Origin of the sequence: Sphingomonas jatrophae (genome assembly GCF_900113315.1) — a bacterium.
Classification (GTDB): domain Bacteria; phylum Pseudomonadota; class Alphaproteobacteria; order Sphingomonadales; family Sphingomonadaceae; genus Sphingomonas_P; species Sphingomonas_P jatrophae.
This window is the reverse complement of record NZ_FOZG01000002.1, coordinates 1,116,609-1,228,433: the sequence shown is the minus strand read 5'-3', so window position 1 is coordinate 1,228,433 and position 111,825 is coordinate 1,116,609. Positions and strand designations below refer to the sequence as shown.

General features: G+C 69.1%; 108 protein-coding genes, 1 tRNA gene and 1 riboswitch (2 of these 110 running past the window's edge). Of the genes, 55 read left to right on the top strand and 54 right to left on the bottom strand.

The genetic code is table 11. The features are described 5' to 3' along the window. Window positions 1-405, bottom strand: the 5' end (the start) of a protein-coding gene (locus BM360_RS15255; RefSeq protein WP_093315875.1) for an esterase-like activity of phytase family protein. 627 nt of this gene lie to the left of the window's left edge; 405 of the gene's 1,032 nt are visible here — the first part of the coding sequence; the start codon lies at window positions 403-405; its stop codon lies off the left edge, out of view. 47 nt (window positions 406-452) lie between these two features. Between BM360_RS15255 and recQ the strand changes: the two genes are divergently transcribed. Together recQ and BM360_RS15245 are read left to right on the top strand one after the other, a co-directional pair. Further along, the gene (gene recQ, locus BM360_RS15250) at window positions 453-2,243 is read left to right on the top strand and encodes a DNA helicase RecQ (protein WP_093315874.1); all 1,791 of its coding nucleotides are present in this window, start codon (window positions 453-455) and stop codon (window positions 2,241-2,243) included. 20 nt (window positions 2,244-2,263) lie between these two features. After that, window positions 2,264-2,695 carry a protein tyrosine phosphatase family protein gene (locus BM360_RS15245; protein WP_093315873.1) on the top strand — a complete coding sequence of 144 codons (432 nt, stop codon included), beginning with the start codon at window positions 2,264-2,266 and terminating at the stop codon, window positions 2,693-2,695. Window positions 2,696-2,797: 102 nt separating this feature from the next. On the opposite strand, the gene BM360_RS15240 is transcribed toward BM360_RS15245, so the two are convergent. The 7 genes from BM360_RS15240 to BM360_RS19640 form a co-directional block, all read right to left on the bottom strand. Beyond that, window positions 2,798-4,234 carry an ammonium transporter gene (locus tag BM360_RS15240; RefSeq protein ID WP_093315872.1) on the bottom strand — a complete coding sequence of 479 codons (1,437 nt, stop codon included), beginning with the start codon at window positions 4,232-4,234 and terminating at the stop codon, window positions 2,798-2,800. 14 nt (window positions 4,235-4,248) lie between these two features. Beyond that, window positions 4,249-4,587, bottom strand: a complete 339-nt coding sequence (locus BM360_RS15235) for a P-II family nitrogen regulator (RefSeq protein WP_093315871.1) — start codon at window positions 4,585-4,587, stop codon at window positions 4,249-4,251. A 156-nt stretch (window positions 4,588-4,743) separates the two neighbouring features. Beyond that, on the bottom strand, window positions 4,744-5,451 hold the full coding sequence (locus BM360_RS15230; protein ID WP_093315870.1) for an endonuclease/exonuclease/phosphatase family protein: 708 nt from the start codon (window positions 5,449-5,451) through the stop codon (window positions 4,744-4,746). 4 nt (window positions 5,452-5,455) lie between these two features. Next, window positions 5,456-5,653 carry a putative signal transducing protein gene (locus tag BM360_RS15225; RefSeq protein WP_165611314.1) on the bottom strand — a complete coding sequence of 66 codons (198 nt, stop codon included), beginning with the start codon at window positions 5,651-5,653 and terminating at the stop codon, window positions 5,456-5,458. A gap of 118 nt (window positions 5,654-5,771) precedes the next feature. Next, window positions 5,772-7,196: a metalloprotease TldD gene (tldD, locus tag BM360_RS15220; RefSeq protein ID WP_093315868.1), complete on the bottom strand. Its 1,425-nt coding sequence runs from the start codon at window positions 7,194-7,196 to the stop codon at window positions 5,772-5,774. Window positions 7,197-7,265: 69 nt separating this feature from the next. Continuing rightward, window positions 7,266-7,496: a zinc-finger domain-containing protein gene (locus tag BM360_RS15215; RefSeq protein WP_093315867.1), complete on the bottom strand. Its 231-nt coding sequence runs from the start codon at window positions 7,494-7,496 to the stop codon at window positions 7,266-7,268. Between the two features lie 11 nt (window positions 7,497-7,507). Further along, a complete protein-coding gene (locus BM360_RS19640) occupies window positions 7,508-7,654 on the bottom strand; it encodes a hypothetical protein (RefSeq protein ID WP_165611313.1) in 147 nt (48 codons plus the stop codon). A gap of 92 nt (window positions 7,655-7,746) precedes the next feature. Between BM360_RS19640 and BM360_RS15210 the strand changes: the two genes are divergently transcribed. The 4 genes from BM360_RS15210 (at window position 7,747) to pbpC (ending at window position 18,262) form a co-directional block, all read left to right on the top strand. After that, complete coding sequence (locus BM360_RS15210) at window positions 7,747-8,667, top strand: ABC transporter ATP-binding protein (RefSeq protein ID WP_093315866.1); 921 nt, start codon at window positions 7,747-7,749, stop codon at window positions 8,665-8,667. 48 nt (window positions 8,668-8,715) lie between these two features. Continuing rightward, window positions 8,716-10,302: an L-aspartate oxidase gene (gene nadB, locus BM360_RS15205; RefSeq protein WP_093315865.1), complete on the top strand. Its 1,587-nt coding sequence runs from the start codon at window positions 8,716-8,718 to the stop codon at window positions 10,300-10,302. Between the two features lie 54 nt (window positions 10,303-10,356). Next, entirely contained in the window at window positions 10,357-16,071 is a 5,715-nt protein-coding gene (locus BM360_RS15200) for an alpha-2-macroglobulin family protein (RefSeq protein WP_093315864.1), read from the top strand. A 67-nt stretch (window positions 16,072-16,138) separates the two neighbouring features. Continuing rightward, window positions 16,139-18,262: a penicillin-binding protein 1C gene (gene pbpC / locus BM360_RS15195; RefSeq protein WP_093316085.1), complete on the top strand. Its 2,124-nt coding sequence runs from the start codon at window positions 16,139-16,141 to the stop codon at window positions 18,260-18,262. Window positions 18,263-18,269: 7 nt separating this feature from the next. Here pbpC and BM360_RS15190 read toward each other — a convergent pair whose 3' ends face one another. Continuing rightward, window positions 18,270-21,035 carry a [protein-PII] uridylyltransferase gene (locus BM360_RS15190; RefSeq protein ID WP_093315863.1) on the bottom strand — a complete coding sequence of 922 codons (2,766 nt, stop codon included), beginning with the start codon at window positions 21,033-21,035 and terminating at the stop codon, window positions 18,270-18,272. A 578-nt stretch (window positions 21,036-21,613) separates the two neighbouring features. Then, window positions 21,614-24,190 carry a DNA mismatch repair protein MutS gene (gene mutS / locus BM360_RS15180; protein ID WP_093316084.1) on the bottom strand — a complete coding sequence of 859 codons (2,577 nt, stop codon included), beginning with the start codon at window positions 24,188-24,190 and terminating at the stop codon, window positions 21,614-21,616. Window positions 24,191-24,344: 154 nt separating this feature from the next. Between mutS and BM360_RS15175 the strand changes: the two genes are divergently transcribed. Continuing rightward, window positions 24,345-26,609, top strand: coding sequence for an NADP-dependent malic enzyme (locus BM360_RS15175; RefSeq protein WP_093315861.1), 2,265 nt, complete (start codon window positions 24,345-24,347; stop codon window positions 26,607-26,609). 39 nt (window positions 26,610-26,648) lie between these two features. On the opposite strand, the gene BM360_RS20050 is transcribed toward BM360_RS15175, so the two are convergent. Together BM360_RS20050 and BM360_RS15165 are read right to left on the bottom strand one after the other, a co-directional pair. Beyond that, a complete protein-coding gene (locus tag BM360_RS20050; protein ID WP_093315860.1) occupies window positions 26,649-28,643 on the bottom strand; it encodes a response regulator in 1,995 nt (664 codons plus the stop codon). A 10-nt stretch (window positions 28,644-28,653) separates the two neighbouring features. Further along, window positions 28,654-29,121: an outer membrane protein assembly factor BamE gene (locus BM360_RS15165; RefSeq protein WP_093315859.1), complete on the bottom strand. Its 468-nt coding sequence runs from the start codon at window positions 29,119-29,121 to the stop codon at window positions 28,654-28,656. Between the two features lie 138 nt (window positions 29,122-29,259). Here BM360_RS15165 and BM360_RS15160 point away from each other — a divergent pair, with 138 nt between their 5' ends. The 8 genes from BM360_RS15160 (at window position 29,260) to BM360_RS15125 (ending at window position 36,765) form a co-directional block, all read left to right on the top strand. After that, window positions 29,260-29,772, top strand: a complete 513-nt coding sequence (locus tag BM360_RS15160; protein WP_242653498.1) for a ubiquinol-cytochrome C chaperone family protein — start codon at window positions 29,260-29,262, stop codon at window positions 29,770-29,772. Next, window positions 29,769-30,281 (top strand): DUF177 domain-containing protein, encoded by a 513-nt coding sequence (locus BM360_RS15155; protein ID WP_093315857.1) that lies wholly within the window; start codon window positions 29,769-29,771, stop codon window positions 30,279-30,281. The genes BM360_RS15160 and BM360_RS15155 overlap by 4 nt, the downstream gene beginning before the upstream one ends. An 82-nt stretch (window positions 30,282-30,363) precedes the next feature. Continuing rightward, window positions 30,364-31,461, top strand: coding sequence for a 6-phosphofructokinase (locus tag BM360_RS15150; RefSeq protein WP_093315856.1), 1,098 nt, complete (start codon window positions 30,364-30,366; stop codon window positions 31,459-31,461). A 116-nt stretch (window positions 31,462-31,577) separates the two neighbouring features. Next, window positions 31,578-31,664, top strand: a tRNA-Leu gene (locus BM360_RS15145). 94 nt (window positions 31,665-31,758) lie between these two features. Next, on the top strand, window positions 31,759-32,802 hold the full coding sequence (locus BM360_RS15140; protein ID WP_093315855.1) for a type III polyketide synthase: 1,044 nt from the start codon (window positions 31,759-31,761) through the stop codon (window positions 32,800-32,802). After that, window positions 32,799-33,488: a methyltransferase domain-containing protein gene (locus tag BM360_RS15135; protein WP_093315854.1), complete on the top strand. Its 690-nt coding sequence runs from the start codon at window positions 32,799-32,801 to the stop codon at window positions 33,486-33,488. The genes BM360_RS15140 and BM360_RS15135 overlap by 4 nt, the downstream gene beginning before the upstream one ends. Further along, window positions 33,485-34,558, top strand: coding sequence for an NAD(P)/FAD-dependent oxidoreductase (locus tag BM360_RS15130; RefSeq protein WP_093315853.1), 1,074 nt, complete (start codon window positions 33,485-33,487; stop codon window positions 34,556-34,558). The genes BM360_RS15135 and BM360_RS15130 overlap by 4 nt, the downstream gene beginning before the upstream one ends. Before the next feature lie 77 nt (window positions 34,559-34,635). After that, entirely contained in the window at window positions 34,636-36,765 is a 2,130-nt protein-coding gene (locus BM360_RS15125) for a transglycosylase domain-containing protein (RefSeq protein WP_093315852.1), read from the top strand. On the opposite strand, the gene BM360_RS15120 is transcribed toward BM360_RS15125, so the two are convergent. From BM360_RS15120 to BM360_RS15110, 3 genes are all read right to left on the bottom strand, one after another. After that, on the bottom strand, window positions 36,741-37,466 hold the full coding sequence (locus tag BM360_RS15120) for a M48 family metallopeptidase (protein WP_341350604.1): 726 nt from the start codon (window positions 37,464-37,466) through the stop codon (window positions 36,741-36,743). The two genes, BM360_RS15125 and BM360_RS15120, sit on opposite strands and share 25 nt — an antisense overlap. Before the next feature lie 131 nt (window positions 37,467-37,597). Next, entirely contained in the window at window positions 37,598-38,041 is a 444-nt protein-coding gene (locus BM360_RS15115) for a YcgN family cysteine cluster protein (RefSeq protein WP_093315851.1), read from the bottom strand. Further along, window positions 38,029-38,622, bottom strand: a complete 594-nt coding sequence (locus BM360_RS15110; RefSeq protein ID WP_242653497.1) for an SCO family protein — start codon at window positions 38,620-38,622, stop codon at window positions 38,029-38,031. Before BM360_RS15110 ends, BM360_RS15115 begins: the two co-directional genes overlap by 13 nt. 60 nt (window positions 38,623-38,682) lie before the next feature. On the opposite strand from BM360_RS15110, the gene BM360_RS15105 reads away from it, so the two are divergent. Continuing rightward, window positions 38,683-39,279: an ankyrin repeat domain-containing protein gene (locus BM360_RS15105; RefSeq protein WP_093316082.1), complete on the top strand. Its 597-nt coding sequence runs from the start codon at window positions 38,683-38,685 to the stop codon at window positions 39,277-39,279. Here the strand turns inward: BM360_RS15105 and BM360_RS15100 are convergent. Continuing rightward, window positions 39,276-40,805, bottom strand: a complete 1,530-nt coding sequence (locus BM360_RS15100; protein ID WP_093315849.1) for a glycosyltransferase family 39 protein — start codon at window positions 40,803-40,805, stop codon at window positions 39,276-39,278. The genes BM360_RS15105 and BM360_RS15100 overlap by 4 nt on opposite strands. A 140-nt stretch (window positions 40,806-40,945) precedes the next feature. Between BM360_RS15100 and BM360_RS15095 the strand changes: the two genes are divergently transcribed. From BM360_RS15095 to BM360_RS15085, 3 genes are all read left to right on the top strand, one after another. Next, window positions 40,946-42,454 (top strand): NAD(P)/FAD-dependent oxidoreductase, encoded by a 1,509-nt coding sequence (locus BM360_RS15095; protein WP_093315848.1) that lies wholly within the window; start codon window positions 40,946-40,948, stop codon window positions 42,452-42,454. 11 nt (window positions 42,455-42,465) lie between these two features. Further along, complete coding sequence (locus tag BM360_RS15090) at window positions 42,466-44,217, top strand: hypothetical protein (RefSeq protein ID WP_093315847.1); 1,752 nt, start codon at window positions 42,466-42,468, stop codon at window positions 44,215-44,217. 68 nt (window positions 44,218-44,285) lie between these two features. Further along, entirely contained in the window at window positions 44,286-45,836 is a 1,551-nt protein-coding gene (locus BM360_RS15085; RefSeq protein WP_093315846.1) for a DUF2339 domain-containing protein, read from the top strand. Here BM360_RS15085 and BM360_RS15080 read toward each other — a convergent pair. The 3 genes from BM360_RS15080 to BM360_RS15070 are packed head-to-tail and all read right to left on the bottom strand — an operon-like array spanning window position 45,805 to window position 47,909. Then, window positions 45,805-46,530 carry a class I SAM-dependent methyltransferase gene (locus BM360_RS15080; protein ID WP_093315845.1) on the bottom strand — a complete coding sequence of 242 codons (726 nt, stop codon included), beginning with the start codon at window positions 46,528-46,530 and terminating at the stop codon, window positions 45,805-45,807. The genes BM360_RS15085 and BM360_RS15080 overlap by 32 nt on opposite strands. Window position 46,531: 1 nt before the next feature. Continuing rightward, a complete protein-coding gene (locus BM360_RS15075; protein WP_242653496.1) occupies window positions 46,532-47,455 on the bottom strand; it encodes a glycosyltransferase family 2 protein in 924 nt (307 codons plus the stop codon). Window positions 47,456-47,501: 46 nt separating this feature from the next. Continuing rightward, the gene (locus BM360_RS15070; RefSeq protein ID WP_093315843.1) at window positions 47,502-47,909 is read right to left on the bottom strand and encodes a GtrA family protein; all 408 of its coding nucleotides are present in this window, start codon (window positions 47,907-47,909) and stop codon (window positions 47,502-47,504) included. 54 nt (window positions 47,910-47,963) lie between these two features. On the opposite strand from BM360_RS15070, the gene BM360_RS15065 reads away from it, so the two are divergent. Further along, the gene (locus BM360_RS15065; protein WP_093315842.1) at window positions 47,964-49,748 is read left to right on the top strand and encodes a hypothetical protein; all 1,785 of its coding nucleotides are present in this window, start codon (window positions 47,964-47,966) and stop codon (window positions 49,746-49,748) included. A 12-nt stretch (window positions 49,749-49,760) separates the two neighbouring features. Here the strand turns inward: BM360_RS15065 and BM360_RS15060 are convergent, their stop codons facing one another. After that, window positions 49,761-50,336, bottom strand: coding sequence for a TlpA family protein disulfide reductase (locus tag BM360_RS15060; RefSeq protein WP_341350603.1), 576 nt, complete (start codon window positions 50,334-50,336; stop codon window positions 49,761-49,763). A gap of 19 nt (window positions 50,337-50,355) precedes the next feature. Here BM360_RS15060 and argH point away from each other — a divergent pair, with 19 nt between their 5' ends. From argH to BM360_RS15025, 7 genes are read left to right on the top strand one after another with little or no spacing between them, the layout of a single operon-like run. Continuing rightward, entirely contained in the window at window positions 50,356-51,729 is a 1,374-nt protein-coding gene (gene argH / locus BM360_RS15055) for an argininosuccinate lyase (RefSeq protein WP_093315841.1), read from the top strand. Next, complete coding sequence (locus BM360_RS15050; RefSeq protein WP_093315840.1) at window positions 51,726-51,965, top strand: hypothetical protein; 240 nt, start codon at window positions 51,726-51,728, stop codon at window positions 51,963-51,965. The genes argH and BM360_RS15050 overlap by 4 nt, the downstream gene beginning before the upstream one ends. Window positions 51,966-51,968: 3 nt before the next feature. Then, window positions 51,969-53,267 carry a diaminopimelate decarboxylase gene (lysA, locus tag BM360_RS15045; RefSeq protein WP_093315839.1) on the top strand — a complete coding sequence of 433 codons (1,299 nt, stop codon included), beginning with the start codon at window positions 51,969-51,971 and terminating at the stop codon, window positions 53,265-53,267. A 46-nt stretch (window positions 53,268-53,313) separates the two neighbouring features. Continuing rightward, window positions 53,314-54,180, top strand: a complete 867-nt coding sequence (locus BM360_RS15040; protein ID WP_093315838.1) for a UTP--glucose-1-phosphate uridylyltransferase — start codon at window positions 53,314-53,316, stop codon at window positions 54,178-54,180. 54 nt (window positions 54,181-54,234) lie between these two features. Then, window positions 54,235-54,978, top strand: coding sequence for a precorrin-2 dehydrogenase/sirohydrochlorin ferrochelatase family protein (locus BM360_RS15035; protein ID WP_093315837.1), 744 nt, complete (start codon window positions 54,235-54,237; stop codon window positions 54,976-54,978). Beyond that, window positions 54,975-55,937 (top strand): zinc transporter ZntB, encoded by a 963-nt coding sequence (locus BM360_RS15030; protein WP_093315836.1) that lies wholly within the window; start codon window positions 54,975-54,977, stop codon window positions 55,935-55,937. The genes BM360_RS15035 and BM360_RS15030 overlap by 4 nt, the downstream gene beginning before the upstream one ends. Next, complete coding sequence (locus BM360_RS15025; RefSeq protein WP_207544606.1) at window positions 55,915-56,196, top strand: HNH endonuclease; 282 nt, start codon at window positions 55,915-55,917, stop codon at window positions 56,194-56,196. Before BM360_RS15030 ends, BM360_RS15025 begins: the two co-directional genes overlap by 23 nt. 3 nt (window positions 56,197-56,199) lie before the next feature. Here BM360_RS15025 and ppc read toward each other — a convergent pair whose 3' ends face one another. Beyond that, window positions 56,200-58,872 carry a phosphoenolpyruvate carboxylase gene (gene ppc / locus BM360_RS15020; RefSeq protein WP_093315834.1) on the bottom strand — a complete coding sequence of 891 codons (2,673 nt, stop codon included), beginning with the start codon at window positions 58,870-58,872 and terminating at the stop codon, window positions 56,200-56,202. 109 nt (window positions 58,873-58,981) lie between these two features. On the opposite strand from ppc, the gene BM360_RS15015 reads away from it, so the two are divergent. The 3 genes from BM360_RS15015 to thiC all read left to right on the top strand — a co-directional run bounded on the left by BM360_RS15015 (window position 58,982) and on the right by thiC (window position 62,845). After that, window positions 58,982-59,896 (top strand): ABC transporter ATP-binding protein, encoded by a 915-nt coding sequence (locus BM360_RS15015; RefSeq protein WP_093315833.1) that lies wholly within the window; start codon window positions 58,982-58,984, stop codon window positions 59,894-59,896. Further along, window positions 59,893-60,654: an ABC transporter permease gene (locus tag BM360_RS15010; RefSeq protein WP_093315832.1), complete on the top strand. Its 762-nt coding sequence runs from the start codon at window positions 59,893-59,895 to the stop codon at window positions 60,652-60,654. Before BM360_RS15015 ends, BM360_RS15010 begins: the two co-directional genes overlap by 4 nt. A gap of 209 nt (window positions 60,655-60,863) precedes the next feature. Continuing rightward, window positions 60,864-60,973, top strand: a riboswitch (TPP riboswitch). A gap of 27 nt (window positions 60,974-61,000) precedes the next feature. Next, window positions 61,001-62,845: a phosphomethylpyrimidine synthase ThiC gene (gene thiC, locus BM360_RS15005; protein WP_093315831.1), complete on the top strand. Its 1,845-nt coding sequence runs from the start codon at window positions 61,001-61,003 to the stop codon at window positions 62,843-62,845. A 229-nt stretch (window positions 62,846-63,074) separates the two neighbouring features. Here the strand turns inward: thiC and rho are convergent, their stop codons facing one another. The 4 genes from rho to hemE all read right to left on the bottom strand — a co-directional run bounded on the left by rho (window position 63,075) and on the right by hemE (window position 66,362). After that, window positions 63,075-64,331, bottom strand: coding sequence for a transcription termination factor Rho (gene rho, locus BM360_RS15000; RefSeq protein WP_093315830.1), 1,257 nt, complete (start codon window positions 64,329-64,331; stop codon window positions 63,075-63,077). A 103-nt stretch (window positions 64,332-64,434) separates the two neighbouring features. After that, window positions 64,435-64,851 carry a hypothetical protein gene (locus BM360_RS14995; protein WP_093315829.1) on the bottom strand — a complete coding sequence of 139 codons (417 nt, stop codon included), beginning with the start codon at window positions 64,849-64,851 and terminating at the stop codon, window positions 64,435-64,437. After that, the gene (locus BM360_RS14990) at window positions 64,848-65,297 is read right to left on the bottom strand and encodes a CopD family protein (RefSeq protein WP_093315828.1); all 450 of its coding nucleotides are present in this window, start codon (window positions 65,295-65,297) and stop codon (window positions 64,848-64,850) included. The genes BM360_RS14995 and BM360_RS14990 overlap by 4 nt, the downstream gene beginning before the upstream one ends. Window positions 65,298-65,321: 24 nt before the next feature. Next, window positions 65,322-66,362: a uroporphyrinogen decarboxylase gene (gene hemE, locus BM360_RS14985; protein ID WP_093315827.1), complete on the bottom strand. Its 1,041-nt coding sequence runs from the start codon at window positions 66,360-66,362 to the stop codon at window positions 65,322-65,324. Between the two features lie 299 nt (window positions 66,363-66,661). Between hemE and BM360_RS14980 the strand changes: the two genes are divergently transcribed. The 10 genes from BM360_RS14980 (at window position 66,662) to BM360_RS14935 (ending at window position 73,179) form a co-directional block, all read left to right on the top strand. Further along, complete coding sequence (locus tag BM360_RS14980; protein ID WP_093315826.1) at window positions 66,662-67,492, top strand: pyruvate, water dikinase regulatory protein; 831 nt, start codon at window positions 66,662-66,664, stop codon at window positions 67,490-67,492. Continuing rightward, window positions 67,489-68,088 carry a Maf family protein gene (locus tag BM360_RS14975; RefSeq protein ID WP_093315825.1) on the top strand — a complete coding sequence of 200 codons (600 nt, stop codon included), beginning with the start codon at window positions 67,489-67,491 and terminating at the stop codon, window positions 68,086-68,088. The genes BM360_RS14980 and BM360_RS14975 overlap by 4 nt, the downstream gene beginning before the upstream one ends. Further along, window positions 68,085-68,939, top strand: coding sequence for a shikimate dehydrogenase (aroE, locus tag BM360_RS14970; protein ID WP_093315824.1), 855 nt, complete (start codon window positions 68,085-68,087; stop codon window positions 68,937-68,939). The genes BM360_RS14975 and aroE overlap by 4 nt, the downstream gene beginning before the upstream one ends. Before the next feature lie 115 nt (window positions 68,940-69,054). Continuing rightward, window positions 69,055-69,699 (top strand): dephospho-CoA kinase, encoded by a 645-nt coding sequence (coaE, locus tag BM360_RS14965; protein ID WP_093315823.1) that lies wholly within the window; start codon window positions 69,055-69,057, stop codon window positions 69,697-69,699. Then, window positions 69,660-70,382, top strand: a complete 723-nt coding sequence (gene dnaQ / locus BM360_RS14960; RefSeq protein WP_093315822.1) for a DNA polymerase III subunit epsilon — start codon at window positions 69,660-69,662, stop codon at window positions 70,380-70,382. Before coaE ends, dnaQ begins: the two co-directional genes overlap by 40 nt. A 66-nt stretch (window positions 70,383-70,448) precedes the next feature. Further along, the gene (gene hpf, locus BM360_RS14955; RefSeq protein WP_093315821.1) at window positions 70,449-71,033 is read left to right on the top strand and encodes a ribosome hibernation-promoting factor, HPF/YfiA family; all 585 of its coding nucleotides are present in this window, start codon (window positions 70,449-70,451) and stop codon (window positions 71,031-71,033) included. Window positions 71,034-71,042: 9 nt separating this feature from the next. After that, on the top strand, window positions 71,043-71,510 hold the full coding sequence (locus BM360_RS14950; RefSeq protein ID WP_093315820.1) for a PTS sugar transporter subunit IIA: 468 nt from the start codon (window positions 71,043-71,045) through the stop codon (window positions 71,508-71,510). Further along, window positions 71,497-71,982, top strand: a complete 486-nt coding sequence (locus BM360_RS14945; protein ID WP_242653495.1) for a PaaI family thioesterase — start codon at window positions 71,497-71,499, stop codon at window positions 71,980-71,982. The genes BM360_RS14950 and BM360_RS14945 overlap by 14 nt, the downstream gene beginning before the upstream one ends. A 20-nt stretch (window positions 71,983-72,002) precedes the next feature. Further along, window positions 72,003-72,314 (top strand): DUF1491 family protein, encoded by a 312-nt coding sequence (locus BM360_RS14940; RefSeq protein WP_093315818.1) that lies wholly within the window; start codon window positions 72,003-72,005, stop codon window positions 72,312-72,314. Between the two features lie 382 nt (window positions 72,315-72,696). Further along, window positions 72,697-73,179, top strand: coding sequence for an MmcB family DNA repair protein (locus BM360_RS14935; RefSeq protein WP_093315817.1), 483 nt, complete (start codon window positions 72,697-72,699; stop codon window positions 73,177-73,179). 16 nt (window positions 73,180-73,195) lie between these two features. Here BM360_RS14935 and BM360_RS14930 read toward each other — a convergent pair whose 3' ends face one another. Beyond that, the gene (locus tag BM360_RS14930) at window positions 73,196-74,410 is read right to left on the bottom strand and encodes an argininosuccinate synthase (RefSeq protein WP_093315816.1); all 1,215 of its coding nucleotides are present in this window, start codon (window positions 74,408-74,410) and stop codon (window positions 73,196-73,198) included. Between the two features lie 97 nt (window positions 74,411-74,507). On the opposite strand from BM360_RS14930, the gene BM360_RS14925 reads away from it, so the two are divergent. Further along, window positions 74,508-74,948 (top strand): EF-hand domain-containing protein, encoded by a 441-nt coding sequence (locus BM360_RS14925; RefSeq protein WP_093315815.1) that lies wholly within the window; start codon window positions 74,508-74,510, stop codon window positions 74,946-74,948. Between the two features lie 18 nt (window positions 74,949-74,966). Here BM360_RS14925 and BM360_RS14920 read toward each other — a convergent pair whose 3' ends face one another. The 4 genes from BM360_RS14920 to BM360_RS14905 form a co-directional block, all read right to left on the bottom strand. Next, on the bottom strand, window positions 74,967-76,193 hold the full coding sequence (locus tag BM360_RS14920) for an SAM-dependent methyltransferase (RefSeq protein WP_093315814.1): 1,227 nt from the start codon (window positions 76,191-76,193) through the stop codon (window positions 74,967-74,969). Window positions 76,194-76,244: 51 nt separating this feature from the next. Then, window positions 76,245-77,003 carry a sulfite exporter TauE/SafE family protein gene (locus tag BM360_RS14915; protein WP_093315813.1) on the bottom strand — a complete coding sequence of 253 codons (759 nt, stop codon included), beginning with the start codon at window positions 77,001-77,003 and terminating at the stop codon, window positions 76,245-76,247. 99 nt (window positions 77,004-77,102) lie between these two features. After that, entirely contained in the window at window positions 77,103-78,308 is a 1,206-nt protein-coding gene (rlmN, locus tag BM360_RS14910) for a dual-specificity RNA methyltransferase RlmN (protein WP_242653493.1), read from the bottom strand. A 23-nt stretch (window positions 78,309-78,331) separates the two neighbouring features. Continuing rightward, window positions 78,332-78,844 carry a hypothetical protein gene (locus tag BM360_RS14905; RefSeq protein WP_093316079.1) on the bottom strand — a complete coding sequence of 171 codons (513 nt, stop codon included), beginning with the start codon at window positions 78,842-78,844 and terminating at the stop codon, window positions 78,332-78,334. Window positions 78,845-78,940: 96 nt separating this feature from the next. Here BM360_RS14905 and BM360_RS14900 point away from each other — a divergent pair, with 96 nt between their 5' ends. From BM360_RS14900 to dnaN, 3 genes are all read left to right on the top strand, one after another. Continuing rightward, complete coding sequence (locus BM360_RS14900; protein WP_093315812.1) at window positions 78,941-79,525, top strand: porin family protein; 585 nt, start codon at window positions 78,941-78,943, stop codon at window positions 79,523-79,525. A 148-nt stretch (window positions 79,526-79,673) separates the two neighbouring features. Next, the gene (locus tag BM360_RS14895; protein ID WP_093315811.1) at window positions 79,674-80,252 is read left to right on the top strand and encodes an outer membrane protein; all 579 of its coding nucleotides are present in this window, start codon (window positions 79,674-79,676) and stop codon (window positions 80,250-80,252) included. Window positions 80,253-80,432: 180 nt separating this feature from the next. Further along, on the top strand, window positions 80,433-81,536 hold the full coding sequence (gene dnaN / locus BM360_RS14890; protein WP_093315810.1) for a DNA polymerase III subunit beta: 1,104 nt from the start codon (window positions 80,433-80,435) through the stop codon (window positions 81,534-81,536). Between the two features lie 221 nt (window positions 81,537-81,757). On the opposite strand, the gene dapD is transcribed toward dnaN, so the two are convergent. The 3 genes from dapD to BM360_RS14875 form a co-directional block, all read right to left on the bottom strand. After that, on the bottom strand, window positions 81,758-82,579 hold the full coding sequence (gene dapD / locus BM360_RS14885; RefSeq protein ID WP_093315809.1) for a 2,3,4,5-tetrahydropyridine-2,6-dicarboxylate N-succinyltransferase: 822 nt from the start codon (window positions 82,577-82,579) through the stop codon (window positions 81,758-81,760). Beyond that, entirely contained in the window at window positions 82,572-83,246 is a 675-nt protein-coding gene (locus BM360_RS14880) for a pyrimidine 5'-nucleotidase (RefSeq protein ID WP_093315808.1), read from the bottom strand. Before BM360_RS14880 ends, dapD begins: the two co-directional genes overlap by 8 nt. A gap of 66 nt (window positions 83,247-83,312) precedes the next feature. Next, window positions 83,313-84,014 carry a dienelactone hydrolase family protein gene (locus tag BM360_RS14875; protein ID WP_242653519.1) on the bottom strand — a complete coding sequence of 234 codons (702 nt, stop codon included), beginning with the start codon at window positions 84,012-84,014 and terminating at the stop codon, window positions 83,313-83,315. A gap of 100 nt (window positions 84,015-84,114) precedes the next feature. Between BM360_RS14875 and BM360_RS14870 the strand changes: the two genes are divergently transcribed. Genes BM360_RS14870 through BM360_RS14845 form a run of 6 tightly spaced genes read left to right on the top strand, consistent with a single transcriptional unit; the run spans window position 84,115 to window position 89,740 of the window. Next, complete coding sequence (locus tag BM360_RS14870; RefSeq protein WP_093315806.1) at window positions 84,115-84,351, top strand: DUF6489 family protein; 237 nt, start codon at window positions 84,115-84,117, stop codon at window positions 84,349-84,351. Beyond that, complete coding sequence (gene mnmE, locus BM360_RS14865; protein ID WP_093315805.1) at window positions 84,348-85,628, top strand: tRNA uridine-5-carboxymethylaminomethyl(34) synthesis GTPase MnmE; 1,281 nt, start codon at window positions 84,348-84,350, stop codon at window positions 85,626-85,628. Before BM360_RS14870 ends, mnmE begins: the two co-directional genes overlap by 4 nt. Window positions 85,629-85,636: 8 nt before the next feature. Further along, window positions 85,637-87,478 (top strand): tRNA uridine-5-carboxymethylaminomethyl(34) synthesis enzyme MnmG, encoded by a 1,842-nt coding sequence (mnmG, locus tag BM360_RS14860; RefSeq protein WP_093316078.1) that lies wholly within the window; start codon window positions 85,637-85,639, stop codon window positions 87,476-87,478. After that, on the top strand, window positions 87,475-88,098 hold the full coding sequence (rsmG, locus tag BM360_RS14855) for a 16S rRNA (guanine(527)-N(7))-methyltransferase RsmG (RefSeq protein WP_093315804.1): 624 nt from the start codon (window positions 87,475-87,477) through the stop codon (window positions 88,096-88,098). Before mnmG ends, rsmG begins: the two co-directional genes overlap by 4 nt. Continuing rightward, complete coding sequence (locus tag BM360_RS14850) at window positions 88,095-88,877, top strand: ParA family protein (RefSeq protein ID WP_093315803.1); 783 nt, start codon at window positions 88,095-88,097, stop codon at window positions 88,875-88,877. The genes rsmG and BM360_RS14850 overlap by 4 nt, the downstream gene beginning before the upstream one ends. Next, the gene (locus BM360_RS14845; RefSeq protein ID WP_093315802.1) at window positions 88,874-89,740 is read left to right on the top strand and encodes a ParB/RepB/Spo0J family partition protein; all 867 of its coding nucleotides are present in this window, start codon (window positions 88,874-88,876) and stop codon (window positions 89,738-89,740) included. The genes BM360_RS14850 and BM360_RS14845 overlap by 4 nt, the downstream gene beginning before the upstream one ends. 14 nt (window positions 89,741-89,754) lie before the next feature. On the opposite strand, the gene holA is transcribed toward BM360_RS14845, so the two are convergent. The 4 genes from holA to BM360_RS14825 are packed head-to-tail and all read right to left on the bottom strand — an operon-like array spanning window position 89,755 to window position 94,245. Next, complete coding sequence (gene holA, locus BM360_RS14840) at window positions 89,755-90,771, bottom strand: DNA polymerase III subunit delta (RefSeq protein WP_093315801.1); 1,017 nt, start codon at window positions 90,769-90,771, stop codon at window positions 89,755-89,757. Next, window positions 90,768-91,265 carry an LPS assembly lipoprotein LptE gene (gene lptE / locus BM360_RS14835; protein WP_093315800.1) on the bottom strand — a complete coding sequence of 166 codons (498 nt, stop codon included), beginning with the start codon at window positions 91,263-91,265 and terminating at the stop codon, window positions 90,768-90,770. Before lptE ends, holA begins: the two co-directional genes overlap by 4 nt. Further along, a complete protein-coding gene (leuS, locus tag BM360_RS14830; protein ID WP_093315799.1) occupies window positions 91,262-93,796 on the bottom strand; it encodes a leucine--tRNA ligase in 2,535 nt (844 codons plus the stop codon). The genes lptE and leuS overlap by 4 nt, the downstream gene beginning before the upstream one ends. An 8-nt stretch (window positions 93,797-93,804) precedes the next feature. Next, window positions 93,805-94,245 carry a DUF3576 domain-containing protein gene (locus BM360_RS14825; RefSeq protein WP_093315798.1) on the bottom strand — a complete coding sequence of 147 codons (441 nt, stop codon included), beginning with the start codon at window positions 94,243-94,245 and terminating at the stop codon, window positions 93,805-93,807. Between the two features lie 216 nt (window positions 94,246-94,461). Here BM360_RS14825 and BM360_RS14820 point away from each other — a divergent pair, with 216 nt between their 5' ends. After that, entirely contained in the window at window positions 94,462-95,139 is a 678-nt protein-coding gene (locus BM360_RS14820; RefSeq protein ID WP_242653492.1) for a hypothetical protein, read from the top strand. 18 nt (window positions 95,140-95,157) lie between these two features. On the opposite strand, the gene BM360_RS14815 is transcribed toward BM360_RS14820, so the two are convergent. Beyond that, the gene (locus BM360_RS14815; RefSeq protein ID WP_242653491.1) at window positions 95,158-95,682 is read right to left on the bottom strand and encodes a thiamine phosphate synthase; all 525 of its coding nucleotides are present in this window, start codon (window positions 95,680-95,682) and stop codon (window positions 95,158-95,160) included. A gap of 23 nt (window positions 95,683-95,705) precedes the next feature. Between BM360_RS14815 and BM360_RS14810 the strand changes: the two genes are divergently transcribed. Beyond that, the gene (locus BM360_RS14810; protein ID WP_093315797.1) at window positions 95,706-96,380 is read left to right on the top strand and encodes a YggS family pyridoxal phosphate-dependent enzyme; all 675 of its coding nucleotides are present in this window, start codon (window positions 95,706-95,708) and stop codon (window positions 96,378-96,380) included. Between the two features lie 10 nt (window positions 96,381-96,390). Here BM360_RS14810 and metW read toward each other — a convergent pair whose 3' ends face one another. Both metW and metX read right to left on the bottom strand, forming a co-directional pair. Further along, window positions 96,391-96,978, bottom strand: coding sequence for a methionine biosynthesis protein MetW (gene metW / locus BM360_RS14805; protein WP_093315796.1), 588 nt, complete (start codon window positions 96,976-96,978; stop codon window positions 96,391-96,393). Next, window positions 96,975-98,141 carry a homoserine O-acetyltransferase MetX gene (metX, locus tag BM360_RS14800; protein ID WP_093315795.1) on the bottom strand — a complete coding sequence of 389 codons (1,167 nt, stop codon included), beginning with the start codon at window positions 98,139-98,141 and terminating at the stop codon, window positions 96,975-96,977. The genes metW and metX overlap by 4 nt, the downstream gene beginning before the upstream one ends. Before the next feature lie 60 nt (window positions 98,142-98,201). Between metX and hisC the strand changes: the two genes are divergently transcribed. Continuing rightward, window positions 98,202-99,293: a histidinol-phosphate transaminase gene (gene hisC, locus BM360_RS14795; protein WP_093315794.1), complete on the top strand. Its 1,092-nt coding sequence runs from the start codon at window positions 98,202-98,204 to the stop codon at window positions 99,291-99,293. Further along, window positions 99,293-100,201: a prephenate/arogenate dehydrogenase family protein gene (locus tag BM360_RS14790; protein WP_093315793.1), complete on the top strand. Its 909-nt coding sequence runs from the start codon at window positions 99,293-99,295 to the stop codon at window positions 100,199-100,201. Before hisC ends, BM360_RS14790 begins: the two co-directional genes overlap by 1 nt. Here BM360_RS14790 and BM360_RS14785 read toward each other — a convergent pair. Genes BM360_RS14785 through ftsE form a run of 4 tightly spaced genes read right to left on the bottom strand, consistent with a single transcriptional unit; the run spans window position 100,198 to window position 103,041 of the window. After that, complete coding sequence (locus tag BM360_RS14785) at window positions 100,198-100,893, bottom strand: lysophospholipid acyltransferase family protein (protein WP_093315792.1); 696 nt, start codon at window positions 100,891-100,893, stop codon at window positions 100,198-100,200. The genes BM360_RS14790 and BM360_RS14785 overlap by 4 nt on opposite strands. 5 nt (window positions 100,894-100,898) lie before the next feature. Next, window positions 100,899-101,432, bottom strand: coding sequence for a YdcF family protein (locus BM360_RS14780; protein ID WP_093315791.1), 534 nt, complete (start codon window positions 101,430-101,432; stop codon window positions 100,899-100,901). Continuing rightward, window positions 101,429-102,331 (bottom strand): cell division protein FtsX, encoded by a 903-nt coding sequence (locus tag BM360_RS14775; RefSeq protein ID WP_093315790.1) that lies wholly within the window; start codon window positions 102,329-102,331, stop codon window positions 101,429-101,431. Before BM360_RS14775 ends, BM360_RS14780 begins: the two co-directional genes overlap by 4 nt. Beyond that, window positions 102,328-103,041 carry a cell division ATP-binding protein FtsE gene (gene ftsE / locus BM360_RS14770; protein ID WP_093315789.1) on the bottom strand — a complete coding sequence of 238 codons (714 nt, stop codon included), beginning with the start codon at window positions 103,039-103,041 and terminating at the stop codon, window positions 102,328-102,330. Before ftsE ends, BM360_RS14775 begins: the two co-directional genes overlap by 4 nt. 152 nt (window positions 103,042-103,193) lie before the next feature. Between ftsE and BM360_RS14765 the strand changes: the two genes are divergently transcribed. Further along, window positions 103,194-103,907: an MJ0042-type zinc finger domain-containing protein gene (locus tag BM360_RS14765; protein WP_093315788.1), complete on the top strand. Its 714-nt coding sequence runs from the start codon at window positions 103,194-103,196 to the stop codon at window positions 103,905-103,907. 167 nt (window positions 103,908-104,074) lie between these two features. Here BM360_RS14765 and BM360_RS14760 read toward each other — a convergent pair whose 3' ends face one another. From BM360_RS14760 to gyrB, 10 genes are all read right to left on the bottom strand, one after another. Beyond that, window positions 104,075-104,509: a hypothetical protein gene (locus BM360_RS14760; RefSeq protein ID WP_278247456.1), complete on the bottom strand. Its 435-nt coding sequence runs from the start codon at window positions 104,507-104,509 to the stop codon at window positions 104,075-104,077. Window positions 104,510-104,556: 47 nt separating this feature from the next. Then, on the bottom strand, window positions 104,557-105,099 hold the full coding sequence (gene ssb / locus BM360_RS14755; protein WP_093315786.1) for a single-stranded DNA-binding protein: 543 nt from the start codon (window positions 105,097-105,099) through the stop codon (window positions 104,557-104,559). Window positions 105,100-105,199: 100 nt separating this feature from the next. Further along, the gene (gene feoB, locus BM360_RS14750) at window positions 105,200-107,059 is read right to left on the bottom strand and encodes a ferrous iron transporter B (RefSeq protein WP_093315785.1); all 1,860 of its coding nucleotides are present in this window, start codon (window positions 107,057-107,059) and stop codon (window positions 105,200-105,202) included. Next, window positions 107,059-107,304, bottom strand: a complete 246-nt coding sequence (locus BM360_RS14745; protein ID WP_093315784.1) for a FeoA family protein — start codon at window positions 107,302-107,304, stop codon at window positions 107,059-107,061. The genes feoB and BM360_RS14745 overlap by 1 nt, the downstream gene beginning before the upstream one ends. Before the next feature lie 71 nt (window positions 107,305-107,375). Next, complete coding sequence (locus tag BM360_RS14740) at window positions 107,376-108,032, bottom strand: COQ9 family protein (protein WP_093316075.1); 657 nt, start codon at window positions 108,030-108,032, stop codon at window positions 107,376-107,378. A gap of 11 nt (window positions 108,033-108,043) precedes the next feature. After that, on the bottom strand, window positions 108,044-108,457 hold the full coding sequence (locus BM360_RS14735; protein ID WP_165611312.1) for a hypothetical protein: 414 nt from the start codon (window positions 108,455-108,457) through the stop codon (window positions 108,044-108,046). After that, entirely contained in the window at window positions 108,457-108,873 is a 417-nt protein-coding gene (locus tag BM360_RS14730) for a VOC family protein (RefSeq protein WP_093316074.1), read from the bottom strand. Before BM360_RS14730 ends, BM360_RS14735 begins: the two co-directional genes overlap by 1 nt. A gap of 38 nt (window positions 108,874-108,911) precedes the next feature. Then, window positions 108,912-109,628, bottom strand: a complete 717-nt coding sequence (locus BM360_RS14725) for a tetratricopeptide repeat protein (protein ID WP_093315782.1) — start codon at window positions 109,626-109,628, stop codon at window positions 108,912-108,914. Window positions 109,629-109,762: 134 nt separating this feature from the next. Further along, complete coding sequence (locus tag BM360_RS14720; protein WP_093315781.1) at window positions 109,763-110,488, bottom strand: alpha/beta fold hydrolase; 726 nt, start codon at window positions 110,486-110,488, stop codon at window positions 109,763-109,765. 54 nt (window positions 110,489-110,542) lie between these two features. Further along, window positions 110,543-111,825 carry the 3' portion of a DNA topoisomerase (ATP-hydrolyzing) subunit B gene (gene gyrB / locus BM360_RS14715; RefSeq protein WP_093315780.1) on the bottom strand. It continues 1,186 nt past the right edge of the window, so only the last 1,283 of its 2,469 coding nucleotides appear in the window; its start codon lies beyond the right edge, outside the window; it ends in the stop codon at window positions 110,543-110,545.

The window sequence follows — 111,825 nt, the reverse complement described above, 5'->3', positions numbered from 1 at the left end:
GATCGATTCCGCGTCGCTCAGTTCCTTGATCCGCGGCAGCGGCCGGCCGTCTGCCCCGTTCAGGCGCCGCACGCGCGCGTCGCCGACGCCGATCAGCCGGCCATGCGCCTCGCGCGGCTGGATCGACCAGGCATCGCCCTCGTCCGACACGAGGACCAGTCGCCCCGCATCCCAGCGCATGCCCGACAATCCGCCGAACCTCTTGTCGGCGGAGGTCAGCACCAGCCCGCCCCGCCAGCGGAGCGCCCCCACCTGCTCGCGCGTCGGATCCGCCGGATCGAGCGGCACCGGCTGTGCCTCGACGAGGACGGCTTCGGGCTCGACAGTGGGGGCAGACGTTGACGTTGGGGTGGCGCAGGCGGCCAGCGGCAGCAGCGCCGCCAGCCGGATCAGGGAGAATCGCATCGGCGCCGCCTAGCAGCGCGCCCGCGTCATGCCTATGACGCCGCCCTATGACCCGGCCCGCGGCACGTGATCCGCTCGACATCCTGAAAGCGACCTTCGGCTATCCCTCCTTCCGCGGCCGGCAGGGGGAGGTGATCGATCGCGTCATGGCCGGACAGCACACGCTGGCGGTGATGCCGACGGGCGCGGGCAAGTCGCTCTGCTATCAGGTGCCGGCGCTCGCCCGCGGCGGCACGGGCCTCGTCGTGTCGCCGCTGATCGCGCTGATGCACGATCAGGTGCGCTCGGCGGAAGCGGCCGGCATCCGCGCCGCCGCGCTCACCTCCGCCGACCAGGATCGCGACCAGACGCTGCGCCGCCTGCGCGACGGCCAGCTCGACCTGCTCTACGTAGCGCCCGAACGCGCCTCGGGCGAGAACTTCCGCCGCCTGCTGGAGGAGATCGATCTCTCGCTCGTCGCCATCGACGAGGCGCACTGCGTCAGCGAATGGGGCCATGATTTCCGCCCCGACTACCGCCTGCTGAAACCCCTGCTCGACAGCCTCGGCCCCGTCCCCCGCCTCGCGCTCACCGCCACCGCGGACAGCGCCACCCGCGCCGACGTGATGCGCCAGCTCGGCATTCCGGAGGACGGGCTGATCCTCGCCGGCTTCGACCGGCCGAACATCCGCTACGCCATCTCGCCGCGCGACGGCCTGCCCAAGCAGCTCGCCGCTTTGGTGGCCGAGGCGCCCGGCGCCGGCATCGTCTACGCCACCAGCCGCGAGGCGACGGAGAAGCTCGCCGCGCAGATCGGCCGTGACAGCCACCGCCCGACACGCGCCTACCATGCCGGCCTCGATCCCGCGGTGCGCGCTGCGGCGCAGGCGGCGTTTGTCGCGTCGGAAGACATGGTGATGGCGGCGACGATCGCCTTCGGCATGGGCATCGACAAGCCCGACGTCCGCTTCGTTGCGCATGCCGGCTTGCCCAAGTCGATCGAGGCCTATTACCAAGAGACCGGCCGCGCCGGGCGCGATGGGGACCCGGCGGTCGCCCACCTGTTCTGGAGCGCGGAGGATTTCGCCCGCGCCCGTCGCCGCATCGAGACGGAGGTGGAGGAATCCCGCCGCCCGGCCGAGCGCACGCGCCTCAACGCGCTCGCCAGCCTGGTCGAGACGGCGGGCTGCCGCCGCGCGGTGCTGCTGCGCCACTTCGGAGAGGACCCGCCGGAGCGCTGCGGCAATTGCGACAATTGCCTCAACCCGCCCGGCGCGGTCGACGCCACCACAGTCGCGCAGAAATTGCTCTCCGCCGCCTATCGCACCGGCCAGCGCTTCGGCCTCGGCCACCTGGTCGAGGTGCTGACCGGCAAGGGCGAGCGGGGGCCGAGCCTCGGCCATGATCGCCTGTCCGTCTGGGGCATCGCCTCGGCGGCGCAGGAAGCGGCGCTGATCCGCCCGGTCGCCCGCGCGCTGATGGCACGCGATGCCCTGCGCGCGGACGAACATGGCGGCCTCTCGCTCGGGCCGGCTGCGCGGCCGATCCTGAAAGGAGACGAGCCGGTCCCGCTCGTCCTGTCCGCCCCCGCACGCACCCGCCGTCGTCGCGGCAGCGGCGCGGACGCGAACCTCGAGAACGATCCGCTGTTCGAGGCGCTACGCGCGCGTCGCCGCGATCTCGCGCGCGAACAGGGTGTGCCGCCCTACGTCATCTTCCATGACGCGGTGCTGCGCGAGATGGCGTCGCTTCGCCCCGGCACGCTTGCCGCAATGGGCGAGATTTCGGGGGTGGGCCGGCGCAAGCTCCACGATTATGGCCCGGCCTTCCTCCAGGTGCTGGAGACGCATGCCCGGTAACCTCTTGGCGGAGTAGGAACATGTTCAGGACGCTCGACGATCAGGTGCAGGTGGCCGGGCAGATCGCGCCCGAGGACGTCGCCGAGGCGGCAGCACAGGGCGTCCGCCGCATCGTCAACAATCGCCCGGACGGTGAGGAGCCCAGCCAGCCGGGTGGGGACACGATCCGCGCTGCGGCCGAAGCGGCCGGGCTCGATTATGTCGCCGTGCCGATGGGGCATGGCGGCCTGTCGCAGGAGCAGGTCGAGGCGATGGCCGCCGCGCTCGACGACGGCGCGAAGACGCTTGCCTTCTGCCGCTCGGGGACCCGCTCGACCATCCTGTGGAGCCTCGCCAAGGCCAGCCGTGGCGCGGAGCCTGTCGGGCTGATCGCCGCCGCGGCCGAGGCGGGCTACGATCTGGCGCCTTACGCGCAGACCCTCTCGGCGCTGCACGCCCGCGCTACGGGCTGACCGCGACAGACGCAAAAAAGGCCGGTGGGTCGCCCCACCGGCTAGTCTGTCCGCAGGAGGAACCTCGTTGAGGGCGGGCGCATGTCGCCCGCCCCGATCCGGTCAGTAATTGTAGGCGCGCTCGCCATGCTCGTTGATGTCGAGCCCCTCGGCCTCGACCTCGTCGGAGGGGCGCAGGCCCGTCGTCGCCTTGAGGATCGAGAAGAGGATGGCAGAGACGCCGCCCGAGAGCACCAGCGTCAGCAGCACCGCCTTGATCTGGGTGAGCACCTGGCCGCCCATGTCGTAGGTGCCGGCAACCGCCGGGAAGACGGTGTAGTCGACCCAGCCCTGCCCACCGAGGGACGGCGCGGCGACGATGCCGGTGCCGATCGCGCCGACGATGCCGCCGACGCAGTGGACGCCGAACACGTCGAGCGTGTCGTCATAGCCGAGCTTGTTCTTCACCGTGGTCACGAAGAAGAAGCACACCGCGGAGGCGACGAGGCCGAGGATGATCGACGTCATCGGCGCGGCGAAACCGGCCGCCGGCGTGATCGCGACGAGCCCCGCGACCGCACCCGACACCGCACCCAGCAGCGACGGCTTCTTGTGGACGATCTGCTCGATCACCGCCCAGGCCACTGCCGCCGCAGCCGTCGCGACGAAGGTGTTGATGAAGGCCAGCGCAGCGAGGCCGTTCGCCTCGAGGTTGGAGCCGGCGTTGAAGCCGAACCAGCCCACCCACAGCAGCGACGCGCCGATCATGGTCATCGTCAGCGAGTGGGGCGGCATCGGCTCGGACTTGTAGCCGCGGCGCTTGCCGATGATCAGGCAGCCGACCAGGCCGGCAATGCCCGCATTGATGTGGACCACGGTGCCGCCCGCGAAATCGAGCGCGCCCCAGCCGTAGAGCAGGCCGGCATCGGCGGTGTTGTCCGACAGGAAGTCCGGGCCCGCCCAATACCAGACCATGTGCGCCATCGGAAAATAGACGATGGTCAGCCAGGCGACGACGAACAGGATGAGCGGCGTGAACTTGATGCGCTCCGCAAACGCCCCGACGATCAGCGCCGGCGTGATGCAGGCGAAGGTCATCTGGAAGACGACGAAGGCATATTCGGGGATGTAGACGTTGTTGGAAAAGGTCGCGGCATAGGTCGCCGGCGTCACGCCCGCGAGGAACGCCTTGGAGAGGCCGCCGAAATAGGGCGAGCCGCCGGTGAAGGCGATCGAATAGCCCCAGCAGACCCACACCAAAGCCGCCACCGAGACGATGGTGAACACCTGCATCAGCACCGACAGCATGTTCTTGGTGCGGACGAGGCCGCCATAGAACAGCGCCAGCGCCGGGATCGACATCAGCAGCACCAGCGCCGCCGAGATCAGCATCCAGGTGGTATCGCCCTTGTTGGACATGCCGGCCATCTGCTCGGCCGTCGGCGCCTTGATCGGGCCGGCGGGTGCGGCGGCGGTGTCCTGCGCCCAGGCGGGCATGGCGGCGAAGGCAGCGAGCCCCGCCGCCCCCGTCATGCCGGCAAGCTTTGTCGCGAGCTTCATGTGTCCCCCTTTCCTCACAGCGCCACGTCGTCGGTCTCGCCGGTGCGGATGCGCACCGCCTGGCCGAGATCGAGCACGAAGATCTTGCCGTCGCCGATCGCGCCGGTGTTGGCGGCCTGCTGGATGGCCTCGACCACGCGGTTGGAGAGATCGTCCCCGCAGGCGACCTCGACCTTGATCTTGGGCACCATGTTCGTGCTGTATTCGGCGCCGCGATAGATCTCGGTCTGGCCCTTCTGGCGGCCGAACCCCTTGACCTCGGTCACGGTCATGCCCTGCACGCCCAGCGTCGACAGGGCTTCGCGCACCTCGTCGAGCTTGAACGGCTTGATGATGGCGATGACGAGCTTCATTCCGCCTCCCTGCTTTTGCCCGGCAGAGTTCATCGCAAGCGCCGTGCCAATCGGCGCGTCAGCGGAACCGGAGGGGAGTCGGCACGTTTAGGGACGCCTGGCGCACAGCGATTGTGCAGATGCGAAGAGATGCCCGATTTTTAGGCAGGGGGGGCGCTAGGTCGCCAGCGCATGCTCCGGCAGCAGCTTCGCCCAGACCGGCAGGTGATCGGACGCGGTGGCCGCCTTGGGCGAGCGATGGACGCCTGCCGCGATCACCTCCATGTCGGAACTGACGATGATTCGGTCGAGACAGGCAACCGGGCGGCGCGCGTGGAAGGAGCGGCCGGTGGGCGCGAGGCGGTAACCGCTGGCGAAATCGCGGATGCAGCCGCCCGACAGCGACCATTCGTTGAGGTCGCCCATCATCACGGTCGGCATGGTGCGCCGCCGCGCCGCCACCTCGGCGATCACCGCCCGCGCCTGCCGCCGTCGCCACAGGCCCGACAGATCGAGATGCATGCCGACGATGCGCAATTCCACCCCGTGCAGGCGGATCTCCGCCAGCACCGCGCCGCGCGGCTCCAGCATCGGCAGGTGGAGCGCGGCACAGTCGAGGATCTCGGCCTGGCGGCGGACGAGGATGGCGTTGCCGTGCCAGCCCAGGCCGCCCGGGCGGATGCCGAACGCGACTGGCTTGTAGGCGCTCTCCGCGATCAGCTCGGGCGGCAGCGCCGCCTGCCGCGCGCCGAAGCGGCGATCCGCCTCCTGCAGGGCGACGATGTCCGCGTCCAGCTCGCGCAGCACCTCCAGTACGCGCGCCGGATCGCGGCGGCGATCGGTGCCGATGGCTTTGCGGACATTGTAGCTGGCGACGGTCAGCATGCGATCAGCGGCCCAGCGCCTCCGCGGCGGCGGCGCGGTCGCGCTCGTCCACCATCAGCCGCACCGAGCCCAGGATGCCGAGGCCCAACGCCGCCAGTCCGGCGTCGAACAATTGCGCCTCGATCCCGTCCGCCGCCAGCCGGCCACGCGCCAGCTCGGCAAGGATGCGATCCGGGAACTCGGCGACTTCGACCAGGGGCACACATCCACTCCCGTTCGCCCCGAGCTTGTCGAAGGGCCGCTCTTCACCACACCGGCAGAAGAACAGTGCTTCGACAGGCGCAGCACGAACGGTGTGGACGGACGCTCTACGCCCGACCCTAGTGCGCCGTTCCGCCCACCGTCATGCGATCGACCAGCAGCGTCGGCTGGCCGACGCCCGCGGGCACGGACTGGCCGCCCTTGCCGCAGATGCCGACGCCCTCGTCCAGCGCCATGTCGTTGCCAATGGCGGAGACGCGGGTCAGCACGCTCGGCCCGTCCCCGATCAGCGTCGCACCCTTCAGCGGTGCGCCGAGCCTGCCATTCTCGATCCGATACGCCTCGGTGCAGGAGAAGACGAACTTGCCGCTGGTGATATCCACCTGCCCGCCGCCGAACGAGCGGGCGTAGATGCCGTCCTTGACGCGGCTGAGGATCTCGGCCGGGTCGTCCTGCCCGCCCAGCATGAAGGTGTTGGTCATGCGCGGCATCGGCGCATGGGCGAAGCTTTCGCGCCGCCCGTTGCCGGTGGGTGCCACGCCCATCAGCCGGGCGTTCAGGCGATCCTGGATATAGCCTTTGAGGATGCCGTCCTCGATCAGCACGTTGCGCTGCGTCGGCGTGCCCTCGTCGTCGATGGTCAGCGAACCGCGGCGTGCGTCGATCGAACCGTCGTCGATCACCGTCACGCCGGGGGCCGCCACCCGCTCCCCGATGCGGCCGGAGAAGGCCGACGTGCCCTTGCGGTTGAAATCGCCCTCGAGCCCGTGGCCGACCGCCTCATGCAGCAGCACGCCCGGCCAGCCCGGCCCGCACACCACCGCCATCTCGCGCGCCGGCGCGGCGACCGATTCGAGGTTCACCAGCGCCTGACGCAGCGCCTCGTCAATCGCGCGGTTCCATGTCGCGGGCTGCATCAGATCGTCGTAGAGATACCGGCCGCCAAGGCCGAAGAAGCCGTTCTCGCGCCGCCCGTTCTGCTCGACCACGATCGAGACGTTGAGGCGGACGAGCGGCCGCACATCGGTGGCGACGAACCCATCCGGCCGCACGATCTCGACCACGCTCCACGTGCCCGACAGGCCGACCGTCACCTGCGCCACGCGCGGATCGCGCGCGCGGGCGGCGGCGTCGATGGTCTCGCACAGCTTCACCTTGGCGGCGAAGGGAATGGCGGAGAGCGGATCGTCGGCGGTGTAGAGCCGCGCATTGGTCCGCCGCGGCGCCGGCGGCCGCGCGCCCTTGGCCGGATCGAGCAACGTCATCGTCTCGGCCGCGCGGCGAATCGCCGCCTCGGACAGCTCGTTGGCGTGGGCGAAGGCGGTCGTCTCGCCCGACAGGCCGCGCAGGCCGAAGCCCGCCTGCGTATTGAAGTCGGCGGTCTTCAGCCGCCCATCGTCGAAGCCGAAGCTCTCGGACGCCTGATATTGCAGGTAAAGCTCGCCATCGTCGCAGCCCTTCAGCGCATCCGCCGTCAGGCGGAGCGCCGCGTCCGGATCGAGGTCGCCACGATAAAGGAAGCCGCGGGGGTCTGCGTAGGTCATGCCGCCGATATAGGGCGAAAGCGGCCGAGGGTAAGCGGGGACGTGTCGATCAGGGTGATCGCCGCCGGATCAGCGGCCCGCGCCGTCTCCGCCGCGGTCGGGCAATCCCGAGGCATCGGCCCCGTCGGCCGGGCCGCCGATCAAGACGAAGCGACGGTCGCAATAGCCGCAATCGGCATAGCCGGCTTCGTCGATCTGGATGAATACGCGCGGATGGCCGAGCGCGGCGGGCACCTCGCCCGATCCGTCGCAGGCGACGCGGGGGCTGGGCGTGCGGATCAGTTCGGGGGGCGACCTCATCGGCCCAGCGGTTAGCAAGCCGCGCGCGCAACCGCAATCGGCGCCGTGGCGGCAAGCGCAGGCCCCGCCTGCATCATCGCCGCCAGCGCGACCGCAACGATCGCGGCGGCGGCCAGAGCACCGCGCGAGCGGCGGACGAGGCTGTGACTCCTATCCATCGCGCCAGATTGCGGCGAAGAAGCTGACATCGGGTATATGGCCACGGTTAACGCGCTTCCCGTCGCGCCAGCGGGCCGCTATCGCCGCCACCATGACGGACGCCGCCATCTCGCTCCGCGATCTTTCGAAAACCTATGCCGGCGGCAAGCAGGCGCTGCGCGGCATCAGCCTCGATGTGCCGCGCGGGCAGATCTTCGGGCTGCTGGGCCCGAACGGCGCCGGCAAGTCGACGACGATCAACATTCTCGCCGGCATGGTCAACAAGACCGGCGGCACCGCCGAAATCTGGGGGTTCGATCTCGATCGCGATCCGCGCAACGCCAAGGCGTCGATCGGCATCGTGCCGCAGGAGATATTGTTCGATCCCTTCTTCACGCCGTTCGAGACGCTGGAGAATCAGGCGGGCCTCTATGGCGTGCCCAAGGCGAAGCGCCGCTCGGACGCGCTGCTCGCCGCGGTCCACCTCACCGACAAGCGCGATGCCTATGCCCGCTCGCTCTCGGGCGGCATGAAGCGGCGGCTGCTCGTCGCCAAGGCGATGGTCCATTCGCCGCCCGTGCTGGTGCTGGACGAGCCGACCGCAGGCGTCGACGTGGAGCTTCGCCAGCAGCTCTGGGCCTATGTCCGCGAGCTCAACCAGCGCGGCGTCACGGTGGTGCTGACGACGCACTATCTGGAGGAAGCCGAGGAGCTGTGCGATCGCATCGCGATCATCAACCACGGCCAGGTCATCGCCAACGAGCCGACGCGCGCGCTCGTCGGCATGGCGAGCGAGAAGGTGGTCGAGGTGACGGTGGACCGCGATCTCACCGTCCCGCCCGCCGCCCCCTGCTTCGAGAAGATCGAGCTGAAGGGCGAGCGGACGATCGTCATCACCTACGACAAGCGCCGGGTGAATGCGGGCGAGGTGCTGGCCGCCGTCACGGAAGCGGGCCTCGGCATCGTCGATGTCTCCACGCGCGAGGCGGATCTGGAGGACGTCTTCCTCAACCTGACGCGCGCCGCGGCGTAATCCCGGCGGGCGTGACGTTTCCGTGACGGCTCGCTAGAGCCGGCACCCATGACCGCGCATCATTTCGACGTCGTCGTGCTCGGCTCCGGCGCTGCCGGGCTGACCGCCGCGCTCAACCTCGCCGGGCGCTTCCGCGTGGCGGTGCTCGCCAAGGGCAAGCTGTCCGACGGTTCGACCGCGTGGGCGCAAGGCGGCATCGCCGCGGTGCTGGAGCCGGGCGACACGTTCGAGGCGCATGTCGAGGACACGATGATCGCGGGCGCCGGCCTCAACGACCGGCGCACCGTGGAGTTCGTCGTCGAGCGCGCGCCGGAGGCGATCCGGCGGCTGGCGGAACTGGGCGTCCCGTTCAACGAGGAGGGCGGCGCGCTCCACCTGACGCGGGAGGGCGGGCACAGCCATCGCCGCATCGTCCATGTCGACGACGCGACCGGGGCCGCGGTGCAGCGCGCGCTGGAACGCGCCGCCGCGGACAATCCCAACATCACGCTGTTCCCCGACATGGCGGCGATCGACCTCGTCACCGGGCGGCATGGCGAGCGCTATTCGGGCGATGGCCACGTCTGGGGCGTCTACGCGCTCAACCGCACCGAAGGGCGGGTGGAGACGTTCCTCGGACGGGCGACCGTGCTGGCGACCGGCGGCGCGGGGCGCACCTATCTCTATTCCACCGCCCCGCGCGGCGCGACGGGGGACGGCATCGCCATGGCGTGGCGCGCGGGTGCCCGCATCTCCAACATGGAGTTCATGCAGTTCCACCCGACCTGCCTCTACAATCTGCAGGTCAAGAACTTCCTCATCACCGAGGCGGTGCGCGGCGAGGGCGGACGGCTGATCAACCCGACCACGGGCAAGCGGTTCATGCCCTATTACGACGCCGAGCGGCTGGAGCTGGCCCCGCGCGACGTGGTGGCGCGCGCGATCGACGCCGAGATCAAGCGCTACGGCCTCGATTACGTCCATCTCGACATCAGCCACATGCCGGCGGAGTTCGTCCGCGGCCATTTCCCCAACATCTACGACAAGCTGATCGGCCTTGGCATCGACATCACCCGCCAGCCGATCCCGGTCGTGCCCGCGCAGCATTACACCTGCGGCGGCATCCTGGTGGATCTCGACGGGCGGACCGACCTGCCCGGCCTCTATGCCGCAGGCGAATGCACCCAGTCCGGCCTGCACGGCGCCAACCGGCTCGCGTCCAACTCGCTGCTCGAATGCTTCGTGTTCGGCGAGGCGGCGGCCGACCATATCGGCGCCTGCTGGGATCAGCTGCCCGCGCCGCCCGCCATCCGCCCGTGGGACGAAAGCCGCGTGTCCGATTCCGACGAGGAGGTCGTCGTCCAGCATAACTGGCGCGAGATCCGCCGGTTCATGTGGGATTATGTCGGCATCGTCCGCACCACCAAGCGGCTGGAGCGGGCACAGCACCGGATCGAGCTGCTCGCCCACGAGGTCGAGGATTATTACGGCAACTTCCGCGTCACCGCCGACCTGATCGAGCTGCGCAATCTCGTCGGCGTTGCCGATCTCATCATCCGCTCCGCGCTCAGCCGAAAGGAAAGCCGTGGGCTGCACTATACGCGCGACTTCCCGGCCGCCGCCGCCGAGCCGAGAGATACGATCCTGATCCCCTGAAGGCTGGACCTGCGGCGTCTCCCGCGCCAAACCGGCATCAAAGGGGAGGCATGCATGCGCTGGGCGAAGCTGGGAGTGGTCGCGCTGGCGCTTGCCGCGGTGGGCGCAACCGCAGACGTGTCGCCCAAGGTCGAGAGTGCGACGCCCGGCTTCGGCGGCGGCTCGATCGAGCGTTTCACCTTCATCTTCTCAGAGCCCATGGTGCCGCTCGGCGATCCGCGCGCCGCGCCGCCCGTCACCTCCGCCTGCCCCGTCGGCGGGCAGGGCCGCTGGATCGATGCGCGCAGCTTCGTCTGGGATTATGCCCGCCCGCTGCCCGGCGGCGTTTCCTGCCGCTTCACGCTCGTCGATGGCCTCAAAAGCGCGCGGGGTGCCGGCATCGGCGGTGAGCGCAGCTTCCTTGCCGATGCGGGCGGGCCGACCGCGCGCGCGGTGCTGGCCGGCCAGATCGGCGGAGAGATCGAGGAGGGCGCCGCCTTCCTCGTCGCCGCCAGCCTCGCTCCCGATCCCGCCTCCGTCGCGCGCGAGGCCTATTGCGCGGTGGACGGCATCGGCGAGAAGATCCCGGTCGACCTGCTGCCTCCCGGCACTGCGGGTGAAGTGCTGGGTGAGCTCGATCCGGACGGATGGGAGGTCGGCAACTTCCTCGACGAGGCGGGCCTGCCGAAGCCGCTGCCCAAGGCCGGTGCGGCACGCACCCGAGCGCTGGCCGGCGTCGTCGCGCTGAAATGCCGCCGGCCGCTGCCGCCCGGCCGCGACATGGCGCTGGTCTGGCCGGCCAGCATCGCCGCGCCCGGCGGCAAGCTGGCGGGGGCCGAGCGGCGGTTCGACTTCACCGTGCGCAAGGCGTTCGAGGCACGGTTCGAATGTGCCCGTGTCAATCCGCGCGCGGGCTGCAACCCGGTCCAGCCGGCTTATGTCCGCTTCACCGCGCCGATCCCGCGCGCGCAGGCCGAGGCGCTGCGCATCGAGGTCGGCGGCCGCACATTGACGCCCCGGATCGAGGACAAGGGCGCGCAGGTGTCCAGCGTCACGTTCGACAAGCCGCTGCCCTCGGCCGCCACCGGCCAGCTCAGCCTTCCCGCCGATCTGCGCGACCTGAGCGGCCGTCCGCTCGCCAATGCGCGCCGCTTCCCGCTGGAGGTCCGGTTCGATGCCGCGCCGCCGCTCGTCAAGTTCGCCGCCGATTTCGGCATCCTTGAGGCGAAGGAAGGCGGCGTCCTGCCCGTTACCGTCCGCGCGGTCGAGCCGGCGCTGGCCGGGCACATTGCCGGCATCGGCGGCGGTGCGCTCAAGGTGGAGGGCGGTGACGGCGCGGTCGCCGCGTGGCTGCGGCGGATCGACAAGGCCGCCGAGAATGACTGGCGCGACGAAAAGCGCGGCGGCGAGAGCGTCACCGTCAACATGACGGGTGCCGCCTCGATCCTCGCCGGCGAAGGTCGCGCCAAGCCGCTCAATCTCGCGCTGCCGGGCAAGGGCAAGGATTTCGAGGTGGTCGGCGTGCCGCTCGGCAAGCCCGGCTTCTATGTCGTCGAGCTGGCCAGTCCGGCGCTCGGCCGCGCTCTGCTCGGCCGCGATGCGCCGCGCTATGTGGCGGCAGGCGCGCTCGTCACCAACATGGCGGTGCATTTCAAATGGGGCCGCGCTTCCAGCCTCGCTTGGGTGACCAGCCTCGACGGCGGCAAGCCGGTCGCGGGCGCCGCGATCACCGTCAGCGACAGCTGCACCGGCGCCGCGCTGGCGGAAGGGCGCACCGATGCGCAGGGGCGCCTGCTCGTTGCCAAGCCGCTCGGCGATCCATCCACCTACGGCAGCTGCGACGAGAATAGCGAGAACCACCCGCTGATGATCTCCGCGCGCGCCGCCGGCGATTACAGCTTCACGATGAGCAAGTGGGCGGACGGCATCGCGCCGACCGATTTCGAGCTGCCGTTCGGCTGGTCCGAACAGGGGCCGATCGTCCACACCGTGTTCGATCGCACGCTGATCCGCCAGGGCGAGAGCGTGGCGATGAAGCAGATCCTGCGCCGCCCCGTCGCAACCGGCTTCGCCGCGGAAGGCTTTGCCGGCCTGCTGCGCCTCACTCACCGCGGCTCGGACACCGAGTTTGACGTGCCGCTCGCCATTGGCCGCGACGGCGTCGGTGAGACGCGCTGGACGGCCCCCAAGGGCGCGCCGCTCGGCGACTATGATCTCGCCGTGATCGCGGGCGACACGCGCATCGACACGGGCCAGTCGCTCCGCGTCGACGAATATCGCCTGCCGACGATGCGCGCCGCCGTCTCCGGGCCCAAGGCAGCGCAGGTGCGGCCCAAGGCCGTGCCGCTCGACCTGTTCGTCGGCTATCTCTCGGGCGGCGGTGCGGCCAACCTGCCCGTCGCCGTGCGCGCCGCTTTCTCCGCCGACGAACGCGCGCCGAAAGGCTGGGACGGGTGGAGCTTCGGCGGCCGCCGCGTGAAGCCTGGCGTCACCCCGCTCGACGGCGACAATAACGAGGTCACCGCACCCTGGCCGCCGGCGCAGACGCTGCCCGTCACGCTCGACCGACAGGGCGCCGCGCGCACCAGCATCGAGGTGCCTGCCGCGATCGACGGCCCCGCCGTGATGGCGGTGGAGATGGATTATCAGGATGCCAACGGCGAAACGCTGACCGCCGCCTCCAACATCACGCTGCACACCGCCGCCGTCCGCATCGGCCTGAAGACCGACGGCTGGATGATGAAGGATGACGACCTGCGGCTGAAGCTCGTCGCGCTCGATCCCGAGGGGCGGCCGATCAAGGGACAGCGGATCAAGGTCGCGCTCTACAGCCGCGAGATCTTGTCCGCGCGGCGGCGGCTGATCGGCGGCTTCTACGCCTATGACAACAATGCCCGCGTCACCGAACTGGACGCGATCTGCTCCGCCACCACCGACGCACAGGGGCTCGCCTCCTGCGCGCTCGATCCCGGCGTTTCGGGTGAGGTCTATGCCGTCGCCACGGCGCAAGACGACGAGGGACGCGAGACGCGCGCCACCACCTCCGTCTGGCTCGCGGGCGAGGACGAATGGTGGTTCGGCGGCGACAATGGCGACCGGATGGACCTCATCCCCGAAGCCAGGGACTATGCCGCCGGCGCCACCGCCCGGCTGCAGGTGCGGATGCCGTTCCGCTCCGCCACCGCGCTCGTCACGGTGGAGCGGGAGGGCGTGCTGTCCTCCTTCGTCACACAGCTCAGCGGCAAGGATCCGGTGGTCGAGGTGCCGCTCGCCGGCACCTATGCGCCCGACGTCTATGTCTCCGTGCTCGCGGTGCGCGGGCGGATCGGCGGCTGGCGGCTGTGGTTGGCCGATTTCGCGCGGCGTTGGCACCTGCCCTTCTTCAGCCGCGAGGGCGCGGCGCCGACCGCGCTGGTCGATCTGGCCAAGCCCTCCTACCGCCTCGGCCTCGCCAAGCTGAACGTCGGCTGGGAGGCGCACCGACTGGACGTGCAGGTGAAGGCGGATCGCGCCGCCTATCATGTGCGCGAAACGGCGCAGGTGGCGGTGCAGGTCACCGCCCCCGGCAAGGTGCCGCCGAAATCGGCCGAGATCGCCTTCGCCGCGGTGGACGAGGCGATCCTCCAGCTGGCGCCGAATGACAGCTGGAAGCTGATCGACGCGATGATGGGCGAACGCCCGCTCTCCGTCGTCACCTCGACCGCGGCGATGCAGGTCGTCGGCAAGCGGCATTATGGCCGCAAGGCGCTGGCTGCGGGTGGCGGCGGCGGCGACCTCGGCGCGGTCAACCGCGAGGATTTCCGCCCGGTGCTGCTGTGGCGCGGGCGCGTGCCGCTCGACGCCGCCGGCCGCGCGCGCGTTGCCGTACCGCTCTCCGACAGCCTGTCCGCCTTCCGCCTCGTCGCCATCGCGACTGCGGGCAGCGACCGCTTCGGCACGGGTGAGGCGGTGATCCGCACGGTGCAGGATCTGGCCATCTATCCCGGCCTGCCGCCCTTGGTGCGCGAGGGGGATCGCTATGCTGCGGGCTTCACGCTCCGCAACGGCAGCAACCGCGCGATGACCGTCACCGCCACCGCTGAGACATCACCGCGCATCGGCCGCGCACCGCCGCTCACCGTCACGATCCCGGCGGGGGGCGCGGTGCCGGTCAACTGGCACCTGACCGCCCCCGCCGGCATCGGTCGCGTCGCATGGACGGTCAACGCCAGGGCAAGCGGCGGCGCAGCCGACCGGCTGACCGCGGCGCAGGAGATCGTGCCGGCCATCCCGGTCGAGACGTGGGCCGCAACCTTGCTCCGCGTCGGCGAGGGCGGATCGCTCCCCATCGCCGCGCCCACGGGCGCGCTGCCCGGCCGCGGCGGAGTCGAGGTGCGGCTGACCGCGGCGCTCGAGCCGCCGCTGGCCGGCGTGCGCGCCTACATGGTCGCCTATCCCTATAGCTGCCTCGAACAGCGGGCCTCGCGCGCGGTGGCGCTGGGCGATGCGGCGATGTGGGGCCGCGTCGCGGGCGATCTGCCGGCCTATTTCGATGGCGACGGCCTGCTCCGATACTGGCCGGTCGATGGTGCGGAAGGATCGGAGGCGCTCACCGCCTACATCCTCTCCATCGCTAGCGAGGCGGGCCTGCCGCTGCCCGAGAGCGCGCGGGCGCGGATGGTGCAGGCGCTTGCCGGCGTGGTCGACGGGCGGATCGCGCATGACGGGCCGGGTGGCGGCGAGCGGCGGCTGCTCAAGCTTGCCGCGCTCGGCGCGCTGGCGCGGGCGGGGGCGGCGAATGCCGGCATGTTCGGCCAGATCGGCCTTGCCGCGCGCGACATGCCGACCTCGGCGCTGACCGACTGGATCGTCGCGCTCGATCGCACGCCCGGCGCCGATCCCGCCGCCAAGGCGGAGGCGCTCTCCGTGCTGCGCGGTCGGCTGGTCTATGAAGGGTCGCGGCTCGATCTGGTCGATCAGGGTGCGGCGCCGTGGTGGATGATGGTGTCGGGTGACGAGATGGCGGCGCGTGCGCTGCTGGTCGCGCTCGGCCGGCAGGGTTTCGCCAGCGAAGCGCCGCGGATGATGGTCGGCCTGTCGCTGCGCCAGCGCCGCGGCCATTGGGATACGACGCCGGCGAACGCCTGGGGCGCGATCGCCGCCCGCCGCTTCGCCGCCGCCTTCCCCGCCGCCGCGGTTGCCGGCACGACGACGCTGCAACTGGGGTCGTCCACGCAGACGCGCGGCTGGCCGCTGGCCAATCCGCTTGTTCGCCTGCCGCTGCCGCGTGCGCCCTCGCCGCTGCTCCTCTCCCAGGCGGGGGGTGCCGGGCCGTGGGCGCAGGTGGTCGTCAAGGCCGCGGTGCCGCTCACCGCGCCGCTCTCCGCCGGCTACCGCATCGCGCGGACGGTGACGCCGATCGTTCAGAAGGTGCCCGGCCGGCTGACGCGCGGCGACGTGCTGCGCGTGCGGCTGACGGTGGATGCGGGGGCGGAGCGCAACTGGGTGGTGGTGGACGATCCGATCCCGGCGGGCGCCACCATCGTCGGTGGCCTCGGCGGCCAGTCCGCACAGATGGCCGAGGCGGCGAGCGGCGGCGAGGGCGTCAGCCCGGCCTATGTCGAGCGTGCGCAGGATGCGTGGCGCGGCTATTGGAGCTGGGTGCCGCGCGGCCGCTTCGTCGCCGAATATGCGGTGCGGCTGAACGGCGTCGGCACCTTCCAGCTGCCGCCGACGCGGGTGGAGGCGATGTATTCGCCCGATATCCGCGCGGCGATCCCGAACCGGCCGGTGACGGTGGCGGCGCGGTGAAGGCGTTGGTCGTCATGCCGGGCTTGGTCCGGCATCCACGGTGACGCGCGTCCAGCCGCCGCTGGACATGCCGCCCGGTGGACCCCGGACCAGGTCCGGGGTGACGAAGGCGTGGGCCGTGGTCGCCGCTCTCACCATCCTCCTCTTCGCCGCCCACCTCCTCACCCGTCCTCCGGCCCTGCCCTCCTTCGCCGAGGCACGCGCCGCGTGGCAGCCGTCGGAGGCGTGGCTGTACGATCGCCATGGCCGACTGCTCGACGCCCGCCGCATCGATTTCGCCCAGCGGCGCATGGCGTGGATCGCGCTTGGCGAGATCGCCCCGGCCCTCCCGGCCGCGGTGATCGCGCAGGAGGATCGCCGCTTCCGCTTCCATGACGGGGTCGACTGGATCGGCCTGATCGGCTCCGCCCGTGATCGGCTGCGCGGGCGCAGCCGCGGCGCCTCGACGATCAGCATGCAGCTGGCGGCGCAGCTTTCGCCCGATCTCGCCCGGCCCGGCGCGCGGGGCGTGCTCGACAAGCTCCGCCAGATGCGTGCGGCTTGGGCACTGGAGCGGCGCTGGCGCAAGGACGAGATAATCGAGGCCTATCTCAACCTCGCCGGCTGGCGGGGCGAGGCGCAGGGGATCGCCGCGGCGGCGTGGACGCTCGCGGGCCGCCCGCCCGCCCGGCTCGACGCTGCCGATGCTCGCCTGCTGGCGGCGCTGCTGCCCAGCCCGCAGGCTCTACCCGCCGCCGTCGCCGCGCGCGCCTGCGCGGGTGGCGGGGACTGCGCTATGCTCCGCACCCGTGCGGAGGCGATGCTAGGCCCCACGCGCACCACGGCGCTCGATCCCGATCTGGCGCCGCATCTCGCCGCGCGCCTGCTCGCCCGCCCTGGTCTTCGCATGCGCACCACGCTCGATGCAGGCGTGCAGCGGATGGCGGCGGAGGCGCTGCGCCGCCAGCTGCTGGGTCTCGGTGCCGGCCGTGCGCGGGATGGCGCGGTGGTGGTGGTCGACAATGCCAGCGGCGACGTGCTCGCTTATGTCGGCGGCGTGGGCGGCGCCTCCACCGCCGCGGCGGTGGACGGGGCGGATGCATGGCGGCAGGCGGGATCGACGCTCAAGCCGTTCCTCTATGCCGAGGCGATCGAGGGGGGCTGGCTCACCCCCGCCTCGATCCTCGACGATTCGGCGGTCGCGCTCGACACCGCCTCGGGCCTCTACGTGCCGCAGAATTACGACCGTCAGTTCAAGGGCCCCGTCTCCGTCCGCTCGGCGCTCGCCGGCTCGCTCAACGTGCCTGCCGTGCGCGCACTGGTGCTGACCGGCACCGAGGCGTTCCGCGACCGCCTGTGGGATGCCGGCTATCGCGGGCTGACCGAGGATGGCGCCTATTACGGATTCAGCCTCGCGCTGGGTTCCGCCGAGGTTACGTTGCTGGAGCAGGCCGCCGCCTATCGCACGCTCGCCCGCGGCGGCGTCTACGCACCGCTCCGGCTGCGCGCGTCCGATCCGCGCGTGCCCGGTCGCCGCGTCTTCAGCGCGCCCGCTTCATGGATCGTCGGCGACATGCTGGCCGATCCGGGCGCCCGCGCGGTCACCTTCGGGCTCGATTCGGCGCTGAAGCTGCCCTTTTGGGCGGCGGTGAAGACCGGCACGTCGAAGGGCATGCGCGACAATTGGTGCATCGGCTTCACCGACCGGTTCACCGTCGCCGTGTGGGTCGGCAATCTGGAGGGCGATGCGATGCGGGCCGTCTCAGGCGTGAGCGGGGCGGCGCCGGTGTGGCGGGCGGTGATGCTGGCGCTGCACCGCGACGCCCCCGGCCGCGCCCCGCCCCCGCCCGCCGGTGTCGAGGCGCGCGCCGTCCGTTTCGCCGGGGGGATCGAGCCATCGCGGCGGGACTGGTTCCTCAAGGGCGCCGCCCAGACCGAGATGGCGGCCGCGCCCGCCGCAGCCCGCCGTCCGCGCATCCTCAGCCCGCTGTCGGGTGCCGTCTATGCGCTCGACCCGGACATCCCGCTCGATCGCCAGCGCCTGCGCGTGACGGCGGGCGGCGCGACGCAGGGGCTCCGGCTGGTGCTCGACGGGCGCGACGTGGGCGCTGGAGAGGCGGGCGCGCTGCTGCTCCCCGGCCCCGGCGCACACCGGCTGGCGCTGGTCGGGGCGGACGGCGTGAAGGACCGTGTGCTGTTCACGGTGCGGTGATCGCGCCTTACGCGGCCTTGCGCAGGCTCCCGCCCTCGGCCGCATCGGTCAGCAGCCGCTCCAGCGTCTTGATCCGCCCCGGCGTCTGGATTTTGTCGCCGACCAGATCGGTCACGTAGAACGTGTCCACCGCCCGCTCGCCATAAGTGGCGATGTGGGCGGAATGGATCGTCACGCGGGCCTGGAACAGCGCATGCGCCAGCGCGAACAGCAAGGCTGGCCGGTCGCGCGCGCTCACCTCGACGACGGTATAGCGGTTGGACGCCTTGTTGTCGGTCAGCACCTGGGTGGCGATGTCGAACGCCTCGGCACGAATGCGCGGCAGCGGCTTGGCGGCCAGCCGGTCGGCCAGCTTGTTGCGATTGGCCAGCGAATCGCGGATCGCCAGCCGCAGCCGGTCGATCTGCCCGTCCTCGGCGAACGGCTGGCCGAGCGGATCCTGGACGAGGAAATTGTCCAGCGCCATGCCATCGCGCGTCGTGTGGATGCGCGCGTCGATGATGTTGCCGCCCGCAACATGGATGGCGCCGGCGATGCGATAGAACAGCCCCGGATGATCGCCGGCATAGACGGTGACGAGCGTCGCACCCCGCGCCCCATCCGGCTGTGCATCGATCCACAGCGGCGCGCGCTCCACCGTCGCCGCCGCCACCGCGCGGGCATTGGCCAGCAGCACGTCCGCCGGCTCCGCCACCCAGTAGCTGTCGGGGAAGCGGCGGGCGTAACTGGTCCAGTCGTCCGCGCTCCAGCCGAGTTCGGCCGAGAGGGTTGCCTGCTTGGCGGCGATCCGCTCCGCCCGGCCCTTCTGCTTATGGCCGAGGCGCAGCACCTCCTCCGCCGCTTCGTAGAGGTCGTTGAGCAGCTGGCGCTTCCAGCCATTCCAAACGCCCGGCCCCACCGCGCGGATATCCACCGCGGTCAGCACCAGCAGCAGCCGCAGCCGCTCGGCCGATTGCACCGCCTCGACGAAATCGAGGATCGTCTTGAAGTCGCTCAAGTCACGCTTGAACGCGGTGGCGGACATCAGCAGGTGCTTGGCCACCAGCCACGCCACCGTCGCCGTCTCCGCCGCGGTCAGGCCGAGGCGTGGGCACAGCCGCTCCGCCACCTCCGCGCCCAGGATCGAGTGATCGCCGCCGCGGCCCTTGGCGATATCGTGCAGCAGCACCGCGACGTAGAGCACGCGGCGCGATACGATCTGCTTCATCACCTCGCCCGCAAGCGGGTGATCCTCCTTCAGCTCGCCTTTCTCGATCCGGGCGAGCAGGCCGATGGCGCGGATCGAATGCTCGTCCACCGTATAATGGTGATACATGTCGAACTGCATCTGCGCGACGACCCGGCCGAAATCGGGCACGAAGCGGCCGAACACGCCCGCCTCGTTCATCCACCGCAGCACCGTCTCGGGATCGCGCGGGCTCGTCAGCACGTCCATGAACAGCGCATTGGCCTTCGGATCGGCGCGCACCTTGCCGTCGATCAGGCGGGCGTCACGAGACGCGGCGCGCATCGCCAGCGGGTGGATCTCGAGCCCGTGCTTGTCCGCCACCGCGAACAGCTCGATCAGGCGCACCGGATCCTCGGTGAAGAAGTCGTCACCCGGCAGCGACAGACGCCCGCGATCGAGGATGAAGCCGTGCAGCTTCCGGGAGCGCCGGAGCGACGGGATCGTCACCAGCCCGCCGAAGCGGCGCCCGCGCCTGGCGAACTGCTCGTCCAGATGCGCGAGGAAGTGGCCCGTCAGGTCCCCCACCTGCTTCGCGGTCAGGAAATAATGCTGCATGAACCGCTCGACCGCGGAGCGGCCGGGCCGGTCGGCATAGCGCATCCGCTCCGCCAGCTCGCGCTGCACGTCAAAGGTCAGCCGCTCCTCGGGCCGGTCCGTCACGATGTGGAGGTGGCAGCGCACCGCCCACAGGAAGCTTTCCGCGCGGCTGAAGCGGCGAAGCTCGTCGCGCGTCAGCAGCCCGGCATCGACCAGCTCCGCGGTGGAGCCGACGCCGTAAGCATATTTGCCGATCCAGAAGAGCGTCTGCAGGTCGCGCAGGCCGCCCTTGCCCTCCTTCAGGTTCGGCTCGACGACGTAACGGCTGTCGCCCATCCGCTTGTGCCGCGCATCGCGCTCGGCCAGCTTCTCCGCGACGAAGGCGGCGATGGAGCCCGCGCGCACCTCCCGCTCGAACCGGCGCGCCGCCTCCTCGTACAGCGCCTCGTCGCCCCAGACGTAGCGCGCCTCGAGCAGGGCGGTGCGGATCGTCAGGTCGCCCTTCGCCATGCGCACCATCTCGTCGAGCGAGCGTGACGAATGGCCGACCTTCAGGCCCAGATCCCACAGCGAATAGAGGATCGATTCGATCACCGTCTCGGCCCACGGGCTCTGCTTCCACGGGGTCAGGAAGGCGATGTCGACATCGGAATGGCGCGCCATCTCGGCCCGGCCATAGCCGCCGACCGCAATCAGGGTCAGCCGCTCGGTCGTCGTCGGATTGTGCGTCGGATAGAGGCGGCCGACGGTGAAATCATAGACGCAGCGCAGCAGCTGATCGGTCAGATAAGCGTAAGCGCAGGCAGCCTCGTGGCCGCGGCCGGGATGTTCGCCCAGCCGCCGAGCGATCTCGGCCCGCCCCCCGTCCAGCGCGGCCTTGAGCAGCGGCCGCGCGGCGTTGCGCATCTGCGCGGGCTCCGCCGCCGGCAGCGCCGCCAGCGCATCGGCCAGCGCACGCCGGTCGATCAGCTGGCGCCGATGGGGCAGGGTATCGAAACGCTGCGGCATGGCTGCGACATAGGAGGTAAAGGTGAAAACGTCACCGGTAAGTCGCGCGAGTGACACTCATCATCGGTAGGGAGTGCCCTTCCGCAACAATCGCCATGCGAGCTCTTCTTCACCCCACCGCGTCGCGAATGCCTCCGAAACGACAAACCAACCTGCTCCCGGCCCGCCAGAACCATGGTTTTCGCCCATGCATGAGCACTGACACTCATGCCCTTGAGCGTTCATACAGGAAGGAGAACACTTCTCCTGCGCTCGATAGGGCTGAATTATATACAGCGTGCCCCATCTCTGAAGAAGCCTGACAACCAAATCGTTGAACCAAGCTTGCGGCACGTCCCAGCATTTGAACTGGCGAACCCAATCTGGGTTCTTCACTCGCGGACGTCGATTTATCAACCAAGCACGCGTCTGAATGCGCCACTCTAAGCTAATCTCCCGATGCGGAACCTTCGCATAAAGCGGATTGCCTGCACCTCGACGAAAGAGGACTGGAATTTGGCATTGCCGCCAAATCGCTTTTAGTCGTTCGGGATCCTCATAGTGCATTACGTGAACGAAGCATCGTTCGATGCAATCGTCTACCCCTCCGCCGCGATCCCCTTCAGCCGGTAGAGCGCCTCCAGCGCCTCCCGCGGGGTCAGCGCGTCGGCGTCGATCTCCGCCAGCGCCGCGCGGACCGCATCGGGTTTCTCCGCCTCCTCGCGTGCCGCGGCGGCGGCGAACAGCGGCAGATCGTCCAGTCCGGCGGCGAGCCCGCCCGTCTTGGCGCGCCCCGCCTCCAGCTTCGTCAGGACGGATTTCGCCCGCGAGACGACCGGCGGCGGCAGGCCGGCGAGCTTGGCGACGGCAAGGCCGTAGCTGCGATCCGCCGCGCCCGCGGCCACTTCGTGCAGCAGGACGAGCTCGCCTTTCCACTCGCGCGCGCGGACATGGTGGAGCGACAAGGCGTCGAGCCGCTCGGCCAGCCGCGTCAGCTCGTGATAGTGAGTGGCGAACAGGCAGCGGCAGCGGTTCGTCTCGTGGATCGCCTCCACCACCGCCCAGGCGATGGCGAGACCGTCATAGGTGGAGGTGCCGCGCCCCACCTCGTCGAGGATGACGAAGCTGCGCTCGGTCGCTGTGCTGAGGATCGCGGCGGTCTCGACCATCTCGACCATGAAGGTCGATCGCCCGCGCGCCAGATTGTCCGACGCGCCGACGCGGCTGAACAGCCGATCGACCAGCCCGATACGCGCGCGCACCGCCGGCACCGGCGCTCCCGCCTGCGCCAGCACGGCGACGAGTGCATTCTGCCTGAGGAAGGTGGACTTGCCGCCCATGTTCGGGCCCGTCACCAGCCACAGCCGCGCATCGGGGGACAGCGACAGGTCGTTCGCGACGAAGCGGGCGCCTGCGGCTCTGGCCGCCGCCTCCACCACCGGATGCCGCCCGCTCTCCACCTCGAAGCAGGGATGGTCCGCCAGTTCCGGCCGGCACCAGCCGTCCTCCTCGGCGCGCTCGGCATGCGAGGCGGCCACGTCGATCCGGGCGAGCGCGTCGGCGGTGGCGGCGATGGCGGGCGCGCAGCCGACCGCCTCGCCGGTCAGCGCCTCCAGATGCGCCGCCTCCGCCGTCAGCGCATGCGCCCCCGCCTGCGTCACGCGGGAGGCGACTTCCGCGAGATCGGGCGCGTTGAAGCGCACCGCCCCGGCCAGCGTCTGGCGGTGGGTAAAGCCGGACTCCGCGCGCATCAGCGGGTCTGCCGCCTTGGCCGGCACTTCGACATGATAGCCGAGCACGCCATTGTGGCGGATGCGCAGCGCCGCAATGCCGGTCTGCTGGCGGTAGCGCGCCTCCAGCGCGGCGATTGCCCGCCGCCCCTCGCCGCCCGTGCCACGCAGCGCATCCAACGCCGCGTCATAGCCTTCCGCGATATAGCCGCCTGCGGACGCATCGACCGGCGGCGTCGGCACCAGCGCGCGGGCGAGGTGATCGGTCAGCGCGCCATGCCCCACCAGCCGGGGCAGCAACTCGCCCAGCAAGGGCGGCCGATCGGGCGCCGCCGCCAACCGGTCGTGCAGCCGGGCGGCCGCCTCCAGGCCGTCGCGCAGCGATCCCAGGTCGCGGGGCGATCCGCGCCCTGCCGCCAGCCGGCCGAGCGCGCGGCCGATATCGGGCGCCGCCTTCAGCGCGGTGCGCACCGCATGGCGCAGCGGCTCGTCCGCGCGGAACAGCGCGACGAGGTCGAGCCGCGCCTCGATCGCCAGCCGATCCGTCAGGGGTGCGCCGAGGTCGGCCGCCAGCAGCCGGGCGCCGGCCCCGGTGACCGTGCGGTCCACCGCATCGAGCAGGCTGCCCTTCCGCGCGCCCGCCGCGGTGCAGGTGAGCTCGAGCGACTCACGCGTTGCCGCGTCGATCGCCATATGGTCGCTCGCCATCCGGCGGACCGGCGGCTCAAGGAAGGGCAGCGCGCCCCGCCCCGCCTCGTCGAGATAGGCGATCAGCGCGCCCGCCGCCGCCAGCTCCGCCCGGCCGAACCCGCCCCAGCCGTCCAGCGTGGCGACATTGTGCAGCGCCTTGAGCCGCCGCTCGCCCTCGCCTGCGTCGAACATGGCGCGGGGCCGCCGGGTGGTCGCGGCCAGCGCGCCGCCCTCGGCCGCCACCGTCTCCGCCGGGGACAGGCGGGCAAGTTCCGCGTCCAGCTGCTCGGGCGCCAGCTCCGCCAGCTCGAACCGCCCGGTCGAGACGTCGCACGCGGCCAGCCCCACACGCCCGCCGACCTCCGCCACCGCCGCCAGCCAATTGGCCGCGCGTGCATCGAGCAGCGCCTCCTCGGTCAGCGTGCCGGCGGTGACGACGCGGACGATGCCGCGCTCCACCAGCGCCTTCGATCCGCCGCGGGCCTTGGCCTGCGCCGGCGTCTCGATCTGCTCGGCGATGGCGACGCGGTGGCCGGCGCGGATCAGCCGCGCGAGATAGGCGTCCGCCGCGTGGACCGGCACGCCGCACATCGGCACCTTGCTCCCGCCATGCTCGCCCCGGCTGGTCAGCGCGATGTCGAGCGTGGCGGCGGCTGCTTTGGCATCCTCGAAGAACAGCTCGAAGAAATCGCCCATCCGGTAGAACAGCAGCGCATCCTCGGCCTCCGCTTTCAGCCGGTGATATTGCGCCATCATGGGCGTGGGGGCGGCCGGATCGGGCATCGCCGCGCGATAGAGGGTGCACGCCGGGGACGGAAGGGTTGCCGCTAGCCCGATGGTGCAGTGCTTGCACCTGCCATTCCCGGCCGCCTAAGGCACTCGCAACAACAAGACCGCCGAGGATACCGAGATGAGCGAAGGATCGAACGTCCAGTTCTCCGAGCGCGAGGCGCTGCTGTTCCATTCGCGCGGGCGGCCGGGCAAGATCGAGATCGTCGCGACCAAGCCGATGGCGACGCAGCGCGATCTGGCGCTGGCTTATTCCCCCGGCGTCGCCGTGCCGGTGCGCGCCATCGCCGCGGATCCGGCGACCGCTTATGATTATACCGCCAAGGGCAATCTCGTCGCGGTGATCTCCAACGGCACCGCTATCCTCGGGCTCGGCAATCTCGGCGCGCTCGCCTCCAAGCCGGTGATGGAAGGCAAGGCGGTGCTGTTCAAGCGCTTCGCCGACGTCGATTCGATCGATCTCGAACTGGCGACCGAGGATGTCGATCGCTTCATCGACGCTGTCGAGCTGATGGAGCCGAGCTTCGGCGGCATCAACCTGGAGGACATCAAGGCGCCCGAATGCTTCGTGATCGAGCAGACGCTGCGCGAGCGGATGAACATCCCCGTCTTCCATGACGACCAGCATGGCACCGCGATCATCTCCGCCGCGGGGCTGATCAATGCGCTGCACCTGACGGGCCGCAATTTCGCCGACATCAAGATGGTGGTGAACGGCGCCGGCGCCGCCTCGATCAGCTGCACGGAGCTGGCCAAGGCGCTGGGGGTGAAGCCGAACAACGTCATCCTGTGCGACAGCAAGGGCGTGATCTATCGCGGCCGCACCGAGGGCATGAACCAGTGGAAGTCGGCCCATGCGGTCGAGACGAGCGCGCGGACGCTGGACGAGGCGATCGAGGGGGCGGACGTGTTCTACGGCCTGTCGGTCGCGGGCGCGCTGACGCCGGCGATGGTGAAGAAGATGGCGCCGCAGCCGATCATCTTCGCCATGGCCAATCCCGATCCGGAGATCACGCCGGGCGATGCGCTCGCCGCACGGCCCGATGCCATCGTCGCCACCGGCCGGTCGGATTATCCGAACCAGGTCAACAATGTGCTCGGCTTCCCCTTCATCTTCCGCGGCGCGCTGGATGTGCGCGCGACCGCGATCAACGAGGAGATGAAGCTGGCCGCCGCCCGCGCGCTGGCGGATCTCGCCCGCCAGCAGGTGCCGGAGGAAGTGGCGCTGGCCTATGGCGGCAACGCCCCCAAGTTCGGGCGCGACTATATCATTCCCGCGCCGTTCGATCCCCGGCTGATCGAGGTGGTGCCGATGGCGGTCGCCCGCGCGGCGATGGATACGGGCGTCGCGCGCCAGCCGATCCTCGACATGGACGCTTATCAGGCGCGGCTGCGCGGGCGGCTCAACCGCACCACCAGCGTGCTGACGCTCGCTTATGAAAGCGCGCGGGCGGATCCCAAGCGCGTCGTCTTCGCCGAGGCGGAAGAGGAAGTGGTGCTGCGCGCCGCCATCCAGTTCCGCGACGGCGGCTACGGCACGCCGGTGCTGGTCGGCCGTGACGAGGTGCCCGAGAAGCTCCGCGCAATGGGCGTCGACGATCCCGCCAGCTTCGAGCTGCACAATAGCCGCCACTCGCCGCTCGTCCCGCGCATGGTCGACTATCTCTACGAACGGCTCCAGCGCCGCGGCTATCTCCGCCGTGAGGTGGAGACGATGGTGAACCAGGATCGCCACCTGTTCGGCGCGCTGCTGCTGGCGCTGGGCGAGGCGGACGCGATGGTGACCGGCGTGACCCGCGCCTACGGCGAATCGCTCAAGCGGGTCATGCAGGTGATCGATCCGTTGGAGGGTCGCCGCCCGTTCGGCATCCACGTCCTCGTCGGGCGCGATCACACCGTGTTCATGGCGGATACCACCGTCAACGCGCGCCCGACCGCTGAGGATCTGGCCGACATCGCGGTGCAGACCGCGAATGTCGCCCGCCGCATGGGGCAGGAGCCGCGCGTCGCATTCCTGTCCTACTCCACCTTCGGCAATCCTTCGGGCAAGTGGCTGGAAAGCTCGCGCGATGCGGTGAAGCTGCTCGATGCGCGCGGCGTCACCTTCGAATATGAGGGCGAGATGGCGCCGGATGTCGCGCTCAACCCCCGCGTCGCGCGCAATTATCCGTTCTCGCGGCTGTCGGGTCCGGCCAACGTGCTCGTCATGCCGGGCCTCCAGTCGGCCAATCTGTCGGCCAAGCTGCTGCGTGAGCTGGGCGGCGATTCGGTAATCGGGCCGATGCTGGTCGGGCTGGAGAAATCGGTCCAGATCGCGCCGATGGCGGCCACCGCCTCCGATCTGGTGACGCTGGCGGTACTCGCTTCCTCGGGCATCGCCCGCTGACCTCTGGGCCCGCCTCCCGCGCTGGCGGGGGGGCGGTGCCTAGCCCGCCGACGCCAGCCGGGCGAGCAGCTGATCCGGCGTGAACGGCTTGACGATCAGCTCGGCGGTGCTGCCGTCGACATGATCGGCATAGCCGGTCATCATCACGATCCGGGTCTCCGGCGATCGCGCACGGATGGCGCGCGCCATCGCCAGGCCGTCCATGTTCGGCATCTGGATGTCGCTCAGCACGATGTCCGGCGCCCGCTCCTGCCGTGCGAACAAGGCGAGGCCCGACTGGCCGTCATGCGCCTCGATCACACGGTAGCCGTCGTCGCGCAGCGTGGTGACGACCAGTTCGCGCAGCTGGTCATTATCCTCGACCACCATGACGCGCGCGCCCGTGCCATGCGCCGGCCGGGCGCCGAAGCGCGGCGGCATCGTCGCCTCGCGCGGGCCGATGGCGGATCGCGGCAGCCACAGGTGCACCGCCGTCCCTTCGCCCACGCGCGAATCGATCGTCACCGACCCGCCCGACTGAACGGCGAAGCCATGAACCTGGCTGAGGCCCAGCCCCGTGCCCTTGCCGACTTCCTTGGTGGTGAAGAACGGCTCGAACACGCGCGCCAGCGTGGCCGTGTCCATGCCCGAGCCGGTATCCGCCACGGTGAAGCGGACGTAATCGCCCGGCGGCAGCCGTCCCGGCACGCTCGTCGGCGCGGCGGGCAGGCTGATATTGGCGGTGGCGAGCAGCAGGTGGCCGCCCTCCTTCATCGCATCGCGCGCATTGACCGCGAGGTTGAGCAACGCGCTCTCCAGCTGCACCGGGTCCGCCAGCACCGGCCAGCAGGCAGGCGCGCAGTCGATCCTCACCGCCACCCGGTCCCCCACCGCCCCCTCGACCAGATCGCGCGCGAGGCGGACCTGCGTCGCGGGGTCGAGCGGCTGCGGACTGAGCGGCTGGCGGCGGGCGAAGGCGAGCAGCCGCCGCGTCAGCGTCGCCGCGCGCTCCGCCCCCTCCTGCGCCTGGCCGATGGCGCGGCCGGCGCGGGCGACATTGCCGTCGACCAGCCGGCGCGATGCAATGTCGAGATTGCCGAGCACGATCGTCAGCAGATTGTTGAAATCGTGCGCGATGCCGCCGGTCAGCTGGCCGACCGCCTCCATCTTCTGGGCGTGGCGCAGCGTCTCCTCCGTCTCGACCAGGGCCGTGTCGTCGCGGCCGACGCCGAACATGTGATCGCCCGAACGCGTCAGCGTCCAGCTGATGAAGCGTTCGCGCCCGCCCCGGTCGATATAATGGCGGCGGAAGAAATGCGGCTGGCCGTCCTGGACGAGGTGGAGCGGCTCCGTCTCGTCGGGATGGTGAAAATGCGCCGGGGTGAGCAGGCCGGGCTGCGGCAACGGTCCGAACAGCGCCTCCCACGCCGGATTGACCGCCAGCAGCCGCGCGTCGAGGTCGGTCACGATCATCAGGTCGTGCGCCAGCCGCCACAGCCGGTCGAGGTCGCTCGCCACGCCTTCCGCCAGCCGGTGCTGTTCCATGCTGGCGGCGGTGCGCAGCGCCACGTCGCGGCGATATTCCAGCAGCGTCGCCGCCTGCCGGGCCAGTGCGGCGAGCGCGGGCGCGGCCGGGAAGTCGGCGCGAGGCAGCGTGTCGATCACGCAGACCGTGCCGATCGCCTCGCCCGTCGAGAGGACGATCGGCACCCCCGCATAGAAGCGGATGCCCGGTGCGCCCGTCACCAGCGGATTGGCGGCGAAGCGCGGATCGCGCGTCGCATCCGGCACCACCATGATCTGGTCCGGTCGCTGGATCGCATGTGCGCAGAAGGCGAGCGAGCGCGGCGTCTCCGTCGCTTCCAGGCCGGAGCGCGCCTTGAACCATTGCCGCTCGTGATCGACCAGGCTGACCAGCGCGATCGGCGTGACCGCGATCTGGCGGGCGAGCAGGACGAGATCGTCGAACTGCGGCTCGGGCAGCGAGTCGAGCACGCCGAGCCCGCGCAGGGCGGCCAGCCGGGCAAGCTCGTCCGAAGGCCCGGCCGGAATCATGCCGTGCTGGTCAGTTCGGATTGTCGGCGGTTGATGCGGCCTGCCCGGCCGATCCGACGGTGCCGATATTGCCGAACAGTTCGGCGAAGAAGCCGCGATTGCGACCCAGCGTCGGCGTCTTGCCGCCCGCGGGATTGATCGAGGCGACCGTCTCCACGCCGCTGCGCGATACGCTGGCGACATTGCCGGTGCGATCGAACTTCACCGTCATCAGCAGCTGCTCGGTCGGCTTGGGCGAGCCGAAGGCGAGCTGGCGGGTGTTGCGCGCCCAGTAATACCAGGTGCTGTCGTCCCAATTCGCGGTGAAGCTGGGCCGGCCGAGCGTCTTGGCGACCGATTCCTTGTTGTCGATGCCGGGCTGCACGCTGTCGAGCAGCAGCGTGTCGCCGACATAGCCCTTATGCTCACGGATCTGTGCGCAGCCGGCGAGCAACGCGGGCACGAGCGCGGCGAGCGCGACGCGCTTGGGAAACGACATGGACAAACTACTCCCCGGACGCATCATCCCGCATGCCGGCGGCACGCGGTTGCACAGCCCCTGCGAAGCCTCAATATGCGAAGCGCCGCCACCGCCGCAAGCCGCGCGGACGCGGCCGCACTTCTGGAGTATCCTCGCGTGTCCCTGCTCAAGCGCCTGTTCCCCAGCGCCCCGCCGCGCCCCGCCCCGCTCTATGCCGCGGCGGTGGCCGAAGCGCGGCGGCGCGACTGGTATGCCGTGGGCGGCGCGCCCGACACGTTCGACGGCCGCTTCGACATGCTCGCCGCCGTCGTCGCGCTGATCCTCATTCGGCTTGAGGCGGATGGCGAAGCCGGCGCGGCGGACGGCGTCCGCCTGTTCGAGCTTTGGGTGGACGACATGGACGGCCATGTCCGCGAACGCGGCATCGGCGATCTGCTGGTCGGCAAGCATGTCGGCCGCATGGTGGCGGCGCTGGGCGGGCGGGTGGACGCCTATCGCGCAGGGCTGGCCGGCGATGACGCAGCCTTCGCCGAGGCGCTGCGCCGCAATCTATGGCGCGGCACGCCGCCCGACACTGCGCGGCCCGACTGGATGGCGGCGCGCCTGCGCGAACTTTCCGAGCGGCTCGCCCGGCAGAGCCGTGCCGACCTGCTGGAGGGCCGCCTGTGACACCCGAATTCAGCCGCCCCGTGCGCCTCGACACGCTGGGCGATGCGCCCCGCACCATCGCCATCGAAGCGAATGAAGCGGAACGGACCGCGCTGGCGGCGCGGTTCGGCCTCATCGCGCTCGAGGCGCTGACCGCCGAGGCGGCGGTGTCGCGGATGGGCGAGACGGTGCGCGCGACGGGCCGGGTGCAGGCGCGGCTGGTGCAGGCGTGCATCGCCAGCGGCGAACCTCTTCCCGCGGAAATCGACGAGCCGTTCGACCTGCGCTTCGTGCCCGAGGTTGAGGCGGCGCCCGATGCCGAGATCGAGCTGGACGAAGCCGCGCTCGACGAGATCCCCTATGCCAATGGCGCGGTGGACCTCGGCGAGGCGGCGGCGGAGACGCTTGGCCTGTCGATCGATCCGTTCCCGCGCGGGCCGAATGCCGAGGCGGCGCTGCGCGAGGCGGGTGTCCAGAGCGAGGCGGACATGAGCCCGTTCGCCAAGCTGAAGGGGCTGTTCGGCCAATAGGGTTGATTCCGCCGCCCACCCCGTCACGGTAACAAAACGTGGCGGGACGGACCCGTCGACCCGACAGGGAGTTGGTCCGCGCATGCGTATCGGCATCCTCACCGGCGGCGGCGACGTGCCCGGTCTCAATCCGTGCATCCGCTCGGTCACTTTGTCGGCCATCGATCTCGGCTGGGAGGTGATCGGCTTCCGGCGCGGCTGGCAGGGCGTGCTGGCGATCGATCCGGACGATCCAGCCTCCGTCGCCGCGGGCACGCTGCGCCTGGATCGCGAGGCGGTGCGCGGGATCGACCGGATGGGCGGCACCATCCTCCACACCTCGCGCACCGACCCGCGCACGCTGGAGGAAGGGGATCGCACCGCGCACGTCCTCCACGTGCTCGACCGGCTCGGTGTCGAGGCGATGGTGACGCTGGGCGGGGACGGCACGCTGCGCTTCTCCGCCCACCTCTCCAGCCTCGGCTTTCCCGTCATCTCCATCCCCAAGACGATGGACAATGACGTGTTCGGCACGGATTACTGCATCGGCTTTTCCACCGCGATCAGCCGCTCGGTCGAGGCGATCAACGCGCTCAGAACCACGATCGAGAGTCACGAACGGATCGGCGTGATCGAGCTGTTCGGCCGGCGGAGCGGCGAGACGGCCTTGCTGTCCGGCTTCCTCGCGCAGGTGGATCGCACGATCATCTCCGAGGTGCCGGCGGATCCGGCGGTGCTGCTGCCCCTCCTCGTCGCGGATCGTCGCTCGCGCCCGGCCGGCTATGCGGTGTGCGTCATCTCCGAAGGCGCCAGCCTCGTCGGCGAGGATCATGCCGACGAGCGGCACCGCGCGGCCTCGCATCGCACGATGCTGACGGTCGGCCGCCGCCTCGCGCAGGTGATCGAGCGCGAGGCCAGGGTCGGCACCGTCGTCCAGGATCTCGCCTATCTGATGCGCGCGGGCGAGCCCGACGCGATGGACCGGATGGTCGGCTTCGCCTTCGGTGGCCTCGCGGTGCAGCTGATCCAGCAGCGGCAGACGGGTCGCATGGTGACGCTGACCTCGGGCCGCTACCATCACGTGCCCGCCGACACTTTGCTCGGCGGCACCAAGCTGGTCGACGTGCCCAACCTCTACGATGCGACCTGCTACCGCGCGAAGCTGCAGCGGATCGAGGGCATGCCGATGTTCCTCTATTGAGAGGGCCTTCGCATTATCCGAAGCGAATCGCGCAGCGCTGTTGCGCGCCACCGAACACGCTGCTAGGGGCACCGGCCTGCCAGCGCCCCGGCTTCAGCCAGGGCCCTTCTCGATGTGCGGTCGTGGCGGAACTGGTAGACGCGCAACGTTGAGGTCGTTGTGGCCGAAAGGCCGTGGAAGTTCGAGTCTTCTCGACCGCACCATCATCCCGCCGGGTTCTGACCCCGCGGCGCAACCATTTGGCCTTGTGGCCGATTATGGCTGTTCGCGGCCGCCCTTCCGGCGCACCGTGCCCGGATGCCCGTCTTGCCCGCGATCCTGAACGCCATCGGCACCGCGGTGCCCGATCATGATATCCACGCTTCCTTCCTCGACTGGGCGGAGGCGCGGCTGGATGGCCGCACGCGCGCGGTCTTCGCCCGCATGGCGGCCCGCGCCGGCATCCGCCATCGCTGGTCGGTGCTGCCGGCCGGCGCGCTCGGCGGCGGCTTCTATGCGCCGGAGCGCTTCCCCTCCACCGCCGCGCGCATGGCGCTCTACGCCGAGGCGGCGCCCGATCTGGCGATGGCCGCGATCGGCCGGCTGGCCGAACAGGTTCCGCTGGACGGCATCACCCACCTCGTCGTGGCGAGCTGCACCGGCTTCGTCGCGCCCGGAATCGACCAGATCGTCGCCGCCCGCCTCGGCCTGTCGCCGGGCGTGGAGCGGACGCTGGTCGGCTATATGGGCTGCTACGCCGCGATTGCGGCGCTGCGCCTTGCCTATCACATCGCGCGGTCGGAGCCGGGCGCGCGCGTGCTGGTGGTGACGGTGGAGCTGTCGACCTTGCACTTGCAGGACGAGACCCGGCTGGAGCCGTTGCTCGCCATGCTCCAGTTCGGCGATGGCGCCGCCGCCGCGCTCGTCACCGGCGACGGCGCGGGGCTGGCACTGGAGCGGCCCTTCTCCGTCGCGCTGCCCGACTCGGAGGCGCTGATCCGCTGGACCATCGGCGACCAGGGCTTTGCCATGCACCTGTCGGGCGAGGTGCCCGGCCGCATCGCCACCGCGCTCGGCGATCCCGCGCTCGCCGCGACCCTGCTGGATGGCGCGCCGACTGCGTGGGCGGTGCATGCCGGCGGCCGCTCGATCCTCGATGCGGTGGAGGGCGCGCTCGGATTACCGCCCGACGCGTTGGCCGATTCGCGGGCGGTGCTCGACTCGTTCGGCAACATGTCGTCGGCCACCCTGATGTTCGTGCTCGCCCGCCAGCTTGCGCGCGGCGTCGATGGCGCGGGGGTCGCGCTCGCCTTCGGGCCGGGGCTGGCGGCCGAGGGCATCCGCTTCCGTCGCACCGCATGAGCCGCCTCGCGCTCCGCTCACGCGAGGAGGAGCAGATGGATGCGGCCGATCTGCCGCCCGAAACGCTCGCCGCGGTGCTGGCCGATCTTGCGCAGGTGAACACACTGACGCTCGCCCGCCGCCCCACGCTCGCCTTCCTCGCGCGCGCGCTGAAAGGCAGGCGGAGCTTCTCCCTGCTCGACGTCGGATCGGGCGAGGGGGACATGCTGCGCGCGATCGCCCGCTGGGCCGCGAAACGGGGGATCGAGGCGCGGCTGGTCGGCGTCGATCTCAACCCCAATGCCGCGCCCGCCGCCCGCGCCGCGACGCCGGCCGGCCTGCCCATCGACTATCGTACCGGCGATTATGCCGATCAGCCCGAATCGTTCGACCTGATCGTCTCCTCGCTCGTCACGCACCACATGAGCGAGGACCAGCTCGACCGTTACCTTCGCTTCTCCGAGGCGCGGGCGGCGCGCGCCTGGCTCGTCAACGATCTTCACCGCCACCGTCTCGCATATGCCGGCTATCCTTTGCTTGCCCGCGCCATGCGCTGGCACCGGATCGTGCGCGAGGACGGCACGCTGTCCATCGCGCGATCCTTCCGCCCGGCCGAGTGGCACGCCATCCTCGCCCGTGCCGGCATCGCCGACGCGCGTGTCGTTCGCCGCTTCCCCTTCCGCCTCTGCGTCGAGCGGCTGCGGTGAGCGGCCCCGCCCTGATCGCGGGCGGCGGCCCCGCAGGCGCAGCGGCGGCCATCGCGCTCGCCCGCGCCGGCCGGCCCCCACTCCTGCTCGAGCGGACGCGCGAGGCACATGATCCGGTGTGCGGCGGCTTCCTCGGCTGGGATGCGCTCGCCTCGCTCGCCCGGCTCGGCATCGACGTGGATGCACTCGGCGCGCACCCGATCCGCCGCGTCCGCATCGTTGCGGGCGAGCATGTGGCGGAGGCCGACCTGCCCCGCCCCGCCGCGGGCCTGTCGCGCCGCACACTGGACGAAGCCCTGCTCACCGCCGCCACGCGCGCGGGCGCAGGGGTGGAGCGCGGCGTGACGATCCGCCGTGCCGAGGGACGCACGCTGCATCTGGCGGACGGCAGCGCGCTCTCCGCCCCCGCCCTGTTCCTCGCCACCGGCAAGCATGAGCTGCGCGGCCTCGCCCGCCCGGCCCGTCAGCCCCGCTCGGTCGGTCTGCGCGCGACGATCCCGGCCGGTGCTGCGCTCACCCGCGCGCTTGCCGGCACGATCGAGCTGCACCTTCTCGACGGCGGCTACGCCGGCCTGCTTCTGCAGGAGGATGGCCGCGCCAATCTGTGCCTGTCGATCGATCCCGCGCGCGTGGAGGCGGGCGGCGGCCCCGCCTTGCTCGGCGCGCTGACACAGGAGGCACCGTTGCTGGTTGAGCGTGCCGCCGGTGCCGCCGGCTGGTCGGCGATTGCGGGCGTGCCTTATGGCTGGCTCGCGCGGGCGACCGAACCCGGCCTGTTCCGGCTGGGCGATCAGGCGGCGGTGATCGCCAGCCTCGCGGGAGATGGCGTCGCCATCGCGCTGGCCGGGGCCGGCCATGCCGCCGCTGCCTGGCTTCGCCACGGGCCGGCCGGCGCCCCGCTCCACCAGCGGCGCTTCGCGGCCCGCGCCGCCCGCCCCCTCGGCGTCGCCGGCCTCGCCCGCTTCCTTGCCGAGCGGCCCGCGCTCCGCCCCGCCGCCATGGCGCTGCTGGGTTTGCCCGGCGCACTGCCGCTGCTGGCGCGCGCCACGCGCATCGGCGCCGCCCAGTGAGCGCAGGCGCGCGGCCAGCCGTCGCCGCTTCCGCTTGTGGCGGCGATGGTTAGCGCGTAATCCGCCGGTCCACCCCCATGGCCGCCTCCCCCCGCCCTGCCCGATCGAAAGCCCGCGCGCGGCTGGCGCTCGCGTGGAAGATCGCGCTGTTCGGGCTTGTCGCCGGGCTGGTCGCGCTGGCCATCGCCGTCGGCATCGCCGTCGCCTCGCTGCCCGGCTATGATGAGCTGAAATCCTCGCCCAATGGGCAGATGATGCGCGTCCATGCCGCGGACGGCACGGTGATCGTCTCGCTCGGGCCGTCCTACGGCCAGTGGCTGCCCTATGATCGCATCCCCGGCGTGATGACGGAGGCGATTGTCGCGGTGGAGGATCGCCGCTTCTACAGCCATCCCGGCATCGACCCGATCGGCATCGCGCGCTCGACTTGGCTTGCGTTCGAGCGGCGCGGCACCGGCCGCCGCCTCCAGGGCGCGTCCACGATCACGCAGCAGCTCGCGCGTAACATCTTCCTCAACCAGAGCTATTCGCTCGGCCGCAAGCTGCGCGAGGCGATCCTGGCGATGGCGCTGGAATGGAAATTCTCCAAGCGCGAGATCCTCGAACTCTATCTCAACCGCGTCTATTTCGGCGGCGGTGCCTATGGCATCGATGCGGCAAGCCGGAAATTCTACGGCCATCCCGCGGACAGGCTGAGCCTGGGCGAGGCGGCGATCATCGCAGGGTTGGTCAAGGCACCATCCAACTATTCGCCGTCTGCCGATGCCGAGGCAGCGGTGGAGCGCGCGCGCGTGGTGCTGGAGGTGATGCGCGATGCTGGCGCGATCAACGCCGCCGAGGCCGATGCCGCCCGCCCCGAGGACGTGCGCCTCGCGCCCGAGCCGAAGCAGAACAGCGTCCGCTATTTCACCGACTGGGCGCTGGCGCAGCTGCCGACGCTGATCGACGAGACGACCGACCCGATCGAGGTTTGGACCACGCTCGACCTCAACATGCAGCGCGCGGCGGACAATGCCATTCGCCAGAACACGCCCGCCGGCCTGCAGGGCGCGCTCGTCGCGCTCGACCGGGATGGCGCGGTGCGCGCGATGGTGGGCGGCAAGGATTATGTCTCGTCCATCTACAATCGCGCAACGCAGGCGGTCCGCCAGCCGGGCTCCGCGTTCAAGCTGTTCGTCTATCTGGCCGCACTGGAGGCGGGCTACACGCCCAATCAGGGCGTCGTCGATGAGCCGGTGACGATCGACGGCTGGAGCCCGCGAAACTCGTCGCGGCGCTTCTCCGGCCAGATCGACCTGCGCACCGCCTTCGCCTTCTCGATCAACACCATCGCCGCCAAGATCGGCTCGGAAGTCGGCTTCCAGACGGTGGCGGACATGGCCCGCCGCTTCGGCATCTCGACGCCGATCAACACGCATCCCTCGATGGTGCTGGGCACGTCCGACGTGCGGCTGATCGACATGACGCGCGCCTTTGCCGAGATCAGCGCCAAGGGCGTCGCCGTCGTGCCCTACGGCATCCTGCGCGTGACCAAGCAGAATGGCGAGCTGCTCTACGAACAGAAGCCGGACATGTCGCGCGTGCTGGTCGCGCCCAATGTGGCCGCGCAGATGACCGACCTGCTGCAGACCGCGGTCAACACCGGCACCGCCCGCGCGGCGCAGATCGGCCGACCGGTCGCGGGCAAGACGGGCACCACCTCGTCCAACAAGGATGGCTGGTTCCTCGGCTTCTCGTCGGGCATCACTACCGGCGTGTGGATGGGTCGTGATGACGCCAAGGCGGTCGGCGGGCTTCAGGGCGGCCGCGCACCGGCGCGCGCCTTCGCCTCGTTCATGCAGACCGCGGTCGCCAAGCGCCCGGTGGAGGCGTTCGACAGCGAGGTGACGCTCCCCGACTGGCAGCTGGAGCCCGACGAAGAGGCCTATTACGGCGCACCCGACGAGGGGCTGGTGGACGAAAATGGCCTGCCGCTCGGCGGCGGCGGCCCCGCCGCAGCGCCGGAAGATGCCGGCGCGCCGCCGCCCGACGGTGCGGAGCTCCCGCAAGAGGAGGAGGAGGCGCCGCCCCGGCTCGACCGGCAATGGCTCGACGGCGTGCTGCGCGGCACCCCCGAGCCCGAGGAACGCGACTTCCGGCGCGAGCGCAACCGCGATCGCGAACGCGACCGCCGGCGCGATCCTCAGGAGCTCCCGCCGAACCCGTAGAGTGCCGCGCCATGCGCGCGCAGCCAGCGGGTCGCCGGCCCGGGCGACGTGCCCAGCAGCCGCGAGACGGCGGCGTGGAAGGCGGGCGAGTGATCCATGTGCAGCCGGTGCGCCAGTTCGTGCGCAACCGTCGCGCGCAGCACGAACGGGGGCGCGAGGATCAGCCGCCAGCTATAGCGTATGTCGCCGTCGGACGAGCAGCTGCCCCAGCGCGTCCTGGGATCGCCCACCGCCACCCGCGCCACCGTCACGCCCGCCACCGCGGCAATCTCCCGCGTTGCCGCCTCCAGCCGCGCCAGCGCCTGCGCTTTCAGCCAGCGCGCCAGCCGCGCCTCGACATGCTCCGCCGGCCCACCGACGATCAGCCGCTCGCCCTCCTGCTGCACGGAGCGCGGTCCGGCAGGATCGTGCACCACGGTCAGCAGCTCGCCCTCGAACGGCAGCACGGCACCGGGAGCGAAGCCGGTGCGCGGCGCGACACGCGCCAGCCGCGCCTCGATCCACGCGCGATGCTCCTCCACCCAGTCGAGCGCGGGGGCGAGTGCGGCGCGGGGCGGCAGGGTCAGGCGAACGGTGCCGTCGCGCGGATCGACCGCCAGCCGCATCCGCCGCGCGCGTGGGTGGCGCACCAGGGTCAGCACCCGCTCGGTCTCGCCGCCACGAAACGCGGGCAGGTCGGCCATACGGCGGAGGGGCGCCACCCCGCGATCCGGCTGCAGGGCTTACGTTCGCCCTGAGCCTGTCGAAGGGCCGTGCTTCCTTGTCGCGCGCGGAGAGGAAGAACGGTGCTTCGACAGGCTCAGCACGAACGGGATCGACGAAAGAGCCGTCGTCACAGCTCCCGGTCCACGATGTGCAGCTCCAGCTCGCCCGCCTCGTCCTCGCTCACCGTCCAGCCACGCACGCTCTCGCCCGCGCGGTGGACCGATTCGCGATCACCGGACACGAGATAGTGCCACTCGGGCAGCGGCTTGCCGTCGCGCAGGCGACGATAGGCGCAGGTGCCGGGCAGCCAATCGAGCTGGTCGAGCTTGGCGGGGGTCAGCCGGACGCATTCGGGCACGTAGGCGCGGCGATTGCGGTAATCGCGGCAGAAGCCGGTGCGGCGATCGAGCAGGCGGCAGGCGACGTTGGTCGGGAACACCTCGCCCGTCTCGTCATCCTCCAGCTTGTGGATGCAGCATTTGCCGCAGCCGTCACACAGCGATTCCCACTGCGCACGGCTCATCCGCTCCAGCGGCGTCGTCTCCCAGAAGCGGTCGCTCACCGGACCCACTTGGCGAGTTCGGCGGCCACCTGGTCGCGCGTGCCGTCCTGCGGCACCAGCGCGATCGGCTCACCCGCCGGCCCGAACAGGATGGCGGCGGAGACGTGATCCATCAGATAGCCGCTCGCTCCCTCATCCTGCCGCTTGCCGTAGGAGACGCCATAACGCCTGGCCGCGTCCGCAATCGCCGCGGGCGTGCCGGTCAGGCCGACCAGCTCGGGTCCGAACGCGGCGACATATTGCTTCATCACCGCCGGCGTGTCCCGCTCGGGATCGACCGTGACGAGGATCGGCACGACCTTCTTCGCCGCATCCGGCGACGCCTTGGCGAACTGGTGATAGCCGCCCATCAGCACCTGCAGCGAGGTCGGGCACACGTCCGGGCAATAGGTGTAGCCGAAATAGACGAGGCGATAGCGGCCGGCGAAGCTGCGGTCCGTCACCGCGCGCCCGTCCTGGTCGGTGAGCGCGAAGGGCCCGCCCAGCTTCGCACCGGCAAGCGGCGCCTCCTCCACCGGCGCCGCGCGATCGCATCCGGCGACGAGCAGCGCGAGCGGCAGTAAAGCGGCGAGAAAAGGGGCTTTGTTCATGGCAGAGGCAGCCATGCTTTGCTAATCCGGGCGGAGCAAGCGGGTCGCAGGGTATTGTTCATGCGTGTCTATCATGTGGGGATCGCGGCAGCCGTCGCAATGGCGCTGGCCAGCCCGGCCGCGGCGCAATTCTCCGAAAGCTATAATTTCCTGAAGGCGGTCAAGGATCGCGACGGGACGAAGGTGACAGAGGCGCTCGACAAGCCGGGCACCAGCATCGTCAACACGCGCGGCGACGATGGCGATACCGCGCTCCACATCGTCACCAAGCGGCGCGATCTCACCTGGGTGCAGTTCATCGTGGCGAACAACGCCAAGGTGGACGCGCGCGACCGCGACGGCAACACACCGCTCGCAATCGCGGCGCAGATCGGCTTTCCCGAGGCGGTGCGCTACCTCGCCACCCGCCAGACGGTGAACCTGCCGAACAATCGCGGGGAAACCCCGCTGATCCTGGCGGTGCAGGCGCGCGATCTGGCGACGGTGCGCACGCTCCTGTCGCTCGGCGCCAATCCGAAGCAGGCGGACCGCGTCACCGGCAAGTCGGCGATCGACTATGCGGCGGAGGATCGCCGCGCCACCGCCATCGCCAAGCTGCTGGAAGATGCGCCGAAGCCGACGCCGGCATCCGGCCCGATCATGGGCCCCGGCGGCTAACGCTCGGCGCGGCGCAGGCCGACAAGGTCGATCGCGCCATTGCGGTAGCGGCCGACGATGCGGCGATCGCGCAGCAACGCGCGGGCGAACAGGTCGCCCTTGTCATAGGCCCACGGGCCGAGGCGGAGCAGCCACACGGTCGGCACCGCTCGCGTGGCGGGCTCCGCGGCGATCCGCTCCAGCGCCGGCTTCGGCAGCGATACGACGCCGCGGCTGCCCGTCGGATACCAGGCACCGGGCACGTCGAACGACGGCACCGGCGTCGGCACCGCACGCACCGGTAGGGTCAGGCCAAGATCGCGCGCCGCATAGCTGAACGGCAGCGCGCCCTCGTTCGGATAGGCATAGAGCATGTCGCCTGGCCGTATGCGCGGCGCCAGCCATCGCAGCGCATGCGCCCAGTCCTGCATCGGCGGCCGCTGCCGTGCGGCGATGCTCGCCTGGATCTGCTGGTGCACGAGCAGCAGGCCGAGCGGCACCGCGAGAAGACGCAGCCAGCCGCGCTGCCCCGCCATGCCAAGCGCCAGCAGCAGCAGCGCGGGAATGCCGCACGGTGTCATCGTGCGGATGATGAAAACGGGCGTCACCCAGACGGACAGCAGGATCGACGTCGCCACCGGCAGCACCGCCAGCAGCGCGAGCGCGAACCCGGCGCGCCGCCCCGCCCCCGTCCGCACGCAGGCGAGCAGCGCCAGCAGCACAAGCGGCAGCGCCGCCCACAGGGCGACGCGCCCCGGCACGCCCCACAACGCCGCCACGCGCCACTCCAGCGCACCGGTGCGGAAGGTCAGCCAGGTCGATTTGATCCAGGTCGGCGCCTGATCGAGCAGGATCAGGAAAGCGGGCAGATAGAGCAGCCCCGCCAGCGCATGCCCGCCGAGGAACAGCAGCCACTCGCGGCGCGACAGGCCCGCCCGCGCGATCAGCACCAGCGCCGCCAGCCCCAGCGCGGCGGCGTAGAGCGGCCCGAGATTGTGCAGCCACAGGCACAGCGCCAGCGCTGCGACATAGGCACCCCATGCCACACGCGGCAGCCGCCCCGTCGCCGCCACGCCCTCGGCGCTTCGCAGCAAGGCGGCGATCGCAGTGGCGAAGCTGAAGATCAGCACCGCATAGGGGCGCACCTGCTGCGCCATGTCGCCGAACAGCGGCGCCGATGCGGCGAGCAGCACCGCCGCCAGCCCCACCCAGCGCGGATCGGAGCCCGCCATCCGCCCGAGCGAGCGCCCCGCCAGCCACACCGGCAACAGCGTCAGGATCGAGGCCGCCACGCCGAGCGAGCGGAGCGCCACCCGGCCGTCGCCGAATGCGAGCGTCCAGCCGCGCAGCAGTGAATAATAGAAAGGCGGGTGCGTCTCGTAGCGCGGCACGATCTGCCACAGGAAGGCCCAGCCCTTGCCCGCGGCATAGGCGCTATAGGCCTCATCCAGCCACAAGGGCGCCGAGAAGGCGTGCCACAGCCTGAGCGCCACGCCGAGCGCGACGATAGGGATGAGCAGGAAGAGATCGGGACGGCGGCGGATCATGGGGCCTGGCGCCTATAGGTAAGCCGGCCGGCAGCGTCATGCCCAACTTGCCCGCACCACGGATCACACATCGTTAACCACTATTTAGCGGCTGCGGCCGCATCGCCGAAGCCGACCAAAGTGGACGGGATTGCAGGCGGATGACTGACAAGGTGGATGTCGCGATCGTCGGCGCAGGGCCCGCGGGGCTGACCGCCGCCTATCTGCTGACCAAGGCAGGCCGCAGCGTGACCGTAATCGAGCGCGATCCCGTCTATGTCGGCGGGATCAGCCGCACGGTGGAGCATGACGGCTACCGCTTCGATATCGGCGGGCATCGCTTCTTCTCGAAGTCCAAGGAGGTGGTCGACCTCTGGAACGAGATCCTGCCCCACGATTTCATCCAGCGCCCGCGGATGAGCCGCATCTTCTACGAGGGCAAATTCTACAGCTATCCGCTGCGCGCGTTCGAGGCGCTGTGGAACCTCGGGCCGATCCGCTCGGCGCTCTGCATGGCGAGCTTCGCCAAGGCCAAGGCGTTTCCCAGGCGCGACGTGCGCTCCTTCCAGGACTGGGTGACCAACCAGTTCGGCGAGAAGCTCTTCTCCATCTTCTTCCAGACCTACACCGAGAAGGTGTGGGGCATGGCCTGCCACGAAATCTCCGCCGACTGGGCGGCGCAGCGGATCAAGGGGCTGAGCCTCGGCGCCGCCGTGCTCGACGGGCTGAAGCGCTCGCTCGGCCTCAACAAGCGGCCGAACGACGGCATGGAGACCAAGACGCTGCTGGAGAGCTTCCGCTATCCGCGGAAAGGGCCCGGCATGATGTGGGAGGCAGCCCGCGATTCGGTCGTGGCGGGTGGCAACCGCGTGCTGATGGGCCACAGCCTCGCGCAACTGAGCGAGGCGGACGGCACGTGGCGCGTCGCCGCCGACGGGCCGGACGGGCGCGTGACGATCGAGGCGGAGCACGTCATCTCGTCCGCGCCGATCCGGGAGCTGGTCGGCCGCATCCACCCGCTGCCCGCCAGCCTGCCGCACGCCATGGCGCTCAACTATCGCGATTTCCTGACCGTCGCGTTGATGATCCGCGCCGACGATCTGTTTCCTGACAACTGGATCTACATCCACGATCCGCGCGTGCAGGTCGGCCGCATCCAGAATTTCCGCAGCTGGTCGCCCGAAATGGTGCCGGACGAGGGCGTCGCCTGCGTCGGCCTCGAATATTTCTGCTTCGCCGGTGACGGCCTGTGGTCGATGGACGATGATGCGCTGGTCGCGCTCGCCACGCGCGAGCTGGCGGTGATGGGGCTGGCCGATCCGGCGACCGTCATCGGCGGCACGGTGGTGCGGCAGGAGAAGGCCTATCCGGTCTATGACGACGCCTACAAGGCGCATGTCGAGGCGATCCGCGACGAGCTGGAGACGCGCTATCCGACGCTGCACCTTGTCGGCCGCAACGGCATGCATCGCTACAACAACCAGGATCATGCGATGATGACGGCGATGCTGACTGTCCGGAATATCGAGGCAGGCCGCCGCCGCCACGACATCTGGACGGTGAACGAGGACGCCGAGTACCACGAGGCGGGCGACGAGGGCGCAGAAACTGGGCGGATGGCCGCTCTGTCATCCGAGCGCGCGGTGCCCGTGCGGCTGAAGGCGGCCTGATCGCCCAGGCCATGGCGGCGCGGCGATTCTGGGCGGGCGTCGGCCTGCTGTGGCTGCTCGCCGCCGCCGCCTATCTGATCGCCTGTGCGGGCTCGATCGCCGCGTGGGACTTCCCCGACTCCGATGATCGCCTGCGATTGGTCGAAGTGCGCGACTGGCTTGGCGGCCAGGCATGGCGCGACGTTTCCCAGCACAGGCTGAATGCGCCCTGGGGGGCGTCGATGCACTGGTCGCGGCTGGTCGATCTGCCGATCGCCGCCATCATCGTCATGCTGCGGCCGTTGATCGGTGCGAGCGGCGCGGAGCAGGCGGCGGTGCTGATCGTGCCCGCGCTGACGCTCGGCATCGCCATGGGGTTGGCGGCGGCGCTCGGGCGGCGGCTGATCGGGCCGCGTACAGGTCTCGGCGCGGCGCTGCTGCTGCCGCTGACCACGGGAGCCATGCAGCAGCTGCGGCCGCTCCGCATCGATCATCATGGCTGGCAGATGGTGCTGGCACTCGGCCTGGTGCTGAACCTGCTCGACCGAGATGCGCGGCGGGGTGGCCGCATCGCCGGCGCACTTGCCGCTGTGTGGCTGACCATCTCGCTGGAGGGATTGCCGGTCTGCGCCGCTGCGGGCGTGCTGCTCGGCTGGCGCTGGCTGACGAGCGGCGATGCGGAAGCGGGCGCGCGGCTGCGGGGCTTTGCCGGCACGCTGCCGCTCACCGCGGCGCTCGTCTTCGCGCTGCTCCGCCCTGCGGCCGATTGGCGCGCGCCCGTGTGCGATGCGCTGTCCCCGGTGCATCTGCTCGCGCTCGGCGCCATCGCGCTATCGCTCTGGGCGGCAACGCTGGCGGGCCGCACCCTCGCGATCCGGGCCGGTGCGCTGGCGCTGGCCGGAGCCGTGGCGGCTGCCCTCTATGTAGGGCTCGCGCCTGCCTGCACGCGGGGCGCTTTCGCTGCGCTCGATCCGCTCGTGCAGCGCCACTGGTATCAGAACGTGCTGGAAGGGCTGCCCGTCTGGCGGATCGGCTGGCCCGCCGCCGCATCGGCCATCGGCTGGCCGCTGGTCGCGCTGGCGAGCGGCTGGATGGCGCGGGCGCGTTCTGCCGATCGCTCCACCTGGGCCGATTACCTGTTCATGCTGCTCGCCGCGACGCTGGCGACCGCTCTCGTCCAGCGCGCAGGTGCGGTGGCGAACGTGCTCGCGCTGCCTGCGGGCGGGGCACTGATGGCGGCGGTGTTCGCGCGAGTGGACCGGCTCCCGCCGGGCGCCGTCCGCGTGCTGGGCAGCACCGGCGCGCTGCTGCTGACACTCCCTCCCGCGCCCGCACTGGCGGTGCAATGGATCGATGCGCTGCGGCACCGGCCCGAGGCGAAATCGCCGGCCGGGGCAGACGCCCTGCCCTGCGACACCACGCGAAATCTCGCCACCGCCGCCCTCCTGCCGCGCTCCAACGTGATGGCGGGCATCGATCTCGGCCCCGGCCTGCTGATGACGACGTCGCACCGCGTCGTCGCCAGCGCGCACCACCGCAACGTCGCCGGCCTGCACGATACGCTCGCCACCTTCCTCGGCACACCGGAGCAGGCGCGCGCCATTCTCGCGCGGCGCCGCATCGCCTGGCTGGTCGCCTGCCCCGCCTCGGCGGAGATGACCTATTATCGCGAGACCGCGCCACGCGGTTTTTGGGCGCAGCTTGCCGGCGGGCGCCGTTTGGCGTGGGCGGAGCGCGTGCGATTGCCCGGGTCCACACTGTCGGTCTGGCGCATCCGCCGCTGATCCCCCTTTGCATGCCCGCCGCGGCTGACGCATGAGGGCGGCGTTCAAGGGGAAGTCGAAAAGTCGCGATGATCGAGAGCGATAAGCTCCGCTGGTGGCAGACACGCACCTATGCCGCCCTGCTCGTCTGCCTTGCGGCCGTGCCGCTGCTGACGGTGCAGCTGCCGCCGCTGACCGACCTGCTCGGCCATCTCGGCCGCTATCGCGTGCAGCTGGATCACGACACGTCGCCCTTCCTCGGGCGCTATTACGGCTTCCAGTGGGCGCTACTCGGCAATCTCGGCGTCGATCTCCTGGTCGAGGTGTTCGCGCCGCTGTTCGGGCTGGAGCCGACGGTTCGCGCCATCATCATCGCCATTCCCATGCTCGCCGCCGCTGGCCTGCTGTGGAGCGCGCGCGAGGCGCATGGCCGCCTGCCCGCCACCGCGGCGGCCGCCTTGCCGGCCATCTACGGCTATCCCTTCCAGTTCGGCTTCGCCAATTACTGCCTGTCCATGGCGCTGGCCTTCTGTGCCTTCGGCCTGTGGCTGCGGCTCGGGCGACAGGGGCGCATCGGACTGCGCGCGGCATTGTTCGTGCCGATCGGGCCGATCCTGTGGGTGTGCCACACCTATGGCTGGTGCGCGCTCAGCGTCATGGTGTTCGCAGCGGAATGGATCCGCTGGCGGGCGACCGGGCGCAACTGGCTGCACACCGGCTGGCATGCCGGCCTGTCATCGCTCCCGCTCGCCCCGCCGATCCTGCTCATGCTGGCATGGCGATCGGGCGCGGTCGCGGGGCAGACGACCGACTGGTTCAACTTCCGCGCCAAATATCTCTGGATGCTGGCGGCGCTGCGCGATCGCTGGATGGTGTGGGATCTCGCCTCGGTCGCGGCGATGTGGCTGCTGATCGTGTTCGGCATCGCCCGCATCGGCTTCCGGATCGAGCGGCGGCTCGGCTTCGCCGCGCTGGCGCTCGCCATCGCCTATGTGCTGATCCCGCGCATCCTGCTCGGCTCGGCCTATGCCGACATGCGGCTGGCGCCCTACGTGCTTGGCATCGGCGTGCTGGCGCTGGCGCCTGTGGGGAAGCTGGCGCGGCGGGCGCCGTGGGTGGCTGTGGCTGCGCTCGCCTTCTTCGGCGCGCGCATGGCGGGGACGACGTTCAACTATCGCGCGCTCGACCGCGGCTATGCCCGCCAGCTCGAGGCGCTCGATCATGTGCCGCGCGGCAGCCGCATCCTCGTGCTGATCAACCTGCCCTGCTCGGGCGTGTGGCACTATAGCCGGATGGACCATCTCGGCTCGGTCGCGATCGCCCGGCGCGAGGCGTTCGTGAACGGCCAGTGGGCGATGGCGGGCGCGCAACTGCTCTCGATCCGCCACAAGGCCGCGGGCCGCTTCGCCGGCGATCCGACGCAGCTGCTGCGGCCCGAGCGCTGCCACCGCAACGGCGAGCCGCGCCTGGCCGACACGGTCGCGAACTTCCCGCGCGCCGCCTTCGACTATTTCTGGATGATCGATCGCCCGGTGAACGAGGGCGTGTCCGACCCCGATCTGCGCCGCGTCTGGCAGGGCGCCCGCTCGGGCATCCTCTACCGCGTCGTCAGGCCGGCTCCGCCACCGCGGCCAAGCTGACGCCGAACGGCAGCGACGCCTTCGCCACCAGCCCCCGCTCGGCGCCGAACAGGCCGGTCAGCAGCTTGTTGACCGCGGGCGAGGGCATCGCGTCGTCGCCGCCTTCGCGCCCCGTCACCTTGCCCAGCGCGCGCGCCGCGACGATGGCGGGGAAGAGGATGGTGTTGAAGTGGCTGCGGTGGCGCAGGCGATAGCCGGTGCGGCCGAACACGTCCTTCAGGCTGCCGCCCGTATAGCGCCGCTGGTGATGGTGGGCGACATCATGCGCGCTCCACAGCCACGGCATCGCCGGCACCGTCACCATCAGCCGCCCGCCCGGCGCCAGCTTCGGCCGCAGCGTCTCCAGGGCCATGCGGTCGTCGGGGATATGCTCCAGCACGTCGAGCAGCACGATCAGGTCGTAGGCGCCATCGTCCAGCGGCACGTCCGGCAGATAGCCGCTCTTCACCGCCACGCCCGTCCGCGCCGTCGCCACCGCGCGCGCGCCGTCGTCGGGCTCGATCGCGTCGACCGTGCCGTAACGCTGGAGCAGCTGGATGTTGGAGCCCGTGCCCGCACCCACCTCAAGGATGCGCAAGGGGCGCTTGGCCGGGGCGTGACGCTCGATCAGCGCGGCGATGATCCGCCGCCTCGCGACGAACCACCAATGGTCGCCGTCGATCCGCGCCATATTGTCGTAGGTTGCCCTATCCATCTCAGTCCACGTTCCCGATCCGCTCGCGCACCACGTAGATCGGCCGTCCCTTCACCTCGACGAGGATGCGGCCGACATATTCGCCAAGGACGCCGAGCGAGATGAGCTGGAGCCCGCCCAGGAACAGGGTCGCCACCATCATCGACGGGTAGCCGGCGACGTCGGCACCGAACAGCACCGTCTTGACGACGATGAAGCCTGCGAACACCAGCGCCAGCAGCGCGATCGCGCCGCCGAGATAGCTCCACACGCGGAGCGGCACGGTGGAGGCGGAGGTGATGCCGTCCAGCGCCAGCGTCCACAGCTTCCAGCCGTTGAACTTGGTCGTGCCCACCGCGCGTTCGCGGCGATCATATTCGACGGCGGCCTGACGGAAGCCGCTCCACGCGAACAGCCCCTTCATGAAGCGGTTGCGCTCGGGCATCGCGCGGATCACCTCCACGACGCGTCGGTCGAGCAGGCGGAAATCGCCGGCATGTTCGGGAATCTTGTCCGCGGACAGCCAGTTGTGCGCGCGATAATACCATTCGGCGGTGATGCGCTTGGGCAGCGAATCGCTCGTCCGGTTGCGCCTGACCCCGTAGACGACCTCGTGGCCCTGCCGCCATTTGGCGACCATCTCGCCGATGACCTCGGGCGGGTCCTGAAGATCGACGTCGATCGGCACCACCACCTGCCCGGCCGCATGATCGAGCCCAGCGGACAGCGCGGCCTCCTTCCCGAAATTGCGGCTGAGCGAGAGGCCGCGGACGCGGGGATCGGCCTGGTTCGCCAGCAGGATCGCAGGCAGCGTCCTGTCGGTCGATCCGTCGTCGATGAACAGGATCTCCCACCCGTCCGGCTCGCCCAGCCCCTCGAGCACGGCGGAAACGCGCGCGACGAATGGCGGGATCGCCGCCTCCTCGTCCTTGACGGGGACGATCATGCTGATGAGCGGACGGGAGGGCATAAGCGGTGGATCTAGCGCCATTTCACGCAAACACCCAGTGGCGGTTGAGCGCAAACACGGCGAGCGGCGTAACACCGAGCACCAGCGGGATCGGCGCCCACGTCGGCAGGCCGAAATGCTGCACGAACAGCCACACCCACAAGGAATTGAGTGCGAAGCTGATCAGCGACACCACCATGAAGCGCCCGCCGGTGCGCGCCAGATTGTCGCGCCGGCCATGACCGCGAAAGCTCCAGCGCGAATGGACGATGTAGCCCACCGTCACCGCGCCGAGGAAACCCGCCGTCCAGGCGAGATTGGCATCGATGTGCAGCCGGTCCCGCCCGATCCAGTAGACCGCGATGTTGACGATCGAGGCCAGCCCGCCCGTCAGCGCATAGCGGACGAGCTGGCCGAACAGGGCACGATGATGGGGCCGGACGAGTTCCATGAATCAGCCTTAGCTTGCCCTTTGTTGCGGCGCGCCTAATGCGCGGCAGCGTTTATGGAAACCGCTCCCACTCCCGCCCCCGCCGATCCGCACCGCCACTGGTGGCGCTGGGCCATCGCCTTCTGGCTGGTCGGCGCAGGCGCGATGCTGTGGTATAAATGGGGCGGCATCTACTGGTTCGCGCTGTCCGACACGGACGACAATCTGCGCATTGCTGAGGTGCGCGCGTGGATTGCGGGCCAGGGCTGGTACGATCTGCGGCAATATCGCCTCGATCCGCCGACGGGCGCCAGCATCCACTGGTCACGGCTGGTGGACATCCCCATTGCCGGGCTGATCCTGCTGTTGAAGCCGATCCTCGGCGGGCCGTGGGCCGATCGCTGGGCGGTGGCGATCGCGCCGATGCTGCCGCTCTTGGTGGCGATCGTCGCGGCGATGCTGGCGGTGCGGCGGCTGGTGTCGCCCTCTGCCTATGCGCTGGCGGGCGGGCTGATCTTCTGCGGGCAGGCGGCGCTCTTGATGTTCATGCCGACGCGGATCGACCATCATGGCTGGCAGCTGGCGCTGCTGCTCGTCGCTGTCGCCGGCAATGTCGATCCCCGCGCCCGTCGCGGCGGCATCGTCGCGGGCGCGGCCTCGGCCACGTCGCTGACGATCGGGCTGGAAATGCTGCCCTATATCGCGCTGATGACCGGGGCGACCGCGCTGCGCTGGGTGTGGGATGCGCAGGAGGCGGTGCGGCTGCGCGCCTACGGGCTCGCGCTCGGCATCGGCGCCGCGATCGGCTTCGCGCTGTTCGCCTCCTACGACAATCGCGCTCTCGTCTGCGACGTGCTGTCGCCCGTCTATCTGTCGGTCTGCGTGGCGGGTGGCGGTCTGTTCGTGGGCCTGGCAGCGCTGAAGGTCGAGCGGCGCGACTGGCGGCTGGCGTTCGCCGTCACGGCGGCGGCGCTGCTGGTCATCGGCTTCGCGCTCGCCTTTCCGCAATGCCTCGGCCGGCCGGAGCGCATCTCGCCCGAACTGGAGCGGCTGTGGTTCCGCAACGTGCGCGAGGCCAAGCCGCTCTACCAGCATCCTTATACGACCAGCCTGCCGGTGATCACGCTGCCGCTGATCGGCATGATCGGCTGCCTGTGGTCGACGTGGAAGGCGTGGGGCAGCGAGCGGTTTGCCGGCTGGGCGACGACGTTGCTGGTCAGCGCCTTCTCGTGCGGACTGCTGCTGTGGCAGACGCGCGCGGGTCCCGCGGCGCAGCTGCTGGCGATTCCCGGCGCGGCCGCGCTCGGTTTCGCCATCCTGTCGCACACGCTGGAGCATCGCCGCTCGGCCGTGCGCGTGTTCGGCACGCTGGCCGGATTCCTCCTCGTCTCGGGCCTGTTCATGCCCTTCCTGCTGCGCGCACTACCCGCGCCGCCCGACAAGAAGGGCTATCGCGCACGCGTCAGCCTGGCCAACCGGCGCTGTCCGACGCTGCCGGCATTGGCGCCGATCGCCAGGCTGCCGCGCGCGACCGTGCTCACCTTCGTCGATCTCGGTCCCCGCCTGATCGCGGTGACGCACCACAATGCGATTGCCGGCCCCTATCATCGCAACGGCGCCGCCATCCTCGACATCCATCACGCCTTCCGCGGTTCGGCGGAAACAGCGCACGAGGTAATGCGGCGGCACGGCGCAACCTTGCTGCTGATCTGCCCGGGCATGAGCGAATCGACCATCTACCGCGCCCAGGCGAAGACCGGCTTCTACAGCCAGATTTCGAAGGGCCAGGTGCCAGGCTGGCTCGCCCCCGTGCCGCTGCCGAAGAACTCGCCCTACAAGCTTTGGCGGCGGGTGGATTAAGCCGGATTCGCGTCAGATCGCCCCGTCGATCAGCGCCTTGGCCGCATCGCCGTCCCAGTCCAGCGCACCATTCACCCGCCACACCTCCTTGCCGCGCGCGTCATAGAGCACGGTGGTCGGCAGATTCTCGGTCTTCAGCGCGGTCATCAGCACGTTCTGCTTGTCGAGATAGGGCTGCAGCGCGGCGAACTTCTGCTTGGCGAAGAACGGGTCCACCGCGCGTTTGCCCGCCAGATCCTGGCTGACGACGATCACGTTCATGCGCGCCTTGTCGCGCACCGCCAACCGGTCGAGCGCGGGCATCTCCGCCACGCACGGCGCGCACCATGTCGCCCACAGGTTCACCAGCAGCGGCTTGCCGCGGAAGGTGGCGAGCGTCGCCGGGCCGCCATCGGGATTGGTGAAGGGGATTGCAGGGGCGGCCTGCCCCTTGTTGCGCGTGTCCGCCGCGCCGGTGAAGGCGGGCGGCTCCGGTGCCGCGACGGGCGCCGCGGCCTGTTCTTGCGGTGCAGCAGGCTTGGGCTTATCGCACGCCGCTACGCTGAGCGCGAGGAGCAGGGCAATTTCTGAGCGGGCCGGCAAGGGCAAGGGGGCAGACTCCAACGCAATGTGGGGCGGGCGCTTCGCCGAGGGGCCGGCAGCGGTGATGCGCGAGATTAACGCATCCCTGCCCTTCGACAAGCGCCTGTGGCGGCAGGACATCGCCGGATCCAAGGCGCATGTCGCGATGCTGGCCGCCCAGGGCATCGTCTCCGCCGAGGATGGCGCCGCGATCAGCGAGGGGCTGGACCGCGTCGCCGCCGAATACGGCGAGACGCTGCCGGACGATCTCGCGCTCGAAGACATTCACATGGCGACCGAAAGTCGTCTGGCGCAACTGATCGGCACGCCCGCCGGCCGGCTGCACACCGCCCGCTCGCGCAACGATCAGGTGGCGACCGACTTCCGCCTGTGGGTGCGCGACGCGATCGACGCGGTGGATCAGGGCCTTGCCGCCTTCCAACGCGCGCTCGTCACCCGCGCGGGGGAGCATGCCGATAGCGTCATGCCCGGCTTCACCCACCTCCAGGTCGCCCAGCCGGTGACGCTCGGCCATCACCTCATGGCCTATTACGAGATGGCGTCGCGCGATCGCTCGCGCTTCAACGATGCACGCACGCGGCTGAACCGCTCCCCGCTCGGCGCGGCCGCGCTCGCGGGAACCGGCTTTCCGATCGACCGCGCGGCGACCGCCGCCGCGCTCGGCTTCGACGGGCCGACCGACAATTCGCTCGATTCGGTCAGCGACCGCGATTTCGCGCTCGATTACCTCATGGCCGCGACCCAGTGCGCGCTGCACCTGTCGCGCCTCGCCGAAGAGGTGATCCTGTGGGCCAGCCAGCCCTTCGGCTTCGTCCGCCTGTCCGATCAATGGTCGACCGGCTCGTCGATCATGCCGCAGAAGCGCAATCCCGACGCGGCCGAGCTGGTGCGCGGCCATGCCGGGCGCATCCAGGGCTGCATGGTAGCGCTCACCACCACGATGAAGGGCCTGCCGCTCGCTTATTCCAAGGACATGCAGGACGATAAGCCGCCCGTGTTCGAGGCGCACGATCTGCTCGCGCTCAGCCTCGCGGCGATGACCGGCATGGTCGAGACGCTCGATTTCCGGATCGACCGGATGCGCGCCGCCGCCGAAATGGGCTTCGCCACCGCCACCGATCTGGCCGACTGGCTGGTGCGGCAGGCCGACATTCCCTTCCGCGAGGCGCATCACATCACCGGCCGCGCGGTGAAGCTGGCCGAGGCCAAGGGCATCGCGCTCGACCGCCTGACGCTGGAGGAGATGCGGGACATCGATCCGCGCATCGACGCGCGCGTGTTCGACGTGCTGTCCGTCGATGCCTCGGTCGCGGCGCGTGCCTCGCATGGCGGCACCGCGCCGGTCCGCGTGCGCGAAGCCGTTGCGGCGGCGCGCCGCCAGCTGGGAATGGATGCATGAATCGCACACTGATCCTTGCGGCCGTCGTCCTGCTCGCCGGCTGCGGCAAGCGGGATCAGCTGCGCCCGCCGCAGGGCGCAGCGCTGCCGCCCAAGCCCGCGCTCGCCTCCACCACGCCCACGCCCGAGCAGTTGCTGACCCCGGTGACGGAGGCACGGCCCGAGCGGCAGGACGAGCTGCTGCGCAAGTCGCAACAGCGTCAGGACGACCCCTTCGATCTTCCCCCGCCGGGCTGAACCATGGACCATTTCGAGATTAAGGGCGGTGCGATGCACGCTGAGGGCGTGCCGCTGACCGACATCGCCGACAGCGTCGGCACACCCGTCTACGTCTATTCCAGCGCCACGATCGAACGGCATGCCCGCGTGTTCCGCGAGGCGCTGAGCGGGCTCGATCTCGGCCATGGCGAGCCGCTGATCGCCTTCGCGGTCAAGTCCAACCCCAATGCCGCGGTGCTGGCGACACTCGCCCGCGAGGGGCTGGGGGCGGACGTGGTATCGGGCGGCGAGCTGCTGCGCGCGCTGGCGGCGGGTGTGCCGGCGGACAAGATCGTCTTCTCCGGCGTCGGCAAGACCGAGGAGGAGATGGCGCTCGCGCTTGAGCGCGGCATCGGCCAGTTCAATCTCGAATCAGAACCGGAGGCGGAAACGCTGTCCGCCGTCGCCACGCGGCTGGGGCTATCCGCGCGCGTCGCCTTCCGCATCAATCCGGATGTGGATGCGGGCACGCACGCCAAGATCTCGACCGGCAAGGCCGACAACAAGTTCGGCATCGCCTATGACGGCGCGGTTGCCGCTTATGCGCGCGCCGCCGCGCTGCCCGGCCTCGACGTGGCAGGCGTCGCCGTCCACATCGGCAGCCAGCTGACCGATCTGAACCCGCTCGCTGCCGCCTTCGCGCGGATCGGCGTGCTGATTGCGGCGCTCCGGGCCGAGGGGCACGACATCCGCACCGCCGATCTCGGCGGCGGGCTCGGCGTCCCCTACGATCCCGCTTTGCCCGCCCCGCCCTCGCCCGCTGATTATGGCGCGATGGTGCAGCGTGCCACGCAAGGGTGGGACGTGCGGCTGATCTTCGAGCCCGGGCGGCTGATCGTCGGCAATGCCGGCGTGCTCCTCTCCCGCGTGATCCGGATCAAGCCGGGCGCGACGCACCCGTTCGTCATCGTCGATGCGGCGATGAACGATCTGCTCCGCCCCAGCCTCTACGATGCCTGGCACGACATCCGCGCGGTGACGCCGACGGGCGAGCGCTTCGTCGCGCACGTCGTCGGGCCGGTGTGCGAGAGCGGGGATACCTTCGCCACGAACCGAGACATCGAAGCGGTAACGGACGGAGATCTCGTCGCGTTCATGACCGCCGGCGCTTATGCCGCCACCATGGCGAGCACCTACAATTCACGCGCCCTGACGCCCGAGGTGATGGTGTCCGGCTCGGATTGGGCGATTGTGCGCCCGCGCATAGCGCTGGAAGCGTTGATCGCGGCAGACCGGATGCCGCCATGGCTTTCGTCGGGAACAAACACGATCGGCGGATAAGCCGACGCAAGCACGCCCGGTCGCGATAGATATAAGGGGAACGAGAGTGACGCCCATTCGCAAGGCCGTATTCCCGGTCGCCGGGTTCGGCACGCGCTTCCTGCCCGCCACCAAGGCGGTGCCGAAGGAGTTGCTGCCCGTCGTCGATCAGCCGCTGATCCAATATGCGGTGGACGAGGCACTGGCCGCGGGGATCGAGCAGCTGATCTTCGTTACCGGCCGCGGCAAGGGCGCGATCGAGGATTATTTCGACTACGCCTTCGAGATCGAGACCGATCTGGCGGCCAAGAACAAGACCGCGCTGATCGAGCGGCTGGAGACGACGCGGCTGAAGCCTGGTCAGGCCGCCTTCGTCCGCCAGCAGCAGATGGCCGGCCTCGGCCATGCGGTGTGGTGTGCCAAGGCGCTGATCGGCAACGAGCCGTTCGCCGTGCTGCTGCCCGACGAGCTGTTGTGGAATCCCGCGGCGCCCTGCCTCGTCCAGATGCAGGAAAGCTATGCGGCGCACGGCGGCAACGTCATCGCCGTCATGGAGGTGCCCGACGCGCACTGCCACCGCTACGGCATCGTCGCGCCGGGTGCGTCGGCCGGCAACACCACCGAGGTGAAGGGCTTCGTCGAGAAGCCGGCGGCCGGCACCGCCCCGTCGCGGCTGGCCGCGATCGGCCGCTATATCCTCCAGCCCGAGGTGCTCGAGGTGCTGGATGCCGGCAAGCGCGGTGCCGGCGGCGAGATCCAGCTCACCGACGCGATGGCGGAGACGATCGGCCGCGTGCCCTTCCACGCCACCACCTATCAGGGCGTGCGGCATGACTGCGGCGAGATGGCGGGCTTCGTCCTCGCCAACATGGCGCTGGCGCTGGAACGCCCCGACATCGCCGCGGATCTGCGCGAGAAGCTGAAGGCGCTGTAGGCAGCCACCGTCACGCTGAAACAAGTTCGGCATGACGGGGGTAGAGGGGGGTAGATGCACAGCCTGCCCGTCTTCCTCCGCCTGTCCGGCCGCCCCGTCATCCTCGTCGGCACCGGCCCCGCCGCCGACGCCAAGCGCCGCCTGCTGGAGCGCGCGGGTGCGCGGATCGTCGCCGAGACCGCCTCCGCCGCGCTCGCCATCGTCGTCGATGACGACGCCGCTGTCGCCCGGCTGAAGGTGCGCGGCGTGCTGGTCAACGCGGTCGATCGCCCGGCGCTGTGCGATTTCACCCTCCCCGCCATCGTCGACCGCGATCCGCTGCTGATCGCCATCGGCACCGGCGGCGCCTCTGCCGGCCTCGCCAAGGCGGTGCGCCAGCGGATCGAGGCGCTGCTGCCCGCGGGCGTCGGCGGGCTTGCGGCACGGCTCGGCGCACTCAAGGTGGCTTTGCGCACGCGCTTTCCCGATCCTGACGCCCGCCGCCGCGCGCTCGATGCGGCGATGGCGGAGGGCGGGCCGCTCGATCCGTTCGGCGACACCACCGATCCGAATAGCTGGCTGGCGCAGGCGGGCGAGACGGCGCCGGCACGACTCGTCGCCATCCCCCTCCGCTCTCCCGATCCAGACGATCTCACGCTGCGCGCCGCGCGCCTGCTCGGCCACGCCGACCGCATCTACCACCCCGCCAACCTCGCTCCCGACATTCTCACACGCGCGCGCGCCGATGCCGAGCGTATCGTCGGCGATCCGCCCCCCCTTCCCTTGCCCGGCCTCTCGCTCCATCTGGTGATCGCATGAACCGCTGGGCGCTCCGCCTCACCACCGACGGCAAGGTCGACTCGGTCGATGCCGAGGCGGCGTGCCGTCTGAACGGCGAGGCGCCGTTCGTCTGGATTCATCTCGACGGGCGCGCCGCCGAAACGCGCGCCTGGCTGGAGCAGCATGGCCGCCTCCCCACCGGCGTGCTGCCCGCTCTGCTCGCGGTGGAGACGCGGCCGCGCACCGAGCCGCTCGGCGACGGCGCGCTGATCAACCTGCGCGGCCTGGGCGGCACGCCCGACGACGATCCCGATCCGCTCGTCTCCATCCGCATCTGGGCGGAGGCGGGGCGCGTCATCTCCGTCTCCTTCCGCAGCCTCGCCGCGCTGCCCGAGACGAAGGGCAAGATGGAGGCGGGGCAGATCCGCGATCCGGGCGATCTCGTCACCGCCATCGCGCGGCTGATCACCGAGGCGCTCGATCCCGAGATTGCGGCGCTCGGCGACGTGCTGGACGAGTGCGAGGTGGATCTCGATCCCAGCCGCGCCTTTGCCATGCGACGGCGCATCGCCGAGGTCCGCTCCGATGCGATCGGCTATCGCCGCTTCGTCGTGCCCGAGCGGGGCGCGCTGGAGCGGCTGGCGACGCTGGACGTGGGCTGGCTGGACGACGATGATCGCTTCCACCTGCGCGAGGCGGCCGACCGTTTCGCCCGGATGGGCGAGGAGCTGGAAGCGGTGCGGGAACGCGCGGCGCTGATGCACGAGCAACTGACCGACCTGCGGGCCGAGCAGCTGGAGACGCGCACGCTGGTTCTCTCCATCGTCGCGCTCGTCTTCCTCCCCCTCACCTTCCTCACCGGCCTGCTCGGCATGAACGTGGACGGCATTCCGTTCGCGCATGAGCCGTGGGCATTCAGCGGCGTCGTCGGCCTCTGTGCCGTGATCGCTGGCGGGATCGGGATCTTCTTCTGGCGTGCCCGCTGGTCCGGTAGCTGAGGTCTGCGCGCTCTGCGCCCGGCCGCTCGGCACCAAAGTCGAGTGGCATCACGTCGTGCCCAAGAGCCGCGGCGGACGCGTCACCGTGCCGCTCCACCCCATCTGCCACCGCGCCATCCACCAGGCGGCCGACAACAAGACGCTGGCCAAGCTCGCCTCGCTGGACGGCGTACGGCTGCTGCCCGAAATGCAGCCCTTCCTCCGCTGGATCGCGAACAAGCCGCCCGACTTTCACGCGCCGACGCGGGGCAAAAGGTGAGCCTCAGCCGCTGTTGCGCAGCGCCGTCGCGATCGCGTTGAGCGAAAGCTGGATGCCCTCTTTCACCCGGTCGTCCGTCTCGCCCGCACGGTGGCGCTTGAGCAGCTCGATCTGGAGCAGGTTGAGCGGCTCGATATAAGGCAGGCGCAGGCGGATCGACGCATCGAGCGCGGGCGATTTTGCCAGCAGATGCGGCTGGCGCGTGATCGAGAGCAGGCCGTCCACCGTCTCCTGCCAGCCGCCCTTGATCCGCCCGAACACCGTCTCCGCCAGCGCCCGATCCTCGACCAGCGCGGCATAACGCTCGGCGATCGCCATGTCCGATTTCGCCAGCACCATCTCCAGGTTCGCCAATGTCGACTGGAAGAAGGGCCATGCCTCCGCCATCTCGCGCAGCAGCGCCTGATCGCCAAAACCCCGCAGCGCCGCGCCGACACCATACCAGCCCGGCAGCATCGCCCGCGCCTGCGCCCAGCTGAACACCCAAGGGATTGCGCGCAGATCCTCGATCCGGTCTGACTTGGTCCGGCTGGCCGGGCGCGAGCCGATCTTAAGGTCGGCAATCTCGGCGATCGGCGTCATCTGTCGGAAGAAGGTCTTGAACCCCTCCGTTTCGTAGACGAGCCCGCGGAAGGATTTGAACGCCGCCTCGGACAGTGCGTCCATCGCTGCGCCGAACCGCGCACGATCCGCCTCTGAGAGCGCCGGCGGCTCCAGCGAGGCGAGCAGGGTGGCCGATGCCATCGCCTCCAGGTTCGCTGCCGCCGCGTCGCGCGTGCCGTATTTCGCCGCGATCACCTCGCCCTGTTCGGTGATGCGGATGCGCGCCTGCACCGTGCCCGGCGGCTGCGCCCGGATCGCCGCAAAGGACGAGCCCCCTCCCCGCCCGACCGCGCCACCGCGGCCGTGGAACAGCTGCATCCGCGCGCCCGCCGCGTCGAACACCGGCAGCAGCGCCAGCGCCGCGCGGTGCAGGCTCCACACCGATGTCAGATAGCCGCCATCCTTGTTCGAGTCGGAATAGCCGACCATCACCTCCTGATGCCCGCGTGCGGCGGTGACGGCGGCCACCTCGGGCAGCGCGAACCAGTCCGCCATGATCTGCGGCGCGCGCTGAAGATCGGCGATCGTCTCGAACAGCGGCGCGACCATGACGTGCGCGGTCGGCGGGTCGCCCGGCAGATAGAGCCCCGCTTCCTTCAGCAGCAGGTTGACCTCCAGCATGTCCGACACGCTGTCCGCCTTGGAGATCAGATAGGTGGTGATCGCCGCGCGGCCGTAGCGCGCATGCGCATCGGCCGCGGCGCGCACGATGGCGAGCTCCTTGGCCGTCTCCTCCGACAAGGCCGCAAACGGGCTCGCCAGCAGCCGCGGCGACGCGAGTTCGCGGCGCAGCAGCGCGACGCGCGCTGCCTCATCCAGCGCGAGATATTCCGCCTCCACGCCCGCCGCCTTGAGCAGCTCGGCGACGACGCGCTCGTGCACGTCACTATTCTGCCGGAGGTCCAGCGTGGCGAGGTGGAAGCCGAACGTATCCACCGCGCGGATCAGCGCCGCCACCGCCCCGCCCGACGCCATCGCCCCGTCGCCCTCGCGCTTCAGCGCATAGCCGATCTCGACCAGGTCGGCGCGGAAGGCGGCGGCATCTGGGTAAGGCTCCGCCGGAATCGTCGCGGGCCGCGGCGGCGGGCTGCCGGTCATTGCCTCGTGCGTCGCCGCCAGCCGCGCGTAGAGGCCGGAGATCGCCCGGCGGAACGGTTCGTCCCGCCGCGCCTCGCTGTCGTCATGACTGAGCGCGGCCAAGGCTTCCAGCTCGGGCGTGACGGGTGCGAGCTCGCTGGAGATGGACAGTTCCGCGCCCAGCTCGTGCAGCCGCTCCAGATAGAAGCCGAGCACCGTCTCCGCCTGCCGCGCCAGCGCATAGCGCAGCGTCTCGGCATCCACGTTGGGATTGCCGTCGCGGTCGCCGCCGATCCAGTTGCCGAGTCTGAGGAAACTCGCCGGCCGCCGCCCGAGCACGCGCTTCCAACGGGCATAGAGCGCCGGCAGCACGGGCAGGAACGTCTCGCCCATCACGCTGACCGCGCTGTCGATCTCGTCCTGCACGCGGATCCGCTCGCGCCGCAACGGGCGCGTCTGCCACAGCAAGGCGATCTGGCGGCGGATGGCATCCTCGATCAGCTCGCCCGCCGCGCTCTCCTCGAAGCCGCGATCCTTGCGCCGCATCAGCGCCGCAATCTGGTTGCGGTGATCGATCATGCTCTTGCGCCGCACCTCGGTCGGGTGCGCGGTCAGCACGGGGGCGACGAGCGCGCCGTCGAGCAGCGCCAGTATCGCCTCGCGGTCGATCCCCTCCTTCTCCAGCCGCGCGATGGCGGAGGCGACGTCCGCCCCCGGCTCCGCCGCCACGCCCTGCCGGTCCTCGGCAAGGTTGGCGAGCATCGAGAACAGCATGAAACCGCGCGTGAAGGCCAAAGTCTCGTCGAGGCTGAGCGCATCCAGCCCCGGATCGATCGCATCCGCCGCGGCGATGCCACGCGCCCGATCCACCGACGTGGAGCGGATATATTCGGTGCGCCGATAGAGCGCGTCGCCGCCATAGGCGCGGATCACCTCGCCCAGCAGGCGGCCGAGATAGCGGATGTCGGGATTCTGCGCGATCGGGGCGGTGGCCATGGCGGGATGCTGCGTTGCGGCGGGATGAGGCGACAATCGCGGGCGCGGCTCTTGTGTTCCGCAGGGGCGGGCTCGATATCCCGGCGCATGCAGTACAGGGCGCGCCGTTGTGGATGATATCCTGACCCTCAGCGGCGTCGAGAAACGCTACGCCTCCGGCCATGTCGCGCTGCACGGCGTCGATCTGGCGATCCGGCGGGGCGAGATCTTTGCGCTGCTCGGCCCCAACGGTGCGGGCAAGACGACGCTCATCTCGATCGTCTGCGGCATCGTCACGCCGAGCGGCGGCACCATCACGGTCGATGGCCACGATGCCCAGCGGGACTATCGCGCGGCACGGGCCAAGATCGGGCTGGTGCCGCAGGAACTCGCCACCGACATGTTCGAGCGCGTGTGGGATACGGTGCGGTTCAGCCGCGGCCTGTTCGGCTGCCCGCCCGACGACGCGCATCTCGAACGCGTGCTGCGGGACCTTGCCTTGTGGGACAAGCGCGGCAGCCGCCTGGCCGAGCTGTCGGGCGGCATGAAGCGCCGCGTGCTGATCGCGAAGGCGCTCAGCCACGAGCCGCGCATCCTGTTCCTCGACGAGCCGACGGCGGGCGTCGACGTGGGCCTCAGGCGGGACATGTGGGCGCTGGTCCGCCGCCTGCGCGATCAGGGCGTCACCATCATCCTGACGACTCACTATATCGAAGAGGCCGAGGAGATGGCCGACCGCATCGGCATCATCACCGGCGGCCGCATCAAGCTGGTGGAGGAAAAGGCCAAGCTGCTCGCCACGCTCGGCCGCACCGAGCTGCACCTCGATCTGGCCGAACCGCTGGCGGCGGTGCCCGCCGGCCTCGCCGACGCGACCCTGTCCGACGAAGGGCGGCGGCTCAGCTACGTCCAGCGCGAGGGGTCGATGCCCATCCCGCAGGTGCTGCGGATCGTCGAGGGCGCGGGCGTGACCTATACGGGAATCGAGACGCGCCGATCGAGCCTCGAGGACATCTTCGTCGACCTGATCGGAGAGAAAGCGTGAACCTCCACGGCGTCGCCGCCATCTACAAGTTCGAGATGGCGCGCACCTTCCGCACGCTGGCGCAGAGTCTCGCCACGCCGGTCATCTCCACCTCGCTCTATTTCATCGTCTTTGGCGCCGCCATCGGCTCGCGCCTGCCGCCGATCGAGGGTGTGCCCTATGGCGCGTTCATCGTGCCGGGTCTCGTCCTGCTGTCGATCCTGATGGAGAGCGTCAGCAACGCCTCCTTCGGCATCTACCTGCCGAAGTTCGCCGGCACGATCGGCGAGATCCTGTCCGCCCCGCTCTCCGCCTTCGAGCTGGTGCTCGGCTATATCGGCGCGGCGGTGACGAAATCGCTGATGGTCGCGGCGGTGACGCTGGTGGTCGCGCGCCTGTTCGTGCCCTACCACATCGATCATCCGGTGATCGCGCTCGCCTTCCTGCTGATGATCGCGGTCAGCTTCTGCCTGTTCGGCTTCCTCGTCGGGCTCGTCGCCAAAAGCTTCGATCAGCTGCAGACGGTGCCGCTGCTGATCCTCTCGCCGCTCGGCTTCCTCGGCGGCAGCTTCTACACGATCGACATGCTGCCCGAGCCCTGGGCGACGATCGCGATGGCGAACCCGATCGTCTATCTCGTCAGCGCCTTCCGCTGGAGCTTCTACGGCATCTCCGATGTCAGCGTCGGCGTAAGCCTCGCCGCGACCGCCGGCTTCCTCGCACTCTGCTCGTCTATCCTCGCTTGGGTGTTCAAGACGGGGTGGCGGCTAAAAGCTTGAGTCACGCAGAGGCGCAGAGGCGCGGAGAGAAAAAGGATTGCGCCTGCGGCGCGGGTGCGTCGCCGCGCGCAGCGCCACAATTCTCGACGCGGGACCAAATTCTTCCGTCCTTCTTCTCCGCGCCTCTGCGCCTCTGCGTGAGTCGTCACTCGCCCCCCACGCAACCGATCCCGCCAAGGTTGACGCGGCCCACCACGGCCCTATCCTGTCCGCCATCCCCGGGGGGCCGCTATTTCGCGGCTGAGAGGCAAGGCAGACCTTGCGACCCGTCGAACCTGATCCGGTTAGCGCCGGCGTAGGGAGGGAAGGCGGCGCCCCCGCTCTCCTTCTCATGATGGAGAGTGATATGGCCGACATACCTGCCCGCACCGAACTCAAGGTCACCACCGGCCCGATCCGCGGCAGCCGCAAGATCCATGTCGGCCCGCTGAACGTGGCGATGCGCGCGATCGATCTCGAGCCTTCGTCGGGCGAACCGCCGCTCAACGTCTACGACACGTCCGGGCCGTACAGCGATCCCGCCGCCCGCATCGACATCATGGCCGGCCTGCCCGAACTCCGCCGCGAGTGGATCCGCGGCCGCGGCGATGTCGAGGAAGTGGCGCAGCGCGAGGTGCGGCCGGAGGATAACGGCCAGCTCGGCCCCGATCGCTCGGGCGGCGTGCCAACCTTCCCGCAGGTGCGCGGCCGCGTGCTACGCGCCAAGCCCGGCGCCAACGTCAGCCAGATGCATTATGCCCGTCGCAGCATCATCACGCCTGAAATGGAATATGTCGCGACTCGCGAGAATCTGGGGCGCGAGCGACTGCGGGAGTATGTCCGCGATGGGCAGGATTTCGGCGCCGCCATTCCCGATTTCGTGACGCCCGAATTCGTCCGCGACGAGGTGGCGCGCGGCCGCGCGATCATCCCGTCCAACATCAACCATCCTGAATCCGAGCCGATGGCGATCGGCCGCAACTTCCTCGTCAAGATCAACGCCAATATCGGCAACTCCGCCGTCGCCTCCGACGTGGCGAGCGAGGTGGACAAGATGGTGTGGTCGATCCGCTGGGGCGCCGACACGGTGATGGACCTGTCCACCGGCCGTAATATCCACGACACGCGCGAATGGATCATCCGCAACTCGCCCGTGCCGATCGGCACCGTGCCGATCTACCAGGCGCTGGAAAAGGTCGGCGGCATCGCCGAGGACCTGACGTGGGAGATCTTCCGCGACACGCTGATCGAGCAGGCCGAGCAGGGGGTGGATTACTTCACCATCCACGCGGGCGTGCGGCTGCCCTACATCCCGATGACCGCCAAGCGCGTTACCGGCATCGTCAGCCGCGGCGGCTCGATCATGGCGAAATGGTGCCTCGCCCATCACAAGGAGTCGTTCCTCTACGAGCGGTTCGACGAGATCACCGAGATCATGAAGGCCTATGACATCGCCTATTCGCTGGGTGACGGCCTCCGCCCCGGCTCGATCGCCGATGCCAATGACGAGGCGCAGTTCAGCGAGCTGCATACGCTGGGCGAGCTGACCAAGCGCGCCTGGGAGCAGGACGTGCAGGTGATGATCGAGGGCCCCGGCCACGTGCCGATGCACAAGATCAAGGCCAACATGGACAAGCAGCTGGAGGCGTGCGGCGAAGCGCCCTTCTATACGCTCGGGCCGCTCACCACCGACATCGCGCCCGGCTACGATCACATCACCAGCGGCATCGGCGCGGCGATGATCGGCTGGTTCGGCACGGCCATGCTCTGCTACGTCACGCCCAAGGAGCATCTGGGGCTCCCCGACCGCGACGACGTGAAGGTCGGCGTCGTCACCTACAAGCTCGCCGCGCACGCCGCGGATCTCGCCAAGGGGCACCCGGCGGCCAAGATGCGCGACGATGCGGTCAGCCGCGCGCGCTACGAATTCCGCTGGCGAGACCAGTTCAACCTGTCGCTCGATCCCGAGACGGCGGAATCGTACCACGACCAGACGCTGCCGGCCGAGGGCGCCAAGACGGCGCATTTCTGCTCGATGTGCGGGCCGAAATTCTGCTCGATGAAGATCACCGCCGAGGTGCGTGAGTTCGCGGCCAAGCAGAACGCGCCGGTGGAGAGCTTCGTCGCCGCGGAGGATGCCGAGGCGGGCATGGCGAAGATGAGCGAGACGTTCCGCGAGAAGGGCGGCGAGATCTACCTGCCGGCGGAGTGAGGGCGGGGGCGGCGTGGCCGCCCCACGATCGTCATGCTGAACTCGTTTCAGCATCCACCGGCCGGTTGCGCCTGATGCCGCTCAGCCAAGCGCATCGGTGGATCCTGAAACAAGTTCAGGATGACGGCAAGAAGTGGCGCGGCAAAGCCCGCGCGTCGGTCCTGCGCCACGGCGCAGGCCGGCCGGACCGGTGCGAGTCCCGCCGCGGCACGCGGCGGGCCGCATCCGGTCAGGAATTCATGCTGTCGAAGAAGTCCTCGTTGGTCTTCGAATTCTTCATCTTGTCGAGCAGGAACTCCATCGCGTCGATGGTGCCCATCTGCATGAGGATGCGGCGCAACACCCACATCTTGCTGAGGATGGTCTTGTCGACCAGCAGCTCCTCCTTGCGGGTGCCCGACTTGCCGACATCCAGCGCCGGGAAGATGCGCTTGTCCGCCACCTTGCGGTCGAGCACGATCTCGGAGTTGCCGGTGCCCTTGAACTCCTCGAAGATCACCTCGTCCATGCGGCTGCCCGTATCGATCAGTGCGGTGGCGATGATCGAGAGCGAGCCGCCCTCCTCGATGTTGCGCGCCGCACCGAAGAAGCGCTTCGGCCGCTGCAGCGCATTGGCATCAACACCGCCCGTCAGCACCTTGCCGGACGACGGCACGACCGTGTTGTAGGCGCGGCCGAGGCGGGTGATCGAATCAAGCAGGATCACCACGTCCTTCTTGTGCTCGACGAGGCGCTTGGCCTTCTCGATCACCATCTCCGCCACCTGCACGTGGCGTGTCGCCGGCTCGTCGAAGGTGGAGGAGACGACCTCGCCCTTCACCGAGCGCTGCATGTCGGTGACTTCCTCGGGCCGCTCGTCGATCAGCAGCACGATCAGGAACACCTCGGGATGGTTGTCGGTGATCGCCCGCGCCATGTTCTGGAGCATCACCGTCTTGCCGACGCGCGGCGGCGCAACGATCAGCGTGCGCTGGCCCTTGCCCTGGGGCGAGACGATGTCGATCACCCGCGCCGACTTGTCCTTCACCGTCGGATCGGCGGGATCGAGCGTCAGCTTCCGCTCGGGATAGAGCGGGGTGAGATTGTCGAAGTTGACGCGGTGGCGCACCGCATCGGGATCGTCGAAATTGACCGCGATCAGCTTGGTCAGCGCGAAATAACGCTCGCCATCCTTGGGCGCGCGGATCTCACCCTCCACCGTGTCACCGGTGCGGATGCCATATTTGCGGACCTGGTTAGGCGAGACGTAGATATCGTCCGGCCCCGCCAGATAATTCGCCTCCGGGCTGCGCAGGAAGCCGAAGCCGTCGGGCAGCACCTCGATCGTGCCGAGGCCCATGATCTGCTCGCCCTGCTCCGCCTGCTCCTTCAGGATGGCGAACAGCAGGTCCTGCTTGCGCAGGGTGGACGCACCCTCGACGCCGAGCTCCTCGGCCATCGAGACGAGCTCTGCGGGGGTTTTCTTCTTGAGGTCTTTCAGGTGCATCTGGGAGTCCTGCGGGGGAAGGGTATGGCAGGCGGCGCGGCGATATCGGGAATGTCGCTGGCAGAAGAGCCCCACACGGACGGGGGGCTGCTTGGCGCCGCGGTTAGGGCCGGGTACGATCCAAGTCAAGCGGCCGCTGCCACATCTGGCCGACGAAGGCGATCGCCGCCGACACGAGCGACACCAGCACGACGATGCGGCTGACGCCGGCGAACATACCGTGCCCCAGCCAGGCCAGGTAGGCGCCGAGCGCCGGCAGCATGAGCAGCAGGGTGCAGGGCAGCGGCAGGCGGGCGATCGGCCGCGGCACCACGATCGCCAGCAGCGATGCGACGCCCAGCAGCGGCAGCCCCAGCAAGGCCGCAAAGATGGCGGTGAGCGACGTGACGAGCCCCAGCGCCTCCGAACTGCCCCCCTGAAGCGCGGAGAAGACAAACAGAGCGGGCGCGGCCAGCACCCCGGCCAGGTAGGCGAGCAATATCCTGATCAGCAGCGCGCGGACCAGCGCGCCGCGCGTCACAGCGGCTTGACGATCACCAGCACGACGATGATCGCCGTCGCGATCCCCGGCACCTCGTTCATCAGCCGCAACGCCTTGCCCGATACCGGGCGAACGCCGCGCGCCAGCTTCTTGCCGTAGCCCACCATGTAGCCGTGATAGGCCGACAGGCCGAGCACCAGCAGCAGCTTGGCATGCAGCCAGCCCGCCTGCCACCAGCTGCCCGACGATGCGAGCACCAGCCCCGCCACCCAGACGAGGATCATGGCGGGCGTCAGGATGATCCGCCGGAGCTTCGCCTCGCGGTCGATCCAGCGGCGCTCCTCCTCGGAGCCGGGCGGGCTTTCCTGATGGTAGATGTAATAGCGCGGCAGCAGGAACAGCCCCGCAATCCAGAAGATCACGAAGATGACGTGCGCGGCCTTGATCCAGAGATAGGTCAAGCTGAGCGCCGTCCAGAGATCCATGCGGTCAGGCCCACCGGCGCACGCTCAGCGTGGAGCCACGGGGCGGCGCAGCAGCGCCAGCGCCTGTTCGACATGCGCGATCGGCGTATCCGGCAGGATCCCGTGCCCCAGGTTGAAGATGTGCGGCCGCATGCTGAACGCAGATAGGATGGTTTGCACCGCGCTTTCAAGCGCCGCGCCGCCGGCAATCAGCGCCAGCGGATCGAGATTGCCCTGCACCGGCAGGTCGGCGGGCAGTTTGGCATGCGCCCAGGCGGGATCGACCGTCTCGTCGATGCCGACCGCGTCCACCCCCGTTTCGCGCGCATAGGCCGGCAGCTTGCCGCCCGACCCCTTGGGAAAGCCGATCACCGGCACGCCCGGCCGCGCCGCATGCAGCTTCGCCGTCAGCCGCGCGGTCGGCGCGATCACCCAGTCGGCATATTGCGCCGGGCTGAGACTCCCCGCCCAGCTGTCGAACAGCTGCACCGCATGGACGCCCGCATCGATCTGCCCGATCAGATAGTCGAGCGTCGCCGCCTCGATTGCCTCGATCAGCGCGCCGAACGCCTGAGGATCGCCATAGGCCAGCCGCCGCGCCGCTGCCTGCTCCTTCGATCCTGCGCCCGCGACCATATAGGTCGCAACCGTCCACGGCGCGCCGGCAAAGCCGAGCAGCGTCGTCTCCGGCGGCAATGCGGCGGCGACCCGGCGCACCGTCTCGTAGATCGCCGTCAGCCGCCCGGGCACCGCCTCCAGCCCCGCAAAGACCCCGTCGAGCAGCGGCGGCGACAGGCGCGGCCCCTCGCCCGGCCCGAACGTCAGATCCTGCCCCATCGCGTGCGGAATGACGAGGATGTCGGAGAACAGGATCGCCCCGTCGAAGCCGAACCGGCGGATCGGCTGGAGCGTCACCTCGGCCGCCGCCTCGCTGTCATGGACCAGCGCGAGGAAGCCGCCCTTGTCTGCCCGGAGCGCGCGATATTCGGGCAGATAGCGCCCCGCCTGGCGCATGAACCAGACGGGCGGCGGATCGTGGCGCACGCCGTTCAGCACGGCGAGCAAGGGGCGCGAGACCCGGTCCATAACTATCCTATGAGAAGATTCAGGAGAGATGAGGAAGATAGTAGGCGGCTTGGCAGCGGGGTTTATGCACAAGCCACGTTGATGCCAACAGCTTGACTCCCGAAGCGGCCGCACGGACCCGCGGAGTCGCCGAAGCAACTCCCATTATCCACAGCCGCCGCTCAGATGGGACAGGCTGTGGAAAAGCCGGCGCATGACACCGCGGGGGGTGCACGGAATCCGGCGCTTGCGATTCCGCCTCCCTCCGCCCTAGGGCTACACCCAAGCTTTTCCACAGGCTCATCCAGAAGGGGTCTGCCCTGATCCGGCTCCATCTCCATCTCCTGTCCGATTCCACCGGCGAAACGCTGGAGGCCATCGCCAAGGCCGGGCTCGCCCAGTTCGAGCGGGTCGAGACGATCAAGCATTTCTGGCCGATGGTGCGCTCGGAAGGGCATCTCCACCGCGTCGTGGCGGAGATCGTCCAGCGGCCGGGCCTCGTCATCTACACTTTGGTCGATCCCAAGATCCGCCACGCGCTGGAGGAGGCGTGCCGCAAGCACAGCCTGCCCGCTGTCGCCGCGCTCGATCCGGTGTTCGATGGGCTCTCCCGCCTGCTCGGCCAGAACGTCAACGTGCGGCCGGGGCGTCAGCACGTGCTGGATGCCGCCTATTTCGCGCGCGTGGATGCGATCCAATATACGATCGCGCACGATGACGGCGTCGGCGCGGAGGAGTGGGACGAGGCGGACGTGGTGCTGGCAGGCGTCAGCCGCTCGTCCAAGACGCCGACGTCCATCTATCTTGCCAATCGCGGCTACAAGGTGGCGAACATCCCGCTCGTCGTCGAAAGCCCGCCGCCGCCGATCCTCTACGAACTGACGCGCCCGCTGATCGTCGGGCTGACGACTACGCCCGACCGGCTGATCCAGATCCGCCGCAACCGGCTGCTGTCGCTCAACCAGACGGGCGAGACGCCCTATATCGATCAGGAGGCCGTCGCCGCCGAGCTCGCCTTCGCGCGGCGCATCTTCGCCGACAAGGGCTGGCCGGTGATCGATGTCAGCCGCCGCTCGATCGAGGAAACGGCTGCAGCGATCATCAACCTCATCACCGAACGGCGCGATCGCACGGAGGGGCTGGAGCCATGACCGCGCTGATCCTCGCCTCGCAGAGCGCCGCGCGCCGTGCGATGCTGGAGGCGGCCGGCGTGCCGCACGAGGCGGAGCCCGCGCGCGTCGACGAGGATGCGGTCAAGGCGTCGTTCCGGGCGCAGGGCAGGGGGGCCCGCGACCTTGCCGACGCGCTAGCCGAGCTGAAGGCGGTGAAGATGAGTGGCCGCGTGCCCGGCGCGTTCGTCCTCGGCTGCGATTCCACCGTCGCGCTGGCGGACGGGACGATGCTCGACAAGCCGGAGAGCCGCGAGGATGCGGCGGCACAACTTCGGGCGATGCGCGGCAGCGTCGTGCGCCTGTGGAGCGCGGCGGTGCTGGCCGAACGCGGCGTGCCCACCTGGCGCGTGGTGGACGGGGCCAAGCTCCACGTCCGCGCCTTCTCCGACGTTTGGCTCGAGACCTATCTCGACGCGGAATGGCCCGCCATCGCCGGCTGCGTCGGTGCCTTCCGGCTGGAGGGGCCTGGCGTGCAGCTCTTCTCACGCGTCGAGGGCGATCATTTCACCATCCTCGGCTTGCCCCTGCTGCCTCTGCTCGATCATCTCCGCGTCCGCGGAGTGCTGCCGGCATGAGCCGCGCTTATGCGGAGGTGATCGGCGATCCGATCGCCCAGTCCAAATCGCCCGTCATCCATGGCGCGTGGATCGATCGGCTGGGGCTGGAGGCGGACTATCGCCGCTGCCACGTCACGGCGGACGGCCTCGCCGACTATCTTGCCGCCCGCCGCGGCGATGCGGACTGGCGCGGCTGCAACGTCACCATGCCGCACAAGCAGGCGATCCTGCCGCTGCTCGACCGGCTCGATCCACAGGCGAAGCGTATCGGGGCAGTCAACACGGTGGTGCGCGAGGGCGAGGCACTGGTCGGCTACAACACCGATGCGGCGGGGTTTCTCGAGCCGCTGCGACCGTTCCTCGATCGCACGCACCTGTTCCGCATGGCCCGCGTGCTGGGTGCGGGCGGCGCGGCGCGGGCGATCGTCGCGGCGCTGGCGGGGGAGGGGCTGGTGATCGTCCTCGCCGCGCGTGATCCGGCCAAGGCGCGCGCCCTGCTCGACGAGCTCGATCCGCGGGGCGAGCATCACGCCGTCGATCTCGCCCACTTCGCCGATCCGACCGATTTCGCCTTTGACGATCGCACCGGCCTGCTCGATCTCGTCGTCAACGCCAGCCCGCTCGGCATGGCCGGGCAGCCGCCGCTGGCGTTCGACCTTAGCCATGCGCCGCCCGGCAGCATCGTCTACGATATCGTCACGCACCCGGTGGAGACGCCCTTGCTGGTCGCTGCACGCGCGGCGGGCTTCCGCACGGTGGACGGGCTGGCGATGTTGATCGGGCAGGCCCGCGCGGCCTTCGCTTTGTTCTTCGGCGTGCCGGCCCCGGCGGACTGCGACGCGGCGCTGCGCACGGCGCTGACCGCATGACCGCCGTTCGTGCTGAGCTTGTCGAAGCACCGTCCTTCTTCGCTGTAGGAGGGAAGGGCAGCCCTTCGACAGGCTCAGGGCGAACGGGATCTGAGCTCATCCGCGGACCAGGCGCATGACGATCCGCCTCGGCCTCACCGGCTCGATCGGCATGGGCAAATCCACTGTCGCCACCATGTTCCGCTCGCTGGGCGTGCCGCTGTTCGACGGCGACGCCGAAGTGCACCGGTTGCAGGCCGCGGGCGGGGCTGCGGTGGCGCCGATCGAGGCGGCGTTTCCGGGCACCACCGGGCCGGGCGGCGTTGACCGCCAGCTGCTCGGCGCGCGCGTGCTGGGCGACGCGGCGGCGCTCGCCCGGCTGGAGGCGATCGTTCATCCGATGGTCGCCGCCGCGCGCACCGCCTTCCTCGACACCGCCGCCGATGCCGAGCTGATCGTGTTCGACATTCCGCTCCTCTATGAGAAGAGCGGCCCCGTCGGCCTCGATGCCGTCGCCGTCGTCAGCGCACCCGCCGACCAGCAGCGCACCCGCGTCCTCGCCCGGCCCGGCATGACGGAGGAAAAGTTCGCCCGCATCCTCGCGCTGCAGCTGCCCGATGCGGAGAAGCGCGCGCGGGCCGACTTCATCATCGAGACGGGCACGACGCTGGCCGATACCGAGGCCCAGGTCGCCGCGCTGGTCGCTTGCCTCCGCGCGCATGGAGTCGGATATTGCCGGGCATGCGCGAGATCGTCTTTGATACCGAAACCACAGGGCTAAGCCCCGACAAGGGCGACCGGCTGGTCGAAATCGGCTGCGTCGAGCTGTTCAACCGCGTGGAGACGGGGCGCCACTTCCACGCTTACTTCAATCCCGAACGGCCGATGCCGGCGGAGGCGCAGGCGGTCCACGGCCTGTCCGAGGCGTTCCTGTCGGACAAGCCGCGTTTCGTCGAGCGCGCGCACGAAATCCTCGAGTTCATCGGCGACTCCCCGCTCGTCGCGCACAATGCCTCGTTCGATTTCGGCTTCCTCAATGCCGAACTCGGCGCGTGCGGCCATCCGTCCGTCTGCCTCACGCGGATGATCGACACGGTCGCGCTGTCGCGCACCAAGCATCCCGGCGCCAAGCACAGCCTCGATGCGCTGTGCACCCGCTACGGCGTCGATCGCAGCGCGCGCGTGAAGCACGGCGCGCTGCTCGATGCGCAGTTGCTGGCGCAGGTCTATGTCGAGCTGACGGGCGGGCGGCAGATCGGCCTGATGCTCGCCGCCGAGGTGCCCGCTTCATCGGTCGAACGCGGGGCACCGGGGGCGGACCGGATCGTTATCCCCATCAAGGCGCGTCCCCCGCGCCCGCACCACGCCTCGGCCGAGGAGCTCGCTGCCCACGCCGCCTTTGTCGGCACGCTCAGCGATCCGCTCTGGACCCGGCTGGTTGACCCGTCCGGGCCGCCTGCCTAGAGGCGCGCCCGCGGCGGGGAAGCGGACCGGGGCGCGTCTGAGAACGAACAACAAGAGGAGAAGCGCATGGATATCCGTGTTTCCGGTCATCAGATGGATACCGGCGAGGCGCTGCGCGAGCATGTCACCACCCGTCTCCAGGGGCTCGCCGACAAATATTTCTCGCGCTCCATCTCGGCGCAGGTGACGTTCGGCCCCGGGCCGCACAACCAGTGCACGTGCGACATCATCGCGCACGTCATGCAGGGCGTGATCCTGAAGGGGCACGGCCAGGCGACGGAGGCGCACCCCGCCTTCGATCAGGCGGCCGATCGCATCGAGAAGCAGCTGCGCCGCTACATGAAGCGGCTGAAGGCGCGCAACGCCGGCGCACAGGCCGCCGCTGTCGCCGACGCGTTCGACGGTGAGGCGGGCTATACCGTGTTCGACAGCGGCGCCGCGGATGCGGAGGAGCCGGCCGACAACCCCCTGATCATCGCGGAAACCCGCGTCGACATCCCCGATGCCAGCGTGTCCGATGCGGTGATGATGCTCGATCTGCGCAACACCAACGCCCTGCTGTTCAAGAATAGCGGCACCGGCGCGTTCAACATGGTCTATCGCCGCCCCGACGGCACGATCGGCTGGGTCGAGCCCTCCCGCGCCGCCTGATCTGATATCATGACCGACGATCTCTCCGACCTGCTGGCGCATGACGCCGTGCTCGAAAGCCTGGCGGTGCCGAACAAGAAGGCATTGTTCCAGCAACTGGGCAACGTCGCCGCGCGCCAGCTCGGGCTCGATGCGCGCATGGTGTCGGAGCGATTGTCGGAACGCGAACGGCTGGGATCGACCGGTTTCGGCGGCGGCATCGCCATACCGCACGGCAAGATCGACGGGCTGACCAAGGTAACGGGCTGGTTCGCGCGCCTGTCCCAGCCGATCGAATTCGCCGCGGTGGACGACATGCCGGTCGATCTCGTCTTCCTGCTTCTGTCGCCGACCGACGCGGGGGTGGAGCATCTCAAGGCGCTCGCCCGCGTCAGCCGGCGGCTGCGCGACCGGGGGTTCGTCGCCAAGCTGCACGGCGCCGGATCGCAGGATGCCTTGTGGGCCCTGTTCGCCAACAACGCTCGTGACGCCGCCTGAACCGGGGCCGCGCGCGCCCACCGGCGCGGCGGCGCATCACCGCGCACTCGAATCGCTCTACCGCGCCGCGCCGATCAACCGCTTCTTCGCCTCCGAACTGGAGATCAGTGGCGAAGGGCAGGCGCGGATCAGCTTCACCGTCGACGCCTCGGTCCATCACGCGGCCGGGGCGGCGCACGGCACCACCTATTTCAAGATGCTCGACGATGCCGCTTTCTATGCGGCGAACAGTCTCGTCTCCGATCGTTTCCTGCTCACCACCGCGTTCAACCTCATCCTGACGCGACCGATCGTCGCCGGGCCGGTGATCGCGGAGGGCCGCTGGGTCAGCGGCCGCCGCCGTGTCTTCGTCGCCGAGGCGCGACTGATCGATGCGGAGGGCGAGGAGGCGGCGCGCGGCACCGGCACCTTCATGCGCTCGCGCATCCCGCTCGCCTCATTGCCCGGCTATGCGGACGCCATGCGCGGGTGAGCCCACGGCTCACCTCGGCGATGCTCGTCTCCGCGCTGATCCGCCGGGTCGAGGCGGCGGGCGGCCACGCCATGGTGCTGGCGAAGGGTGATGCGGGCGCGGGCGCTGTGCTGCTGGTGCTGGCGGAACGCGGGCAGGGCACCCGATTGGTCGAGCGCATGCCTGCCCTCGACGGCGGGCAGAACTGGATCGCCACGGGGCCGACCGACCTCTCCGAACCCGGCGCGCTCAGCGACTATATCGCCCGCCGCCGCCGCAGCGACCCGGACCTCTGGGCAGTAGAGCTGGATGTCGCCGACGCGGAGCGGATCGCGGCCGAAGTGCTGGGCTGACGCCCACCATTCCAGACTTGGTCCGGAATATACCAGTCGGTTGCGCCTCGACCCCGAGGAACGCGGACATGCCTCACCGCCCACCCGCTACCATCGCCCGCCTGGCGCCACGCACGGTGGATTCCCGCCTTCGCGGGAATGACGGGGGGGAGGGTAGCCAGCGCGGCCCAAACCTTCGTCATCCCGGATTTGATCCGGGATCCACCAGTCGGTTGCGCCTTGTCCCGTACAGGAAGCGGACAAGCCTCACCCCCGCCCCGCAACCATCACCAGCAGGACGCCACGTGCAGTGGAGCGCCACCCTCGCGGGAATGACGACGGAGAGTGCAGAGACTCGACGCCACCTTCCCACCGTTCCCACTTCGTTCTATGACCTCGCCTCATGGCCACCCAGCCCGACTGCTTCGACGATGCCCCGTTGGTCGCGCGCGATGTTGCCCGCGGCGTTGCGCGGCTGCTGTTCCGGCAGGATCAGATCGCCTTGTGCGAGGTGCCGCTCGGCAACGGTCGGCGGGCGGACCTGATGGCGCTCGATCCGAAGGGTTGCGTCACGATCATCGAGATCAAGGTGTCGCGCGCCGACCTGCGGGGCGACCGCAAGTGGCCCGATTATCTTGGTTATTGCGATCGGTTCCTGTGGGCCGTGCCCGCCGGCTTCGATCTCACGCCGTTTGACGAGCCGTGGTTCCAGCCGGAGCGGTGCGGCCTGATCGTCGCCGACCGCTACGACGCGGCAACGATCCGCGAGCCCGCGCACCATCCGCTTGCGGGCGCACGGCGCAAGACTGAGACACTGCGCTTCGCCCGCATGGCCGCACGGCGCCTGCTCGGCGGCCTCGATCCGGATCTGGGGACGGGGGGCTGATCCTGCCCCCCGGCGCTCAGATGTCGCGCCGCCCGAGCAGCCGCAGCCGCAGCGCGTTGAGCTTGATGAAGCCCGCCGCGTCGCGCTGGTCGTAGGCGCCGGCATCGTCCTCGAAGGTCACGACCTTCTCGGAATAGAGCGAATTGGGCGAGGTGCGGCCGATCACGTGGACGCCGCCCTTGTAGAGCTTCAGCCGCACGCTCCCCGCCACCTTCGCCTGGCTGTGATCGATCGCCGCCTGCAGCATCTCGCGCTCGGGCGAGAACCAGAAGCCGTTGTAGATCAGCTCCGCATAGCGCGGCATCAGCTCGTCCTTCAGGTGCGCCGCACCCCGGTCCAGCGTCAGCTGCTCGATCGCACGGTGCGCCGCGGCGTAGATCGTGCCGCCCGGCGTCTCGTACATGCCGCGCGACTTCATGCCGACGAAGCGATTCTCGACCAGGTCGAGCCGACCGATGCCATGGCGCCGCCCATAATCGTTCAGGCTGGCGAGCAGGTTGGCCGGCGACAGCGGCTGGCCGTTGATCGACACGCCGTCGCCTGCCTCGAACCCGATCTCGATCACCTCGGGCGTGTCGGGCGCGTCCTCCGGATTGACCGTGCGGCTGTAGACGTAATCGGGCACCTCGGCGCCCGGATCCTCCAGCACCTTCCCCTCGGACGAGGTGTGCAGCAGGTTCGCATCGGTCGAGAAGGGCGATTCGCCGCGCTTGTCCTTGGGCACCGGGATCTGGTGCGCCTCGGCATATTCGATCAGCTTGGTGCGGCTGGTCAGATCCCATTCGCGCCACGGCGCGATCACCTTGATATCGGGCGCCAGCGCATAATAGCCGAGCTCGAAGCGGACCTGGTCATTGCCCTTGCCCGTCGCGCCGTGGCTCACCGCGTCGGCGCCCACCATGCGCGCGATCTCGATCTGGCGCTTGGCGATCAGCGGCCGCGCGATCGAGGTGCCGAGCAGGTACAGCCCCTCATAATGCGCATTCGCCCGCATCATCGGGAAGACGTAATCGCGGACGAACTCCTCGCGCAGATCGTCGATGAAGATGTGCTCGGGCTTCACGCCCATCAGCTCGGCCTTGGCGCGCGCCGGCTCCAGCTCCTCGCCCTGGCCGAGATCGGCGGTGAAGGTGACGACCTCGCAATCGTAGGTCTCGCGCAGCCACTTCAGGATCACGCTCGTATCGAGCCCGCCCGAATAGGCCAGCACCACCCGCTTGACGTCGGTCATCGTGTCATTGTCCCCGGAAAAGAGCGCGGGCGCTCTGCCACCCGTGGGGTTTCCGTTCAACCCGGATACACGCGCATGCGTTCACTCAGGCGGAAGAATGGTCGAGGAATCGGGTATGATGCGGCAGCGTTTGTTGGCGGGCGGGTTGCTCGCATTGGGCATGGCGACGGCGGTCAGCCCCGCTGCGGCGCAGCCGGGCGGGCGGATGCGGATGCCGGCGACACGGGCGGAAGCGACCGAGCAGGTGCGCAGCCTGTTCACGATGCTCGACCGCAACAAGGACGGTGCCGTCACGGCTGACGAGATGCCCCGTTTCGGCCCGCGCGGCGGTGACACGCAGGCGAATGCCGCGCCGGCACGGCCGCCGCGCATGTTCGCGATGGCGGATGCGGACGGCGATGGACGCGTCACCCAGACGGAGATGGAGCAGGCTGCCCTGACCCGCTTCGACCGCGCCGACACGGACCGTGACGGCAAGCTCTCCGACGCCGAGCGCGAGGCGGCACGGCCCCAGCGCCCACCACGTGCGGAGGATTGAAGCGTAACCGGACGGAGGTCAGCCCTTGGCCCGCAGCGCCGCTTCCGCCTCGCTCATATAATCGCGCGTGATCGGCAGTGCGTGGCGATTGCGGATATATTGCACCTGGAAGTTGACCATCCCGCCGTGGCGGAACGCTGCCGCCGCCCCTGCGAGATAGAAGATCCACATGCGGTAGAAGCGCGCATCGTAGAGCGCCTCGATCGCCTCACGCGCCGCGACGGTGCGGTCATACCAATGGTCCAGCGTATAGGCGTAATGCAGCCTGAGCGTTTCCACATCGGAGACGATCAGCTTGGTCCCCTCCGACCCCGCCACCATCTCGGACAGCGCCGGGATATAGCCGCCCGGGAAGATGTATTTGGTGGTGAAGGCGTCGGTCGTGCCCGGCCGCCCCGTCCGCCCGATCGTGTGGACCAGCATCGCGCCGTCCGGTGCCAGCAGCTCGCGGCACTTTTGGAAGAAGCGGCGGTAATTGGGCGGGCCGACATGCTCGAACATGCCGACCGAGACGATCCGGTCGAACCGCCCTTCAAGCCGGCGATAGTCGATCAGCTCGAACTTGACCCGATCCGCCACACCCGCCTCCTCGGCGCGGCGGCGGGCGACCTTCAGCTGCTCCTCCGACAGCGTGATGCCGAGCACGTCGACGTCGGCCACGCGATTGAGATAGAGCGCCATCCCGCCCCAGCCGCAGCCGATGTCGAGCACCTTCAGGCCGGGCTTCAGGTTCAGCTTCGCGGCGATATGCGCCTTCTTGTCGAGCTGCGCCTGCTCCAGCCCGACCGAGGGATCGGTGAAATAGGCGCAGCTATATTGCCGGTCCGAATCGAGGAAGAGATCGTAGAGCCGGTCCGACAGGTCGTAATGGTGCGCCACGTTGCGCTTGGATCGCCGCTCCCAGTTCATCCGGTCGATCCGCGTCAATGCGCGCTTCACGTGCGAGCCGAAGCCGCCCTTCAGCTTGCCGCCATCCTCGGCCGGCGCATTACCGCGGAACAGGTCGATCAGGTTGCGCACGTCGCCCTGCTCGATCACCAGCCGGCCGTCCATGAACGTCTCGGCCGCGCCCAGCCGCGGGTCGGACAGGATGGCGCGGGGAACGCCGCGATCGGTAAAGCGGATCGCGACGCTCGGCAGTCGGTCCGATGGCTTGCCGAACCGCGCGACGCGGCCGTTCGCGTAACGGATTTCGAGTTCGCCCTCGCGGATGATGCGGGCCATCGCTTTGTCGAAGATGCTCATGTCACCGCTCCTTAGAGCCTGTGCCATCCATGTGGAATGCGCTGCGGCGCATCATCCATAAGCGCGCACGAAGAAGACGATGGTGGTGACGGCGGTGACGGCCAGCGTCCACGCCCGCGCGACGCCCGCGGGCAGCCGCCGGCCGAGGTGCGCGCCGGCCCAGCCGCCCAGCACCGCACCCGTCAGCATCGGCAGCGCCGCCGCCCAGCGCACCATGCCGAATGCGACGAACAGGATCGCCGCCGCCGCATTCGCTACCGCCAGCATCAGCGTGCGCGGCGCGAACATCGCGCGCGGGCTCATTCCCGCCAGCAGACCGTAGGTGGCCGTCGTCATGATGCCGACGCCCCCGCCGAAATAGCCGCCATAGATGCCGAGCAGCGCCTGCGCCGCGAGCAAAGTCGGCCGCCCGATCGTCGCATGTGCGCGCAGCCACGCGGCGGCACGTGGGCCGAAGGCGATAGCCAGCATCGCGATCAGCAGCAGCCAGGGAATGATGAGATCGAACGCGCGCGTGGGGGTGAGCACCAGCAGCAGGCTGCCCGCCAGCCCGCCGACGAAGGTAATCGCCGCCAGCAGCCGGATCGACACGCCGCCGAGTGGCGCCAGCTCGCCGCGAAAGGCCCATGCGCTCGCCGCCGCACCCGGCAGCAGCGCCACGTTCGAGGTGGCGTTGGCGATGTTCGCCGGCAGGCCAAGCGCGATCAGAGCGGGCAGGGTGGCGAACGTGCCGCCGCCCGCCAGCGCGTTCATCGCGCCGCCGAAGATTCCGGCGCCGAGCGCGAGCCCGATCTGCGCGGGCTCAATCATGATCTCTCCGTTCGTGCTGAGCCTGTCGAAGCACCGTTCTTCCTTGCTCGGCGAAGATCAACACGGCCCTTCGACAAGCTCAGGGCGAACGGCGGAAGCTCAGCCCAGCGCCGCCTGCTTCTCCTCGGCCAACCGGTCCAGCTCGGCGCGGGACTTCTTTTCCGCCGCGGTCTTCAGCTGGCCGCAGGCCGCGTCGATGTCGCGCCCGCGCGGCGTGCGGACAGGGGCGGAGATGCCCGCCTTGAACACGATGTCGGAAAAGCGCGCCACCCGCTCGGGCGTCGACGTCTCGTAAGCCGCGCCCGGCCACGGATTGAACGGGATCAGGTTCACCTTGGCCGGCAGCTTGTAGTGGCGGATCAGGCGGACCAGCTCGCGCGCATCCTCGTCACGGTCGTTCTTGTCCTTCAACATCACATATTCGAACGTGATCCGCCGGGCATTGTTCGCGCCCGGATAGGCGGCGCACGCCTCGAGCAGCTGCTCGATCCCGTATTTGCGGTTGAGCGGCACGATCTCGTCGCGCACCTCCTTGGTGACCGCGTGCAGCGACACGGCAAGGTTGACGCCGATCTCCTTGCCCGCCCGCTCCATCATCGGCACCACGCCCGAGGTGGACAGCGTGATCCGCCGCTTCGACAGGCCGAGCCCGTCGCCGTCCATCACCACGGTCAAGGCGTCGCGCACCGCATCGAAGTTATACAGCGGCTCGCCCATGCCCATCATGACGATGTTGGTCAGCAGCCGTCCCTCCGGCTGGCTCGGCCACTCGCCCAGTGCATCGCGTGCGAGCATCACCTGGCCGACGATCTCGCCCGCGGTCAGGTTCCGCACCAGTCGCATCGTGCCGGTATGGCAGAAGCGGCAGTTGAGCGTGCAGCCGACCTGGCTCGACACGCAGAGCGTCCCCCGATCCGCATCGGGGATGAACACCATCTCGTAATCCTGCGCATCGTGCGATCGCAGCAGCCACTTGCGCGTGCCGTCCTCGGAGACCTGCGCCTCGACCACCTCGGGCCGCTCGATGGTGAAGCGTTCCGCCAGCCACGGGTGCATCGCCTTAGCGATGTCGGTCATCGCCGAGAATTCGGTCGCGCCGCGATTGTAGATCCAGTGGAACAGCTGCTTGGCGCGCAGCTTGGCCTGCTTCGGCTCCAGCCCGGCGGCCGCCAGCGTTTCGCGCAGCTGCTCGCGTGACAGGCCGACCAGGTCGATGCGGCCGTCGGCGCGCGGCGCGCCTCCGCGAGGCACGGGCACGGGATCGATATGGCCGGGAATGGGCATCAGCGCGTTCATCGCGGCCATATAGGGAAAAACGCCCGCTTTTTCTATCGCCGCGCGCAGCCCAGTGCCGCCGCGTCGATCGCCGTCGCCGCGCCGCGCAGCGCATAGGCATCGACAAAGGCGCGGCCGTCCCGCCCGGTGCCCTCGACGGACAGGCTGGTGGCGCTGCGGATCGCAGCGACGATTGCGGCATCCACCCTCGCGTTCGGCGCCCACGCCGCATTGCCGCCGGCGATCAGCGCGAAGCGCCGCGTGCCCGCACTCAGCACCACGGGCGTTCCCCGCGCCTTGCGGCGTGACAGGCGCAGCTGCAGCTGCCCGCGCACGCCACGGTCCGGCCAATAGCCGATGCCGAGGAAGGCGCGCCCGCGCTGCCCTCCGCGGCGCACCGGCTCGGCGATGGCGAAGCAGCGGCGCACGGGCATGGTATCGCGGAAAGCACCCCAGCCGCCGAACGTGCCGAGCGATTCCCGCGCCGCCCAGGTCGGGACGGAAAGCGCGATCCCGACGACGAACATGCCGGCGCGCAGCCTGGTCGAGCGGGATCGGGGCTTCATCGTGGCGGGCATGCGTCGCCGCCGCATCCGCCGCAAGAGCCTGCCCACGCCGACAGAGCCGATCAGCGGCCGGGCAGACAAAAGGGTTTCTGGCTTATGCGTATCCTGTTCCTCGCCGCACTTGCGGGCACCTCCATGCTGGCGGCGACGCCGGCCTTCGCGCAGGATCGCGCGCCCTTCACCGGCCCGCGGGTCGAAGTCGTTGCCGGCGGCGATCGCGTCCAGGGCGGCGGCGATCATGACGATGGCATTCTCTACGGCGTCGGTGCCGGCTATGATTTCGCGCTGTCCAACACCATCCGCGCCGGGATCGAGATCGAGGCGACCGACAGCACGCAGAAGGAATGCGTCAGCGGCGCGATCCGCGCGGGCGACCGGCTGTGCGCCAAGGCGGGTCGCGATCTCTATGCCGGTGCCCGGATCGGCGCGCTCGTCGGCCCCAAGACGATGGTCTATGCCAAGGCCGGCTACAGCAACGCCCGCTTCAGCGCCTCTTACGATGCCAATGCCGCGACCGGCAGCTACAAGGATAGCGGCAATGTCGACGGCGTGCGTCTCGGCCTCGGGCTGGAGCACATGCTGGGCGAGAAGGCCTATGTGAAGGGCGAGTATCGCTACACCAACTATGAGGCGGGCGGCGAGCGTCACCAGCTGCTCGCCGGCGTCGGCCTCCGCTTCTGATCCGGACGAACGGCCTGTTGCGTGTATGCAACAGGCCGTCTCGTTTATGTGAGGTTCATGCAACTCCACTCCGCTTTGGGCACTTGAGCCGCCCGTCCCCCCGCCGCCAGTCGCGGCCCGTCACGGGGGATCTGGAATGGAGTTGTCTATGCGTAGCGTTGCTTTCCCCCTCGCGCTCCTCGCCGGCGTTGCCGCTGCGTCCCCCGCTTTCGCGCAGGCGGACGCGCCCTTCACCGGCCCGCGCATCGAGGGTCTCGTCGGCTGGGACCACCCGGTCACCAATCCCGGCCATGACGATGCCGTCACCTATGGTGTCGCCGCCGGCTACGACATGCAGATGGGCGGCGCGCTCGTCGGCATCGAGGCCGAGGCGATGGATTCGGATGCCAAGTCCTGCGTCGGCGCCGAGACCGTCGCCAATCCGCGCGTCTGCCTGAAGGCCGGGCGTGACCTCTACATCGGTGGTCGCGTCGGCACCGTCGTCGGCGGCCGTGCGCTGCTCTACGCGAAGGCGGGCTACACCAATGCCCGCGTCCAGCTGAACAGCGACGACGGCATCGAGGATGTCCGTCTCGACAAGACCAACCTCGACGGCGCGCGCGTCGGCGCGGGTGTCGAATATGCGGTCGGCCCGAACAGCTTCGTCAAGGCGGAGTATCGGTACTCCAACTACGAGGCGGGTCTGGAGCGTCACCAGGCGCTCGGCGGCTTCGGCTTCCGCTTCTGACCTAACGGGCGTTGCCGCCCGGCCGGCGCTCTCCGCAACTGCGGGGATCACGGCCGGGCGGCACGCCGAAGAAGTTGGGGATGGAACCGGGCGCGGTGCGCTGCGCCCGGCTTTCCCTCTTCCGGCCCGGCGCGCCCACGCTATAACGGCGACCCAAAGCTAAGGGCGGGGCGTTTCAGAATGAAGGCGACGATCGAGCGGGCCACCTTGCTGCGCAGCCTCGGCCATGTGCAGAGCGTGGTCGAGCGGCGCAACACGATCCCGATCCTGTCCAACGTGCTAATCGAGGCGACGGCGGGTGGCGGGCTGCGCCTGATGGCGACCGATCTCGATCTGCAGATCGTCGATCAGATCGACGCCGCGGTGGATACGCCCGGGGCCACCACCGTTTCCGCACACCTGCTGTTCGATATCGCGCGCAAGCTGCCCGAAGGCTCGCAGGTCTCGCTCTCTGCCGCCGAAGGGCGGATGAAGGTCGTCGCCGGCCGCTCCAACTTCACGTTGCCGACGCTGCCGCGCGACGATTTCCCGGTGATCGCCGAGGGCGAGCTGCCGACCGGGTTCGAACTGCCGGCCGAGACGCTGAAGCAGATCATCGACAAGACGCGCTTCGCCATCTCGACGGAAGAAACGCGCTATTATCTCAACGGCATCTTCCTCCACGTCGCTGACGGCCAGCTGAAGGCCGCCGCGACCGACGGCCACCGCCTCGCGCGCGTCACCGCGGAGAAGCCGGAGGGCGCGGACGGCATGCCCGACGTGATCGTGCCGCGGAAATGCGTCGGAGAGCTGCGCAAGCTGCTCGACGAGGTGGACGGCGCGGTCGGCGTGTCGCTGTCGGGCACCAAGATCCGTTTCGAGCTCGGCCGTGCCGTGCTCACCTCCAAGCTGATCGACGGCACCTTCCCCGATTATACCCGCGTCATCCCGTCGGCGAACGACAAGCTGCTCAAGATCGATCCGCGCAGCTTCATGCAGGGCGTTGACCGCGTCGCCACCATCGCCAGCGAGAAGACGCGCGCGGTGAAGATGACGCTGGATCGTGACCGCGTCACGCTGTCGGTAACCTCGCCCGAGAACGGCACGTCGACCGAGGATGTGCCCGGCGAATATACCTCCCCCGGCTTCGATATCGGCTTCAACGCCCGCTATCTGCTCGACATCCTCAACCAGATCGAAGGCGATCTCGTCGAGGTCCATCTAGCCGACGCCGCGGCCCCGACGCTGATCCGCGAAAGCGACACGTCGAGCGCGCTCTACGTCCTCATGCCGATGCGGGTCTGAGGCCGACTCCCGTCATCCCGGACTTGTTCCGGGATCCACCGTGAGCCTTGTTCAGAGTGTCGTTGACGTACGGGATAGCTTTGTAGGGAATCCACCGGTATGAACCAGGTGGGTTGATTCTCAATCATATAAGAACGAGCGTATCGACACCGCAGCTCAACCCTGCGATGTCGGAAAAGCCCCTCTGAGTGTCAACTTTGTCAACTTAAGCGCGCAAAACCTCAGTCGCGCAGCAGTTCGTTGATGCCCGTCTTCGCCCGGGTCTGCGCATCCACCCGCTTCACGATCACCGCGCAATAGAGGCTCGGCCCGCCATTCTCCGCCGGCAGGCTGCCCGGCACGACGACGGCGTAGGGCGGCACTTCACCCCGTGTCACCTCGCCCGTCGCACGATCGACGATCTTGGTGGAGGCACCCAGATAGACGCCCATTGACAGCACCGCGCCTTCCCGCACGATCACGCCCTCGGCCACTTCGCTGCGCGCCCCGATGAAGGCGCCATCCTCGATGATCACGGGATTCGCCTGCAACGGCTCCAGCACGCCGCCGATGCCCGCGCCGCCCGAGATGTGCACGTTACGCCCGATCTGCGCGCAGCTGCCGACAGTCGCCCAGGTATCCACCATCGTGCCTTCGCCGACATAGGCGCCGATGTTGACGAAGCTCGGCATCAGCACGGCCCCGCGGCCGATAAAGGCGCCACGTCGCGCCACCGCGCCCGGTACGACGCGGAAGCCGCCTTCGCGGAAGCGCGCCTCGTCCCAGCCCTCGAACTTGGACGGCACCTTGTCGAAGGCCGGCGCGCCGGCCGCCCCCCCGTCGACCAGTACGTTGTCGTTCAACCGGAACGACAGCAGCACTGCTTTCTTCGCCCACTGGTTGACGTGCCAGCCGCCATCCCGCGGCTCCGCCACACGCAGCGTTCCCGCATCCAGACGGGCGAGCGCCTCCTCCACAGCACCGCGCAGACCATCGCCCAGATTGGCGTCGAGCCGGTCGCGGGAGTCCCATGCGGTTTCGATGATGCGCTCGATGTCAGGCATGTGCGGTCCCCATGATGTCGTGCAGCCAGGTCGCCAGATCGGCAACGCGGTAATCGATATGGTCGAGATACTGATCGGAGGGACCCTGTTCGGAGCCGTTGTCGATCCAGACGGTCGTCATGCCGAGCGTTTTTGCAGGCACCAGGTTGCGCGCCATATCCTCGACGAACAAAGCGGTGTCCGGCCGAATGCCGAACCGCTCGACCATGGCCGCATAAGCCGCTGGGTTCGGCTTCGGCTCATAGGCACAAGCGTGAATATCGTGAATCGCCTCGAACGCGCTGCCGAGCCCGAGACGATCCAGCACCCGCCCGGCATAGTCACCATCGCCATTGGTGAAGACGAGCTTGCGACCCGGCAGGCGCGCGATCGTCTCCACAAGGATCCGATCTTCCACCAGCACCTCCATCTCAATGGCATGGACATCGGCAAGGAAGTCCGCCGGATCGACGGCATGCTCGGCCATCAGCCCGGCAAGCGTGGTGCCATGCTCGTGAAAATAGGCCTTCTGGATGCGCCGCGCCTCGACAGGATCAATCTCGAGCAATCGCGCCACATAGGCTGTCATCCGTACGTCGATACGGGCAAACAGGTCGCACGACGCTGGATAGAGCGTATTGTCCAGATCGAAGATCCAGCAGTCGATCCGGGCAAGCGCATCAAGCATTGCGGCCGCCTCTAGCCGGGGCATATGCGATCGGCAACCGATGGTCAGAGGCGGGGGACAAACGGCTCAGCTGGCGAGATGCCGCTCGAAGAAAGCGATGGTCCGTCCGTCGGCGAGCTGCGCGGCTTCCTCTACCCGCCGTTTGCCGAACGATGTCGCGAACCCATGATCGACGCCCGGATATTCCTCGATCGTCACGTGCGGATTAGCGGCAAGGGCAGTTCGGATCGTCGTAACGGTCTCCGCCGGCACGAAATGGTCCTCTCCCGCGAAATGCAGCAGCAGCGGATTTGCGATGGCATGCGCTTCACCCAGTACGGCATCGATCCCCGCGCCGTAATAACCGACTGCGGCATCCGCATCGGTGCGCGTCGCCGACAGATAAGCCATCCGGCCACCAAGGCAGAAGCCAACGACGCCGACCTTCCGCCCGCCGGCTGCCTCCCGAGCGAACCGGATCGTCGCCTCGATGTCGCGAACGGCAGCGTCGACATTGAAGCGACGGATCAAGGCCAGGGCGCGCTCGAACTGCTCGGGCACATCAGGGTCCAGCTCTATGCCGGGCTCCAGCCGCCAGAACAGATCAAGCGCGATCGCGTAATAGCCCTCGGCGGCCCAAGCATCGACCTTCGCGCGGATGCCGGCATTAATGCCGAACACCTCCTGGATCACGACGACGGCACCCTTCGGCTTGCCATCAGGCGTGGAAACGTATGCGCCGAAGCTACCCTCACCACCCAGTGCCGGGATCGTCACGCGTTCGCCCACAAGCCGCTCCTCTCGGACTGCCCGCCCAACGTCTCGGCGATGGACGGGTCTCGCTTGGCCTTCTAGCATTGCGGCTAGAAGGCTCAAGGCGGGGGTGGTAATGAAGGTCAGCGTGGACATTGATTGCACGCCCGAGGAGGCGCGCCGCTTCCTCGGCTTGCCGGATTTGACCCCGGTGCACGCCATCTATGTGGATAAGCTTTCCCGGGTTGCGGCCGAAGGGGTCACCCCCGACGTGGTCGAGCAGATGATGAAATCGTGGGCCCCGATGGGGGAAGCAGGGATGTCGATGTGGCGTCAATTGTTCGACCAGATGGGCAATCCTCGCAAAGCGTGAGCGGAGACACGATTTTCGCCCTGTCGAGCGGCGCACTACCTGCGGGAATAGCTGTCGTTCGTATGAGTGGACCTCAGGCGGGCGAGGCGCTTCGACACCTTGCAGGCGCGTTGCCGGAGCCACGGCGGGCCTCTTTGCGGACCTTGCGCGATGAGGGAGACGCTCTCGATCGTGCTTTGATCTTGTGGTTACCAGGACCAGGAACGGCCACGGGCGAAGACATGGCCGAACTGCATCTGCATGGCGGTCGAGCGGTCGTCGCGGCTGTAGAGACAGCGCTAGAGCGTCAGCCGAAGCTGCGCCGGGCGGAAGCTGGCGAGTTTACGAGGCGGGCCCTCTATAACGATCGCCTAGATTTGACTGCTGCCGAGGGTCTTGCCGATCTGCTGGAGGCCGAGACGGAGATCCAACGCCGGGTGGCGCTTGCGGCGAGTGAAGGTGGGCTTGCGCGGGAAGTTGCCAGGTGGCGCGACAAACTGCTGGGCGCGGCTGCTCTGGTAGAAGCCGGGATCGACCTTGCTGCCGAGGACGAAGCAGCCGACGTGAACCTGCCGTTGGAAGCAGTGGGAGCGCTCACCGTTGAAATGGAAGCCGCACTTGCGCGGCCGCCTGCAGAGCGTCTGCGGGATGGCATCCGTGTGGTGCTGGCAGGACCGGTCAACGCAGGAAAATCAAGTCTGTTAAATGCACTGGCCGGACGAGACGCGGCGATCGCCACACCTGTTGCAGGTACGACGAGAGATGTGCTCGAGGTACCCTTGGCGATCGGCGGTATTCCATTCCTTTTGTTCGACACAGCGGGTCTGAGGACTAGCGGCGATCCGGTAGAGGCGATCGGCGTCGAGAGAGCACGCGCCGCGATGCTGGCGGCGGACATCCTCGTGTGGCTGGATGATGAGCCTGCGCCCGAGCAGCATGAGGGCGCGATCCATATTTGGCCTAGATGTGACCTTCCGGATCGTGCCGGGTCAAGGAACGGCCGACTGGCGGTTTCCGCGTTGACCGGCGCTGGACTGGAAGACCTTCGTAACCTCCTCGTTACGCGCGCGCGTGATCTGCTCCCGCGGGAGGGGGAGAGTGCGTTGAACCTGAGGCAGCGTTCGGCTATCGCTGCCGCTGTTGGCGAATTGCGCCACGCACTTGCGCAGGCAGCCGACGAGCTCCTCTTCGCCGAACATGTTCGTAGCGCCCTGGTCCGCCTTGAACAGGTGGGTGGGGGTGGCGGCATCGAGGACCTGCTCGACACAGTGTTCAATCGATTTTGCGTCGGGAAGTGATGTTCCACATGAAACATTACGACGTTGTCGTAATCGGGGCAGGGCACGCTGGTTGTGAAGCCGCAATGGCAGCAGCCCGGCTTGGCGCTTCGGTTGGCCTTGTCACTCTTCAGCGCGAAAATATTGGCGCGCTCTCCTGCAACCCAGCGATTGGTGGCGTCGGCAAAGGGCATCTGGTACGAGAGGTGGACGCGCTCGACGGCCTCGCAGCCCGGTGCGCTGATCAAGCCGCCATTCACCATCGTATGCTCAACCGGAGCAAGGGGCCTGCGGTTCACGGTCCGCGCGTTCAGGTGGATCGTCAACGCTTTGCTGCAGCGGTCCAAGTGGCAATTAGGGCCGAGTCACGGGTTGAAGTTGTCGTCGCTGAAGCAACGGCGCTGCAGCTCGAAAAAGGTTCTGTGTGTGGCATCTCGCTAGGTGATGGTCAGCGGGTTTCCACCCAAGCGGTGGTCATAGCTACCGGTACGTTCCTGGCCGGACGCTTGTTCATGGGGCTGGATCAGTCTGGTGGGGGGCGAGTTTCCGAAAGCGCCGCAACCCGACTAGCGGAGCAACTCCGGTCTTGGCAGCTGCCAATGGCGCGTTTGAAGACCGGCACGCCGCCACGGCTGGATGCCCGGACGATCAATTGGGCGGCGTTGGAGCCGCAACACTCCGACGTCGAGCAGTGGACGATGTCGTCGCTGACAGCGAGGCGGCTGCTACCTCAAGTCGCTTGTGCCATCACGCGAACGACGCTCGAAACGCACGAGATCATCCGCTCGGCAAAGCATCTGTCTCCTCTCTACGCAGGGATGATTGAGGGCCGTGGCCCGCGCTATTGCCCATCAATCGAGGACAAGGTGGTGCGCTTCGGTGATCGTGACGGTCACCAGATCTTCCTTGAGCCGGAAGGTCTCGACAGCCCGAGCGTCTATCCGAACGGGATCTCCACGTCTTTACCGTCTGCGATCCAAGCCGCATTCATCCGCACGGTCCCCGGCCTTGAGCGTGCGGAGATTTTGAAACCCGGCTACGCAGTGGAATATGACCATATTGATCCCAGGTGCCTTGAGCAGACGCTAGAGACCCGGCAGATTAAGGGCCTTTTCCTGGCGGGGCAGGTCAATGGAACGACAGGCTACGAGGAGGCCGCTGCGCAAGGTCTCGTTGCCGGTGCGAATGCAGCATTAGCAGTGGCGGGGCGCCCGGCGATGGTGTTGGATCGCTCGCAAAGCTATATAGGTGTCATGATCGACGACCTTGTTCTGCAAGGCGTGACCGAACCTTATCGCATGCTGACCGCGCGGGCCGAATATCGGCTTAGCCTGAGAGCGGACAACTCAGAGACTAGGCTTGAGGATGTAGCGACGGCGACTGGCCTGCTCGGGTCCGATCGACGGACTCATGTCGTTCGTCGACGGCAAGCTCGTTCTGAGGGGGAGGCGGCATTGGCGGTGCGTGTTACCCCTCAGCAGGTGAGAGCCGCTGGCTTCGATGCCGCTCACGATATGAGTGCTATGAGTTTGGGAGAGTGGGTGAGTGTGGGTCTGGACTGGCGAGTAGCAACAAGCATTTCTACAAGGCTGGCGGCGCTCCCAACTGATGTTGCCGAGGAGTTGAACACCGATTGCCGCTACCGACCCTATCTGACCCGACAGGCTCAGGAGCGTCATCGCGTGACGAGAGACGAAGCCAGGAAGGTTCCAGAAACGCTGCGCTTCGAGGCCATAGCCGGTTTGTCCCGGGAGATGGTTGAGCGGCTTAAGGCTGCAGCGCCACGTACAATTGCTGAGGTAGGGCGTATCCGGGGCATTAGTCCTGCAGCTGTCGTCGCCGTCATGGTCGCGGCGGACCGCGCTGCATGAACGCTGGCGATCTGGAGCTCTTGCGGCAACTCCATGTTCCACATGAAACAATTGATCGGCTAAAGTCTTTCGTGCAGATTCTCGACGAGGCGTCTGCTGGTCAAAATCTCATCTCTGCCGGAACCCGCCCGCAGCTTTGGCAACGCCATATTCTAGATTCATTGCAGCTTCTCCCCTTGGCAGAGGGCACAGGCTCATGGCTGGACGTTGGGACTGGGGCGGGCTTTCCGGGGTTGGTGATCGCTATTGCTGAGCCGAACAGGCAGATGATTCTGGCCGAACCGCGGGCACTAAGGGTTGGTTTCCTTCGAGAAGTCGCGAGTAAATTGCACTTAGACAATGTTGCAGTGCATCAAAAGAAAGTCCAGCTGATCGCGTCGCCGCCGGTCAGCGTCATCAGCGCCCGGGCAGTCGCGCCGCTAACGAACTTGATCGAGAGTACAACCCATTTGGCCGATGAACAGACGCTCTGGTTGCTGATGAAAGGGCGAAGCGCGCGGTCTGAACTGGAACAGGCGAGGGCGACGTGGCAGGGTGAGTTCCGGCTGGTCCCCAGCCTTACCGATCCGGACGCGGCCATCGTCGTCGCGAGCGGGCTCAAGCGGAGGGTGAAACGATGATCCGCATCGCGGTGGCAAACCAGAAAGGCGGGGTCGGCAAGACCACGTCCGCGATCAACCTCGCCACTGCGCTTGCGGCGACGGGGTGGCGTGTGTTGCTGATCGACTTCGATCCGCAGGGGAATGCATCGACCGGCCTTGGCATCCATCCGCCGGAGCGCACGCTATCCAGCTATGAGCTTCTGCGGGGCGAGTGCAGCGCGGCAGATGCGGCGATCGCGACACGCGTACCGCGCCTCGATCTAATCGCAGCCACGGTCGATCTCTCCGGTGCTGAGATCGAATTGATCGATGCTGGTGATCGCACCCACAGACTGGATCATGCCTTGGATGCCGCGCCTCCTGCGCGCTGGGATATCTGCATCATCGATTGCCCGCCTTCGCTCGGGCTGTTGACGGTCAATGCGCTCGTTGCCGCCCGATTGCTCCTGATACCATTGCAATGTGAGTTCTTCGCGCTTGAAGGACTGAGTCAGCTACTGCAGACTTTTGAGCGCATTCGCGGCCGGTTCAATCCTGGATTGTCGATCCTGGGTGTTGCCCTCACCATGTACGATCGCCGAAATCGCCTATCCGAACAGGTGGCCCAGGACGTTCGTGCCTGCCTCGGTGGGATTGTGTTTGAGACTGTAATCCCACGCAATGTCCGCCTGTCCGAAGCACCGAGCCATGGGGTGCCCGCATTGATCTACGATCATCGCTGCCCAGGCTCGGAGGCCTATATCGCTCTCGCTCGCGAGCTGATGATCCGCTTGCCCAAGCCGGCAGCAGCGGCATGAGCGAGCCAAGGCGCGGACTAGGGCGTGGCCTCTCGGCATTGCTTGGAGAGGTCGAACGCGAGCAGCCGGTGAGTGGCGGGGGCAGCGGGACGCAGACTGTTCCGGTCTCGTCCATCAAGCCCCATCCAGGGCAGCCCCGCCGTCACTTCGACGATGCAGCACTGGATGAGCTTGCCGCGTCCATCGCTGCTCGCGGGCTGTTGCAACCGATCGTCGTCCGTCCGGCGGGAATTGGATATCAGATCGTTGCTGGTGAGCGTCGCTGGCGTGCGGCACAGAGAGCTCATCTCCACGAAGTGCCTGTAATCGTTCGCGACTTTGACGACGCCACGACGCTAGAAGTGGCTCTTCTGGAGAATATTCAGCGCGAAGACCTAAACGCAATCGAGGAAGCGGAGGGCTATCGGCGGCTTATTGACGAGTATGGCCATACGCAGGAAGTGCTTGGCAAGCTTGTCCACAAATCCCGCAGTCATGTCGCCAATTTGCTGCGTCTGCTGGATCTGCCGGCCGACGTCCGAACGATGGTGGCCGATGGCACGCTTACCATGGGGCACGCACGTGCGTTGGTGACAACCGACAATCCGGCGGAGCTCGCCGGAGAGATCGTCGCCCGCGGCCTGTCAGTTCGAGACGCAGAGACGCTCGCGCGCGGTGCCAAGCCGAAGCGAGAGCGTGCGGCGACCAAGCCAGCCAGCACTGGTGACGCGGACACCGCCGCGCTCGAGCGGCAGCTAGGCGATCTGCTCGGATTGAAGGTGTCGATCGCGTTCGGTCCGAATGGCGGCACGGTAACGCTCGGCTACTCTTCGCTCGATCAACTCGACATGATCTGCCAACGTCTGTCGGGCGAGCCGATCTAGACTGCCTTAGAAGGTTAGCGCCGGCGCGCCGCGATGCGCGCGAGATCGAGTGCTGCAGCCTCAGCGGCGATTGTCCCCGGCCCAGTCGATTGCATCGCTGCTCGACCAGCCGCCGTTACGCGCGCCAGAGCGGCGGCGAGCGCGTCGGGTGACCAGCGCCTGAGTTCAGCCGTAACCAGCGGAGCGGTCTTCCAGAAGATCGTCCGGTTGCTCTTCACCGCCGTGTCGATGGAATTGCCTGCTGCAACTTGAGCGCTAAGCTCCGTCAGCAACAGCAGTCGGCGTTGCAGTGCCCGGATGAGCGGGATGCCGGTCTCATCCAGTCTCGCCAGCTCCTCAGCCACTCGGGCCGGCTCACCCGCAAACACAGCGTGAAGCAGACGATCCCAGTCGCTCTCCGCCTCTGCCGGGGCGAGCGAGTCGAGCGCATCATGGCCGAGCTCGCGCCTGCGATCAGGAGCGGCATCGAGATAGTCGGCGTACTTGCCGATCTCCTGCGCGATCACGGCGCGATCCCCCGCGGCCAGCGTTGCCAGTCGACGTGCGACGTCAGGCGCGATCGAGAGGCCAGCCTCCCGCCCCAGATCCGCAACCACCCGGTCGATCTGCGAGGCATCAGGCAGGTAGTTGATGCAGGCGAGCGCATTCGGCGCGGCGGTCACCAGCTTGACCAGCTTCGAGTCCTTGCGAAGCTCCCCTGCGATGAGGACGACCGGATTACCGGCTGCAGCCGCTTCGAGCAGCGCGGCAACTGCCTCTGTGGCCTCATCGCCGACCGGCTCGACACGAATCCAGCGGCGCCCGCCGAACATGGAGAAAGCCGCTGCCTCATCCGCCAGTCGTGCAGGGTCGGCCTTTAGCGCTGACCCGGTCAGGTCGATGCGCTCTGCATCGCTGCCAACTGCGGGGCCGAGCCGCGCAGCCAAGGCCCGCGACGCCGCTTCATCGGGGCCGTAGACCAGGATGCACCGGACTGCCGGATCGGCCGCGTCGAGCGCGCGACGCGCCTCTGCGGGCTTGACCGCGGTCACTTGCCGGCGGCGGCCGTCCGCCGGACGTAGAGTGCGAGACGCGTGGTGATCTGCTGCGCGACTTCCTGCGTCAGCCGCTCCAAAGCGGTCTGTTCCGCGGCGATGGTCGCGTAGTCGGAGGAGACGACGTCCACGCCTGCGTCCGAACCGGCGGTGGCATCAAGCAGCACCGTGCCTTGCGCCGCATCGACGAGGCGATAGCGCGCGCGCAGCGTCCGCCGCTCGCGCGTCACCGCATAGTCACTACGAATGCCGAAGCCGGCAATCTGGTCATCCAGCGCCACCTCAAGGCGCCACACCGGCTCGCCCGATGGGCGCAGCCGATCGGTCAGAGCTGCCTTCATCAGCCAGCCGGCACGGCCTGGCATGTCGGCGACGGCGATCCGGTCGAGCCCGGAGGCGGCCACGCCGGTTCCACCGCCGGCGTAGAGCGGCTGTAGCCCGCAGGAGGGCAGGGTGGCTGCGATCAGCAGGAGAGCTGCAATCCGCCTCACGCGACGAGGTTCACGAGCCGGTCGGGTACGACGACGACCTTCTTCGGCGTGCGCCCCTCAAGCAGGCGGAGAACCTTGTCCGAGCCCAGTGCAAGCGCTTCCAGCGTCGGCCGGTCGGTGCCCTTCGGCGCCATGATCGTGTCGCGCAGCTTGCCGTTGACCTGGATGGCGATCGTCACCTCGTCGTCGACGAGCAGCGCCGGATCGACCTCGGGCCACGATGCGTCGGCAACGAGACCCTCACGCCCCAGCCGCGCCCATGCCTCTTCGGCAAGGTGCGGCACCATCGGCGCAACGATGCGGATCAACGTTTCGGCCGCACCTGTGCGGGTGGCGGAGGGGGCCGCTTTCTCGATGGCGTTGGCGAGTTCGTAGATCTTCGCCACCGCCTTGTTGAACGACAGCGCTTCGACGTCGGCCGCTACGCCTGCCACGGCGCGGTGCAGCTTGCGCGCTAGGTCCTTGTCCTCGCCCTCCGGCGCATCGTTCGCTTCCGTCAAACGCCACAGCCGTTGGACGAAGCGCCAAGCGCCTTCGATGCCGGCTTCGCTCCACGGTAGATCACGCTCGGGCGGGCTGTCCGACAGCATGAACCAGCGGACGGCATCGGCACCATATTGGTCGACGATCGGCCCCGGATCGACCGTATTCTTCTTCGACTTCGACATCTTTTCGACGCGGCCGACAGTAACCGGCAGGCCGCTGGAGCGGGCGATGGCGCCGTCAGAGGTGCGCTCCACTTCCTCGGGTGCGTACCAGAGCGTGCGGCCTGCTTCGTCCGTGTCGAAATAGGTTTCGTGCGTCACCATGCCCTGGGTGAACAGGCCGGAGAAGGGTTCCGCGATGTCGAGCAGACCGGTGCGCCGCAGCGCGCGCGTCCAGAAGCGCGCGTAGAGGAGGTGCAGGATCGCATGCTCCACGCCGCCGATATATTGCCCGACGGGCAGCCATTGCTCGGCGACAGCCCGATCGAACGGTCGATCGTCGGGCTGGCTGGCGAAGCGGATGAAATACCAGGATGAATCGACAAAGGTGTCGAGCGTATCGGTTTCGCGCCGCGCGTCCTTGCCACAACTGGGGCAGGGCACGTGCTTCCACGTCGGGTGGCGATCGAGCGGGTTGCCGGGCACGTCGAAGCTGACGTCCTCCGGTAGCACGACGGGCAGCTGATCCTTGGGCACCGGCACCGCGCCGCAGCTATCGCAATGGATGATCGGGATCGGTGTGCCCCAGTAACGCTGGCGCGACACGCCCCAGTCACGCAGCCGCCAGACGGTGGTGCCCTGGCCCCAGCCGTCCGCCTCGGCGCGCGCGATCACCGCCGCCTTCGCCTCTTCGACCTTGAGGCCGTCGAGGAAACGCGAGTGGACGATCACGCCGTCGCGCGTATCGGCCTCGTCATGGATCGGCTCGTCGGCAGTATCCGCCGTGGTGGCGACGACGCGGGTGACGGGCAGCTGGTACTTGCGCGCGAAATCGAGATCGCGCTGATCGTGGCCCGGCACCCCGAAGACGGCGCCGGTGCCATAATCCATCAGCACGAAGTTGGCGACGAACAGCGGCAGCGTCCACTCCGGGTCGAGCGGATGCACAACGCGCAGGCCGGTATCGTAGCCGCGCTTTTCCTGCGTTTCCACCTCTGCGGCGGCGGTGCCAGTGCGGCGACATTCGTCGGCGAAGGTGGCGAGCGCCGCGTCGCGCTCCGCCAGCGCAAGCGCGAGCGGGTGATCGGCAGCGATCGCAGCGAAGGAGGCGCCGAAGATCGTGTCGGGCCGGGTCGTAAAGACCTCAAGCATGTCCTGCCCTGCAGGCACATCGCCGGTGATGGCGAAGCGGAAGCGCAGGCCCCGGCTGCGGCCGATCCAGTTCTCCTGCATCAGCTTCACCTTGTCGGGCCAATGGTCGAGACCCTTCAGCCCGTCCAGCAGCTCGTCGGCGAAATCGGTGATGCGCAGGAACCACTGGCTGAGCTTGCGCCGCTCGACCAACGCACCGGATCGCCAGCCGCGACCGTCGATCACCTGCTCGTTGGCGAGCACGGTCATGTCGACCGGATCCCAGTTGACCGCGCTTTCCTTGCGATAGACCAGCCCGTGCTTGAACAGGTCCAGGAACAGCGCCTGCTCATGCCCGTAATAATCAGGCTCGCATGTGGCGAGTTCGCGGCTCCAGTCGAGCGCGAAGCCCAAGCGCTTCAGCTGCGCACGCATCGCGGCGATATTTTGGCGCGTCCAGTCACCCGGATGCACCTTCTTCTCCATCGCTGCATTTTCGGCCGGCATGCCGAACGCGTCCCAACCCATGGGATGGAGCACTTCATGCCCGGTCATGCGACGAAAGCGGGCTAGCACGTCGCCCATCGTGTAATTGCGCACATGCCCCATGTGGATGCGCCCCGATGGATAGGGGAACATCTCGAGCACGTAGCTCTTGGGCTTGGGGCTGGCGTCGTTTGCGCGGAAGCTGCCCGCTTCCTCCCAGGCCGCCTGCCAGCGCGGCTCGGCGGCGTGCGGGTTGAACCGGCTCGTCATGGCGAAGCTCAGCCGGCGACGGCGGATTGGCGGAGGTCACGCGCCTTGGCGAGGATGATTTCCTCCAGCTTCTGCACGGTCGCCGCTTGCACCGGCGCATCGACCCACTGACCACCCTGGTTGATCTGGCGGGCGGCCGCGACGCGCAGCGCGTCGGCGCGCAGATCCTGGTCGAGGATCGCCACGGTGACCTTCATCCGTTCCCCCGGCGTGGCCGGATTGGCGTACCAGTCGGTCACGAACACGCCGCCGTTCGAGTCCGCCTGTGCAACGGGCATGAACGACAGGGTCTCCAGTGTCGCGCGCCAGAGATAGGCGTTGACGCCGATCGTGGTCGTCTTGGACGCGGCGAGATCGGCCCGGACGCGGTCCTTGGATCCGCTGCCGCCGCAGGCTCCGAGCAGGAGGGCCGCCGGCAGAAGAAGAGCGGCGGGAGACAGACGCGGCATGGAACCTCACGGAGCCAGGGATCGGGAATGGCGCCGTTATAGATGCTGCGCCTGCACGAGCAAGCGGCCTGCCCTGTGGGCCGGGTGCAACACTGGCAGGGAATCGCTTATCGCTCGGTTCCGCCGGTCAACCCTTTCGGCTAGGCCGCGTTCGGGGCGGGGAGGAGTATCAGGCCCATGTGGTCGAGTCGCGGAAGCAGGGGGATGTTGGGCGCGGTGTCTGCGCTCGCCCTCGTTGCGTCCGCCGCGCTTCCGCTGGTCGCGGCTGAGGCCGCGCCGCGCAACCTCCGGGTCAAGAAGTCTGCCTCCATTCCGTTTGGGGGCGGCGGCATCGGTGCCTTTACCCCGGCGGCGGCTGATCCCGGTCGGGTTGCTGCCATGTCGGCGAGTGGCCTGTCTGCGACGGGCTTCCGCTTCACGCCGGCAGCTGGGCCCGGCAATCGCCGCGGCGTAACCGTTGCCGTCCGTGCCCGCACCGCCCGGCCGGATACCGCCCGGGTGGCGGCGCTCGGCACGTCGGCGGTGTTGCCGACCGCCTATAATCTCGGCGTCTCGATTGGCTGGAAGCGCTTTGCACTGTCTGGTGATGTCGCGCGGATGGATGCGGGCCTGCTCCCGCTCGGCCGCGAGGCGGTTGATCTGGGTCTCAGCTACTCGGGCAAGCAGTGGAGCACGCGGGTCCAGGTCGGTGCGGATCGCGCGACCGATCAGCGCAGTCTGATCGGGCCGGATCAGAGTTACTCGGTCGATCTTGGCGGTTCCTATGCGCTGACGCGCAATCTCGAACTGTCCGGTGGCGTTCGCTACAAGCGTGAGCGTGATCGCACCGACTACATCTTCGACGACCAGCGCGACAGCCAGGCCGTCTATGTCGGGACCGCCTTCCGCTTCTGATCGGAGCGTGTCGCTGCGTCAGCGCGGCGCCATCCACGCGTCGATCGCGGCCCAACCATAAGCAAACGGCAGCAGCCGGGCACGGCGTGAGTCTATGCCACCGAGCGCGACCGGTCGTCTGACTTGGCGCGCAAGCCGTGCGAAGCCGCTGATCCCCAGCGATCCTGCGCCGACGTGACTGCGCGTGGCGAAAACCGGAGAGACGAACGCCACGTCAGCGCGTTTTGCCCGATGCGCTTCGACAGGATCATGCACCGGCATGGTCCGCAGCAGCGGACGCGCGGTACGGCGCGGGTCGCGGCCATGTACGCCATCTGCGCGCCAGGCAGCGGCGACACGCACATCGCCGGCAAGGACCAGCACCAGCCGCCGGGCCCGCGCGATACGCCGCACGCGCTCATACAAGGCGCGGCGACCCGGGGTGCTGCGATGGCGGAAGACGACGCCCGCGCCTTTCGGCAAGCGCAACAACGCAGACCACAACGCCTCGCCCATCCGCTCATCGGTCATCAGCCAGAGGCGGGGCGGGTGGCGCGGGTGCATGGCAAGCGCCTATAGCGCTGGCGATGACCACCGACAGCTCCAGCGACAGTGCCGCCGCCCGCCTTGCCACCATCCGGGACGATATCGCGCGGGCGGCTGCCGCGGCGCGCCGCGATCCGGCAGGGATCGAGCTTGTCGCCGTGTCCAAGACTCACCCCGCAGAGGCGATTGAGCCGCTGCTGGGTGCTGGACAAGCGAGTTTCGGCGAGAACCGGGTGCAGGAGGCTCAGGCGAAATGGCCAGCGCTGCGCCGGACCGACACGCGCCTCCACCTCGTCGGGCAGCTCCAGTCGAACAAGGCGGACGATGCGGTTGAGCTGTTCAACGTGATCCATTCCGTCGACCGTCCACGCCTTGTCGACGCGCTCGCCCGCGCGATGGACAAGGCCGGGCGACGGCCCGACTGCTTCATCCAGGTCGATGTCGGTGAGGAGCCGCAGAAGGGCGGCGTGGCTCTGGCTGATCTCCCTTCGCTGCTCGCCACGGCTCGCGATGCGAAGCTGCCGGTGGTCGGGTTGATGTGCGTGCCTCCGGCAGACGTGGAGGCTGCCCCTTATTTCGCGCTCACCGCCAAACTGGCGCGGGATCATGGGCTGGCCGGGCTCAGCATGGGCATGTCCTCGGATTACGAGACTGCGGTGATGCTTGGCGCCACCGTGGTTCGGGTGGGCACCGCTTTGTTCGGCTCGCGCGGCTGAGCGGCGCGGATCAGCGCCGCAGCAGGAACACCGCATGCTCGGCGCGGAAATTTGCCGCCGCCGCGCCGCGTTGTTGCGCGCCGCGCAGGAACCAGGCGCCTTCCACGGTGATGCCGCGTTCGCGCACGAATCTGCGGAAATCCTCGACGGTCAGCTGGTGGATGTTCTCCGTCGCATACCAGCTGACCGGCAGCGCCGGCGTCACCGGCATCCGTCCGCTCCACATCAGGCTCCAGCGCACCCGCCAATAGGCGAAATTGGGAAAGGAGACGAAGGCACGGCGGCCGATGCGCAGCAGCTCTTCCAGCACACGGTCCGGGGCACGCGTGGTCTGCAGCGTCTGGCTCAAAATCGCATAGTCGAACGCCGTATCGGGATAGTCGGCGAGGTCCGTATCCGCATCGCCCTGAACGACGGACAGGCCCCGCGCTACGGCGGCGGAGACGTTTGTGCCGTCTATCTCGATCCCGCGCGCGTCCGCCTGCCGCGTGTCGCGCAGCACCGCCATCAGCTGGCCGTCGCCGCAGCCGACATCGAGGATGCGGCTGCCGGGATCGACATGCCGCGCGATGATCGCGAGATCGGGCCTGAGGCTCATGCCTCACCCGCCCGGATGAAGCCGTCGACGACCCGGTTCAGCTCCGGCACGTCGAGCAGGAAAGCATCGTGCCCGAACGGCGAGGACAGCTCGACGAAGCTGACCGGCGCACCTGCCGCGTTCAGCGCATGAACGATCGAGCGTGATTCGGTCGTGGGATAAAGCCAGTCGCTATCGAACGAGACGAGGCAGAAGCGCGTGCGCGTGCCGCGAAACGCATTGGCCAACCGCCCGCCATGCTCCTCGGCCAGATCGAAATAATCCATCGCGCGGGTGATGTAGAGGTAGCTGTTCGCGTCGAACCGGTCGACGAAGCTGATGCCCTGGTGGCGGAGATAGCTTTCCACCTGGAAGTCCGCATCGAAGCCGAAGCTCTTGGCATCACGCGATTGCAGGCGACGGCCGAACTTCTCGGTCAGCCCGGCTTCCGACAGATAGGTGATGTGCGCCGCCATGCGCGCCACCGCCAGCCCGGCCGCAGGCGGCTCCGCCCCGTAATAATCGCCTGCCTTCCACCGCGGATCGGCCATGATCGCCTGACGGCCGACCTCGTGGAAAGCGATGTTCTGCGCCGAGTGCCGCGCAGCCGACGCGATCACCACCGCCGCGCGCACGCGCTCCGGAAAGGTCGCCGCCCATTCCAGCACCTGCATGCCGCCCATCGATCCGCCAACCACCGCGGCAAGTTGGCGAATGCCGAGATGATCGAGCAGCAGCGCCTGCGCGCGCACCATGTCGCGGATCGTGATGACGGGAAAGCGCATCGCATAAGGCTGGCCATCCTCTGCGCGTGAGGCGGGGCCGGACGAGCCGAGGCAGGAACCGAGCACGTTGGCGCAGACGATGAAATGTCGCGCCGGATCGACAGGCTTGCCCGCGCCCACCATCCGCGTCCACCAGCCGGGCTTGCCGGTGATCGGGTGGGTGGAGGCGACATGCTGATCGCCAGTCAGCGCGTGGCAGATCAGGATCGCGTTCGACGCGTCCGGCGCCGGCGTGCCGTACGTCTCGTAGGCGACCTCGACCGGCCCGAACGATGCGCCACCGTCGAGCAGCAACGGACCCGGCAGCACCACATGCCGCGCAAGGCCGAAACGCTGGTCGGTTGAGGGTGTCGTCGCCACGTCTTCCTTCGTGCCCCAAGCCGCTGCGCCTAGCCGCATCGCAGGCCCGGAAACAAGTTCAGGGTGACGAAAAGCGGGTCGGGCGCTAATCGCCCGGGCATGACCGCACCTGCTCCCAAGCCTTGGATCGACGCCATCGCCCCCTACGTCCCCGGCCGCGCCACGGCGGACGGCGGACGCAAGGCCATCAAGCTGTCCTCCAACGAAAATCCGTTCGGCACCGGCGAGGCGGCGAAGGCCGCTTATGCGGCGGAGGCTCGCTCGCTTGATCGCTATCCCGACGCAGGCGCCGCGGCGCTTCGCGAGGCGATCGGTGCGCATTACGGGATCGAGGCCGAGCGCGTGATCCACGGCACGGGATCGGACGAGGTGCTGCACCTTGCCGCCGGCGCCTTTGCCGGCGTCGGGGACGAGATCGCCTATGCCCGCTATGGCTTCTCGGTCTACGACATCGCCGCCCGGCGTGTCGGGGCGACCCCCATTGTTGCGCCTGACAAGGACTATGCGACCGACGTCGACGCGCTGCTGGCCTGCGTGACCGAGCGGACGCGCGTCGTCTACGTCGCCAACCCCAACAATCCGACCGGCACCTATACCTCGCGCGGTGAGATCGCCCGGCTCCATGCCGGCCTGCCGTCCGATTGCCTGCTGGTGATTGATCAGGCCTATACCGAATATCTCGACCCGGAGGACGATGACGGCGCGCTCGAACTCGCCCGCACGGCGCCCAACGTTCTCGTCACGCGCACCTTCTCGAAGATCTTCGGGCTGGCGGCGGAGCGGATCGGCTGGGGCTATGGCCCGGCGCCGGTGATCGCGGCGATGCACAAGATCCGCGCGCCGTTCAACGTCACCACGGCCGGCCAGCATGCAGCGATTGCGGCGCTTCGGGATGCCGCTTTCGTCGAGCGCAGCCGTGCCCACAATGCGACTTGGCGGGCGTGGTTTTCGGATCAGATGGACGCGCTGCCCGGCCTGCGGGTGGTGCCATCCAAGGCGAACTTCGTCCTGGTGCTGTTCGAGGGCCGGCTGCGCGCCGAGGCGGCGTACAAGGGGCTGATGGACGCGGGCTACATCGTTCGCTGGCTGCCCGGGCAGGGTCTGCCCGATGCACTGCGCATCACGATCGGCACCGAGGATGAGATGCGCGGCGTGGTCGATGCGCTCACCGCCATGGCAAGCGCCGCCTGATGCTGCCGTTCGCGCGCGTCACCGTCGTCGGGCTGGGGCTGATCGGCTCGTCGATTGCCCGCGCTGTGCGGGCGACGATGCCGACGGTGCGCGTCACCGGCTATGACGCCGATCCCGCGACGCGGCTGGAGGCGGACGCGCTCGGCTTCCTCGACGATGTCGCGGATACGCCGGGAGCGGCGGTAATCGACGCCGATCTGGTGCTGCTGTGCGTGCCCGTCGGCGCGATGGGGGAGGCTGCGGCGTCGATCGCCGAGGATCTGCCGACAGACGCGATCGTTAGCGATGTTGGCGGTTGCAAGGTTAGCGTTGCCGCCGCGATCCGGGCGGCGGTGCCCGATGCTACGCTCGTGCCCGGCCATCCGGTTGCGGGCACCGAGCACAGCGGCCCTGCCGCAGGCTTCGCGACGCTCTTCCAAGGGCGCTGGTGCATCCTGACGCCGGACGGTGACACCGATCCCGCCGCGGTGATGCGCGTGTCCGCCTTTTGGGAGCGGATGGGCGCGCAGGTCGAGATCATGGATGCGGCGCACCACGATCTCGTACTGGCGGTGACCAGCCATGTGCCGCACCTGATCGCTTATTCGATCGTCGGCACCGCCTCCGACCTCGAAGAGGTGACGCGCGGCGAGGTGATCAAATATTCGGCCGGCGGCTTTCGTGATTTCACCCGCATCGCCGCGTCGGACCCGACGATGTGGCGCGACGTGTTCCTCAACAATCGCGCGGCGGTGCTCGAGATCCTGCAGCGATTGCAGGAGGATGTGACGATGCTCCAGCGGGCGATCCGCTGGGGCGATGGCGATGCGCTGTTCGATCTGTTCACCCGTACCCGCGCCATTCGCCGCTCGATCATCGAACAGGGGCAGGATGATGCCCGCGCGGATTTCGGCCGCGCTCACCCCTAAAGCGCGGCGCCGTTCAGCTGATTGATCGCTTCGTGGACCCGCGCCTCGGCCTCCCGACGCGGCAGGCCAGGGGGGACGGGCGCTCCGAAGCGGATGGTGACCACACCCGGGCGCTTGAGGAAGCGCCCGCGCGGTAGCAACGTGCCGCTGTCCAGCGCCACCGGCACGACGGGCAGGCCAAGCGTTCGGTACAGCCCGGCGAAGCCCGGCCGCAGCGGCGGCGACTCGCCCGGCGGCACGCGCGTCCCCTCCGGATAGATCACCACCTGCCGCCCGGTTGCGGCATGCGCCTTGGCGTCCGCCGTCATCCGCCGTAGCGCCGCGGCGGAGCCCGCCCGATCCACCGGAACGCAGCCGTAGCGCCGCGCCGCCCAGCCCCAGAAAGGCAGATCGGCAAGCTCCTGCTTCAGCACCACTGCCGGGCCGTTCAGCAGGCGCACCAGTTCGAGCGTCTCGTACATCGCTTCGTGCTTGGCGGCGATCAGGACGGGGCCGGTCGGCATCTCGCCCTCCACCCGTGTGTCGATCCGCAGCAGCACGCGCGCGCACCAGTGATGGAAGCGCGTCCAGCGAATGGCGTGGCGGATGAGCGCAGGGCGACCGAACAGTGCCGCGATGGGTGAGGAGAGCGCCGCGCTGAGCGAGCCCGGATAGAAGATCATGGCGAACAGGAGCGAGCGGAGCACGATCATAAGGCTCAATAGCCCAGCGGCGCCGCCACCCGGCGGAGCAGATATTTGTTATATTCAGCGATCAGAGTCATCAGCCCCGGCTCGCTCGGCACTGCGTCGGGCAGCACCGTGACACCTGCCGGCAGCGCGCGGCCGAGTTCGTAATGCGCGCGCGCCATGTGCCAATCGGTCGTGACGAGGCGGATCGAACGATAGCCGCGTGCAGCGATCCAGCGGGCCGTCTCATCCCCGTTGCTGCGCGTATCGACCGACTCCTGTCCAAGATCGACGCAGCAGGCGATCAGCCGGGCGGGCACGCGATATTCGGCGGCGAGATCCGCCTTGCGCACGCGCCGGTCCGCCCCCGAGACGAGCAGCCGGCGGGCGGCGCCGGCCTGCACCAGCGCGAGACCCCGGGCGACACGGCCCGCCCCGCCGGTGACGGCGACGACGCCGTCGGTCCGCTCTCCATCCGGCGCGGGGCCGGGGATGGTCACGGCGAACAGCGCGAAGCCGAGCAGCCACAGGAGCAGGAGGACGGAGGCGGCGCGCGCGATCATAACATCCGCTTCAACGCACCAAGCACGGTTCGGCGCGCAGCCAATGTCGCGAGCAGCACCCCGCCTGCCGGCAGCAGCAGCAGGACCGCCCAGCCGAACCCCGGCAGCGCCACCGCGCCGACCAGTTCGGAGCCGAGCGCTGCCAGTCGCCGGCCGATCAGCAGCAGCACGATGCCGCCCGCCGCAAACCCGATCAGCCCGCCGAACAGTGCATCCAGCGCCATGCGCCGCTGGAACAGCCGGGCGATCTGCACGTCCGTTGCGCCAAGCAGGTGCATGACGTCGATCGTGCCGCGATGCGTATCCAGCGCGGCGCGGGCGGCAAGCATGACGACACAGGCGGTCGCCGTCGCCATCAGGAGCACCAGCGCGACCGCTAGCCGGCCGAGGAGGCGGATCAGGCGGGTGACGGGGGCGAGCGCGGCCCCGTGGTCGTCGATCCGCACGGCGGGCGCGGCGCGGCGGAGCGCCGCTCTCAGTTCGGGCAGGCGGGCTGTGGCGCCGGGACGCAGCGTCACGTCGATCAGCACCGGGATCGGCACGTCCCGGCCGAGCGCGCCATCACCGAGCCAGGGTGCGAGCAGACGCGCCATCTCTGCCTCGCCGACGCGGGTGGCGCGGGTCACGTCGGGCAGGCGCGCGAGGGTGCGCAGCGCAGCGGCAGCCTGCGCCTCGCGTGCTGCCGCATCGGCCTCGACGATCTGGACCGTCGCGCGGTCGGCAAGCCCGGCGCCCAGCGTTCGTGCCGCCTCGCCCAGCGCCAGACCGCCGGCCGCAGCGAGCACGGTCAGGAACATCATGATGGCGATGACCCAGGGCATCGGCCCGGCCAGCCGCCCTTCGGGCAGCAGTTGCCGATCCGCCGCGGGCGGAAAGGCGAGCAGGGCGCCGAGCTTCATGATGCCGCCACAGGTCCACGTGGCGGATAACGCAGCGCACCGGTCGGATCGGACAGGCGCCCGCGATCCAGCCGCATCATCTCCGCACTGGAGACGCGGGAGAGGAGGTGGACATCGTGCGTGGCGACGACAATCGTCGTGCCGAGCTTGTGCAGCGCATCGAACAGATAGAGCAGACGGCCGGCCATCTCCGGATCGACATTGCCGGTCGGCTCGTCCGCGACGAGGATCTCCGGCCGGCCGATCACCGCGCGGGCGATGGCGACGCGCTGCTGCTCGCCACCGGACAGCGTCGCGGGGCGCGCGCCCGACCGTTCGGACAGGCCGACCCAGGCTAGCATCTCCTCCACCGGCGTCACCAGATCGCGCTCCTCGACGCCCGCCACGCGCAAGGGGAGCGCGACATTGTCGAAGGCGGAGAGATAGGGGACGAGGCGGAAATCCTGGAAGACGACGCCAATGCGGCGGCGAAAGCCCGGCAGCCGGTTGCGCGACAAGGTCACCACATCCTCGCCGAACAGGCGGATCAGGCCGCGGCTGGGGCGCTGCGCGAGGTAAAGCAGCTTGAGCAGCGACGTCTTACCCGCGCCCGACGGGCCGGTGAGGAAATAGAAGCCGCCTTCGGACAGGCTGAAGCTCACGTCGACCAAGGTCTCCGTGCCCTGGCCATAGCGCAGGCCGACATTCTCGAACTGCACGATGTTCGCCACCGTCGCCGGCCGCCCGATCCTTCGCCCCGATGCCCGGCCTTTGCACCGGCTGGCGCGCCGCGGCAAGGCGCGCCGCCCCATGTCGGCACAGGCCGTGCTGGACAGCGGGCGCACCGCGGGGTTTAACGGGCATCCCTCGCCGCTGGACGACCATGATCCTCACCTGTCCCCAATGCGCCACCCGTTACCTCGTGCCGGATGCGTCGATCGGTGTCGCCGGTCGGCAGGTGCGCTGCGCCGCCTGTCGCCATAGCTGGCATCAGGACGGGCCGGCGATCGACCCGTCCGCGCCCGCGCCGCAGCCGACGGGGCAGGAGCCGCCCGCGGTCGCGCCGGCGGCACAGGCGGCGGGCGACCCGGTCCACGCCAGCTATGTCGATCCGTCGGCGGTCGAGCGACCGGACCCTTATGGCTATGCCCCACCGTACCGGCCGCGGCGGAACCCGGCGCGGGCGTGGACCGTGGCGGCGGTCGCGGCGGCGGCGCTGATGCTGCTGGCGCTCGGCGCGCTGGTGCTGTTCGGGCCGACCTCATTCTCCACGCGGCTGGGGGTCGGGCCGCAGCCGGTGGTGCCGCTGAACATCCAGGTCACGGCCAAGCCGCAGCGGCGGATGATGGAGAGCGGCAACGAACTGCTGGAGGTGACCGGCCGTGTCATCAACCCGACCGACACGGCGCAGGCGGTGCCCGATATCCGTGCCGAGCTGCGCGACCGGCAGGACCGCGTCGTCTATAGCTGGACGATCGCGCGGCCGGCCAATCGCCTGCCGCCGGGCGGCACCGCCGAGTTCGACAGCGCGGCGGTGGACGTGCCCAAGGGATCGTCCGCGCTGAAGCTGAGCTTTGCCGATCCGGTGGTGCGCTGACCGCCTAAGTTGACAAAGATGACACTCAGAGGCCCTTTTCCGACATCGAGATAGGACGTCCTATCGCGCGGATCCGGCACCCAAAAAAGGTGACCGGCTGCAGACAGGTTGGCTGAGAAAGAACCGTGGAGGTTCGTAGCCGCCGCTTTCCTACAAGGAAAGCCGGATCAGCCGGCCTCCGCCAGATTGGCCCGCTCGATCGCGTCGGCTGCCTGCGTGAGGTGGCGCGCGGCCTGAAGGTCGCCCGCCATGTTGGCGGCGATCAGCGGTTCGACGTCGCTGACAAAGGCGAGGAGCTCGGCGGCCAAAGCGCGCTGGCGGCCAGCCGCGCGATCGAGGGCGGCCTGCTGCTCGGCCGTCACGAGCGGATCGCGGGCGGCGATCAGTGCGGCAAAGCGGGCGGCATCGGCGGTGCCGCCTTCCAGCGCGAGCGCGGCAATGCGCTCCAGCCGTGCGTCCGCCGCGTCCAGCCTTGGGTCGGAGGTGTGCTTCGCGCTGATCCGCACCGCCTTGCGCGCGCAGGCGGCGGCAAGCGCGAGCGCGGCGCCCGCCGCGGCCCCGCAGCCGGGCGCGGGCGCAGGCGCGGCGATCCGCGCGATCAGATCGTCGAGGGTGAGCTGCCCGAGCGGCTCGGCAGGATCAGGCGCGCTCAGAAGGGCACGTCGTCATCGAGATCGTCATAGGCGGGCGCGGGCTTCTGCGCGCCGCCGCGGCCACCACCGCCGCCACGGCTGCCGCCGCCAAAGTCGTTGCCGCCGCCATAGCCGCCGCCACCGCCGCCGAAATCGTCATCGCCGAAGCCGCCGCGGCCACCACCGCCGCCGCCCGAGCCGCCTTCGCCGCGGCCGTCCAGCATCACCAAGGTGCCGTCGAACCCCTGCAGCACGACCTCGGTCGAGTAGCGATCCTGGCCGTTATTATCCTGCCACTTCCGCGTCTGCAGCTTGCCCTCGATATAGACCTTGCTGCCCTTGCGCAGATAGCGCTCGGCCGTGTTGGCCAGCCCTTCGTTGAAGATCGAGACGGTGTGCCACTCGGTCTTCTCCTTGCGCTCGCCGCTCTGGCGGTCCTTCCACGTCTCCGACGTGGCGATGCGCAGCTCGACCTTCTTGCCGCCATTCTGGAAGCTGCGCGATTCGGGATCGCGGCCCAGATTGCCGACGAGGATCACCTTGTTCACGCTGCCTGCCATGTTTGTTCCTCGTCATCCCGGCGAAGGCCGGGATCTCGCGACGGAGCAGCCCGGCCAATAGAGGCCCCAGCGTTCGCTGGGGCGACGGTCTGCGGCCTTCTTAAAGCCCCGCGGCCACCGCGGTCCAGTAGGTGATGCCCGCGGCAATGTAGGCCAGCGCGAAGAGGTAAAGGAGCATGAAAGCGGGCCAGCGCCAGCCGTTCGTCTCGCGTCGGGTGACGGCGATGGTGGACAGGCATTGCGGCGCGAAGACGAACCAGGCGAGGAAGGCGAGCGCGGTGGGCAGCGGCCAGCGCCCGCGCAAGCGATCGACAAGCCCTTTCTCCTGCGCCGCCTCATCATCGCCCGCCTGAATGGAATAAACGGTGGCGAGTGCGGAGACGGCAACTTCGCGCGCCGCCATTGCCGGGATCAGCGCCAGGGCGATGTCTTGGTTGAAGCCGATCGGGCGGACCAAAGGCTCCAGCGCACCGGCGGCGCGGCCGGCGACCGAATAATCGATGGCGGGCTTGTCGTAGCCGGCGGGCGGCTGGGGGAAGGTGAGCAGCAGCCACAGCAGCACGGTGGTGGCGGCGATGATCGTGCCCGCACGCTTGAGGAAGATCAGCGCGCGCTGCCACAGGCCGATGGCGAGATCGCGCGGGGAGGGGGCCTGATAGCGCGGCATCTCCATCATGAAGCCGTGGCTCGGCCCCTTGGCGACGGTGCGGCGCAGCACCAGGGCCGCCGCCATCGCGCCGATGATGCCGACGATGTAGAGGCAGAACAGCACCAAGCCCTGCAGCTCGATGCCAGGGCCGACCGTGCGTTCGGGGATGAATGCGCCGATGATGACGGCATAGACGGGCAGGCGCGCCGAACAGGTCATCAAGGGGGCGATCAGGATGGTGGTGAGCCGGTCCTTCGGATCGTCGATCGTGCGCGTCGCCATGATGCCAGGCACCGCGCAGGCGAAGGAGGAGAGAAGCGGGATGAAGGCGCGGCCCGACAGGCCGACGCGCGCCATCAGCCGATCCATCAGGAAGGCGGCGCGGACCATGTAGCCCGACGCCTCCAGGAGCAGGATGAAGAAGAACAGGATTAGGATCAGCGGCAGGAACACGACGACCGCGCCGACGCCGCCCAGCACGCCCTCAACCAGAGCTGAACGCAGCAAACCGGGGGCGAGCGCATCCTTGGTCGCATTCTGGAGCGCGGCGACACCCGCCTCGATCCAGCCGACCGGCGCCTCCGACCAGGAGAACACCGCCTGGAACATCAGGAACATGATGGCGGCGAGGATCAGCGGCCCGGCGACGGGGTGCAGCGCGATCGCATCGAGCGCGTGGGTGATGCGGCGGGCGACGGGCTCCTCCGCCGTCGCTGCGGCGGCGACGGTGCGGGCGCGACGCTGGAGCGTGGCGATATCGACGGGCTCGGCCGCAGGCTCGGGCACGCGCGATCCATCGCCGACCAGAGCGGCGAGCGCTGCCCGAAGCTCGGCGATGCCGCGGCGGCGGACCGCGACGGTCGGGATGACGGCGACGCCGAGCTCCGCCGCGAGCCGCTCGGCATCGATGCGCAGGCCGTCCCGCTCGGCCATGTCGACCATGTTGAGCGCGACGACGACCGGAAGGCCGAGTGCGATCAGCTGGAGCGTGAAGCGCAGGTGATTGTCGAGATTGCCGGCATCGACGACGACGAGCAGCGCCTGCGGCCGCCGCTCGCCCGCCTGACGGCCGAGCACGACATCCCGCGTCACTGCCTCGTCCGGGCTGGCGGGATCGAGGCTGTAGGTGCCGGGCAGGTCGACCAGCTCCACCGGGCGACCGTCGTCGAGCGCCATGCGGCCCGATTTCCGCTCCACCGTGACGCCGGGATAATTGCCGACCTTCTGCCGCGCGCCGGTGAGCGCGTTGAACAGCGCGGATTTGCCGGCATTGGGATTGCCGACCAGCGCGATCATGGGTGCGGGCGTCATTAAGCGGCGCCGCCGGTGGTGACGGAGACGCGCGCGGCCTGTGCGCGGCGCAGTGCGATAGTCATGCGGCCGACGCGAACGGCGATCGGATCCGCGCCGAGCGGGGCGGCGTGCAACTTGGCGACGGAGACGCCCTCGTCGAAGCCGAGTTCGCGCATGCGGCGTGCCTCGTGCGCGGGCAGCTGCTCCCAGTCGATCCGGTCGATCGTCGCGGGGGTGCCCCGCGGCAGTTCATCGAGACGCACGCACCCGCTCCGCTACTTGCTGCGAGTGATTATCAATAAGTGCGGGGGAAAGCTAGCGCCTGTCTGCCCCTTCACCGCACCGGATAGCGCAGGCGGCCGAGGAAGCGGAGCGGGCTGAAGTGGCGATCTGGGTCGGGCTTCAGCCGCGCCTTGACCTGTTCGATGCGCATGATGTCGGCGATGCGACGGTCGAGAAAGGCGCGCGTGTCGGCAAAACCCTCGCTCTCGTCGTCGAGCAGCGCGAGCAGGGTGCAGCCATAGACCGCGCCCAAAGTCGCGCGCTTGGTATAGTGGCTGAAATCGGTGGAGATGTCGCCCGCCAGATGCCACATCGCGTCCGCCGCACGCCAGCCGAGGCGGGTGCCGGCGGCGACATTCTGCGGCATGGCGAGGATGGCGAGCGCACGGCGCAGCGCCTCGCGGTGCGGATCGACCGTCTCCAGTCGGGCGAGGACGAGCGCGGTGATGCGGGCGCGGATCTTCATCGCGGCGAGCCGTTCGGGCGGCAGCGCCTCGGCCATGATACGGTCCACATCGGCGAACCAGGCGTCGATCATGTCGACCGCGCCGCCGGGAAAAGCGAGGCGTGCGGTGGCGAGCGGGACGCCGACTTCGGCAGACGCCTGCTCCAGCGCCGCCTCGCTCCAGCCGTCGAAGGCGGCGTGGAACGGCAAGGCGGCGGCGAGGGCGGCGCGCAGTTCGTCGAGCGTCCGGTCGGTCGTGTCCATCAGCGTCTCGCTCATTTCACGTAGGGGACGAAGCGGCCGAGGCGGCACTGGCCGACGATATTGCCCTGCTGGCCGAGCACGCGCGCCATGTCGCCCACGCACAGCCGGCTGTCACCGCTGCGCGTGACGATGGTGCGATAGGCGGCGAGCGTGCGGCAGCCCCTGGGCGGCATGTTGAGGAACAGCCGGCGCGGGCTCTGCTCCCACAGGATCGTGCGATTGTCGACGATGCGGGTGGCGTAGCTGCGCCGGAGATCGATGCAGTCGACCGAGGGCAAGGCGGTGCGGCCGGCGACCGCCTTCTGCGCCGCCGGGGTCAGCGCCGCCCGTGCCGCATCCGCCGCGAGCATGGGTGACTTGAGCCGTCCGAGCTCCGCCGAGGCGGGCGCGGCGGCCAGCAGCAGCAGGGCGGCGGCGGCGCGCATCACCAGTGGCCGGTGTTCGGCATCGACGCCCACGGCTCCTGCGGCTCAAGCCGGCCCTTCTGCAGCAGTTCGATCGAGATGGCGTCGGGCGTGCGGACGAAGGCCATGTGGCCGTCACGCGGCGGGCGGTTGATCGTGTAGCCGGCGTCAATCAGCGTCTGGCAGGCGGCGTAGATATCGTCGACCTGAAAGGCGAGGTGGCCGAAATTGCGGCCCTCGGTGTAGCCGGTCTCGTCCCAATTGTGGGTGAGCTCCACCTCGGCGCGGCCTTCGTCGCCGGGGGCGGCGAGATAGATCAGGGTGAAGCGGCCGGCCTCGCTGTCGAAGCGGCGGGTCTCCTTGAGGCCGAGCAGGTCGAAGAAGCGGATCGTGGCATCCGGATCGGACACGCGGATCATGGTGTGGAGAAAGCGCATGGAGGCGATGTAGGCCGCCCTGCGCGGCATTGCGAGGGTCAGGGCTGGCCGGCCAGCGCTTTCGTCGCGGCCTGGCCCGCGGGCGAGGCGGGGGCGATCTTCGCCGCCTTCTCCCACGCGGTGCGCGCGTCGGCATCGCGGCCGGCGAGCGCGGCGATGTTGCCGGCCTCGAACTGGACGGCGGCATCGTCGCCGGCGAGGCGGAGCGCCTCGGCGATGTCCTTGGTGGCGCGGGGCGCGTCGCCGGTGCGCCGCGCGAGCGTGGCGGAGAGCAGCCATGCCATCGGGTCGGCAGCGACGAGCGTCAGCGCCTCGTCGATGTCGGCGCGGGCCCGCGTCGTGTCGCCGAGCGCGACGTCGGCACGGCCGCGGTCGAGCAGGGCCTCGCCGCGTAAGGGACCGGCAAGGACGGGGAGGGCGAGCGCACGGTCGAGGCAGTTGCGCGCCTTGGCGGCATCGTCGCCCGCCAGTGCGGCATTGGCGGCCTGCACCCAGAGCGTGGCCGCGCGGCCGTCGCGCTGGATCTCCGCCTCCTGCGCTGCCTGCTCGAAGGCGATGACGGCGGGGCCGAACCGCTCCTGCGCGACGAAGGCGAGGCCGAGGCACTGGCGCGCGGGCAGGCCGCCGCCACCGATCCGCCACGCGTCGGCCGTGGCCACCGCCTTGGCCGGATCGCTGCGGGTGAGCGCGACGCAGGCGTCGTAGCGGGACTGCGGGGTGGCGGCCTGGAGGAGGAGGATGAGCGGGAGAAGCATGATCTCACTAGGCTACCTGGCGGGTGAACGGGTGCTTTATCGGTCGCGTCAGAACCCGACGGGCGGCCTGGTTTTCGGGCCGTCGGTTGTGCCGCTCGGTGGATGCTGAAACGAGTTCAGCATGACGAGCAGGCTTAGGTCAGCTCCGCGATCGTCTCGATCAGCAGCGCGATGTCCTGCGCGCGGGAGAGGCGGTGGTCGCCGTCCTTCACCAGTGTGAGCCGCACGTCGTCACCGGCGAGCGACTCGGCGAGGCGGAGCGCGATCTGCCATGGCACCTCGGCATCGGCCTGCCCCTGCAGCAGGCGGACGGGCGCGCGGATCGGAATGGCGCTCCCGAGCAGCAGGTTGCGCTGGCCGCTTTCCCAGAAGGCGCGGGTGGTGACGGTCGGCTTGTCCGAATAAGGCGAGGGCTCGGCCAGACGGCCGTCGCGCAGCAGGGTGGCGCGGCGCTCGGCGTCGAAGCTCCATTCGGTGAAGTCCGGCGCGGCGGCGATGCCGACGAGGCCGGCGACGCGGTCGGGCCGTGCGAGCGCGACGAGCAAGGCGATCCAGCCACCCATGGACGAGCCGACAAGGATGAGCGGTCCGTGCGTCAGCCGGTCGATGAGGAACAGCGCGTCGTCGCGCCAGCTCTCCAGCGTGCCGTCCTCGAACGCGCCGCCGCTGGCCCCGTTGCCCGCATAATCGAGGCGGAGGACGGCGCGACCCTGTTCGGCCGCCCACGCATCGAGCGCGAGCGCCTTGGAGCCCTGCATGTCCGAGCGGTAGCCCGGCAGGAAGACGAGGGTGGGGCCGGTGCCCGGGCGGTGAGCATAGGCCAGCGCGAGGCCGTCCGCCCGTGCGAGAAAGTCGGTCACGTCAGCGCCTCCTCACGCGCCGGCCCTCCCCGAGCGGGAGAGCCGGCGTCCGGGTCACACGTCGAGATTGGCGACCGACAGCGCGTTTTCCTGGATGAACTCGCGCCGCGGCTCGACCACGTCGCCCATCAGCCGCGAGAAGATCTCGTCGGCGACATCGGCCTGCGCGACCTCGACCTGCAGCATCGAGCGCTCGTCGGGGTTGAGCGTGGTTTCCCACAGCTGCTCGGCGTTCATCTCGCCCAGCCCCTTGTAGCGGGCGATGGCGACGCCCTTGCGCCCGGCGGCGAGCACCGCGTCGAGCAGGGCAGTGGGGCGATGGACGCGGACCACCTTAGCGTCATCGGCGGGCTCGTCACCCTCGGCGGGGGCAGCCTTGCTGACGGGCAGCAGGCGGACGACCTGCGCATAGGTGTCGAGCTGCTCGGCGGCGAGGGCGTGCAGCTTGCGCGCCTCGGCCGAGCCGATGAAGGCGGCGTCGAGAACATAATGATCGGTGACGCCGCGCCAGTGGCGATGGAAGACATAGCCGCCATCCTCCGCCAGCTCACCCGACCAGCGCGCCTCCGTATCCGAGCGGCCAAGCCATTCGGCGGCGCGCGCCGCAGCGGCGGCATGATCGCCCGCGGGATCGAAGCCGCTGTTCAGCGCCAGCGCCTCGACCAGCAAAGGATCGTAGCGGCCGGGGACAAAGCCCATCAGCGTGCGCACGCGCCGCGCATGATCGATCAGCGATCGCAGCTCCCCCGCGCCGCGGGCGGTGCCCTCGGCCTCGAGCGTCAGCATCTGCACGCCATTGTCGATCAGGTAATCGTCGAGCTCGGCATTGTCCTTCAGGTAGCGCTCGGTGCGCGACTTGGTCGCTTTGTAGAGCGGCGGCTGCGCGATGTAGAGGTGGCCGCGATCGATGATCTCGCGCATGTGGCGGTAGAAGAAGGTCAGCAGCAGCGTGCGGATGTGCGCGCCGTCCACGTCGGCGTCCGTCATGATGACGATCTTGTGATAGCGCAGCTTGTCGATGTTGAACTCGTCGCGGATCGACGTGCCCATCGCCTGGATGAGCGTGCCGACCTCCTTGGAGGACAGCATCCGGTCGATCCGGCTCCGCTCCGTGTTCAGGATCTTGCCCTTCAGAGGCAGGATCGCCTGGAAATGGCGGTCACGGCCCTGCTTGGCGGAGCCGCCGGCCGAATCACCCTCGACAATGAACAGTTCGGACTTGGCGGGATCGCGCTCCTGACAGTCGGCGAGCTTGCCGGGCAGCGAGGCGATGTCCATCGCACCCTTGCGGCGCGTCAGCTCACGCGCGCGCTTGGCCGCCTCGCGCGCGGCGGCGG

Excerpts from the sequence above, each read along its gene's own strand:
- recQ (WP_093315874.1), top strand. The coding sequence starts at position 453 with ATGACCCGGCCCGCGGCACGTGATCCGCTCGACATCCTGAAAGCGACC.
- BM360_RS15245 (WP_093315873.1), top strand. The coding sequence starts at position 2,264 with ATGTTCAGGACGCTCGACGATCAGGTGCAGGTGGCCGGGCAGATCGCG.
- BM360_RS15240 (WP_093315872.1), bottom strand. The coding sequence starts at position 4,234 with ATGAAGCTCGCGACAAAGCTTGCCGGCATGACGGGGGCGGCGGGGCTC.
- BM360_RS15235 (WP_093315871.1), bottom strand. The coding sequence starts at position 4,587 with ATGAAGCTCGTCATCGCCATCATCAAGCCGTTCAAGCTCGACGAGGTG.
- BM360_RS15230 (WP_093315870.1), bottom strand. The coding sequence starts at position 5,451 with ATGCTGACCGTCGCCAGCTACAATGTCCGCAAAGCCATCGGCACCGAT.
- tldD (WP_093315868.1), bottom strand. The coding sequence starts at position 7,196 with ATGACCTACGCAGACCCCCGCGGCTTCCTTTATCGTGGCGACCTCGAT.
- BM360_RS15215 (WP_093315867.1), bottom strand. The coding sequence starts at position 7,496 with ATGAGGTCGCCCCCCGAACTGATCCGCACGCCCAGCCCCCGCGTCGCC.
- BM360_RS19640 (WP_165611313.1), bottom strand. The coding sequence starts at position 7,654 with ATGGATAGGAGTCACAGCCTCGTCCGCCGCTCGCGCGGTGCTCTGGCC.
- BM360_RS15210 (WP_093315866.1), top strand. The coding sequence starts at position 7,747 with ATGACGGACGCCGCCATCTCGCTCCGCGATCTTTCGAAAACCTATGCC.
- nadB (WP_093315865.1), top strand. The coding sequence starts at position 8,716 with ATGACCGCGCATCATTTCGACGTCGTCGTGCTCGGCTCCGGCGCTGCC.
- BM360_RS15200 (WP_093315864.1), top strand. The coding sequence starts at position 10,357 with ATGCGCTGGGCGAAGCTGGGAGTGGTCGCGCTGGCGCTTGCCGCGGTG.
- pbpC (WP_093316085.1), top strand. The coding sequence starts at position 16,139 with ATGCCGCCCGGTGGACCCCGGACCAGGTCCGGGGTGACGAAGGCGTGG.
- BM360_RS15190 (WP_093315863.1), bottom strand. The coding sequence starts at position 21,035 with ATGCCGCAGCGTTTCGATACCCTGCCCCATCGGCGCCAGCTGATCGAC.
- mutS (WP_093316084.1), bottom strand. The coding sequence starts at position 24,190 with ATGATGGCGCAATATCACCGGCTGAAAGCGGAGGCCGAGGATGCGCTG.
- BM360_RS15175 (WP_093315861.1), top strand. The coding sequence starts at position 24,345 with ATGAGCGAAGGATCGAACGTCCAGTTCTCCGAGCGCGAGGCGCTGCTG.
- BM360_RS20050 (WP_093315860.1), bottom strand. The coding sequence starts at position 28,643 with ATGATTCCGGCCGGGCCTTCGGACGAGCTTGCCCGGCTGGCCGCCCTG.
- BM360_RS15165 (WP_093315859.1), bottom strand. The coding sequence starts at position 29,121 with ATGTCGTTTCCCAAGCGCGTCGCGCTCGCCGCGCTCGTGCCCGCGTTG.
- BM360_RS15150 (WP_093315856.1), top strand. The coding sequence starts at position 30,364 with ATGCGTATCGGCATCCTCACCGGCGGCGGCGACGTGCCCGGTCTCAAT.
- BM360_RS15140 (WP_093315855.1), top strand. The coding sequence starts at position 31,759 with ATGCCCGTCTTGCCCGCGATCCTGAACGCCATCGGCACCGCGGTGCCC.
- BM360_RS15135 (WP_093315854.1), top strand. The coding sequence starts at position 32,799 with ATGAGCCGCCTCGCGCTCCGCTCACGCGAGGAGGAGCAGATGGATGCG.
- BM360_RS15125 (WP_093315852.1), top strand. The coding sequence starts at position 34,636 with ATGGCCGCCTCCCCCCGCCCTGCCCGATCGAAAGCCCGCGCGCGGCTG.
- BM360_RS15110 (WP_242653497.1), bottom strand. The coding sequence starts at position 38,622 with ATGAACAAAGCCCCTTTTCTCGCCGCTTTACTGCCGCTCGCGCTGCTC.
- BM360_RS15105 (WP_093316082.1), top strand. The coding sequence starts at position 38,683 with ATGCGTGTCTATCATGTGGGGATCGCGGCAGCCGTCGCAATGGCGCTG.
- BM360_RS15100 (WP_093315849.1), bottom strand. The coding sequence starts at position 40,805 with ATGATCCGCCGCCGTCCCGATCTCTTCCTGCTCATCCCTATCGTCGCG.
- BM360_RS15095 (WP_093315848.1), top strand. The coding sequence starts at position 40,946 with ATGACTGACAAGGTGGATGTCGCGATCGTCGGCGCAGGGCCCGCGGGG.
- BM360_RS15090 (WP_093315847.1), top strand. The coding sequence starts at position 42,466 with ATGGCGGCGCGGCGATTCTGGGCGGGCGTCGGCCTGCTGTGGCTGCTC.
- BM360_RS15085 (WP_093315846.1), top strand. The coding sequence starts at position 44,286 with ATGATCGAGAGCGATAAGCTCCGCTGGTGGCAGACACGCACCTATGCC.
- BM360_RS15080 (WP_093315845.1), bottom strand. The coding sequence starts at position 46,530 with ATGGATAGGGCAACCTACGACAATATGGCGCGGATCGACGGCGACCAT.
- BM360_RS15075 (WP_242653496.1), bottom strand. The coding sequence starts at position 47,455 with ATGATCGTCCCCGTCAAGGACGAGGAGGCGGCGATCCCGCCATTCGTC.
- BM360_RS15070 (WP_093315843.1), bottom strand. The coding sequence starts at position 47,909 with ATGGAACTCGTCCGGCCCCATCATCGTGCCCTGTTCGGCCAGCTCGTC.
- BM360_RS15065 (WP_093315842.1), top strand. The coding sequence starts at position 47,964 with ATGGAAACCGCTCCCACTCCCGCCCCCGCCGATCCGCACCGCCACTGG.
- argH (WP_093315841.1), top strand. The coding sequence starts at position 50,356 with ATGTGGGGCGGGCGCTTCGCCGAGGGGCCGGCAGCGGTGATGCGCGAG.
- BM360_RS15050 (WP_093315840.1), top strand. The coding sequence starts at position 51,726 with ATGAATCGCACACTGATCCTTGCGGCCGTCGTCCTGCTCGCCGGCTGC.
- lysA (WP_093315839.1), top strand. The coding sequence starts at position 51,969 with ATGGACCATTTCGAGATTAAGGGCGGTGCGATGCACGCTGAGGGCGTG.
- BM360_RS15035 (WP_093315837.1), top strand. The coding sequence starts at position 54,235 with ATGCACAGCCTGCCCGTCTTCCTCCGCCTGTCCGGCCGCCCCGTCATC.
- BM360_RS15030 (WP_093315836.1), top strand. The coding sequence starts at position 54,975 with ATGAACCGCTGGGCGCTCCGCCTCACCACCGACGGCAAGGTCGACTCG.
- ppc (WP_093315834.1), bottom strand. The coding sequence starts at position 58,872 with ATGGCCACCGCCCCGATCGCGCAGAATCCCGACATCCGCTATCTCGGC.
- thiC (WP_093315831.1), top strand. The coding sequence starts at position 61,001 with ATGGCCGACATACCTGCCCGCACCGAACTCAAGGTCACCACCGGCCCG.
- rho (WP_093315830.1), bottom strand. The coding sequence starts at position 64,331 with ATGCACCTGAAAGACCTCAAGAAGAAAACCCCCGCAGAGCTCGTCTCG.
- BM360_RS14990 (WP_093315828.1), bottom strand. The coding sequence starts at position 65,297 with ATGGATCTCTGGACGGCGCTCAGCTTGACCTATCTCTGGATCAAGGCC.
- hemE (WP_093315827.1), bottom strand. The coding sequence starts at position 66,362 with ATGGACCGGGTCTCGCGCCCCTTGCTCGCCGTGCTGAACGGCGTGCGC.
- BM360_RS14975 (WP_093315825.1), top strand. The coding sequence starts at position 67,489 with ATGACCGCGCTGATCCTCGCCTCGCAGAGCGCCGCGCGCCGTGCGATG.
- aroE (WP_093315824.1), top strand. The coding sequence starts at position 68,085 with ATGAGCCGCGCTTATGCGGAGGTGATCGGCGATCCGATCGCCCAGTCC.
- coaE (WP_093315823.1), top strand. The coding sequence starts at position 69,055 with ATGACGATCCGCCTCGGCCTCACCGGCTCGATCGGCATGGGCAAATCC.
- dnaQ (WP_093315822.1), top strand. The coding sequence starts at position 69,660 with ATGCGCGAGATCGTCTTTGATACCGAAACCACAGGGCTAAGCCCCGAC.
- hpf (WP_093315821.1), top strand. The coding sequence starts at position 70,449 with ATGGATATCCGTGTTTCCGGTCATCAGATGGATACCGGCGAGGCGCTG.
- BM360_RS14950 (WP_093315820.1), top strand. The coding sequence starts at position 71,043 with ATGACCGACGATCTCTCCGACCTGCTGGCGCATGACGCCGTGCTCGAA.
- BM360_RS14940 (WP_093315818.1), top strand. The coding sequence starts at position 72,003 with ATGCTCGTCTCCGCGCTGATCCGCCGGGTCGAGGCGGCGGGCGGCCAC.
- BM360_RS14935 (WP_093315817.1), top strand. The coding sequence starts at position 72,697 with ATGGCCACCCAGCCCGACTGCTTCGACGATGCCCCGTTGGTCGCGCGC.
- BM360_RS14930 (WP_093315816.1), bottom strand. The coding sequence starts at position 74,410 with ATGACCGACGTCAAGCGGGTGGTGCTGGCCTATTCGGGCGGGCTCGAT.
- BM360_RS14925 (WP_093315815.1), top strand. The coding sequence starts at position 74,508 with ATGGTCGAGGAATCGGGTATGATGCGGCAGCGTTTGTTGGCGGGCGGG.
- BM360_RS14920 (WP_093315814.1), bottom strand. The coding sequence starts at position 76,193 with ATGAGCATCTTCGACAAAGCGATGGCCCGCATCATCCGCGAGGGCGAA.
- BM360_RS14915 (WP_093315813.1), bottom strand. The coding sequence starts at position 77,003 with ATGATTGAGCCCGCGCAGATCGGGCTCGCGCTCGGCGCCGGAATCTTC.
- rlmN (WP_242653493.1), bottom strand. The coding sequence starts at position 78,308 with ATGGCCGCGATGAACGCGCTGATGCCCATTCCCGGCCATATCGATCCC.
- BM360_RS14905 (WP_093316079.1), bottom strand. The coding sequence starts at position 78,844 with ATGAAGCCCCGATCCCGCTCGACCAGGCTGCGCGCCGGCATGTTCGTC.
- BM360_RS14900 (WP_093315812.1), top strand. The coding sequence starts at position 78,941 with ATGCGTATCCTGTTCCTCGCCGCACTTGCGGGCACCTCCATGCTGGCG.
- BM360_RS14895 (WP_093315811.1), top strand. The coding sequence starts at position 79,674 with ATGCGTAGCGTTGCTTTCCCCCTCGCGCTCCTCGCCGGCGTTGCCGCT.
- dnaN (WP_093315810.1), top strand. The coding sequence starts at position 80,433 with ATGAAGGCGACGATCGAGCGGGCCACCTTGCTGCGCAGCCTCGGCCAT.
- dapD (WP_093315809.1), bottom strand. The coding sequence starts at position 82,579 with ATGCCTGACATCGAGCGCATCATCGAAACCGCATGGGACTCCCGCGAC.
- BM360_RS14880 (WP_093315808.1), bottom strand. The coding sequence starts at position 83,246 with ATGCTTGATGCGCTTGCCCGGATCGACTGCTGGATCTTCGATCTGGAC.
- BM360_RS14870 (WP_093315806.1), top strand. The coding sequence starts at position 84,115 with ATGAAGGTCAGCGTGGACATTGATTGCACGCCCGAGGAGGCGCGCCGC.
- mnmG (WP_093316078.1), top strand. The coding sequence starts at position 85,637 with ATGAAACATTACGACGTTGTCGTAATCGGGGCAGGGCACGCTGGTTGT.
- rsmG (WP_093315804.1), top strand. The coding sequence starts at position 87,475 with ATGAACGCTGGCGATCTGGAGCTCTTGCGGCAACTCCATGTTCCACAT.
- BM360_RS14850 (WP_093315803.1), top strand. The coding sequence starts at position 88,095 with ATGATCCGCATCGCGGTGGCAAACCAGAAAGGCGGGGTCGGCAAGACC.
- BM360_RS14845 (WP_093315802.1), top strand. The coding sequence starts at position 88,874 with ATGAGCGAGCCAAGGCGCGGACTAGGGCGTGGCCTCTCGGCATTGCTT.
- leuS (WP_093315799.1), bottom strand. The coding sequence starts at position 93,796 with ATGACGAGCCGGTTCAACCCGCACGCCGCCGAGCCGCGCTGGCAGGCG.
- BM360_RS14825 (WP_093315798.1), bottom strand. The coding sequence starts at position 94,245 with ATGCCGCGTCTGTCTCCCGCCGCTCTTCTTCTGCCGGCGGCCCTCCTG.
- BM360_RS14815 (WP_242653491.1), bottom strand. The coding sequence starts at position 95,682 with ATGCACCCGCGCCACCCGCCCCGCCTCTGGCTGATGACCGATGAGCGG.
- BM360_RS14810 (WP_093315797.1), top strand. The coding sequence starts at position 95,706 with ATGACCACCGACAGCTCCAGCGACAGTGCCGCCGCCCGCCTTGCCACC.
- metW (WP_093315796.1), bottom strand. The coding sequence starts at position 96,978 with ATGAGCCTCAGGCCCGATCTCGCGATCATCGCGCGGCATGTCGATCCC.
- metX (WP_093315795.1), bottom strand. The coding sequence starts at position 98,141 with ATGCGGCTAGGCGCAGCGGCTTGGGGCACGAAGGAAGACGTGGCGACG.
- hisC (WP_093315794.1), top strand. The coding sequence starts at position 98,202 with ATGACCGCACCTGCTCCCAAGCCTTGGATCGACGCCATCGCCCCCTAC.
- BM360_RS14790 (WP_093315793.1), top strand. The coding sequence starts at position 99,293 with ATGCTGCCGTTCGCGCGCGTCACCGTCGTCGGGCTGGGGCTGATCGGC.
- BM360_RS14785 (WP_093315792.1), bottom strand. The coding sequence starts at position 100,893 with ATGATCGTGCTCCGCTCGCTCCTGTTCGCCATGATCTTCTATCCGGGC.
- BM360_RS14780 (WP_093315791.1), bottom strand. The coding sequence starts at position 101,432 with ATGATCGCGCGCGCCGCCTCCGTCCTCCTGCTCCTGTGGCTGCTCGGC.
- BM360_RS14775 (WP_093315790.1), bottom strand. The coding sequence starts at position 102,331 with ATGAAGCTCGGCGCCCTGCTCGCCTTTCCGCCCGCGGCGGATCGGCAA.
- BM360_RS14765 (WP_093315788.1), top strand. The coding sequence starts at position 103,194 with ATGATCCTCACCTGTCCCCAATGCGCCACCCGTTACCTCGTGCCGGAT.
- ssb (WP_093315786.1), bottom strand. The coding sequence starts at position 105,099 with ATGGCAGGCAGCGTGAACAAGGTGATCCTCGTCGGCAATCTGGGCCGC.
- feoB (WP_093315785.1), bottom strand. The coding sequence starts at position 107,059 with ATGACGCCCGCACCCATGATCGCGCTGGTCGGCAATCCCAATGCCGGC.
- BM360_RS14740 (WP_093316075.1), bottom strand. The coding sequence starts at position 108,032 with ATGGACACGACCGACCGGACGCTCGACGAACTGCGCGCCGCCCTCGCC.
- BM360_RS14735 (WP_165611312.1), bottom strand. The coding sequence starts at position 108,457 with ATGCGCGCCGCCGCCGCCCTGCTGCTGCTGGCCGCCGCGCCCGCCTCG.
- BM360_RS14730 (WP_093316074.1), bottom strand. The coding sequence starts at position 108,873 with ATGCGCTTTCTCCACACCATGATCCGCGTGTCCGATCCGGATGCCACG.
- BM360_RS14725 (WP_093315782.1), bottom strand. The coding sequence starts at position 109,628 with ATGCTTCTCCCGCTCATCCTCCTCCTCCAGGCCGCCACCCCGCAGTCC.